The sequence below is a fragment of the Flavobacterium sp. H4147 genome (assembly GCF_029360735.1).
In the GTDB taxonomy this organism is placed as follows: domain Bacteria; phylum Bacteroidota; class Bacteroidia; order Flavobacteriales; family Flavobacteriaceae; genus Flavobacterium; species Flavobacterium endoglycinae.
Genome location: NZ_JARKNB010000005.1, coordinates 57,672 through 173,014 on the forward strand (window position 1 = coordinate 57,672; position 115,343 = coordinate 173,014).

Below are 115,343 nucleotides of genomic sequence, written 5' to 3' on the forward strand. Positions count from 1 at the left end.
TGGAAAGAAGTTCTTGGTTCTTCTTTGTTTGGATTGATTCCTTTGGCAGCACTCTCCTACTTTAATTATAAAATTCTTTTAGCATTACTTCCTGTTTTTATTACAAGATATTTTCTGGCACGTTATTTTCAAAAATGGATTGGCGGTTACACTGGCGATTGTTTAGGCGCTACACAGCAAGTTTGTGAAGTTGTATATTACTTAAGTTTTCTTTTTATATGGAAATGTATCTAGTGCGCCATACCGAAACGATCTGCGAAAAAGGAATCTGTTATGGTCAGTCTGATGTTGATATTGCAGAACCTTTTGAAAACATATTCGGCAGTATCATTTCTGAACTGCCATCTGAAGCGGTGATTTTTACAAGTCCGTTGAAACGCTGTGTAATTTTAGCCAAACATATTCAGGAAAACATCAAAACGATTTCTTTTCAGGAAGATGAACGTTTAAAAGAAATGAATTTTGGCGATTGGGAATTGAAAAAATGGGATGAAATTCCATCGGAACAACTCAATCCTTGGATGGAAGATTTTGTAAACATTAAAGTTTCAAATGGAGAATCTTTTGTAGAATTACACGAAAGAGTTGGCGATTTTTTATCTGATAAAATTTCAAAAACAAATGTTCCAGTCATAATTGTCGCACATGCCGGAATAATCCGAAGCATCATTTGCCATCAGACTTCACTGCCCTTAAAAGATGCTTTTACGAATAAAGTAGATTTTGGACAAGTTATAAAAATTGAAATTTAGAGCGAATAATTTATAATTTTATACGAAACGCAAAAGAAATTTGAATAATCAATATTTTTAATTTTATCTTTGCTGCAAATTTAAGGTTGTGTTTTATTAACACATTAAAAGGGAATCAAGTAAAATCTTGAGCTGTACCCGCAACTGTAAGCTTAGTTCTAAACGAATGTTTGTTGTAAACTACGATGCCACTGCTCGCTAAGGCGAATGGGAAGGTAAACAACAAAACGCAAGCCAGGAGACCTGCCTTTATAACAAAATATCGAGCTCTCGGGAAAAAGAGTGTAGAAATTATGATTTTAAGATTACGTTTTGCTTTTTTATTCCTCGTGTTGTGCCAATTAACTTCGGCGCAGAACGATTCTATTACCAAACTGAAAGAAATTATTGTTTCTGATTCTAATCTGAAAAAATATTCCAATTCGCAGTCGGTTTTAAAATTGAATGATTCCATCATCAATAAAAATGAAGCTTTACTGACTGATTTACTAAACTTTAATTCTACGCTTTATTTCAAAGAATACGGACGCGGAATGCTTTCTACAGTTTCTTTTCGCGGAACGACTTCTTCGCAAACTGCAGTTATCTGGAACGGAATCAACATTAATTCACAAATGAATGGAAGCACGGATTTTAATACGATCTCAGGATCTGATTATAATTCTGTGAGTGTAAAAGCCGGAGGCGGAAGTGTTATTTATGGAAGTGGAGCGATTGGAGGAACTGTACACCTAAATAACGATTTGTTGTTTTCTAATCGTTTTGAGAATACCCTAAAACTAAACTACGGAAGTTTTAATACAATTGGAATAAATTATAAAACCAACATTTCTAATAAGCAATGGAGCGCACAGATTGGTTTTTCCAAAAATAGTTCTACAAACGATTATAAATATCTAAACCGTTATACTTGGCGTGGCGAACAGCGCTGGAACCAAAACGGCCAATTCGATATTATAACTATGAGTGCTAATGTGGGGTATAAAATTGACGATAAAAACACTCTAAAATTGTACAGCCAGACTTCAAATACAGATCGAAATACATCTTTAGTAACAGAAAGTGAAACTAAAAGCAAATATGTGAATGGTTTTAATCGAAGTTTATTAGAATACGATGGTGATTTCGGAAAGTTTAAAACCAATTTCAAAACGGCTTACATATTCGAAAACTATAAATATTACGCCGATAATACGAAAGACTATTACAGCTCTGGCAATACTGAAAGTTTAATCACCAAACTGGATTTAGGATATACTCTTTTTAAAACTACTCAGATAAATGGTATTGTAGATTATAATAGAACCAAAGGCTACGGAACAAGTTTTGGAGATCATGTTCGCGAAATTAGTTCTGCATCTTTACTGGTAAAACAAGATATTGGAGCGAATTGGAAAAATGAATTTGGCATTAGAAAAGAATTTACAAATAACTATGAATCACCGCTGTTATTTTCATTAGGTTCCTCTTATCAATTTAGTCCGTTATATAATTTGAAACTAAATGTATCTCGAAATTTCAGAATTCCGACTTACAATGATTTATATTGGGAACCAGGAGGAAATTTGGATTTGAAACCTGAAAGTTCTTATCAGGCTGAAATTGGAAACGTTTTTACATTCAGAAACATTTCGCTTACACAAACCTTTTATTACATGAAAATAAAAGATTTATTGCAATGGATTCCAGGATCAAGTGGTATTTGGTCTCCTCAAAACACCGATAAAGTAAACAGTTATGGAGCCGAAACTTTGGTAAGCTGGAAAAAACAATATGGTAAAAATCATTTAAGTGCCAACGCATCTTATGCTTATACCGTTTCTAAAAATGAAGAAACCGAAAAACAGCTTTTTTTCGTTCCATTCCACAAAGCAACCGCTTCTGTTGCTTATTCTAGAAACAGAATCTCGGCATACTATCAATTTTTATACAATGGTTTTGTTTATACCAGAGCCGATAATGATCCAAACGAAATTGTAAAAGATTATATGATCTCAAATATCGGGATCGACTATGATTTTAAATTTTTGGATTCCTTTAAACTCGGATTTCAAGTTCTAAATCTTTTTAATGAGAATTATGAAAGTCTGGAAGACAGACCTATGCCTGGAACCAATTTCAACGTGTATTTAACTCTAAAATTTTAATATTTATGAAACTTAGTAAATTACTTTTAATAGCAATGTGCATTAGCTTTTTTGCTTCTTGTTCGAGCGATGACGATAATGATACATCAAAAGGAGAATACGACAACGGATTTTTTATTTTAAATGAAGGAAGCACAGGACAAGGAACTGTTTCATTTGCAAGCAACGATTTAAATGTTTTTGTAAAAGACATTTACTCAGCAGCAAACCCAACTGATTTACTTGGAAAATTTGCCCAAAACATCTTTTTCGACGGAGATAGAGCTTATATCATTGCAGGTGGTTCAAATGTTATTAATGTAGTAAACCGCTACACTTTTAAATTAATCGCTAAAATCGACAGCGGACTTGCTAATCCAAGATATGGTGTTGTTAAAGATGGAAAAGCCTATGTAACAAATGCAAACACGTACTTTGACTATGATAAACCGGAACAAAATCCAAATGGAAATACTGATGATTATGTGGCCGTGATCAATTTAGCATCCAATACGGTTGAGTCTAAAATTCAATTAAATGCTACGGCCAACCGTTTAGTTTTAGAAGATGGCAAATTATACATCACTGAACCATATAACAACAGCAAATTATTAATTGTAAATATTGCAACAAAAACATTAGAAGCTCCAATCGAAGTAGGTTATAATGCTGATTGCATCGAAGAAGAGAACGGAACTTTATATATTTTAAGAGGTCCTTTTGGCGCTAGAAGTGAAATTGTAAAAGTAAAATTATCAGACAAATCTGTTTCTAATGTTACTTTCCCTGAAAGCTTAGACGGTGCTTCTTTCATGGATATTGAAGATGGCAAAATTTATTATACAGTTAATAAATCTGCTTATGTAATGAACTTAACAGCCGCAACACCTTCTACAACTCCAATTCTTACTTCACCAGTAAGTTACTTATATGGATTTGCAGTTAACAACAATCGTATTTATATGGCTGATGGAAGCTTTACAGCAGATGGAAAAGCATACATCTACAGTTTAAATGGAGATTTACAGAAAACGTTAACTACCGGAATTGGTACTAACGGTTTCTATTTTAATGATTAATTTGTTTTAGAATTAGTTTATTAGTTTTTGGAAAAAAAAGGCTTTCATTTCTGAAAGCCTTTTTTTTTATTTTAATGATTTTAAAAGTCCTTCCGGAGCTTTTTCAAGATACATCTGATTGCGTATACCATTCATTGCTTTAACATTCGTAAAGGTTTGTAAAGCTTCTTTACGATCTTGTTGTATTCTTTTTGCAGCTGAACCTGTAATTTTTGAAATTGCTAGATTTAATAATGGTTCAGATGCATCACCCAAAACTCCCATATTAGTTATGTATTCTAATTGTTCGTAAGTAGGTTTTAAACCATCTGTATATTCACCAAAATCATTTGCATTCACAATTTTCAAAACCAATGGCTGCATCGCATATTTATGGTTCAAGTTACGGTTTGCTTTTCCAAAAGTTGGAGAATCATATAAAGTAACAGAACCTACATTTTTCCCTACTGTTGTTTCTCCTATTTGAATAACAGAAATATAAGGCACAAGTCCGTTGATTACCAATTCGCTTGCAGAAGCCGTACCGTCAGTTGTAATAATATAAATTTTATTTAAGTTTAAGCTGTTAATTGCCGCGCCATCAATTTTATCAACAAATCTAACATTTAGCGATTCTGGATCTTCATTTTCGTAAAACTCGTTCACTTTAGGATTCCACTTTTCTTTAGCAAAAATCTTATCTTTAAATTGTCCGGTAATCATACTTGCCAAACGTGCTGCTGTATTGATTGAACCTCCTCCATTGTATCGTAAATCCAAAACCAAATCCGTAATTCCTTCTCCTTTTAAAGAAGCAAAAGCACTGTTAAGCTGTGCATCATAATTAGAATAAAATCCGTTATACATTAAATAACCAATTTTATGACTTCCAGAAACTATCACTTTATTAATAAATACTGGATTTTCATCTAAAGTAGTTTTCACTAACGGAACTGTAACTCCATTTGTTTTAACAGTACTTCCGTCATAAGTTGCCATATTTAGCGTATAACTATCAGCATTTAAAAGCGACTGGTAATTTGAAACCGTAAGTTGTGTTCCGTTTACTCCAGTAAACAAATCACCTCTTTTAATGTTTTTGGTTGAAGCATTAGAGTTTGGAAGAATGTAACGCACAAAACCTACAAGTTCTGTTGTGCTGTTTGGTTTATAGCTTAATCTATAATCAACGCCATCATTTTTAGAAGTTCCCTGAAGTTCTTGTTCCAAAACGCTGTAATCTTCTACAATCCAGCTAAAACGGTCAACCGCCTGCCCTTTTGGAAATTTACTTATAGGTTTGTATAATAAATTCTGAAACAAATCTTCTGGATCAGAATAACCTCTTAAAAAAGAATTAAGGTCATTTTGTGTACTAAAACGATCATCAGATAAATTAGGAACATCTGGCTGCCATAAATAAAACTGATTCAGTCCTTTCCATATAAAATCATTTATCTGTAAGTCTGCAGGAGATTCTACATCATCCTGATCTTCGCAGGACTGTAAAGAAAATGCCAACAGAAACAAAAGTAATACACTCTTTAAAATTGTTTTCATATAAACTGTATTTTGGTTTGGTGCTTTAGAGTATTAACGTAAAAATACTACCTTTAGTTTTAACAGTCTTATGTTTATTCTCTTTTTTTTTATAAAAAAACAATTTTGGCTGTAACAAAAATAATAGTGGCTCGTCTTGACTATATAACGCTAACGAATAACCTTTAATTTATGAACCAGAATGTGTTTATAGAATTAGTTAATCCTTTCAAAGACAAAGTTTTTCGTCTGGCAAAACGATTACTTACCAGCACTGAGGAAGCTGAAGATGCTACTCAGGAAGTAATGGTTAAATTATGGAATAAAAAAGAAAATCTGGAGGAGTACAATAATGTCGAAGCACTTGCGATGACGATGACTAAGAATTATTGTTTAGATCAGCTCAAATCAAAAAGAGCAGGAAATCTTCAATTAGTTCATAATAATTACACCGATCGTGAGCCGCAGTTAGACAAAAAACTCGAAGATTCGAACAGTTTAGAATGGGTTGAAAAAATTATAAACCAACTACCAGAACAGCTGCAATTATTAATTCAGCTTCGGGATGTTGAACAATATGAATTTGAAGAAATTGCAAAAATTGTGAATATGAACGAAACCGCAATTCGAGTTGCGCTTTCAAGAGCGAGAAAAAAAATTAGAGAATCAATGGTAAATGCACACAGTTATGGAATTAAATAAAATAGAAAATATATTAGAAAAATACTTTCAGGGAGAAACAACGATTGCCGAAGAAAATCAATTAAAAGAATATTTTTCTTCATCAGATGTTGCGCAGCATCTAGAACAATACAAACCTATGTTTGGTTATTTCTCTCAGGTAAAACAACAGCAGTCAACGCAGAATTTGGAAAATCTTGCTTTAAGCGAAACGATTCCACTAAAAACTAAGAAACGAAACGTGGCGTGGCTATCGATTGCAGCTTCAGTTGTGGTTTTACTAGGAATTGGAACCTATTTATTGGTTAGTGAAGAAAGTGCAGCTCCTGCTCTTACAGCGCAATCAGAATTAGGAACCTACGACGATCCTGAAGAAGCTTTAAAAGAAACACAAAAAGCTTTGGCATTATTGTCGAACAATGTTAATGTAGGCATTGAAAGTATGCAGTACATTAAAGAATACGAGCAAACAAAAAATAAAATTTTTAAACAGTAATTAAAATAGATATGAAATCAACGATTCACGAATACAGAAAAAATAATAAACTAAACATGAGTAAAAATTTCATCATAACTTTAGTTTTCGCATTTGTAACAAATGTATTTTATGCACAAGGTGCTTTTGACAAATTTGATGGTCAAGACGACGTAACTTCTGTAATTGTAAACAAAAAGATGTTCGACTTAATGAGTAAAGTAAAAGTTGATGCTTCTGATAAAGAAACACAACAATACATCAAGCTTATCAAAAAATTAGATTACCTAAAAGTGTTTACAACCAAAAATCCTAAAATCGAAGCCGACATGAAAGCTTCTGCTGATAAATACATCAAAACAGCTGGTTTAGAAGAATTAATGCGAGTAAATGACAGCGGTAAAAACGTAAAAATAATGGTAAAATCTGGCGCTACTGACACACAAATTAAAGAATTACTGATGTTTGTTGACGGTGCCAAAAATGACGATACGGTTTTATTGTCTCTTACAGGTAACTTCGATCTTAACGAGATTTCTGTATTAACAGATAAAATGCAGCTCCCTGGTGGTTCTGATTTGAAAAAAGCTTCTAAAGGTAAAAAATAATATGAAAGTCAGTGTTTTCACCTCAGTCCTGCTGGCATTACTAACTCTTGTAAGTTGTAATTCTGAGCCTACATTACAAAAGTATTTTGTAGAGAATACAGAGAAAAAAAATTTTATTGCAGTTGATGTTTCGTCGAGCATTTTAAATCTGGAACAGACCAAGCTGTCAGCAGAGCAGAAAGAAGCTGTAAATTCATTTGATAAAATGAACATTCTAGCCTTTAAAGCTAATGGCACTAATCAGGCTGAATATGACGCTGAGCGTAAAAAACTGACTGCCATTTTAAAAAATCCAAAATATCAGGAACTAATGAAATTTGGTTCTGGTAAGGACGGTGCTTCAATCAGCTATGTAGGTTCAGATGAAAATATCAGCGAGTTTGTAGTTTTTGCCAACAGAAAAGAAAATGGTTTTGCCGTAGTTCGTGTTCTAGGTAAAAATATGAATCCAAATAATATCATGACATTAATGTCGGTTTTGCAAAAATCAAAAATCGACATGAAACAATTAGAGCCTTTACAACAGCTCATAAAATAAATACATCTTACATTTATAAAGAAAGCTCCAACAACGGAGCTTTTCTTATTTTTAATTTTATATTTAATGTATTAATTATTAGCCAAAACTAAACCAATCAATCAAAAATCAAAATGAAATTAAAATCGTTTTTAGCAATAACCCTTCTTATAATTAGCTTTACTGCCACCAGCCAAGCCTCAAAAAAACTCAGCAAACCCGAAAAAGATTTCGAAACTTTTTGGACCGCATTTAAGGATAATTATGCTTTTTTTAAACTTAAAAAAGTAAACTGGGATGATACTTATAAAAAGTTTCGTCCTTTAGTAAGCTCAAAAACGAAAGAAAAAGAACTTCTTGAAATATTTGAAGAAATGATTACGCCGCTAAAAGATGGTCATATTACAATTTCAAAAGGAGATGAAGTCGTTTATAAAGTAAAAAAACAATCGGCTTTTCTTGACGAATTTAAAGGAATAGAAAACAAATTATGGGAAACCAGTTTTACCACATTAGAAAACAATGGTTTTTCGAAAATCAAAGGCAGCGGACCAATATTCAAAAACAATTATTTGTACAATTCTGCCAAAAGCAATGATATAGGGTATATCCGCATTTCAAGATGTTTTGGAAATCTTGAAAGCCTTTTTGATGATAATAAAGAAAAAGAAGATATCCAATTAATGCTTACACTTTTCGATAGTATATTAAATTCCTTTGCTGAAACAAAAGCTATTATAATTGATATGAGATCAAACGGCGGCGGTCATGGCGGTGATCTTTTAGCATCCAGATTTGCATCTGAAAAAAGAATAACGCATTACAAAAGCATTAGACAAAAAGGAGATTATGAAAACTTCACTAATCCCGAACCAATTTACATAAGCCCAAATGAAGGAATACGATATTTAAAACCTATCGTGATTTTAACGAACGACAAAACTGCAAGCTCCGCCGAAGATTTTACCATTTCATTGTATCAGCAGCAAAATGCTACTACAATAGGAACCAACACCTCTGGAATGATGTCGGATATGTTTGGCGCTGATTTATCGAATAAAATTTCTTTCACCCTATCGAATCAGCGATATTATTCAACCAATAACGAATTGCTTGAAGATGTTGGTGTTCCTGTAAAAATCGAAATCAAGAATACCAAAAAGGATATTGAGAACCAATCTGATCCAGTAATTTTAAAAGCGCTGGAAGTTCTAAAATAACTCATTTACAAGATAAATTTTACACAAAAAAGGCTGTCTTTTTCGGACAGCCTTTTTTTATAATAGAATTTGAGATTATTTACTCAAATACATTTTTCTTCTAGAGTACAATTCGTAGAATTGATCGTCTTTTAAGTCGTCAATAAACAAGATACTTTCTCCAGTTGATTTCATTTCAGGTCCTAATGCTTTGTTTACATTCGGGAATTTGCTGAAAGAGAAAACCGGTTGTTTGATTGCATAACCGTTTAATTGCGGGTTGAAATCAAAATCTGTTACTTTATTATGACCTAACATTACTTTAGTAGCGTAATTTACATAAGGTTCTCCGTAAGCTTTTGCAATGAACGGAACTGTTCTAGAAGCTCTAGGGTTTGCCTCGATAATGTAAACTGTATCATCTTTAATCGCAAACTGGATATTGATTAATCCAACTGTTTTTAAAGCTCTAGCAATTTTATGTGTATGATCTTTAATTTGCTGCATTACAAATTCTCCTAAGTTGAAAGGAGGCAACGTGGCATTACTATCTCCAGAGTGAACTCCACAAGGCTCAATGTGCTCCATAATCCCGATGATGTAAACATTTCCATCAGCATCACAAATGGCATCAGCTTCAGCTTCGATTGCTCCCGCTAAGTAGTGATCCAGCAATAATTTGTTTCCTGGAATTGCTTTCAACAAATCGATAACGTGCTCTTCAAGCTCTTTTTTGTTGATTACAATTTTCATTCCCTGACCTCCTAATACATAAGAAGGACGAATTAAAAGCGGGAAATCTAAAGTATCTGCTAATTTTGAAGCTTCATCTGCTGTTTCAGCTATTCCAAATCTTGGGAAAGGAATGTTTAATTCAGTCAATAAGTCAGAGAAACGTCCTCTATCTTCTGCTAAATCAAGTGCGTCAAAACTAGTTCCAATAATTTTTACTCCGTATTTAGAAAGTTTATCAGCTAATTTAAGCGCTGTTTGTCCTCCTAACTGAACGATTACACCTTCTGGTTTTTCGTGCTGGATGATATCATAAATATGCTCCCAGAAAACTGGTTCGAAGTATAATTTATCAGCAGTATCAAAGTCTGTAGAAACTGTTTCAGGATTACAGTTAATCATGATCGTTTCATAACCACATTCTTTTGCTGCTAAAACTCCGTGTACACAAGAGTAATCAAATTCGATTCCTTGTCCAATTCGGTTTGGTCCAGAACCTAGAACGATCACTTTCTTTCTGTCTGTTACAATACTTTCGTTATCCACAAAACGTTCTCCATTTGCTTTTTCAATTTCAGCCTCAAAAGTTGAGTAATAATATGGAGTCAACGCTTTAAATTCAGCCGCACAAGTATCTACCAATTTAAATACACGGTTGATTTTTTGTTCCATACGTAAAGTGTGCACTTCACTTTCCAAACAATTCATCATGTGCGCTAATTGTCGGTCAGCAAAACCTTTTTGTTTCGCTTCAAGCAATAATTCCTTAGGAAGATTAGAAACTTTGTAGTTTGAAATTTCTTTTTCTAAAGTATAAAGCTGCTCATATTGTTTTAAGAACCACATATCGATTCTTGTGATTTCATGAATGGTACTCAACGGAATTCCCATTGCGATTGCATCGTAAATTACGAAAACACGATCCCAGCTTGCATGAGTCAGTTTGTCGATGATTAATTCGTAATCTTTGTATCCTTTTCCATCAGCACCTAAACCATTTCTCTTAATTTCAAGAGATTGAGTGGCTTTGTGAAGTGCCTCTTGAAAAGAACGTCCGATTCCCATAACCTCCCCAACCGATTTCATCTGAAGACCTAAAGTTCTGTCTGAACCTTCAAATTTATCGAAGTTCCAACGTGGTATTTTTACAATTACGTAATCTAAAGTTGGTTCGAAAAGAGCCGAAGTAGATTTTGTAATTTGGTTTTGTAATTCATCTAAGTTGTATCCTAAAGCTAATTTAGAAGCAATTTTTGCAATTGGATATCCAGTTGCTTTTGACGCTAAAGCAGAAGAACGAGATACACGAGGGTTGATTTCGATGGCCACGATATCTTCTTTTTCGTCTGGCGAAACTGCAAATTGTACGTTACATCCTCCCGCAAAGTTTCCGATACTTCTCATCATTAAGATAGCGTAGTCACGTAATTTTTGGAAAGTGGTATCCGATAATGTCATTGCTGGCGCTACTGTAATCGAATCTCCTGTATGGATTCCCATTGGGTCCATGTTTTCTATTGAACAGATAATTACAACGTTGTCATTTTTATCTCTTAAAAGCTCTAATTCGTATTCTTTCCATCCCATTAAAGCTTTGTCAATTAAAACTTCATGGATTGGAGAAGCTTCTAAACCACGAGTTAAAAGCTCATCAAAATCTTCTTTTTTGTAAACCACAGCTGCTCCAGTTCCTCCTAGTGTAAACGAAGGACGAATTACAAGCGGGAAACCAAATTCTTGAGCAATTTCTTTTCCTTCTAAGTAAGAAGTAGCTGTTTTTGCCGGTGCAGTTGGTACGTTGATTTTTTCTAAAAGCTGTTTAAACTGTTCTCTGTCTTCAGTAATATTAATTGCATTTACGTCAACACCAATTAATCTTACTCCGAAATCTTGCCAGATTCCTTTTTCCTCAGCTTCCAAACACAAGTTTAAGGCTGTTTGCCCTCCCATCGTTGGTAAAACAGCATCAATTTGTGGATGTTCCTTAAGAATTTCAATAATCGATTTTGTAGTTAATGGTTTCAAATAAATATGATCGGCCATAGATGGGTCGGTCATAATTGTCGCTGGATTTGAGTTAATCAAGATAACTTCAATTCCTTCTTCACGAATAGAACGTGCAGATTGAGAACCTGCATAGTCGAATTCGCAAGCTTGACCAATAACGATAGGTCCTGAACCTATTATTAAAACGGATTTAATTGATGTGTCTTTAGGCATTTTTTATGTATTGTGTAGTTATATAAGTGCTTTAAAAAACTTTTCTAGTGTGCTAAAAACTAGAAAGTTGAGAAAATTTTTACCGACAAGGTATAAAAAAAGGCGATACTAAGAAAGTAATCGCCTTATGTATGTTTATAAAAACATTATTTTTTGTGTCTAGGTTCGCTAGAAACAGTTAATTTATGTCTTCCTTTTGCTCTTCTACGCGCTAGAACTTTTCTTCCATTCGCAGAAGCCATTCTGTCCATAAATCCGTGCTTATTTCTTCTTTTTCTTTTCGATGGTTGAAATGTTCTTTTGCTCATTGCTTTGTATCTTTAAAAATGGTATCTATTAACTCTTTGTTTTGGTTTTGGATATCGTTGTTCAAAAACCGAGTGCAAATATACAAAGACTTTTTTTTCTGGCAAGTAGTTTTATAAAAATATTTTTAATTCCTTTTACTATATTTGCAATAACAAATATACATCTATTATGTTTAATAAAATTATCAAACTTATTTTAGCCGGACTTCTTGTAGTTGCAGGGATTTGGCAAATTATCGATAAAGAAACCGGAAATGGTATTTTCCTTATATTATTGTCTGCTATTCCAATTTTTCTTTATTTTAAAAACGAATTTATCCTTTTAGCCTTCCTTAAATTAAGAAAACAAGACTTTGAAGGCGCTAAAAAATGGTTAGCATACATCAAAAATCCTGAAACTGCTTTAGTAAGAAAACAACAAGGGTATTTTAATTACCTTCACGGAATAATGTTATCGCAGACCAATCTTATTCAGGCCGAGAAACATTTCAAAAAAGCAATTGAACTTGGATTATCAATGGATATGGATTTAGCGGTTGCTAAATTGAATCTTGCCGGAGTTGCCATGTCACGCCGTAGAAAACTAGAAGCAACGAATTTATTAAACGAGGCAAAGAAATTAGACAAACAGGGAATGCTGAAAGATCAAATCTCTATGATGAAAGAACAAATGAAGAAAATCTAAATTTCTTTTAAATTACAATATTAAAAAATCCCAAATTCCAATTTTCTGGCGTTTGGGATTTTTTATTTTAAATTGTGGAGTTTGGATTTTAGATTTATGCTTATTTTATATTCTCATATAGAAGTCATAGGACAGAATACTTAACCAATTCAGTATGTATTTACTTTGCATGTCCTTCGACTTCGCTCAGGAAGACAAAACTTCATTGTTACTTCATACAAATCTTTGTCAAAGTTTTAAACTTTGATAAAGATCAAAAACGTAGAATTTGGAATTTGGGATTTAAAAAATTTAGAATTTAAACCTTTTAATCTCCCAATATAATAGAAGGCAGATTTTCATTCAGCCATTTGTATTTATTCAGAATCATAATATGCGATCCTCCTTTTACCACAATACAGCTGTTGATGTATTTTATTGGAAAAACATCATCTTTATCACCGTGAATATGAATCACATTTTCGTCAACTTTATCTCTGTCCCATAAAATTACTGATTCGACAGCCCATTGCAGGTAATTAAGGTCACGAACTGCTAAAAACTTCTCGTATAATTTAATTCGTTTGTTTACTTTTTCTCCAAAAGAGTATTTCGCCAGACTTTCGATGTTCAAAATTAGTTTCATCGGAATGAGTCTATAGGCTTTTGTTTTCTTCCCTATTTTCATTCTTCTCGGAAATTCAACATTGCTTCTAACACTTGAAATAATAATTACTTTTCGTGCTTTGATGTGTTTTGCGATTTCCTGAACCAGAATTCCTCCAAACGAGACTCCTATCAAAATAGGATTTTCATGTTTAATGTTTTTCGAAATTCGGAGTGCATAATCTGATAATGGTTCTTTTGGATGCGGAATCTGCCACTCCAAAAGGCACGTTTCAAAAATAGATTCATCTAATTTGATTCTTTCAAATATAGCCGGACTTGCAGCGAGACCAGGCATAAAGTATACAGGAATTTTACTCATTTGCCAGAAAAAAAAGGATTATTGTACTTGGTTTAGTTTTTTTATGTTAAAGATACTTCTTTAAACAATATATCCTGCAAATCTTACACCACAATTCACATTAAACCAATTGCATCAATAATATATAGTATGTGTTCTATATATTAAATCTTTTAGAAAACAATTCAATATTGAAAATCAATTAATTAACTTTGCAATCTGAATACTTCATATTCAGCGCCTTATTTTTAAGGATTTTATTTGATATTATTTTCACGTTCTTTTTCTAATATTTTTATCCACCCCAAAAACATGACAAATATGGAGCCTAATGAAACTATGGAAATCAAAGACAATACTTTTGCCAGACAATTTGAAACCATGGTCCCTGAAGGATTATTAAGCGTAGAATATTCATTTCAGGAAAAAAAGATTTTCTTAACCAAAATTAACACACCGGAAAACTATGAAAACCAGTCTGTAATTGACACTCTTCTTAAAAATATAATGGAATTAAGCATAGAGAAAAAATTCAGAGTTGTGCCGATTCATCCAAAAATCGCAGCTTTTTTCAAAAGAAATCCTAAATACAAAGAATTATTGCCTCCAGGAATCCGAATTTAAAAATCACCGATTACCCAAAGCCATAATCCACCGATTATCATATATATAAGAAGCATTACAAGTCCGGTTACCAAACCTTTAACCCACCAGCTTTTTAAATCCACATATCCGCTTCCGAAAAACACGGGAGCCGGACCATGTCCGTAATGCGTTAAAGTTCCGTAAATCGATCCCATAAATCCCAGCATAAAAGCCAATAGCAGTCCCGGAATTCCCAGCGAAATACCCACTCCTAAAAGTGCTGCATACATGGCTGCCACGTGAGCCGTTGCACTGGCAAAAAGATAATGACTGAAAAAATATACCAATATAATAATAGGAAAAGCCATTTGCCAGCTTAATCCACCTATTTCGGCTTTTACAACGTTGCTGAACCATCCTATAAAACCCAGCTCATTAAGCGAACTGGCCATCATTACCAAAACCGAAAACCAAACAATAGTATCCCAAGCTCCTTTTTCGGCTTTTACATCATCCCAAGTTAAAACTGAAGTTAGGAGCAGAATCACTAAACCAATAAAAGCTGTTGTCGTAGCATCAATAGAAAATAAATCGCCCGTCATCCATAAAAATAATAGAATAAAGAAAGTCAACAACATCATCCATTCGTTACGGGTTATCGGTCCCATTTCATTCAATTTTTGAGCTGCGATCTGTGGAGCATCTCCTGTTTTCTTTAATTCTGGCGGATAAATTTTGTACAGCACAAACGGAATTACAAAAAATGCACACAAACCCGGAACAATGGCTGCGGCCGCCCAAGACATCCAAGTAATTTTAATTCCTAAATTTAAGGCAAACTTCTGACACATCGGATTACTGGCTGTTCCCGTTAAGAACATAGAAGATGCTATTAAATTCATGTTGTAACAATTCAATGTTAGATAGGAACCTAATTTTCGATGTGTTTCGGGTTGTTCGGGCATCGAACCAAAGTTCATTGACATTGATTTCATAATTGGATATATAATTCCGCCGCCTCTTGCTGTATTACTTGGTACCGCAGGCGCTAAAACCAAATCAGCCAAACCGAGACCATACGCCAATCCTAATGAACTTTTCCCAAATATTCGAATAAACAAAAATGCAATCCGGTTTCCTAAACCTGTTTTTATAAATCCTCGCGCTATGAAAAACGAAATTCCGATAAGCCAGATTACTTTATCGCCAAAACCTTTTAAAGCGAGTGTAATTGATTTTCCGGGATCTCCTGGCGCCAAAACCTGTGTAAAAGCCGTCAGAGCAATTGCAATCATGCACATGGTTCCCATTGGAGCTGCTTTTAAAATAATTCCGAGTATGGTTGCCACAAAAATGGCAAACAAATGCCACGCTTCTGCCACAACTCCATTTGGAGCAGGAATCAGCCAAATTGCAATTCCAACAGCAAGCGTAATGAGGGTTTGAGGAATTTGTACTTCTTTCATAAAAACAGGTTTTTAAATTAAAGTCGGAGCTGTAATTGTATCAGGAATAAATTGTCATTATAGTATGCCGAATCAGGAATGTTTCTATCAAATCGGTCAATTTCAAATCCCATTTCGATTCTTCCTAAATAGGCTTTTCCAAATTCAAGACTTATCATAGGCGTGTAAGTCTGTCTCACATTTGAATCTACTTTATAACTCGGATCAAATGTTTCATAGCGGCAAGACAATTCCAGAGAAGTTAGTTTTTTATAATTTACGACATATCGAAGATTCGGAAGAAAATAAATTCCGCGCATTTGATAGTCGGCAACATTTGGCGTTCTGCTTTCTGCGGGAAGTGAAAAATACAAATTGTGATTAGTTCCCTGCTTATACTCAATCTGGAGATCAAAAGTAAATCGATCCGTCAGTTTAAAATCACTGGTAATATCAGCTCCAACCGCAAAGACTTTTTCTTTAAATACTTTCCCATAACCACCGTTTAAACCTAAATTGATTTTGTGTGTTTTAGATAATTCAAAAACCCATCTTGTAGAATACTGCTTTCCATTGTCTTTATCCATTTCTTGATTCTTCCCATTTCCGTTTAAAACTGAAAGAGCATAATTCACAGGAATCTTTCCAATATCAAAAGCCCCAGTTGCCGAAGCGCCAATTTGAAAACTGGTCCAGCCATTTTTTCCAAATTCGTAATATTGATTAGAGAAATCAAAGGATTTTATGATATCAACCGGAACTAATTCCTCGATACCAAAAGCAGGACGAAATTGTCCTCCTGTTAAAGCTATGTATTTATTAAAGGTATACTTTCCGTAAGCGTTTTCAAGAACCTTTCCCTTTGTATCTGATTTAAAATCGGCGAGGTTTACCAATATCACTACTTCGGTGGCTTCACTTAATTTGGTATTAAGTCCAACACGCATTCTTTTAATATCAAAAGAACTTTGTGTAACATCGCCTGTAGAATGATGCATTCCCAAAACAGCGACATTATCTCCAAAACTTTCAAGATATCTGGCCTGCAAAAGACCTTTAAATTGAAACTGTGGATACTTCCCAATTTCTTCAGAACTTTCAGCTTGATTCACATCGCCTTGAGCGTTCATAAAAAATGGAAGTAATAAAAAAACAAAAGCAATTTTTATTAGTAAAGTTTTATTCATACACTTTCTGAAATAAAAAATTAAACTTCGTTCCAACTGTCTAAAACAGTTTAGAGAATGTCTTTTGGAAATATACAGCCAAATTAACAAAAAAATCTTACAATTGTAATTAGTTACAGTAAAATATCAATGCCAAATTTTATAAACTAAAAAAGGCATAAGAATCAACTTATGCCTTTTGGTTATTTTTTATATAAAGATTACTTCTCTATTTCTCTTAAATTCTCCATTTTCTTGTGAGCAAGGAATCCTGCAACATCTTCGAAATGTTCTTTTACTCGTTTATTACCGAATTCAAAAACTTTAGTTGCTAATCCGTCAAGGAAATCACGGTCGTGAGAAACTAAAATCAAGGTTCCGTCGAAATCACGCAAAGCATCTTTGATAATGTCTTTTGTTTTCATATCCAAGTGATTCGAAGGCTCATCCAGAATCAACAAATTCACAGGCTCCAACAATAATTTAATCATTGCCAAACGCGTTTTTTCTCCTCCCGAAAGTACTTTTACTTTTTTAGTGATATCATCTCCTTGAAACATGAATGCTCCCAAAATATTTTTAATCTGAGTTCTAATGTCTCCTACAGCAATACTATCAATAGTTTCAAAAATGGTGGCATTTTCATCTAGTAAAGCCGCTTGATTTTGAGCGAAATATCCAATTTGTGCATTATGACCAATTTCAACGCTTCCAGAATCAACGCCGATTTCTTTCATAATCGCTTTGATCATAGTTGACTTTCCTTCTCCATTTTTCCCAACAAAAGCAACTTTCTGTCCGCGTTCGATTACGATATTGGCATCTTTAAACACAACATGATCGCCATACGATTTAGACATTTCTTTTACGATAACGGGATATTGTCCAGAACGTGGTGCTGGCGGGAATTTCAAACGCAATGCCGATGTATCTACTTCATCAACTTGAACAATTTCTAATTTTTCAAGCATTTTTACACGAGACTGAACCGCATCTGTTTTTGAGAATGTTCCTTTAAAACGCTCGATAAAAGCACGGTTTTCTGCAATCATTTTTTGCTGCTCGTCGAAGGCTTTCTGCTGATGAATACGACGGTCTTTTCTTAATTCTAAATAATGCGAATATTTTGCTTTATAATCGTAGATCCTTCCCATTGTTACCTCGATAGTACGATTGGTAATATTATCTACAAATGCTCTATCGTGCGAGATTACAACAACTGCTTTTGCTTGATTTAAAAGGAAATCTTCTAACCATTGAATACTTTCGATATCCATGTGGTTGGTAGGCTCATCCAGCAAAATCAAATCTGGTTTTTGTAAAAGGATTTTTGCCAATTCGATTCGCATTCTCCATCCTCCTGAAAATTCAGAAGTCTGACGTGTAAAATCCTCTCTTTCAAATCCTAAACCAACTAATATTTTTTCGACTTCAGCTTCGTAATTTACTTCTTCGATTGCATAAAATTTCTCGCTTAAGTCCGAAACTCTTTCGATTAATTTCATGTATTCATCACTTTCGTAATCTGTACGAACAGTTAACTGCTCATTGATTTCGTCAATTTCGGCTTTCATTTTAAAAATCTCACTGAATGCTTTTGAAGCTTCTTCCATAACAGTTGCTCCATCTTCAGTAAGCAAATGCTGAGGCAGATAAGCAATAACAGCTTCTTTTGGAGCTGAAATATTTCCAGTCGACGGTTTATTAACGCCTGCAATAATTTTTAAAAGTGTCGATTTTCCCGCACCATTTTTACCCATAAGGGCAATTTTATCGTTTTCATTTATCGCGAAAGAAACATCGCTGAAAAGTGTAGTTCCGCCAAACTGAACTGAAATATCGTTAACTGTAATCATTTGTTTTTTTGTGATTTTGTGTACCCGGTTAATCGTTTAACCGACTACCGTTTTTTTTCGTGCTGCAAAGATAGATTTTAATTTAGATAATGTGCCAATGAGACAATTAGAAAATTTGAGAATGTGTCAATTAGATAATTTTCATGCTTGTGTAAAAACAAAAACCCGATAGTTTGGCAAAACTATCGGGTTTAAAAAAATTATCTAATTTTCGAATTGACTAATTATCTAATTAATCCTTTCTCCATTTTTTGGTTTCTTCAAAAATGTGTTCTAAGATTGCCGCTTCTGTTTCGTCGAATTCAATATTTCTGCGGCTCATTACTAATCTTGCGGTTTCAAAAGCCTTTTTAGTCACATAAGTTGTAAATCCCGCTGCACCGCCCCAAGAAAAACTCGGAACAAAATTACGAGGAAAACCAGATCCGAAAATATTGGCACTTACACCAACCACAGTTCCGGTATTAAACATCGTATTGATTCCGCATTTACTATGATCTCCCATCATTAAACCACAAAACTGAAGTCCGGTCTTAGCAAAACCTTCTGTTTCGTAGCTCCATAATTTTACTTCTTCGTAATTGTTCTTCAGGTTTGAATTATTAGAATCTGCACCAATATTACACCATTCTCCTAAAACAGAATCACCTAAAAACCCTTCATGTCCTTTGTTTGAATTTGCGAAAAGAACGGAGTTTTTAACTTCTCCTCCTATTCTAGATCCAGGTCCAACAGTTGTTGCTCCGTACACTTTAGCAGACATTTTCACCATTGCATTTTCGCATAATGCAAATGGACCGCGAATTACAGCTCCTTCCATAATTTCGGTATTCTTACCTATATATATAGGTCCAGTCGATGCATTTAAAGTTACAAACTCTAGTTTTGCCCCTTCTTCAATAAATACATTTTCAGGCGCAATAACATTTACGCTTTTCGGAATTGGCTGTGATTTTCTGTCTTCTGTCAAGAAAGCAAAATCGGCACGAATGGCTGCATCATTTTTTGAGAAAATATCCCAAGTATGTTCAATCGTAAGACATTCATCTGAATATTGAATGATGTCGTATGTATCAAAATCAACTTCTTCCTGATTTTCTGATGAGAAAAATGCAATTACATCATCTCCTTTAAAAATAGCTTGATTGGGTTTTAAATCAGAAACCAATTCTGCCAGCGTATCATTTGGGAGATACGCCGCGTTAATCATTACATTTTCTTCCATTTCTACCATTGGGAATTTGGTAGAAAGATATTCTTCTGTAATGGTTGTTATAGTTGAACCTAAACGAGCTTCCCATTTTTGACGAATGGTCATGATTCCAACTAAAATATCAGCGACAGGTCTTGTAAAAGTAAAAGGTAAAAGTGCATTCCGGACGGGACCGTCAAAAAGAATGTAATTCATAAAATTAATTTAATGTGTTAAAATTTGTTTGGTTACCGGAACCAAAGTTACAAATATTTATGCGTTTCATTCTATATGTTTTTTCTGATAATCACGAATTCACGAATTATTTTTTCATAATCATTCTTCAATAAAACTGGAAGGAAATAAAATTCGTGAATCCGTGGCTATTAAAAAATAACCCATAAAAAAAGCCTTCCAGAATTGGAAGGCTTTTGTATAATATAAAAACAGCTATTATTTTTTAGCGTGTTTAGCGTATTTAGTTTTGAATTTATCAATACGTCCTGCAGTATCGATAAGTTTAGATTTACCAGTATAAAATGGGTGAGATGTTCTAGAAATCTCCATTTTTACAACTGGATACTCAACTCCGTCAACTTCAATTGTTTCTTTTGTATCTGCAGTAGATTTAGTGATAAAAACGTCATCATTAGACATGTCTTTAAATGCAACTAATCTGTAATTTTCTGGGTGAATTCCTTTTTTCATCTTTTCGTTTTATTTATTGTTTGGAGTATTTTTATTCTGAAGCTTTCCATATTTGAAAAGGTGTAAACAAAACAATACTCTTTTTGTTTTAAAAATTTAATTATTTTTGAGTGTGCAAATTTACAATTCTTTTTTAATAAACAAATAGTTAGCTCTCTTTTTTTTAGTTTATTTCGAAAAGCTTTTTTTATCATTGAATATATGGGGAATTACTATATTTGTGGATTAATTTTAAAACACATAGAAATATGATTAATGAAGTTATAAAAAAGAACGGTATTACGTATGGTGTAATTATTGGAGTAGCATCTGCTTTGGTTACTGCTATTATATATAGTGTTGATTTAAATTTATTCACCGCTTGGTGGATGGGATTAATTGGTATAGCTATAAGCATTACTTTAAGCATCATTTTACTTTCTAAAACCAAAAAAGAATTAAACGGTGTTTTTTCTTTTAAAGATGCGTTTACTACTTATTTTATAGCTGCCGTAATTGGTATTTTAATTTCTACTTGTTTTAATATTGTCCTATTTAATTTCGTTGATCCTGCTGCAAAAGATGCCTTAAGCGAGATCATGATAAAATATACGGTGGGAATGATGCAGAAGTTTGGTGCTCCTGCTTCTTCAATTAATGAAACCATTGATAAAATGAAAGAAACAAATCCTTATTCGACTTTCGAGTTATTAAAAGGATCTATTTTTGCTATGGTATTCAGCGCAATCTTTGGCTTAATTTTCGCCGCATTTTTCAAAAGCAAAACTACTCAAGAATAAAAAACATAAATGAATTTATCTATACTTATACCGCTTCTAAATGAGGAGGAATCACTAAAAGAACTCTATACATGGATTATTAAGGTGATGCAGTCTAACAATTATTCTTATGAAATCATTTTTGTGGATGATGGAAGTACAGATGATTCGTGGAAAATTATAGAAGGTTTTTCTAATGAAAATCCGAATGTAAAAGGCATTCGTTTTATGAAAAACTTCGGAAAATCTCAAGCTTTACATGCTGGTTTTGCAAAAGCTAAAGGTGATGTAATTATCACTATGGATGCCGATTTACAAGACAGTCCGGATGAAATTCCTGAATTGTATGAAATGATTGTAAATCAGAAATACGATTTGGTTTCGGGCTGGAAAAAGAAACGTTACGATTCTGTTGTAGCAAAAAATCTTCCTTCAAAATTATTTAACTGGGCGGCTAGAAAAACATCGGGTGTTGAGTTAAATGATTTTAACTGCGGATTAAAAGCTTACAAAAATGTTGTGGTAAAAAACATTGAAGTTTCGGGCGAAATGCACCGATACATTCCGGTTTTGGCTAAAAATGCCGGATTTGGCAAAATTGGCGAAAAAGTAGTTATTCACCAAGCCAGAAAATATGGTGAAACTAAATTTGGAATGGAGCGTTTTATAAACGGATTCCTGGATTTAATCACGATTTGGTTTCTATCAAGATTCGGAAAAAGACCTATGCACTTATTTGGCGCAATGGGTTCGCTAATGTTTATTATCGGATTTTTATCTGCCGGCTATATTGGAGTGTCTAAATTATTCCACATGTACAATGGCATGAAATACAGTTTAGTAACCAACAATCCTTGGTTTTTTATTGCTTTAACCACAATGATTCTGGGAACTCAGCTTTTCTTGGCAGGATTCTTAGGCGAAATTATTTTAAGAACAAAAAACAACGAAGCGCGTTACAAAGTAGCTCGAGAGGTTAATTTTTAGTAAAGAAAATCCTTTTGCGTTAGTTCCGATAGTTATCGGATTAAAATTATTTTTTAAAGAAACCTATCTTTAATTAAAACATTTAAAAAAACATTACATGAATATAGCACCTAATATATTAAACGCTGTAAACGAATGGTTAACACCAACATTTGATCAGGAAACACAAGCTGCTGTCAAAGAATTAATGACAACTTCTCCAAAAGAACTTGAAGAGAGTTTTTACAAAAACTTAGAGTTTGGAACTGGAGGAATGCGCGGTGTAATGGGAATTGGAAATAACCGAATCAACAAATACACCCTTGGGAAAAATACTCAAGGATTATCGGATTATTTACATGAAGTTTTTCCAAACGAAGCTTTAAAAGTTGTTATTGCTTACGACTGCCGTCATAACAGTAACACCTTAGCAAAAGTTGTTGCTGATGTTTTTTCAGCAAACGGAATCCAGGTTTATTTATTTTCAGACTTAAGACCTACTCCAGAATTATCATTTGCTCTTAAACATTTAGGATGCCAATGCGGAATTGTTTTAACAGCTTCACACAATCCACCAGAATACAATGGCTACAAAGTATACTGGCAAGATGGCGGACAAATTGTTCCTCCGCAAGATGCAGCAATCATTAAAGTAATCGAAAATTTAAGTTACGATAAAATCAAATTTAACGCCAACGAAAGTTTAATTCAATATATCGATACTGAAATTGACAAAGCGTTTATAAAATCATCTATCGAAAACGCAAGTTTTAATACTCCGGCTGAAGCCAAAGACAATCTTCACATTGTTTTTACTTCATTGCACGGAACTTCTATAAAATCAATTCCAGATGTTTTAGCTCAGGCAGGCTACAAAAATGTTCACATTGTTCCTGAACAAGCTATTCCAGATGGAGATTTCCCAACTGTAAAATCACCAAATCCTGAAGAACCAGAAGCATTAACAATGGCTTTGGCTTTGGCAGATAAAACAAATTCAGATATCGTAGTAGGAACTGACCCTGATTGCGATCGTTTAGGAGTTGCTGTTCGTAATAACGATGGCAAAATGATTCTTCTTAACGGAAACCAAACTATGGTTTTAATGACTTCTTTCTTATTGAAACAATGGAAAAAAGCTGGTAAAATCAACGGAAAACAATTCGTAGGGTCAACTATTGTTTCGACACCAATGATGATGGAATTGGCAACAAGCTACGGGGTTGAATGTAAAGTTGGATTAACAGGATTTAAATGGATCGCTAAAATGATTAAAGATTTTCCTGAACTTGAATTCATCGGAGGTGGTGAAGAAAGTTTCGGATTCATGGTTGGCGATGCTGTGAGAGATAAAGATGCTGTTGCGGCAACTTTATTAATCTGCGAGGTAGCTGCTCAAGCAAAAGCTGCTGGAAGTTCTGTTTACAAAGAACTTTTACAACTTTATGTTGAAAATGGTTTCTACAAAGAATATCTAGTTTCATTGACGAAAAAGGGAATGGAAGGTTTAGAAGAAATCAACCAGATGATGATTAACTTACGCGAAAATCCTTTGAAAGAAATCAACGGACAACGTGTCATTATGGTAGAAGATTACCAGTCATCTATCGCCTTGAATTTGTTAAACGGCGAAGAGTCAACAATGGACATCCCGAAATCGAATGTACTTATTTATTACACAGAAGACGGTTCTAAAATTTGTGCAAGACCAAGCGGAACTGAACCTAAGATTAAATTCTACATCAGTGTAAATGCTGAAATTGAATCAGTTTTAGAATTTGATGAAGCCGAAAAATTCTTAGATCAAAAAATACAAAACATCATTGCAGACATGCAATTGAATTAATAAAACATAAATAGATTCTTTTAAAACCCGATATGTTTCTCTAAACTATCGGGTTTTAATGGTAAAAAACACCAAAATGAGTAATTTCAAAAAAATAGTTCCTTTTATATACCCATATAAAAAATATGCATTCTTAAACATTTTCTTTAATGTTTTGTATGCGCTTTTCAGTACACTTTCGTTTGTTTCATTAATTCCGATGATTCAGGTTTTATTCGATCAAACCAAAAGAAATACTGTAAAACCTGTGTATGAAGGCATCATGCATATTAAAGATTATGGCGAGAATTATTTGAGCTATTTCATAACCAAAACAACTGATAGCTATGGAGTAGGTTATACTCTTGGAATTATGGTTGCCGGAATCATCAGCATCTTTTTATTGAAAAACTTATGCGATTATATGGCAATGTTTTTTATTAATTTCCTTAGAAACGGAATTTTAAGAGACATGCGTAACGCTATGTATAAAAAAACACTTGAACTTCCACTGGCTTTTTATTCTGAAAAAAGAAAAGGAGATGTTATCTCTAGAATCTCTGCCGATGTAAACGAGGTTCAAACTTCTTTTTTGGCAATTTTAGAGCTTATTGTAAAAGAACCTTTAACGATTATTTTTACCATCGTTACAATGTTTGCTATCAGCATTAAACTGACTGTTTTCGTGTTTGTTTTTATTCCAATTTCAGGATATTTAATTTCTTTGATTGGAAAACAGCTTAAAAAACAATCTACTAAAGCACAGCAGGAACAAGGAACATTTTTATCTACAATTGAAGAAACAATTGGCGGATTAAAAGTAGTTAAAGGATACAATGCCGAAAATTACTTCAACAATGTTTTCCAGAGTTCAACAGATCGTTTCTTTAAATTATCAAACAGCATCGGGAACCGTCAGAACTTGGCTTCTCCTGCGAGTGAGTTTATGGGAATCACAGTAATTGCAATTTTACTTTGGTATGGCGGACAAATGGTTTTAATTGACAAAACACTTGCAGGTGCTTCTTTCATTGCTTATATGGGATTGGCTTATAACATTCTGACTCCAGCAAAAGCTATTTCTAAAGCTTCATACGGGGTAAAAAGAGGAAACGCTGCAGCAGAACGTGTTCTTGAAATTTTAGATCAAGAAAATACCATTGTTTCTAAAGAAAACGCAGTTGAAAAAACCACTTTTGATTACAATATCAGCGTTCAGAATATCAACTTTAAATATGAAGAAGAAACCGTTTTAAAAGACTTTTCTCTTGAAATTAAAAAAGGACAAACTATTGCTCTTGTTGGACAATCAGGAAGCGGAAAAAGTACAATTGCCAACTTATTGACGCGTTTTTATGATGTACAAGACGGTTCTATTTCAATTGACGGAACTAACATAAAAGACATCAGCCTGCATTCTCTTCGCAGTTTAATGGGATTGGTTACTCAGGATAGTATTTTGTTTAATGATACTATTAAAGCAAACATTGCATTAGGAAAATTGGATGCTACAGATGATGAAATTATTGAAGCGCTTAAAATTGCTAATGCGTATGAATTTGTAAAAGAATTACCAAAAGGAATTTATACTAACATTGGCGACAGCGGAAACAAGCTTTCAGGCGGACAAAAACAGCGATTATCAATTGCGCGCGCCGTATTGAAAAATCCTCCAATTATGATTTTGGATGAAGCAACTTCTGCACTAGATACTGAAAGCGAAAAATTCGTTCAAGTAGCACTTGAAAATATGATGCAGAATAGAACTTCAATTGTAATTGCCCACCGACTTTCAACTATTCAAAAAGCCGATGTAATTGTAGTAATGCAAAAAGGCAAAATAGTCGAAAAAGGAACTCACGATGAATTAATTGCCCACAACGGAACTTATAACAAACTGGTAACCATGCAGTCTTTCGAATCTTAGAAAACCCATATTCCAGTTCATTTTACCAACACAGATTAAGGAAACATTAAAACTAAATTTAATTTCTTTAATCTGTGTTTTATTTTATAACTTTAGGTGAGAAAAATAAGTCATTTAATTGCCTTTAAAATGTATCTTACCAACCCAAACATCAAACTGCCGGAAGATCCTGATACTATCGTTTGGAAATACCTTGATTTATCTAAATTTCTTGACCTTTTACTTTCTAAGAAACTCTTTATGTCGCGTTCCGACAAATTTGAGGATCAATATGAAGGTACTTTCAGCGAACCCACTTACGAAGAGATTAAAAAGCTCGCTATTGACAATCCCGACTTTTTAAATTACTACAAAACCCATCGTGAACAAGTAGCAGTAAGCAGCTGGCACATTAACGAATACGAATCGTTTGCCATGTGGCAGATTTTTACCAAAAACCACGAAGGATTAGCTATCCAGTCTACTATTAGCAGATTGCAGAAAGCTGTAAAACCCGAAAACAATTTTGATCAATATATTGGTGAAGTAAATTACATTGACTACAAAAAAGAATACATTCCGTTTGAGGATTTATTTTTTCCTTTTCTATTTAAAAGAAAAAGCTTTCAATACGAAAGAGAAGTCCGCATTCTAACTGATACTTCAAAAAGCGGACTCAAATTAAATGACGGACTCAAAATTAATGTTGATATCAATCAATTAATTGAGAAGATTTACATTCATCCAAAATCTGAAAACTGGTATAAAAAACTTGTAATCGAATTAGTTGAACGTTTAGGTTTTGGTTTCGAAATCGAAAAATCAGATTTAGAAAGTGATATTCTTATCTAAGGTTCTAAGATACTAAGATTCTAAGGTGCTGAGTTTTTCTTATTGTGACTTAAATAAAAGCCGCGTAGAATAAAATTCTACGCGGCTTTTATTTTTTTTCAATTTACATCAGATCTTAGAATCTTAGTATCTTAGAACCTTAGCAACTTTTATTTTCAATCTACATCAGATCTTAGAATCTTAGCATCTTAGAACCTTAGCACCTTTTAAATAGGCTTATAAGACTTCACTTCCCATTTCTTCGAGGCCAAATCTATATAATTATAATGCAAAACATCGTTTTTATCAAACTGCCCGTTTTGGTTGGTATCTTCGATCGTTCTAAAATACAAACGGTTTTTAGATTCGATTAAATTCCAATCTACTAATTCTTCTAAATCAGCTGAAACTTTTGTAAAGTTTTCTCCGCTGATATTACTTAAATACAATGTTTTAATATCGCTGGTATCAATTTTTCCGTCTTTGTTGGTATCAGAATCTGTTAAAGTATATACCATTACTTTATTCTGAGTTTTATCTGCAACTGTTTTTAAGTACGTAGCAGTTAAAATTAAAACTGGTTTCTCAGATAAAGGACGAATCGAATCTGAATCTGTTTTTTGGAATTTCAAATTCTGCAGATATCCTGTGATTTCGTATTCGCCTAAATTAGAAATCGTAAAACTTACATCATTTACACTTGAAGATCCGTAACGTGCTTTTGAACCTCTTTCCAAAACTCTCAAATCTCCAACAGGATGAATTAAATAATCTGTTCCTTCCATCTGAATCGGTAAATCAGCGATTTCAATTTGAGTCGTATCAGTCTTTGTAATACTTACTTTGTTTGAAACATCATAACTTACCTTCGGTTTCTGCACTTCTTCACGACAGCTGATTAAGGTTCCGATAATTGCTAAGGCTATATATTTAAAATACTTTTTCATCTGCATAGGTTATATTCGATTATCAAATATACTATTTTTGATTGTAATTTTTGTTTTTATTGAATTTTACTAAGGCAAAGATATTGAGAAGAAGAAGTCCTGAATATCCTAAACGAATTAATTTCTATTTTTAAGCAAAAGGAACTTGAAAAACACATTCTTTTTTCAAGCTTTCCTAAATCATAATCTGGCATTTAACTTAACGTTAAAAACCCTAGAAGTCATATAATTTGGAATTGCATATTGATTTTTAGAATACACATCGCGAACCCAAGTATTGGTTATCGCATTTTGATTATTAAACAAATTGAAGATTTCTAAACCAAGTGACAGTTCTTTAAAATTCTTAAGCCAGCTTGTTTTTAAATTTTGGTTACTGCTGTCTACAAAAACTTTTGCAAAACCAATATCTGCGCGACGGTAATCATTTAGTCGGTTTTGAAATAAATACGGATCTGAATATGCCGGCGCACCGCCTGGCAAACCAGTATTATAAACCAAATTTAAATATACTTTTACACTTGGAATATTTGGCATATAATCTTGAAACAGCATGGCAAATTTCAAACGCTGATCTGTCGGACGTGCGATATAGCCTTTATTTTCGTAATTTTCTTCGGTTTTCAAATATCCAAAACTCACCCACGACTCGGTTCCCGGAACAAATTCTCCATTTAATCTAAAATCAAGTCCCTGCGCATATGCTTTTGCATTATTATTGGCTACATAACGAATTCTGACATTATCAATCGAATATACATTTACATCCGAAAGCGATTTATAATACAATTCCGTAACCCATTTAAAAGGACGATTCCACATTTTAAAATTGTAATCGTTACTCAAAACCACATGAATAGCCTCCTGTGCTTTTACATTCGGATTTACTACACCATCCAAATCACGAAGCTCCCTATAAAATGGCGGCTGATGATACAATCCTCCCGAAATCCTGAAAACCATATCTTTTTCCCAATCTGGTTTTATAGCAAACTGCGCACGTGGACTTACCACAAATTGCGTTTTACCTTCTTCTAAAGCTCCTTCAACATTCCATCCTTGAAAACGCGCTCCAAGATGGTACCAAATCTGGCTTGATCCTAACTCCGATTGTTTGTTCCACTGTGCATATCCCGAAAATCGGTTTATGGTATTAAAATTTGTTGCTCGAATATTTTGATATGGCAAAAGCGGACCTGTATAAGGCGAATACGGCTGATTATTTTCTGGCAGAATTACTAATGGAGGATTAATCGAAAATCCTGCCGAGTCAATTACTTCCCACTCTACTACTCTATCTCGTATGGATTCTCTGGTATATTTTAATCCAAATTCAAGCTGGCTTTCTTTCCAATCTTTTGCCCCTTTTAATTCTATATTTGCAATCAAAGCGTCAAGATCGTTTCGGGCATGATTAAGCTGAGAACCAATACCGCGTGTAAAATCAATAGAAGAAGAATTTGTTGGATTTTCTGTATCAATATTTCCCAAACGATATTGCGCCAGAATATCAAAATGTTCTTTCTCAGTTGTATGAAATAACGAACCAATCAATTTTAAAGTTAATGACGGAGAAGCTTTATAGGTGGTTTTAAAAGCTCCAAAATAGGTATCGTATTGATCTTTTTCCTGACCTTCATAATATACTGCAAGCGCCATTGGCTGATCGGCAGTTCCAAATTTTGTTTCTCGTGTTAAAGGCTGGTATAAATATTTATTTTGAGAAATATTTCCTAAAAAACTCATCTGCCATTTTTCAGAAATATCGTAATTGACATTTGTTTGAATATCGGCAAAAGTTGGTGTATAATTCGTCTGCGTATCCTGACTATTCACGAGCAAACTGTTATTTCGATAACGAACTCCTGTAACGGCAGACCATTTTTTATTTTTAGAAACCAAATCAACTGAAGCACTTCCGCCTAAAAAACTAGCTTCAAGTAAAGCCCCAAACTGAGTTGGCTTTCGATACGTAATATCCAAAACCGATGATAATTTATCGCCAAACTTTGCCTGAAATCCTCCAGCCGAAAAATCAACGTTTTGCACCAAATCCGTATTAGTAAAACTCAAACCTTCCTGCTGTCCCGAGCGAATTAAAAACGGACGATACACTTCAACTTCGTTTACATACACCAAGTTTTCATCATAATTTCCGCCCCGCACCGCATATTGCGTACTCAATTCGTTATTTGAATTTACTCCGGGAAGTGTTTTAAGAATATTTTCAATTCCGGCATTAGCGCCAGGAATCTTTTTTATCGTTGCCGTTTCAACTGTCGTAATTCCTTGAACTCTTTTTCTGTTTTTAGATGATACAAAAACTTCTCCCATTTGTTCCTGAGAATTATTCATCACCGGATTAAAAACAAAAACTTCATCAGGTTTTAAATTCACAGTCAAACTAATCATTTTCAGCGAAATGTGTGTAAAGAGTATAGAAGCCTTTTTATTAGAAACCACGTCAATCTGAAAAAAACCATTTGCATCAGACTGCGTGCTGTTTTTACCCGATGTAATGTTTACATTCGAAACAGGACGATTGTCATTATCTAAAATAATTCCCTTTACATGTGCGCTTTGGGCAAATGAAATACAAGTAAAGCACAAAAAGAGTACAGCGAATATTAACCTGTTTCTATTCAAGGATTTGGATTTTATTTTTGTTGACTTCTAAAAAAATGAGTTTCAAAGATAGTAGAATTTCCTACATTATCAACCACTTCCATTTTTAAAAAGTTTTCACCTTCAGTCAAATACTGATCGTCAAAAGTGTGGGTAATTTTTCGCGTTTTATTTTCATATTCAAACAGCACCCAGCTTCCGTTTAAATATCCATTATAAGATTTAATTCCCGATAAAGAATCTCCTATTGTAAACTCAATTTTCTTTTGATCGCTAATCCATTTTCCTTCAACTGGTTTTGTAATTTTTATAACTGGCGGAATCGTATCTAAAACTAAACCGTATGTACCCAGTATTTTTGCTTTGGCAGTAAAAACATCTCCTTTTCGTATTGTTCCGTTATAACTCGTTCCTTTTCCTATATAAAGTTTATCACGCAAAGATTCCGGATAAATTGAATCTTTTATCGTAATGGTAAAATTAGAATGTACCGGAACTGTATCATCATGAATATATATTTTGTTATTTCGAACATCAAAATTCATATTAAAATCGTCATAGAAAGTTCCGGCTGGAAAGAAAACTGACATGTTGTCTTTTTCGAAATTGGTATCTCTATTGTATTTTACAAAATATTTTGACGTTACAGGTTCTTCAGGAACAAGCGGTGTTGCCGTATCGTATTCAATTGGTACCGTAATCGAATTTAAATTTCCAAAATAATCTGAAACTTCAATTCTATACATCGAAGTAAGATTAGGCTGAGCAGAAATTATACCTCGCAAAGAATCTGTTTTGATGATACTTAACGCAAAAGGTGTTTTCATAAAAAGTTTTTGAACACGCTGTCCCGTTTTTTTGTATCGGTAATAATCGATAAAAGCATTTATATAACGCATTTCATCAAACGAATAGGTATTAAACTGATAGTTATAATTTTGATTTCCGTTTAAAAAAGTCGAAACGTTAAAAACACCATTTTTATTAAACGAAACATCATCAGTATCTACAGCATTGATTCCAAAACCTATTTTACCATTTGTTTTTACTTTTGAAGCCAAATAAGTTCCGTCTTTTTGAAGTGCCATATTTACCAGCAAAGGTTGTTTTGACTGATTGACCGTGGCATTATCCAGCGGATAGACATATAAACTTGACAATGTTGGTTTTTTAGTATCTTTTATATTTTGGTCAAAGCCAAAGAAAATCGGATTGATTACAAATTCGGTTTTGGTATCTCGGATTTCAAAATGAAGATGCGGTCCTTCTGAAGAACCTGTATTTCCTGAAAGTGCAATTAATTGGCCTTTTGTCACTGGAAGTTCACCAGGTTTTGGAAACATTTCAATTTCATAGGCCTTCTCTTGGTAATGCGTTTTTTTTACATAATCTTGAATAGGCCCTATTGTAGCCGACAAATGTCCGTAAACAGAAGTATAACCATTTGGATGCGTTATGTAAATACATTTGCCATTTCCAAAAGTTGAAATTTTGATACGAGACACATAGCCATCAGCAATTGCATACACATTTAATCCTTCACGCTGATTTGTTTTTAAGTCAAAACCGGCATGAAAATGATTTGGTCGTAATTCGCCAAAATTTCCCGAAAGCTGCATAGGAATATCAAGCGGCGGTCGAAAATAATCTTTAGGATATTGTGTCTGGGCAGATAGAAAACAGCTAACAAAAAAGGCAAGTACAGGTAATTTCATAAAGTAACATTTTTGCTAAGATAAAAAATTAACAGGTAAAAACCGAAGATAAAGTGATCAAAAACACAATTAATTGAATTTCATTCGTTTGTCTATTTTTAATGCAAAAAAATCCAGAAAAAATTGCATTAATAAAAAGGAATATTAACTTTGTAGGATTAAGTAATGAATAGGATTTATAATGAGTGTAATTGCCGAAATAATTGATACTCTTGAATATAAAGTCGAAAAGCTTTTTGAAAAATCAAAAGGCCTGGAGAAAAACAATCAGGAATTACGATTAGAATTAGCCAAAGCCGTGCAAATTATCCAGAAACAATCTGAAGAAATGGAAGCTTTGAAAAAGCAATATGAAACACTTAAGATAGCCAATTCGTTGCTTGGCAGCGACAATAACAAGAGAGAGACAAAGCTTAAAATAAATTCATTAATTCGCGAAATTGATTACTGTATAGCACAACTATCAGATTAAAGATATGGACGGAAAGCTTAGAATTAAAATATCAATTGCCGACCGTGTTTACCCTTTAACGGTTGAACCGGCACAGGAAGAAGGACTTAGAAGCGCCTCAAAAAAAATTGATGCTATGATTAAGCAATTCGAAGAAAATTACGCGGTACGTGACAAACAAGATGTATTAGCCATGTGCGCACTGCAGTTTGCATCGCAGGTGGAACAAAAACAAATTGATAACGCAATCGATGGAGAAGAGACTATCGAAAGAATTAAAAGATTAAATTCGCTTTTAGATCAATATCTCGAAAAATAAACGTTCTTTACAAGAAACTAAGATACTGCCTACATTAGTTCACAATTGGTAAACTCAACACTAACAATTTAGAATGAGCAAATCGTCGCTACTATAGTATGCCCTCCTTCTGGCTGGGAAACTTGAACAGTGAGTTAGCTCAAAACTTGTCTTTACGAGTTTATACAAGCAATTAATGTAGGCTTTTTTTATATATAAACCCTAATAAACATGGACACCATAACGATCATTATTGGTATTGTAGGTATTGCAGCTGGTTTTGCAATAGCTAAAATTATCGAGAAAAGTAATATTTCAAACCTAATCAAAAACGCTAAAAAAGAAGCTGCTTCAATCTTGAAAGATGCTAATTTAGAGGCCGAAAATATTAAAAAAGATAAAATTCTTCAGGCAAAAGAGCGTTTTATCGAGTTAAAAGCAGAGCACGAACAAGTTATTTTAGCAAGAGACAAAAAAGTCGCTGAAGTAGAAAAAAGAGTGCGTGATAAAGAATCTCAAGTTTCTAATGAGCTTTCGAAAGCCAAAAAAGTAAATGACGAATTTGAGGCTAAAACGGCTGAATACATCAATAAAATTGAAGTTTTAGACAAAAAACAAGCAGAAGTAGACAAATTACATAAAAGCCAATTACAACAACTTGAAGTAATTTCGGGCCTATCTGCGGAAGAAGCAAAAGAACAGCTGGTAGAAGGTTTAAAAGCTGAAGCTAAAAGCAAAGCAATGTCTCATATTCAAGAAACTATTGAAGAGGCAAAACTTACGGCGCAACAAGAAGCGAAAAAAATCATTATCAATACCATCCAACGTGTAGGAACTGAAGAAGCAGTAGAAAACTGTGTTTCTGTTTTCAACATTGAATCTGACGATGTAAAAGGACGTATCATTGGTCGTGAAGGTCGTAACATTAGAGCTCTTGAAGCTGCAACTGGTGTTGAAATTATTGTAGACGATACTCCTGAAGCAATCATACTTTCTTGTTTTGATCCTGTTCGTAGAGAAATTGCTCGTTTGTCTTTACACAAATTAGTGACTGACGGACGTATTCACCCTGCTCGTATTGAAGAAGTAGTTGCTAAAACAGCAAAACAAATCGACGATGAAATTATAGAAGTAGGTAAACGTACTGTAATCGACTTAGGAATTCACGGTTTACACCCAGAATTAATTAAAGTAGTTGGTCGAATGAAATACCGTTCTTCTTACGGACAAAACTTATTGCAGCACTCAAGAGAAGTTTCTAAACTTTGCGGTATCATGGCAGCTGAATTAGGACTAAACGTAAAACTGGCAAAAAGAGCAGGTTTACTACACGATATTGGAAAAGTGCCTGATACAGAAAGTGATTTACCACACGCTTTATTAGGAATGCAGTGGGCTGAGAAATACGGAGAAAAAGACGAAGTATGCAACGCTATTGGAGCTCACCACGACGAGATTGAAATGAAATCATTACTTTCTCCAATTGTTCAGGTTTGTGATGCTATTTCAGGAGCAAGACCGGGAGCAAGACGTCAGGTATTAGACTCATACATTCAGCGTTTGAAAGATCTTGAAGATGTAGCTTACGGATTCAGCGGAGTTAAAAATGCTTATGCCATCCAAGCAGGTAGAGAGCTTCGTGTAATTGTAGAGAGTGAAAAAGTTTCTGATGATAACGCTGCAAACTTATCATTTGAAATTTCTCAAAAAATTCAAACTGAAATGACTTATCCAGGTCAAGTTAAAGTAACTGTAATTAGAGAAACCAGAGCAGTTAATATTGCGAAGTAATCTTTAAACTATAAAATAATAAAGGCTGTCAAATGACAGCCTTTATTATTTTATACAATTTACAGCTTTAAGCATCATTAAAAACAATTTTAAAGCTCGTTCCTACTCCTACTTCACTTTCAACAGAAACCGTTCCTTTTATCGCTTCAATTTGATTTTTGGTAATATACAGTCCTATTCCGCGTGCTTCGTCGTGTTTGTGAAACGTTTTATACATTCCAAACAATAAATCGCCGTAAACCTTTAAATCGATTCCTAAACCATTATCGGTAATTTTTAAAGATTTATAGCCTTCTGGTTCAATTCCAAAATCAAACACTATTACAGGATCACGATCAGGATGTCCATATTTAATGGCATTAGTGGTAAAGTTCAACAAAACACTTTCCAAATATGCAGGATTAAAGTTAATTGCTACATATTCTGGGACATTATTTACAATCGTTACTTTTTTCTGCTTATTATATCCTTTTATGGTTGATATGGTTTTTTCAATATACTCAGAAAGCTTTAATGGCATTACTACAATATTAATATTGCTCTGCGTTTTCACAATCTGCGTCAGATTTGAGATTGTATCGTTTAGATCATTTGAAACCGTGCGTAAATGTTCCAGCATTTCTGTTACGGTTTCCTTATCGCCATCAGCATCAATAAAATCTAAAATAGACTTTATATTTCCGGCTTGTGTATTTAAATTATGAGAAACAATATGCGAAAAATTCAACAGTCGGCTATTTTGATCGCTATACAGTTTCATGGTTTTTAAAAGCTCTAATTCTTTCTCTTTTTGTAGAGAAACATCGGTATGGGTTCCAATAACTCGTAATGGTTTTCCATTTTCATCTCTGCTGATAACTTTTCCTCTATCTAAAATCCATTTGTAATTACCACTTGAAGTCATTACACGATGGTAATTCTCATAATACGGAATTTTATTCTCGAAATGTTCTTTAATATCCGAATAATATTTGGGAAGATCATCTGGATGCACAATTTTATCCCAGCGTTCTGGTTCATCAAAAATATCTGCTGATTCTAATTCTAATATTTTCAAAGATAATGAGGAATAAAAAACCCTGTTCGTTACCATATCCCAATCCCAGATTCCAACAGTTGAAGCATCAAGAGCAAACTGGAAACGCTCTTCTGAAATACGCAGTTTTTCTTCTTTATCTTTTAATTCCGTTATATCCGAAACATGCCCATAAAAGATTACTTTTTTTTCCGGCGACAATTCTGTTTTGGCAGAAACTTTAAACCAGCGAAGTCCTTTTTTAGGCAAAAGAGCTCTAAATTCAATTTCCCACGGAATAATCTCTTTTTTAGACTTTACCAAAGACTGAAAAAACTTTTCCCTGTCTTGAGGAAAAACTCTATCGTAAATAGTAAACTTAATATCGTCTGTAAATTCTTTTAGCGGAAGCTCAAAAATATCGTCAACAGATTTGCTGACCAAAGGAAAAGTGTAGTGATTATTAGTGTCAATCACAAATTGGAAAAGCAGGTCAGGCATTTCAGCAAATAATTTTCTATAAAATTTATTTACCTCCAGGCAATCCTCATTATTATATAAATCAAAAACCATATACTGCAGTTTAAGTCAATAATATCAAAAACGAAGCCATGAAAAAACATGATTAATTTTTGTTTTTTAATTTCCTTACTACTTTAAAAATCCAATACAAGATATTAAATTTTGATCTAAAAACTGCCCGTTTAGTAAGAAAATTATTTCCTCGGATGATACGAATGCATCACTTCTTTTAGAAAACTTCTATCTAAATGCACGTATATTTCTGTGGTTGTGATAGATTCATGTCCAAGCATTAATTGGATCGATCTTAAATCTGCGCCATTTTCCAGCAAATGTGTTGCAAATGAATGCCGCAAAGTATGCGGACTTATGCTTTTTTTAAGGTTAATTTTAACTGCCAGATCTTTTATGATGGTAAAAATCATCGCACGTGTGAGCTGATTTCCTCTTCGGTTTAAGAACAAAGTATCTTCACAGCCTTTTTTAATATTAAGATGAACTCTAACCTGATTTTGATAAATCTCAATATATTTTTGTGTCAATTTCCCAATTGGAACGAAACGTTCTTTATTACCCTTTCCAGTAATTTTCATAAAACCTTCATCAAAAAACAAATCAGAAATTTTAAGAGCAACCAATTCCGAAACTCGAAGACCACATCCATACAACGTTTCGAGCATTGCTCTGTTCCGTTCCCCTTCGTTACTGCTTAAATCAATAGCATCAATTAAAGCATCAATATCTTTAACAGATAATGTATCAGGAAGTTTTCGTCCGGTTTTTGGACTTTCAATTAATTCTAAAGGACTGTCGTTTCGATAATCTTCAAAAATCAGATAATTAAAAAAGCTTTTTAATCCCGAAATGATTCGAGCCTGCGAACGTGGATTTACTTCTTTGGAAACAGAATATATAAACTGCTGAATAGTTTCATCGGTAATTTTTACAGGCGAAACATCAATTTGATTGGTTTCTAAAAAAAGATATAATCTTTCGATATCAAAACAATAATTATCGATTGTATTTTTAGACAAGCCGCGTTCAATTCGCAGATACGACTGATAGTCTTTTATATAATTATTCCATTTCATATTTACAAAGTAAAACATTTTTGAGTATAAAAAAACCTTCCAAATTTGGAAGGTTTAAATTATTTTAAAAATATTGAAATTAGAATTTATAAGCTGCATAGATTGCAAATACGCTATTCTTTGGACTATCTAAATATTGGTCCACATTATCTGCATCATAATCGCCAACATTTGACAAACCTACTGTATATCTTGCACCAACAGAAAAATTATCAGTAATATTAAACCCAGCACCAAAATTAAAACCAAGATCTACAGATTTGTAAGCATCTTTAACATCGGTACCGTCACTTTTTGCAGAAACAAGAAATCCTAACTGTGGACCTGCTTCAACAGTAAATTTTTTAGTTACATAAAACTTTGCCAATACTGGAATATTTATGTAATTCATTTTAAGATCAATGTCATTATTATTTCCAATTCTGTTAAATTTTGCTCCTTGTGTAGAGAACAAAAGTTCAGGTTGAATAGCCAATCTCTCTATAATTTTAATTTCGGCAAAACCTCCTAGTTGAAAACCAACCAAAGCTTCAGAATCATTATCTCCACTAAAACTTGTGATGTTAAGACCACCTTTTACTCCAAATCTTGTTTGTTGTGCGTTTGCAAAACCAAATGCCAAAATAGCAATTGCTAATAAAATAATTTTCTTCATGTCATTTCTTTTTTTGGGTTAAATTTTGATATTCAGTAATCAAATATAAAAATATTCTTCATAAAAAATTATTTTTATTTAACAAAAAAAGTAGTAATAAGAAGCGTAATGTGATTCGATAATGAATGGAACAAGAAAATAAAAAAGCCCTTTTCAAACGAAAAGAGCCTTTCTAATTAACTAAATTTTTTTTTAACCCTAGAATTTGTAAACAACTCCAAAAGTTACGGCTCTTAAATCAGTTCCAAAGTTAAAACTGTTAGTTTTATCAGCACCATGACCTCCATTGTTGTTAACACTATATCCTAAACCAAGCCAAGTAGCTTCGATTGCAAAATGGTTTGATAAGAAATAGCTTAAACCTAAACCAACATTCGCTCCAAACTCGTTTGATTTAAAATCGCTTGGTTTTTCTTTCAAGGTAGTAAAATCAATACCAGCCTGACCATACACAGAGAACTGAGATGCAGGAGTGAAATAGTATCTACCAAATGCCCCAGCTGTAAAATTATTGGTTTTGTCTTCACCAATTTTTGTGGTTCCAAAACCTAATTTTGCTCCAATTGCAATATTTTCAGACACAAAGTAACCTACTCTTGGTTCAATTATAAAACCATTAGCTTTAGCATCTCCCTCTTTTGTTGAATGTACATTTAAAGCACCAGAAATAAATGCATCTCCTTTTGAAAACCCAGTTGTTTGTGCATTAGCAAATGCAAAACCCAATACTGCAATAGCAGTTAAAAAAATTTTTTTCATGATTTTATTTTTAATTACGATGCCAAAAGTAGTTTTATACTTACAAGAAAACAGCCCCAATAAGTGCAGAAAATATTAAAATAAGACAGAATTGCACTACAATAAAAGTGTTGATTTTCAAATATTTAACAAACAACCATGCTTCTGAAGCCCTGTAAGACATGAAAAAGTGAGAATTTTAATAATTTTATTATGTCTTATATAAAACAATAAATTCTAAAAAATGTAGTTTTGAATCATAGAATAATTAATACCAAACACTAAAAAACATTTTTGTATGAAAAAAATACTTTTAGCAGCTGTATTGTTCATTGCAACAACAGCTACAATCCAAGCACAGTTTGTACAAATCGGGGTAAAAGCCGGGGTTAACTTTGCTAACCAAACAGGCGGTTCCAGCTTCGACGGAATCTCTGTTGATAAAAAAGGTATCACTAGCTACCACGGTGGTTTAGTCGCAGAACTTAAGTTATTAGAAAAATTCTCTATTCAGCCAGAGCTTTTGTACACTACACAAGGTGCAGAATACAAAAGTGCTGTACAGGATTTTAAAAACGAATTAGGATACATTGCAATTCCTGTTATGGCAAAAATCTACATGACAAAATCTCTTAGCTTAGAACTTGGTCCACAAGCCTCATTTCTTGTAAGCAATAAAAAAGAATTTGATGCTGCAGATCCAAAAACATTTGATTTCTCGCTTAATGCAGGTCTAGGATTAAAAGTTGTGGGAGGTCTTTTTGTTCAAGCTCGTTACGGAATAGGTTTGACTGAAGTTTCAAAAGAAGCTGATTTTAAAAACTCTGTATTCCAACTTTCAGCTGGATACATGTTCTAAAATATATCACATACTTTTACAAAAACCGCTCTATTTATTTGGAGCGGTTTTTTTATTTTTACACTTAATTGTGAAATGATTATTGTAAAATGCATTCACATCAGCTTAATTTAAAAACTTAATTACTCATGAAAATCTGCATTATCAACGGGCCAAATTTGAATCTTTTAGGAAAACGTGAACCTGAAGTTTATGGAAGCCAGACTTTTGAAGATTACTTTGAAATTTTAAAAGAGAAATTCCCAAACATCGAACTTTCTTACTATCAAAGTAATATCGAAGGCGAATTGATTGGAAAAGTTCAGGAATGCGGTTTTACGTTTGACGGAATTATTTTAAATGCAGGTGCTTACACACACACTTCTATAGGTTTGGGCGATGCTATAAAAGCCGTAACCACTCCAGTTATTGAAGTGCATATTTCGAATACATACGCACGCGAAAGTTTCAGACATCAATCTTATTTATCAGGAAATGCAAAAGGCGTTATTTTAGGTTTCGGATTAAAAAGCTACGAACTTGCAATTCAGTCTTTCCTATAAGCGTTATTTAACAAATTATTAATAAGCTCATTTTCGAGTTGTTTTATTTTTGTAAGAGAAACCACTTACATGAAAAACATTATTTTATCTGCCCTATTACTTTTTTCAGTTTTCAGTTCTGCTCAAATCAAAGGCACAATTACTGATGAGAAAGGAAATCCACTGCCATTTGTTTCTGTTTTTGAAGAAGGAACTTATAGAGGAACTACTTCAAATGAACAAGGTCAGTATCAATTACAGGTAAAAGAAATAGGAAAGAATAAAATCGTTTTTCAATATCTTGGATTCAAAACTCAAAAAATAACAGTTTCTCCAGATTCAAAAAACTTGACTTTGGATATAAAAATGCAGGAAGAAAGCTTTTCATTAAATGAAGTTGTTATTGATCCCAAAAATAATCCTGCAAATGCCATTATTAAAAGTGCCATTGCCAACAGAAAAGAAAATTCTGAGAAAACATCGCGGTTTACAGCAGATTTCTATTCAAAAGGAATTTTGAAAGTAAAAGATTTACCTAAAAAAATCCTCGGCCAGAAAATCGATCTCGGTCCTGATTTATCTTCCAATTTAGATTCTACCGGAACTGGAATTTTATATTTATCCGAAACCCTTTCAAAAATTTCATTCCAGAAACCCGATAAACTAAAAGAAACAATTATTGCTTCTAAAATATCAGGAAACAATAATGGCTTCAGCTATAATACAGCTGCATTATCAACTTATGATTTTTACGATAACACGTTAGAATTTGATGTAAATCTAATTTCTCCAATTGCGAGTAATGCTTTTAATTACTACAAATACAAACTCGAAGGAAGTTTTTATGATGATAATAAACATCAGATTTATAAAATTAAAGTTATTCCAAAACGCGACAAAGAACCAGTTGTTGAAGGTTATATTTATATAGTCGATGACAGTTTTGCTATTTATGCCTTGGATGTAGATATCAAAGGGTATCGAGTGAAAAATGAATTTACTGAAGTAATGAACCTAAAACAAAGCTTCAGTTATAATGCCGAAAACAAAATATGGTCAAAAAATGCACAAACACTTTCTTTTAATGCTGGAGGTTTTGGTGTAAAATTTTCAGGACAGTTTAATTATGTGTATTCGAATTATGAATTTCCAGATTCATTTTCTAAAAAAACATTTGGAAACGAAATCGTAGCTTTTGATTTAAATGCCAATAAAAAAGACAATGCTTTCTGGAATGAAATCCGTCCGATACCTTTAACACTTGAAGAAAGTACAGATTACACTAAAAAAGATAGTCTGCAGATCATTCGAAAATCTAAAAAATATACAGATTCAATTGATGCTAAAAATAATAAATTTAAAGTTTGGGACATTCTTCGAGGTTATGATTACAAGAACACTTTTAAAAAATACTCTTTTAAATACGACGGATTATTAAATCTGACCTCTTTGAGTTTTAATACCGTTCAGGGTTTTAATTTGGATTCTGGTTTTTCTTTTAAAAAATGGAATGAAGAAAACGGAAAAACAACATCTTTAAGCACCACATTTAATTATGGTTTTTCAGATGAGCGTTTGCGTGTTATTGGCGAATTCAGTCATCGCTTTAACAATATCAACTACGCAACGATTTATGTTTCGGGCGGAACAAAAACAGCTCAATTCAATAGCGCAGAACCTATTACAAAATTTGTCAATTCTATAAGTTCTTTATTTTTTAAAGATAATTATATAAAATTGTACAACCTTGAATTTACTCAAATCAGTTATACGCAAGATATTGCAAACGGAATTAATCTGAATGCAAAATTGGGTTATGAACAGCGAAAACCGCTTTTTAATACAACTGATTATTCTTTCTTCAAAAGAGACGACATTTATTCTTCTAATAATCCGCTTGCGCCGAATGATTTCAATACTCCTGCATTTGATCCGCATCATTTGATAAAAACAGGTTTAAATGCCCGAATTAATTTTGGAAACAAATACATTTCAAGACCTGATGGAAGGTATAATTTTAAAGATGAAAAATATCCGACAATCTTTCTAGCTTTCGAAAAAGCATTTGCAGCCAGCGAAAAAAAATATGAATTTGAAAGAATCGGCGCTGCCGTTCAATATGACTTAAAATTAGACAATAAAGGTGTTTTAGGAATGAATCTTAAAGCGGGTAAATTCTTTAATGCTGAAAATATCTCGTTTATAGATTACAGACACTTCAATGGAAACCAAACTCATATTGGAACAACTGACCGATATTTGAATGTTTTTAATTTAATGCCTTATTATACCAATAGTACAAATGATCGTTATTTTGAAATGCATTTAGAGCACAATGACATGGGTTATATCATGAATAAAATTCCGCTTTTGAACCTTTTAAAATCGACCATGAATATTGGATTTCATTCTTTGGCTATTCCAGACAGAAAACCTTATTCTGAATTTACAGTTGGTTTAGACAATTTAGGTTTCGGAAAATTTAAACTTTTCAGAGTTGATTATGTACATTCTTACCAAGCTGGCGTACAACAAAATGGCGTTGTGTTTGGATTGAAGATTTTAAATGTATTAGATTAGAGGTTCAAAGTGACAAAGCTACAAAAGCTCAAAGTTATTAGTACCTTATAAAAAAAATATCCGCTTAAATCTTTATCTCTGATTTCACAAAGATTTTACAGATTTAAGCGGATATTTTTTTGATTCTCTTTGTGCGTGCTTCGACTTCGCTAAGCCTGACAAAAATATGATTTTCAATAGAAAAAAAACCTTTGTTCCTTATCACCTCAGAACCTTTGTCCCTTTGTTCCTTTGAACCTCTAACAATGATAATCATCTGGTTCAATATGAATCAAAACATGACCCAATTGCGGAATTTCTTCTTTTAATTTATCTTGAAGTTTATGCGAAAGATCGTGTCCTTCTTTTACAGAAATTTTTGCCGAAACAATAGCATGAAGATCGACATGATAACGCATTCCGGCTTTTCGGATGTAACACTTTTCAGTTCCAAGAATTCCCGGAACTTTCAAAGAAACAACACGAATTTCTTCTACTAAATCATCATTAAGATTTTCATCCATGATTTCACCAAGCGCCGGTCTGAAAATTTTATAACTATTATACAGAATGAAAAATGCTGCAAAAAGCGCAGCCCAATCATCTGCAGATTCATAGCCTTTTCCCATAACCAAGGCAACCGTAATTCCGATAAATGCGGCTACCGAAGTTATAGCATCGCTGCGATGATGCCAGGCATCAGCAGCTAAAGAACTACTGTTTGTTTGTCGGCTTCGTTTCATTACCAATCGGAACGAATATTCTTTCCAGATAATAATAGCACCTAAAACATATAATGTCCAAGATTTAGGCAACTCATGTGAAGTTCCAATATTGGCAATACTTTCGTAACCAATAATAGTTGCCGAAGTAATTAAAAATCCCACAACCAAAAACGTAATCAGCGGTTCTGCACGACCGTGACCGTAAGGATGATTTTCATCTGCCGGTTTATTCGAATATTTAATTCCGAATAAAACCAAAAATGACGAAAATATATCTGTAGTTGACTCAATTGCATCTGCAATCAAGGCATATGAATTGCCAAAAAAACCTGCAAGACCTTTTACAAGGGCCAAGCAGGTATTTCCAACTATACTAAAGATAGTAGCTTTTATAGCTTTTTGTTCGTTTGTCATTTAACGGACATTAATTTTTTTTTTCGCCACGAATTCACGAATTTATATTTTCAAAAAATTATTAAAAATAATTCGTGAATTCGTGGCTATTTCAATTAAGCTCTTACGATTTTAGCGCCAATTGCTCTTAAGCGCTCATCGATACGCTCGTATCCACGATCGATTTGCTCGATATTTTGGATTGTACTTGTTCCCTTTGCAGAAAGCGCGGCAATTAATAATGAAATTCCCGCACGAATATCAGGAGAAGACATTGTTGTTGCTTTTAATTGAGATTCGAAATTATGCCCCATAACAACAGCTCTGTGCGGATCACATAACATAATTTTTGCTCCCATATCGATTAATTTATCCACGAAGAATAAACGGCTTTCGAACATTTTTTGGTGAATTAAAACATCTCCTTTTGCCTGCGTTGCCACAACCAAAACAATACTTAATAAGTCAGGTGTAAATCCTGGCCAAGGCGCATCGGCAATAGTTAAGATAGAACCATCGATATCTGTTTTTACTTCATATCCATCTTTGTGAGCTGGAATGTAAATATCATCATTACGTTTCTCGATTGTAATACCTAATTTTCTAAAAGTGTTCGGAATTAAACCTAAATTCTCCCAGCTAACATTTTTGATTGTAATTTCGCTTTTTGTCATAGCCGCAAGACCAATCCAAGAACCAATTTCGATCATATCTGGAAGAATCGTGTGCTCGCATCCTCCAAGAGTTTCAACACCTTCAATTGTCAATAAGTTAGAACCAACTCCAGTAATTTTAGCACCCATAGAGTTTAACATTTTACACAATTGTTGTAAATATGGTTCGCAGGCAGCGTTGTAAACGGTAGTTCTTCCTTTAGCCAAAACAGCCGCCATTACAATGTTTGCTGTTCCAGTTACAGATGCTTCATCTAAAAGCATATCTGTTCCTTGAAGACCTTCCTCAGGAGTTTCAACTCCATAAAAGTGATCTTCTCTGTTATATCTAAATTTTGCTCCAAGGTTTATAAAACCTTCAAAGTGAGTATCTAATCTACGACGTCCAATTTTATCTCCTCCTGGTTTTGGGATATACCCTTTTCCAAAACGAGCCAAAAGCGGTCCAACAATCATAATAGAACCGCGAAGTGCTCCTCCTTCTTTTTTGAAAGCTTCGGTTTCTAAATATCCAACATTAACTTCATCTGCCTGAAATGTAATTGATCCCGGCTCATTACGTTGAATTTTAACCCCTAAATTACCCAATAAAGTGATTAATTTATTGATGTCTATAATATCAGGAATGTTATTAATTTTTACTTTCTCTCCTGTCAGCAGCACGGCACATAAAATTTGTAACGCCTCATTTTTTGCTCCTTGTGGAGTAATTTCTCCTTTTAAAGGTGTCCCTCCTTCGATTTTAAAAATTCCCATAGATTGTTTTTAGGTTCTAAGGCCCTGAGATTCTAAGGTTCTAAGCTAAATCTTAGTTCCTTAGCTTCTTAGCTCCTTTTTACTTTTGATTATTGTTTTTTTTGAAAATTCTTTTTTTGGCCGCCTTTATTGTTTTTATTATTCTGCGGTTTTGTTTGTCCGCCAGAAGCTGTTTTATTTGACACACGTTTGTTAGTACGCATTAAATCTGTCGTATTTAAAAGCTCTTCTGTACTATGCAGCAAGTTGATTTTTCCTCCAGACAATTCGTATAAGTGTTCAAAAATCACATCATCTTTTACGGTGTCTTTATTCCAGCTTAGGAAAGATTTTTTCATATGATTGGCAATGACCATTACCAATGCATTTTTCATTTCACCTTCTTCCCATTTATTGGCAACATCAATCATGTATTTGATATTGTTACCATAAAATCTGTATTTTGGAAAATTCTGCGGATATTGTAAAGTCTCTGGTTTTAACTGCAATACATCTCTTGACGGAATTGGATATGGAGATTCAACATTCAATTTAAAATCAGACATTATAAAAAGCTGATCCCATAATTTATGTTGAAAATCTGGAACGTCACGCAAATGCGGATTTAAGCTTCCCATGACCTGAATGATGTATTTTGCAGCTTTATTGCGCGTTTCATCATCTTCAATTACAGTAGCCTGATCGATCAATTTTTGTAAATGACGACCATATTCAGGAATTATCAAACGTTGTCTTTCAGAATTGTATTCTAAATTGTAAACAACGTCACTTGCGGCTTCTCTTTTATATTTTTCGATCATAGGTTTATAATGAAACTATACCTTCAATAGTAGAAACTTCTTTGTATTTGCTAATCACATCGTCTGAGCTGTGCATTGTAACATCTACAGAAACGCTTGTAAATTTACCGGTTTTTGATTTTGTTGTTTTAATCACCGCTCCCATTCTGTCAAAAGCTTTTTCCACTCTCTCTACATTGTCGGCAACAGATGGCACAATGAATTTATACAAATATTCTGCTGGCCAGGTGTTTGCGTTATCAAGCTCTAATTTTAATCTTTCGTAAAATTCGGCTGTATTTTTTTCGTTATCGTTCTCCATTCGTAATTAAAAATAAACGCAAATATACGGTTTTGATTTCAGATTTATGATTTTAGATTTTAGATTTTTTGACTCTAAAAAACGAGTCTTTTTTTAGCCACAAATTCACGAATTTTCATCTATTTTTTTGGACTAAAATTTCAATTTCACGAATTTTAGTTAACTTGGCGAATCAAAAAAATAAAATGCGTGAATTCATGGCTGAAAACCTTGACGCGATCAAAACCTCATTACAATGAAAAAAATCTTTTTTTTACTTCTCGTTATTATTTCATTAAATTCCGCAAAAGCGCAAGAAGTCAAAACCCTAACTTACTTCCAAAACGACACTTTAAAACTAGATTTAGATTTATATCTGCCGAAGAAAAAGGCTGGTGAAAAAATTCCGTTGATCATGTTTGCTTTTGGAGGCGGATTTTCGGGTGGAGAACGCACAAGCGAAAAAGAGTTTGGTTTGTTCATGGCCAGAAACGGATATGCCGTTGCCAGTATTTCATACAGTTTATACATGAAAGGAAAAGATTTTGGCTGTAAAGGAATTTTAACCGAAAAAATAAAAGCAATTCAAATTGGCGTAAGCGATATGTGGCAGGCAACCGGATATCTTATTGAGAACGCTGACAAATACAATCTTGATACTTCAAAAATATTCATTTCTGGAATCAGCGCTGGCGCCGAAATTGGCTTTCATGCTTCTTTCTGGGATTATAAATTGATGAATTTATACAAAAGCAATCTACCCGAAAATTTTAGATACAAAGGTTTTATTGGAGGTTCAGGAGCGATTCAGGACATTAATTTAATTACAAAAGAAAAAGCAATTCCGATGTTGTTGGCGCACGGAAATAATGATGACACTGTTCCATACAGCGCAGGCTCGCATCGTTCGTGCCCTACAAATGCTTCGGGCTGGCTGATTCTTTTCGGTTCGTATGCCGTTTACAATCAAATGAATGATTTACATAAAGATGTCGAACTGATTACTTTCTGCGGAGGTGGCCATGAATTCTCTGGCTATCTTTTCCATCACGGACAGCAATATGTTCTGGATTTTGTAAATGATGTTTTAAACGGTAAAAAGTTTCAATCGCATTTAATTTTTCCTTCTAATAAAAAAGGGAAGGATTCTGGAAAGTATTTGTTTTGTGAATAAATATTTAGAATCATCATGCTATAGTTCCTACGGAACAATATTTTAGTATCGTCATTTTTTTACCAATATTCAACTCGTAAACGAGTTGCTTCTGAATGAACTACAATCATATCTCGTAGAGATTGAATATTTATAGCAAATTTAATTTCACAACATTAAAAAGCTTCAGCGGAGCGACATATTTTGGTTAATTTATATGTCGCTCCGCTGGAGCTTTTTTTGCTTTATACATATATTTTCTATAAATATGTCGTCCCTAAAGGGACTTAAAAGAAGATAGCACTTCCAACTAAAATATCAAGTCTTTCGTTTCTTATAAATATTCTTTTTAATTATAAATAAGTTTAGGTAAATTTGCGCTTTATTTTTAGAATAGTGCAAAAACAAATCATAGTACTCCTTGGCGGCCCTGGTACAGGAAAATCTACACTTATAAACGAATTAGTAGCTCGAGGCTATTGCTGCTACCCAGAAATTTCTAGAGAAGTTACACTCGAAGCTCAAAAAAGAGGTATCGAACAATTATTCTTGGAACAGCCTTTATTATTTAGCGAAATGTTGCTTGAAGGTCGTATTGAGCAGTTTAAAAATGCCAAAGAAGAAACTGACAATGTCGTTTTTATTGATCGAGGAATCCCAGATGTTGTCGCTTATATGGATTATATTGGTGATGAATATCCAGAGCATTTCACAAAAGCTTGTGAGGATTACAAATATTCTAAAACTTTTATTTTACCGCCTTGGGAAGAAATTTATCAAAGTGACAAAGAGCGTTATGAAAATTTCGAACAGGCATTGGAAATTCAGAAATATCTAATCGAAACTTATAAAAAATACGGTTACGATTTAATTGAAGTTCCAAAAGACACGGTTGAAAACAGAATTCTTTATATCTTAGACAAAATTTAGCAGCCGGGTTTAAAGTTGCAAAACTAGAAACTGATTTCTAAATTTTTAACTTTAATACATTGGCCATGCAGGATGCACAAGAGATTCTTTTAAAATACTGGAAACACGAAAGTTTCCGACCATTGCAAAAGGAAATTATTGATTCGGTTTTAGAAGGTCAGGACACTTTTGCGCTACTTCCAACCGGCGGAGGAAAATCAATTTGTTTTCAGGTTCCAGCCATGATGCGTGAAGGAATCTGCCTTGTAATCTCACCTTTAATTGCGCTGATGAAAGATCAGGTAGCAAATCTGCAAAAAAGAGATATTAAAGCTATCGCTCTTACTGGAGGAATTCATACCGAAGAAATTATTGATCTTCTCGACAACTGCCAATTCGGGAATTACAAATTCCTCTACCTTTCACCTGAACGCCTGCAATCGGATTGGATTTTAGAACGAATCAAAAATCTTCCTATCAATTTAATTGCTATTGATGAGGCGCACTGCGTTTCGCAATGGGGACACGATTTCAGACCGGCTTATTTAAAAATTTCAGATTTAAAAAAATACTTTCCTAAAATTCCATTTTTGGCTTTAACTGCGACAGCAACTCCAAGAGTCGTTGAAGACATTAAAACAGAACTCGGATTAAAAGACACCAAACTTTTTCAGCAGTCTTTTGAAAGAAAGAATATTGCTTACATGGTTTTTGAAGTCGAAGATAAATTATACCGTGTTGAGCAGATTTTGAAGAAAAACCCACAGCCTTCTATCATATATGTCCGCAATAGAAAATCCTGCCTCAATATGTCAACCCAATTACAGTCGCTGGGTTTTAGAGCAACGTATTATCACGGCGGACTTTCGGCTCAGGAAAAAGACAAAAACATGCAGTTGTGGATGTCGGAACAGGCACAAGTTATTGTGGCTACGAATGCATTTGGAATGGGAATTGACAAAGACAATGTCAAAACGGTTATTCATACTCAATTACCTGAAAACTTAGAAAATTATTATCAGGAATCTGGACGTGCGGGGCGAAATGGAGAAAAATCTTTTTCAATTTTGCTTTTTAATAATTCAGACGCCAATCAAACCGAACAGCAATTTTTAAGTGTTCTTCCTGATAAAAAATTTCTAAAAACTATGTATGTCAAACTTTGCAATTATTTTCAGATTGCCTATGGCGAAGGCATAGACGAATCGTACTCGTTTAAAATGAATCATTTTTGTAATAAATATGATTTTCCAACTTTAAAAACGTATAATGCACTTCAGTTTCTGAATCAGCAGGGAATCATTACAATGTCTCAGGAATTTTCTGAAAAAGTAACGATGCAGTTTTTAATAGAATCAAAAGAAGTCATTCGATATATGAGTTTGAATTCTAATGATGAAGAAATTATTCTGGCAATTTTAAGAACATATCCGGGAATTCACGAAATGAAAACGGCTATTAATCTGCCTTTGATCGCAAAAAAATCAAATCACACAGAAGCTCAGGTTACAGCAGTTTTAGAAAAGCTGAAAGAAAAAGACATAATAGAATACAAATCTAAGAACAATGACGCGACTATTTTATTTAATGAAGTCCGCGAAGATGACTTGACCATAAACCGAGTTTCTAAATATCTTGAAAAACAGAACAAACTGAAAAGAGATCAGCTTTCGTCTGTTCTTTATTATATAAAAGAAGACAAGACATGTAAAAACAGATTGGTTTTAGATTATTTTGGAGAAAAAGCCGATTCGAACTGCGGCGTCTGCTCCTACTGTATTACTCAGAAAGGCAAAATCACCGAAGCCGATTCGATTGCTGATAAAATCCTCCATTTATTAAAAGCAACTGCCTTAACTTCGCGCGAAATTCAAAATCAGATAAAATTAGATACTAAAGATGTTCTTTCGGTTCTTCAGGAATTATTAGAAAACAATCATGTGGTTATTTTATCCAATAATAAATACACTTTAAAAACCTAATGGAAAAATTACGAATTATATTCATGGGAACTCCAGAGTTTGCAGTTGGCATTCTGGATACCATTCTGAAAAACAATTATGAAGTTGTGGGCGTTATTACTGCTGCAGATAAACCTGCAGGACGCGGACAAAAAATAAAATATTCTGCCGTAAAGGAATACGCTCTGGCAAATAATATTCCTTTATTACAGCCGACCAATTTAAAAGATGAGAGTTTTTTAGCCGAATTAAAAGCCCTGAATGCTAACCTGCAAATTGTAGTTGCTTTTAGAATGCTCCCTAAAGTAGTTTGGGAAATGCCAAGTCTGGGAACTTTCAACCTTCACGCTTCACTTCTTCCAGATTATCGTGGTGCAGCACCAATTAACTGGGCAATTATCAACGGCGAGACCAAAACTGGAGTTACAACTTTCTTTATCGATGATAAAATCGATACGGGTGCGATGATTTTAAATTCGGAAATTGCGATTGAACCGCAGGAAAATGCAGGACAACTGCACGACCGATTAATGAATTTGGGAAGCACAACTGTAATCGACACTTTAAAAGTAATTGAAAACGGAAATGTCAAAACTACGATTCAAGAAGATCATGATGACATTAAAACAGCTTACAAATTAAACAAGGAAAACTGCAAAATTGATTGGACAAAATCTGGCAACGAAATCAATAATTTAATCCGCGGTTTAAGTCCGTATCCTGCCGCATGGTGTTTTTTAAAGGATAAAAATGAAGAACTAAATATTAAAATATACGAAGCCAAACTGGTATCTGACCAGCATTCTTACGAAATTGGAAAATTAATAAGTAGTAAAAAAGAGATTAAGATTGCAATAAAAGATGGGTTTATCGAGTTATTAATCCTACAATTACCAGGAAAGAAGAGAATGCAGGTGTCAGAATTATTAAATGGCATTACTTTTTCTGATGACGCAAAGTTGTATTAAGCTCAGTAAAACAGGGGTTTGTACCTGTTTTTGGTCGATAAACAACATGCTTTATGAACAAAAAAAGCAAGTTATCAACAATTATTGCTAAAATTAAAGAAAACACTTGCACGCAACGGATTTCCTACTAAATTTGTGTATTAACAATTTTTTTTAACCAACAATTAATAACTAATTATTATGAACAAATCAGAATTAATCGATGCTATCGCTGCTGATGCAGGAATCACAAAAGCTGCGGCAAAATTAGCTTTAGAGTCATTTTTAGGAAATGTAGGAACTACTTTGAAAAAAGGTGGAAGAATTTCATTAGTAGGTTTCGGATCTTGGTCAGTATCTGCGAGAGCTGCTAGAGACGGTAGAAATCCTCAAACAGGAAAAACTATCAAAATTGCTGCTAAAAATGTGGTAAAATTCAAAGCTGGAGCTGAATTAGAAAGTGCAGTGAACTAAGTAGGAAAGTTCTCTAAACTAAGATAATATAATTAAAACCCTCCTTATGGAGGGTTTTTTTATGCGGTTTAACGATTTTTTTTGCGATTTTAAAAATTTTATGATTAAATTTAATAAAAATTGTAACCGTATGATTTCAGAAAAATTAAAAAAAGGACACCTGCTTATTGCCGAGCCTTCGATAATTGGAGATTTATCTTTTAACAGATCGGTAATTTTATTAGCAGACCATAACAAAGAAGGATCAATTGGATTTATCATTAACAAACCGTTGAAATACACGATTCATGATTTGATTCCAGAAATTGATGCCAACTTCAAAATATATAACGGAGGACCAGTTGAACAAGATAACCTGTACTTCATTCACAATATTCCAGAGCTTATACCTAATAGTGTGGAAATCTCTAACGGAATTTATTGGGGAGGTGATTTTGAATCAACCAAAGACTTAATTAACAACGGATCGATCAATAAAAACAATATTCGTTTTTTCTTAGGTTATACCGGTTGGGATGAAAATCAGCTCGAAAATGAAATGCAGGGCAATTCCTGGATCATTGCCGATAACAGCTACAAAAATAAAATTATCGGAAAATCGACTACTCATTTTTGGAAAGAGCAGATTATTGAACTTGGCGGAGATTACCTTATTTGGTCAAATGCACCAGAAAATCCGTATCTGAATTAATTTTCAGATATGGATTCATTAAGCTTCTGCACCAATAAATGAGCCAGATTACTTGTAAATTCTTTTTTTCGATATTTGGTTATCGGCTGTATTCCCGTGATTACATTCGTCAAAAATAATTCATCGGCTTTTTGAAGATCAAAAGGAGAAATTATTTCTTCCAGCACTTCTATGCCTTCAACTTTTTTGGCTAAGGCTAAAATCTGTTTGCGCATAATCCCATTTAAGCAGCCTTCAGATACAGGTGGAGTAATTAGTTTTTTACCTAAAAGCATAAAAAGGTTTCCTTGCAATCCTTCGATAACATTTTTGGAATCGTTTATCAAAAGACAGTTTGCAAAACCGTTTTCGTGAGCAAAAATACTTCCAGTAACGTTAATCATTTTATTCGTCGTTTTAATTGACGATAATAATTGTTTTGCTACATAGAAATCTTTATATAAATCTACTTCGTATTCATCAGTATTTAGAACATAAGAAGTATTTTCTAAATGTGTCGCATGAATCAAATATGAAATTTCATTTGTTTTTGGCAGATACAACCCTCCATCATTTCTAAAAACAGTTATTCTTGCTCTTGCAGATGCCGTTATACCATTTGCCTGAACTAGATTTAAAACCTGTTCTTCAAAATATTCCATGGTAAAGTTCATTGGAATTTCCATTCTTACGATACGCATCGAAGCCATTAATCGGAAATAATGATCTTCGAGGAACAAAATTTTGTTGTTGATTATTTTTACGGTTTCAAAAACGCCATCACCATATAAAAAGGCACGATTTTGAGTTAATAAATTTTCTTCTTGTACTGTGTTTCCGTTAAAATTAATCATAAAAAAACCCTGAATTTTGTTCAGGGCAAATATAAGGTATAAAATAGACTTTTACTAAACAGATCCAATAAGATGTTTTAAGTCTGAGATTTGATTCTCCCACAATTGTTTAGCCTCTCCTATTTCGTCTTTTGTCGCAAAATCAACTACCATTAATGACACATCTTTAGTTAATTCATCAACTAAAATATGAAGTTCAAAAAAGTATTCAGTATCCTTACTGCTTTCGTCTACCCATTTAAATTTTACTTTCTCTCCAGATTTTTTAGAAGCCAGACGTGCTTTTTCCTGTGAATCATTCCAGATAAAAGTGAAAAATTCACCTCTTGAGTTAACATTGTCAGCAAACCATTCTTGTAAACCTGACGGAGTTGATATATATTGATACAACAATTGCGGAGAAGAATTTATCGGAAACTCTATTTCGTAACGTATTTTTGAATCCATGTGCTACTTTTAATTTTTTTGGAAATATAAGAATATATGTCCAAAAACAACACATTTTTAAAAATATTTTTTTTTCTTCATTTTATGCTTGTGCGCTTTAATATTATTTCTATCTTTGCACCCGCAATCAGGAATTCATGATAGCAGTCCAGGCGAGGTAGCTCAGTTGGTTAGAGCGCAGGATTCATAACCCTGAGGTCACGGGTTCAACTCCCGTCCTCGCTACGAAAAAGGCAAAACCCTTAAACAGAAATGTTTAAGGGTTTTTTATTATTTTTAAAATAAAATATAATAAAGCAGCGACTTATGGAAGGCGAAATAAATTTAAATGCAATCTTAAAAAACCTTAATCCGGTTCTTAACGAAGGAAAATATGTTTATTTAAAAATTGATTCTGTAGAAGACATTCCCTTCTCAAAAATTCTATTCCTTTTTAAAGAAAAGGAAGGAATCACGGTTGTCGTAGAAAAACAAACTGCTGAAGATCTTAATCGTTCTTTTTCTTATATTGCATCATGGATTACTTTAGAAGTACATTCTTCATTGGCAGCTGTGGGTTTAACTGCTGCATTTTCTCAAGCTTTAGGAAATGCTGGAATCAGTTGTAATGTAGTCGCGGCTTATTTTCATGATCATATTTTTGTTGATGAAAAAGATGCCGCAAAAGCTATGGAAGTACTATTAGAACTCAAACAAAAAAGCGAAGATTCTATATAAGCAATCCCGAAATAAAAAAACACAAAATTGCGTTGAGAAGTGCCATTAAAATAGCATTTTTGCAAACTAAAGTAATTACTAATAACTATGGATGTAGTCAGATTTAAAATCACATCAAAAACGATAAAAGTAGAAGTACGCAATTCGAATAATTATGTTTTTAATTTTAATAACGCTTTAGATATTAAAAAAGAAGACAAAGATGTTTTATTAAAACTTTACAATGCTTTAGATCTTCTTTTTAAAAAAGAAACTCAAGTTGAAAACAAAAACTACATTTCGCCAAACCAGACTAATATATTGGACCAGATTTCGGCTGCTGATAATTTAGAGCTGGAAGAATAGAATAAAATGCTCCATACGTTTTCCAATTAATTCAATCAATTGTAAATGGATTATCAAATCATTGCGAAAAGAATATTAGAATTAAAAAATGCTGATTTGAATCTCAGAGAAAAGCTCATTAAAAGCAAACAGCTTTCTGAAGGATACAATCAAGAAATGGAAAAACTCCACAATCAAAATGCGAAAACATTAGCTGAAATAATAGAAGTTATTGGTTATCCCACTATTGATAAAGTAGGAAAAGAAGCCAATGAAGCCGCTTGGCTCATCATTCAACATTCTATTGGACAGCCAGATTTTATGAGAAAATGTGCCGCAGAATTAAAAACTGCCGTCAACGAAAATAAAGCGGATGCAATTCATTTGGTTTACCTTACAGATCGTATCGCTGTTTTTGAAGACAAACCTCAACTTTACGGAACTCAATTTGACTGGGACGAAACCGGAAAATTAATTCCAAATCCTTTCGACGATTTAGCTAAAGTAAACGAAAGACGAAAAGCAATTGGACTTATTACTTTGGAAGAACAAACCGAAAGCATACAAAAACGTGCTCTGAATGAAAATCAAACTCCTCCAAAAGATTTCAACAAACAAAAGGAAGAAATGAATGAATGGAGAAAAAAAGTCGGCTGGATAAAATAAATTCCACTGTCTAAATTCTGAACCTTTCAACAAAACAACTTTGGACTTTTTAACAAAGCTTTTAGAAGACTTTCTTCAGAACTTTGCCCTATAAAAGTACAAGAAATGATACATTCAAATCAAAAAGTATTAGTTACAGGCGGAACGGGATTTCTGGCAATACACAGTATTTTGCAATTATTAAATCGGGGTTATCAGGTTAGAACCACAGTTCGCTCCTTAAAAAGCAAAGACAAAGTTTATGAAATGCTTACAAACGGAGGAATTTCTGATTTCAATTTATTAGAATTTACTGAAGCTGATCTTACCAGCGATAAAAACTGGGCAGAAGCCGTAACCGGTTGTGATTTTGTCCTGCATATTGCTTCTCCAATTTTTATACGTTTACCCAAAAATGAAGACGAAATGGTTCGTCCTGCTGTTGATGGAACTTTGCGTGTATTAAAAGCTTCAAGAAATGCTGGAGTAAAACGTGTCGTAATGACTTCTAATTTTGGAGCAGTTGGTTACAGTCACAGAGACAGCAATTCGCTTATAACCGAAGAAAGCTGGACAGATCCTAATGAAAAAGGACTTTCAACTTATAACAAATCCAAAGTTCTTGCCGAAAGAGCCGCTTGGGATTTTATGAAAAATGAAGGCGGAACTTTAGAACTTTCTGTTGTAAACCCGATGGGAATTTTTGGGCCTTCTTTAAATGCTGATTTATCGAGCGGTTTTGAAATGCTTAAAAAATTACTAGACGGTTCTATGAAAGCAATTCCAGATATCAGATTAGGAATCGTAGATGTTAGAGATGCTGCCGAATTACATATTCTGGCAATGGAAAATCCAAAAGCAAAAGGCGAACGATTTTTAGCCTTATCTGGCGGAACAATGTCACTAATGGAAATTGTAAATCTGCTTAGAGATAAAATGCCATACGTTACCACCAAAGCACCTTCAAAAGCTTTGCCTACATTTATATTACGTTTCGCGGCATTATTTAACGATCAAGCAAAAGCGATTTTACCTTTAGTTGGAATTAACCGAAATGCCAGTAATGAAAAAGCGAAAACAACTCTAGGCTGGAACCCGCGCAGTAATGAAGAAGCCATTACAGCCACTATTATTAGTTTAATTAAATGGAAATCTCTTAACGTTTAAAAGATGAAAGTAATTGTAACAGGTGCAACCGGAATGGTTGGCGAAGGCGTTTTAATAGAATGTCTGAACAATACAGAAGTAGAATCGGTTTTGTATGTGGGAAGAAAACCAAGCGGGAAATCACATCCAAAACTCACCGAATATTTGGTTTCTGATTTTCTTTCGCTAAAAAGTAACAACAGCAGACTTGCAGGTTATGATGCCTGCTTTTATTGCGCCGGAATAAGTAGTGTAGGCATGAACGAAACCGACTATACTCATATTACTTACGACACCACAATCCATTTTGCAAAAGTAGTATTGAGTCAAAACTCATATCTGACTTTCAATTTTATTTCTGGATCGCATACTGATAGTTCCGAAAAAGGAAAAGTAATGTGGGCACGTGTAAAAGGGAAAACCGAAAATGCTTTACAAAAACTGCCTTTCAAACAGCAATATAATTTCCGTCCAGGATTAATGAAACCAGACAAAGCGCAAATTCATCTTAAAGGATTCAATAAATATATTAAGTCGCTTTACCCAATTATGGGACTGTTTTATACAGGCTGTAAAACCACAGAAATTGGACGCGCCATGATTGCCGTAACAAAATTCGGTTTTTCTAAAAAAATACTAGAAGCCAAAGACATTAAAAATGCAACCACTTTATTATGAAAAAACGAATTTTAAAAATCATCAAGCGTATGTTTGTTGTCATTGCTGTGCTAATCGTAATCCTCAGCTTCTCTATTTGGCTTTATATGCAGAAAGATGTATTTGGAGGAAAACCTTCGGAACAAAATTTAGTACAAATTGAAAAATCATCTCATTATAAAAACGGAGAATTCCAAAATATTAATAACACACCTACATTTGCTCCCGGTTACGGATTCTGGGGCGAAATCAGCAAACAATTTTTTGATAAATCAGTACCTACTCAACCTTCAAAACCAATTCCGTCTGTCAAAAGAGATTTAAAAAATCTTCCTGCAGAGAATCTATTGGTGTGGTTCGGACATTCCTCTTCCCTATTACAAATCAATGGTAAAAAAATCCTGATCGATCCTGTTTTTAGTGACAATGCTTCTCCTCTGCCTAATAGCGTAAAAGTTTTTAATGGAAGCAATACTTATAAAGTTGAAGATTTACCAGAAATTGATTATCTGTTAATTTCACATGATCACTATGATCATTTGGATTATCCAACTGTTTTGTCTCTACAGAAAAAAGTAAAAACTGTACTCTGCGGATTGGGAGTTGGAGCGCATTTTGAACGTTGGGGATATCCAAAAAACAAAATTATCGAACAAGATTGGAATGATTCTGTTTCTATTGAAAAAGATTTTACCATTCATACACTTCCAGCCAGACATAAATCAGGACGTGGTTTTAAGCAAAACCAAACTTTATGGGCATCATTTTTAATCAACTCGCCTTCGCTAAAAGTTTTTTATAGCGGCGACGGCGGTTATGATACTCATTTTGCTGAAATTGGAAAAAAATTCGGACCAATTGATATAGCAATAATGGAAAACGGCCAATACAACAAAGCTTGGCATTATATTCATATGCTTCCCGAAGAAACTTTAATGGCAGGCCGAGACTTAAAAGCCAAAAGCCTTGTTCCGGTTCACAATTCAAAATTTGCTCTTGCCAGACATACTTGGAACGAACCTTTAAGTGAATTGACTCGATTGAATGAAAAATATCAGATACCACTTATTACACCCATTATTGGAGAAATAGTTATTTTTGATACTACTAAAGTTTTCAAACAATGGTGGAAAAATGACTCTGCCAATTAAACAATACGCGTTATGAGACTTACAGAAATCAAAAGTTGTTATATAGGTCCAGAAATATCTCCTGAACAATTTATTTCGGAACATTTCTTTTTGTATCTCGCAAAAGGCACGATCGAGGGTTATGACGGCATTAGTAAATACAGCTTAAAAAGTGGCGAATATTGTATTGTGCGAAAAAATCATTTGGCACGTTACAATAAACAAAAAGAAAATGGCGAATTTGAAAAAGTAGTCATGATTTTGGATACTGAATTTCTAAAGTCTTTTATGACCAAACATCAAATAAAAGCACAGCGTTATGAAGATGATGCGTCATTTTTTCTATTAAAAAATACCAATTTGATTCCGAATTTCATTCTTTCATTAATGCCATATTACAATGACGGAGGCGAAATTGACGATACTTTTGCAGATCTAAAACGCGAAGAACTGCTTTTGATTCTCTTAAAAGAAAACCCAGAATTAAAAAACATCCTTTTTGATTTTGCTCCGCCACAAAAAATCGATTTAAAAGCATACATGAATCGGAATTACAAATTCAATATCAGTATGGAGCGTTTCGCTTATCTTACCGGAAGAAGTATTTCGGCTTTTAAACGTGATTTTGCTTCTATTTTTTCAGATACGCCAAGCCGTTGGTTAATTCAGAGAAGACTTCAGGAAGGTTATTTCTTAATTGAGAAAAAACAAAAGAAACCTTCGGATATTTATCTGGATCTTGGTTTTGAAGATCTCTCTCATTTTTCTTTTGCATTCAAAAAGAAATATGGCATTACACCAACTGATATTTTAAAATCGATTAAAAAAATATAAATACTGGACTATCATTTTATGAAAAAAGTGGACTGTATCTATCTTCATTATCATTCTTAAATTTGGGGTAATTTTTGAAAAACATGAAAGTACATTTTATACAGCACGAAACATTTGAAGCATCAGGCGCTTATCTTCAATGGGCAGAAAATAGAAACTATGAGATTTCTTTTTCTAAAGTTTATGAAGATGATATTCTGCCAGATACCGCAGATTTTATAGATCTGCTAATTGTTATGGGCGGACCTCAAAGTCCAATCACTTCAGTTGAAGAATGTCCGCATTTTAATGCTGAAGCCGAAATGAATTTAATTCGAAAATGTATTTCGGCAGGAAAAGCAGTTGTTGGAGTTTGTTTAGGATCGCAATTGATTGGAGAAGCTTTAGGAACTTCCTTTGATCATAGTCCTGAAAAAGAAATCGGTGTTTTTCCAATAACATTAACCGAAGCTGGTTTGGAAGACGAAAAAACAAATCATTTTGGAAGTTCCTTAAATGTAGGACATTGGCACAATGATATGCCCGTTTTAACAAAAGAAAGCAAAATTCTGGCTGCGAGTGAAGGCTGTCCAAGACAAATTATTCGATATTCTGATTTGGTTTATGGCTTTCAATGCCACATGGAATTAACTACAGAAGTTGTATCGCTTTTAATTGACAGTGAAGAAGATTTATTAGAAAAAAGCAGTAAATATAAATTTGTTCAAAGTCCCGAAACTATTTTATCTTATGATTATACAAAGATGAATCAAAAGCTGTTTCAGTTTCTGGATAAACTTGTATCGGCTTATAAAAACTAATATTTTTTTATTTTCTCATACTTTGTTTGATTTTTTCTCTATGTTGCTCTCCCCAAGCGCTAAGTTCGGCTATTACACTTTTTAATGTTAAGCTGTAATCTGTAGCTTCGTAAACAATGTTTATCGAAGTTGTTTCATAAACATTTCGTTTAATAAAACCGTTAAATTCTAAATCTTTAAGTTCTTTAGCAAGAACTTTTGGTGATATTCCATCAATCTGCTTTAGAATTTCATTAAAACGTTTTGGAGATTGTACCAAAGAAAGAATTAAAGCAATCTTCCATTTTCCGTTCAAAACATAAAGAGCATCTATTACATTTTTGAGAGAATCTGTACATTCTTGTTTCGTTGGAAGTATTTCTTTTTCAATTGTTTTCATACTCACAAAGATACATACTTTCCTAAAAGTAACTGATTTCCTTTAGGTAACTAACGTTTTTTACATACTTTATAATTCTAGTTTTGTTTAATAAATTTAAAATTATGAAACACATTCTTCATGTAATATCCAGTATTCAGGGTAACGAATCATACAGCAAAAAACTAGGAAACGCCATTATCGAGAAAATTCAACAAAAATATGACGGAAGCACTGTCGAAGAATTAAATTTGGCAGAAAAGGAAATTCCACATTTGGATGCTGAATTTCTTGGAAAATTATTTACTCCATCGAATTTATTTAACTCAGACAAAAAACAATCCATTCATTTTGCAGACGATTTTTTGAAACAATTACAAAATGCAGATATTATTGTAATTGGAGCTCCTCTTTACAACTTTACAATACCTTCTCAATTAAAATCTTGGATTGATTATATTACCAGACCTGGAATCACTTTTGGATATGGTGAAGATGGTCGTCCAATTGGATTAGTTACAGGAAAAAAAATCTATATTGCTATGGCTTCAGGTGGAATTTATTCTGAAGGACCGGGTAAAGTTAACGATTTTGTGGTTCCTTATTTACAAGCTTTTTTAGGCTTTCTAGGAATGACAGATTTAACTGCTTTCCGTGCCGAAGGACTTAAAGTTTCCGGAATAAAAGAGCTAGCAATGGAAAAAGCGATTAAGAGTATTGTAATAGATTAGAAAATAGACTTGTCCTTACTTATACATTTAAGCTGATTAAAAATTTCACAAAATAAAAACCCTTAAACATTTTTGTTAAGGGTTTTTATTTGAATTTAATTGTAACATTTCTTAAAAAAGAGCGTCATATCTTAAATTAAATTACGGTTCTTTGCAACTTATTATATTCATGATTTGATCGTTGTCAAATCATGAATGCAATAATATTGAAACCAATGAGTTTAGACTAGAATACTGGTCACGATATTTTCGTTATGGACAATAAAAAGTTTATTATAAATCTAAAAAAAGGTGATGAAGCTGCGTTTAAGGAAGCGTATTTCAATTACTACGATAAACTGATAAACATTGCCAGACGTTTTAATTCTTCATTATTTACTCCTGAAGATTTTGTTCAGGAAACTTTCATCCGATTATACAACAAAAGGGAACTGCTTAACGAAGAGGTTTTGTTTGACAAACAGATATTTGTTATCTGCAAAAACATTATTATCAATCACGTTAACAGAGAAAACAAAATAATATCACTTGATCCTAATCAAGTTGACGTGCCGCAGGAAGAATCATATTCTGGAATTTTTGAAGAAAGACAAGAAAAACTACAAAATTTCATAAATCAGCTTCCAGAGCAGCAGCAAAAAATCTTCACTCTACACAAACTGGAAAACCTTAGCTATAAGGAGATTGCAGAAATTACAGATCTTTCTGAAAAGACCATTGCCAATCACATTTATCTCGCCAGTAAATTTATTCGAAAAAAAATCGAAAACCATTAGGAACTTTTTTGTTCTCGTTTGTTATACTAAAAACAAAGAACAAAAAATGCATATCGAAGCTTATAAAACGAATGTGAGAACAAAGAAAGATGCAAGTTTACTTGTCGCACTTTTACAGTTCGTGATTTCTGACTGTATCATCAATTTCGATCGTAAGGGACGTGAAAATATCCTGAAAATCGAAACCAACAGAGACGTTAAAGAAATGGTATATGGTGTTTTTACAAAACAAGGATTTCAGTGCCAAATCATCTAACACCAAACAACATGGACAAGGAAAAATTAGACGAAGAGTTTGAAAAATTATGGAATGAAACTCCTGCTTCACATTCAAACGCAGAAAAAGAAGCCTCATGGAAACAATTTCATTCGAAAACTTTTGCTCCAAAGAAAAAGAAGTTTAAACCGTGGCGCTATTACGCAGCAGCGGCAGTATTGCTTTTTGTTTTGATTGGAACGGGCATTTATTTTAACGGAGAATCGCCGTCTGAGAATATTGTTCTTGCCGGAAATGTAATCGAAAATACTACTTCTACAATAAAACACATCGTATTACCCGATAATTCAAAAGTAGAACTGAGTCCAAATTCTAAAATTTCCTTTGGCGATAATTTTGCCCTAAACCGAAAAGTTGAAATTGATGGTGAAGCACATTTCAAAGTAACAAAAGACAAACAGCATCCGTTTCAGGTTTTTTGTGATGAAACAACCACTACTGTTTTAGGAACTTGTTTTACGGTTAAGGAATCTGAAAATGAAGAAATTATAGTCGAGCTTTTTGAAGGAAGTGTTCAGATGAATGTAAAAGGCCAGGATCAAAAATGGATTTTAAAACCGGGCGAAAAATTTACGTATGCAAACCAAACTGCTTCGGTAACTGAATTCAGTCGTTTTATTGATTTTGACAACGAAAAACTGGCTGTTATCAGTTCTTATATTGAGGAAAATTACGGTTATAAAGTGATACTTCCAAAGGGATATCAAAACCAAAAAATCACCATCAGAATCAATAAAAAAGAAGACCTAAAAACAATTGTACAATTAATATCAGAAATGTATAACCTAAATTATGAAATAAATGAAGAATTGAAACAGATCACTTTTCAATAAAAAAAGAAAAGGATGTAAGCCGCGAAACTACACATCCTCCTTATAATCAGGATAACACGAGGTTATTCCATTTAATAATATTCAAAAATACAAAATTTCATGAAGCATATAATTTCAGCATGCTTTTTTTTATTCAGTTTATGTATGTCTGCTCAGAACGTTACAGTAACTGTAGATCAAAATGTAACCTTAAAAGAATTCTTTAAGCAGATTGAGAATCAAACTGATTTCAAGTTTGCTTTTACAGATCAAATTGATACCAATCAAAAATACTTTACAAAAAAAAGCACGTATAAGAATATCGAAATCGAGAAACTTATTACTGAACTCAACAAAAATGCCTCTATTCAATTTTCTATTGTAGGCAGCAATATTTTTGTAAAACAAAAATCGCATCCTGTCAAAGCTTCGAAAAAAAAAAGCTGGCTGACAGGTCAGGTTCTTGATGATGATAGACAAGCCGTTATTGGCGCCAATGTTTATGTGAAAGAACTTGAAGTTGGTGCCGTAACGGATATTAACGGAAAATTCAGTATTGAAATTCCAAATGGAAGTTACACCGTTTCGATTAGTTACATCGGTTTTAAAAACAGAGAAAAACATATTACAGTTTCAGACAATACAACGCTTATCATCAATATCGAATCAGACAGTCAGGAATTAGAACAAGTCATAGTTACCGGAAACAAAGCCGTTGACATCAAAACCACTCAAATGAGTGTAAACCGACTTTCGATGCAGGAAATTAAACGTATTCCTGTTGCGATGGGGGAACCTGATCCTTTAAAATCGATTTTAACATTGCCCGGAGTTACTAATGCTGGAGAAGCTTCTTCAGGATTCAATGTACGTGGCGGAGCTGCCGATCAAAATTTGATTCTTTTAGATGGAGCTCCTGTCTATGCAGATTCGCATATGTTTGGTTTCTTTTCAATTTTCAATGCCGATATTATAAATGGTTTAGATTTATACAAAGGCGGAATTCCGTCAAAATTTGGAGGACGTGTTTCGTCTGTCTTAGATGTTACACAACAAACTGGAGATTTTGAAGAATACAAAGTAAATGGAGGAATCGGAATTATTTCGAGCCGTCTTTTAGTACAAGGACCATTACAGAAAGAAAAAGGTTCTTTTATCCTTTCTGGGCGTGCTTCGTATGCGCATTTGTTTATGAAATTGGCCGACAATAAAAACTCGGCTATGTTCTATGATTTGAATGCCAAGTTAAACTATCGTTTTGATGCCAATAATACTTTATCTTTTTCAGGTTATTTTGGAAATGATGTATTTGATATTAACGATCGTTTTGCCAGTACGTATGGCAGCACAATGGGAATTTTAAGCTGGAAACATAAATTTTCAGATCGTTTAAACAGTAATTTATCTACTTTCTACAGTGATTACAGATTCAATCTAGAAATACCAATTGAAAGCTTCAAATGGGACAGTAACATTCAGAGTTACGGATTAAAATACAATTGGAATTATCAGCAGTCGGAAAAATTTAAAATCAGTTATGGTATTGATGGATTGTATTACAATTTTAATCCGGGAGTTGTAAAACCTACAAGTTCAGATTCGCAGTTTAATTACAAACAACTGGACAAAAAATATGCTTTAGAAACTTCGGCTTATCTTGATTTTGAAAATCAAATTACTAAGAAATTGAATTTCCGTTATGGACTTCGCTACAGTACATTTTATCGTTTAGGCGCAGAAGCAATCAGCACTTACGAAAATGGTCAGGCAGTTGTATATAATCCGTTATATAAAATTTATGAAGAAGGAACGCCAACTGGAACCATCAATTATAAAAAGGGTCAGGCGATTAGTACTTTTAATAATTTCGAACCACGTGCTGCTTTATCATATGCTTTCAATGACAATAGTTCGTTAAAAGCAAGTTACAACAGAATGGCGCAGTATATTCATATTTTATCGAATACACAGTCACCATTGCCAATGAGTATCTGGACACCAAGCGGACCATTTACAAAACCTCAGCTTTTAGACCAGTATGCAATGGGGTATTTCAGAAATTTCAAAGATGGTGATTACTCTTTAGAAACCGAATTATTTTATAAAAATGTCCAAAATCGTATTGATTATATTGACGGTGCTGATGTTTTGGCTAACAACAATATTGAGCAGGTTATTTTAAACGGAAAAGCCAGATCGTATGGTTTGGAATTGCTCTTTAGAAAAAATACAGGTGTTTTCACCGGATGGGTTTCATACACGCTTTCAAGAGCCGAACAGAAAACGCCTGGAAGAAATGCCGAAGAACCAGGAGTTGCAAATGGCGACTGGTATTTATCTGGATATGATAAAATGCATAATTTAAGCATTGTAGGAAGTTACGAATTGAACCCGAAATGGTCTTTTAATGGTAATTTCACTTTACAATCTGGTCAGCCTGTAACGTATGCAAACGGTTATTATGAATTTGGAGGAATTCATGTTCCAAATTATTCTTTAAGAAATGAAAACCGATTACCGCTTTTCCACCATCTCGATGTTGCGGCCACTTATACACCAAAACCAGATAAAAAGAAAGGCTGGCAAAGCTACTGGGTATTCAGCCTTTATAATATTTACAACCGAAAAAATGCAGCTTCTATGACTTTTACAACTAATGAAGATACTGGAGCAAATGAAACGAGAAGACTTTCTATTTTCGGGATTGCACCTGGAATTTCTTATAATTTTAAATTTTAATGCTATGAATAAATTGAAAAAATATACCATAATGAACAAAACTCTGGCATTAATAAGTCTTCTTTTTGTATTCTCTTTTACTTCATGCGAAGATGTTGTAAATCTTGATCTGGAAACTGGTGAAACCAAATTGGTAGTCGATGCCGAAATTATCTGGAAAAAAGGGACAAACGGAAATGAGCAAACTATAAAAGTAAGCAAAACTGCTCCTTATTACAGCGGTTCTACTCCAAAAGTTTCAGGAGCGCAAGTAAGAGTTGAAAACAGCAACGGAGATGTTTTTACCTTTAACGAAACCGAAGCTGGAGTGTATAAATGCACCAATTTTGTTCCCGTAATCGATATGGAATACAAACTTTTTGTACAAGCAGAAGGTCAAAGTTTTACTGCTGTTGAAAAACTGACATCTGTAACTCCAATCAACAAAATCGAACAGAAAATGGTTCCTGATTTTGGAGGAGAAGATGTAATCGAACTGACTTTTTATTATAATGATCCTGCAGATCAAAGAAATTTTTATGTAACCGATTATCAAAGTGAATTCCTGATTTATCCGGAATACGAAATAACAGATGACGAGTTTTATAACGGAAACGAAATCAGCACCCGATACTCTCATGAAGATATGAAAACCGGAAATACGGTAACGATTACACACCGCGGAGTTTCTAAAAATTTCTTTAATTACATGAAATTGATTTTAGAAGCTTCAAGTTCTAATCCGTTTCTTGTGCCTCCGGGAAACATTAGAGGAAATATTGTAAACACAACAAACGCCAATAATTATGCTTTAGGCTATTTCCGACTTTGCGAAGCCGATGTTGTCGCTTATGTCGTGAAGTAGAGATTCTTTTTTTTATGTAGAAAAGCCCTTAATTTTCTTAAGGGCTTTTTGTTTTTATATTACTTCCAATTCTTCTTTTCAATCTCGTAAACAAAATTCAATTTTGGTTTTTCGCCAAAGTAAGCCACTTCTTCTTCGGCTATTTTTTGAGCTCCTAATCTTGAAATTGCAATCTGCGAACGCACGTTTTCGGCACCAATATGAAAGCGGACTTTCGAAACATAATTAAAAAGATAATCCAGCATGGTTTTCTTTACGCTTAAATTAAATCCTGTTCCCCAGCACGAAACAGCGTAAAAAGTGTAACCAATAAAAACACAATCGTCTTCAGCACTATAATCGTAAAATCGCGTACTTCCTATCGCCTTTCCGGTTTCTTTATCGGTAATTTTAAAAGCACCTTTACTTTGGATTGCACCTTCAAAGAACTTTTCAAAAACTTCTTTTTTCCATCGGTCTTTATTTGGATGTTGTTCCCAAATTTTAGGATCAGAAGCGACTTCGTATAACGCATCAAAATATTTTTCTTCTAAAGGATGAAGAACACAAAGATCATTTTCTAAAACAGGTTGTAAATTAAAATTCATAGTCTTATTTTTTCAATTCTAAAAATTAACTCATAACATCCTCTTCAATCAATCCCAAAAGTTTGCCATAAGCAATCGCAGCTTTATGAACTTGAACGGTCCAATCTTCGGCGGCATTGTCGTCGGCACCATCTGAAATGTATTTGAGACATAAAAACGGAATATTTTCTTTCATGGCAATCATCGCCAAAGCATACGCTTCCATATCGACGACATTATAGGCATCAGAACAATGTCCCATTTCGAAGTTATCGCCTGTTCCACAAATTCCTTCTGGAAGATGATCCATTAACAAACCATATTTTAAAACGGGAGGTAAACCCGAAAGTGGCGTTTCGTATTGTGCAAAACCCAATCCGCGGACATCCATATCTCTTTGCACAAACTGTGTACAACAGATTACGTCTCCTTTTTGAAAACAACTGCTTCCAGCTGAGCCGAGGTTAATAATTATAGAAGGTCTTTTCTGCTGAATTGCTTTTGACAATTCGTATGCGGCATTGACTTTTCCAATTCCGGTAATTAAAGTATTGCATTTCTGGAAAACTTCTGCCGCTTCCGATTCAAGTGCGAAAGAGAATAAAATATCTTCAATCGCAAATGATGCTGTTTGATTAATTTGTATCATCTTTTTAATTCCAGATCTCATTCATTTCAGTCAAAATAATCGGCTTACCATCTGTCACAACGATTGTGTGTTCGTGCTGTGCCATAAAACCACCTTTATTTCCTACCATGGTCCACCCATCCTGCAAAGTTTCGGCATAAGTTGAGGTTGTAGAAATAAAAGTTTCGATAGCCACAACAGAGTTTTTCTTAAAACGAGTCAGATTAAATCTATCTCTATAATTGGCAATTTCGTGCGGTTCTTCATGAAGGTTTCTTCCCACTCCGTGTCCAGTTAGGTTTTTAATGACTTTATAACCTCTTTTTTTAGCTTCGGTTTCGATTAGGAATCCAATATCAGCAATACGAACACCGCCTTTTATGTTATGAATCGCTTTATGCAGAATTTGTTTTGAAGCTTCAATCAGTTTTTGGTGCTGGTTGAGGTCTTCCCCTATTACAAAAGAATTTCCGTTGTCTGACCAGAAACCGTTTAATTCAGCCGAAACATCAATATTAATTAAATCACCTTCGCCTAAAATGCTTTTATCAGATGGAATTCCGTGGCAGAATTCATTATTAACACTTATACAAGTCCAACCCGGAAAACCATACGTTACATAAGGCGCCGACTTAGCTCCTAAATCATTTAAGATTTGTCCGCCGTAATTATCGAGTTCTTTCGTAGTCATTCCTGGTTTGGCATATTTTACCATTTCTCGCAAAGTATACGCAACGGCTTCACTTGCCTGCTGCATTCCAATTAATTCTGATTCTGTTGTAATAGACATATTCTCTTCTTTACTAAGTATTCGGCTAAGATAAAACTATTTTACTTAGCTTTTTCTAGCACAAACTTCACTATTTAAATAAATTATGAATTGAATTGAAGAAAACTAATTTTAATAAAAAATTAAGGTTTTTTCTTTAACAAAATTATTATCTTGTTGTTAGAAATTAAAAACAATACCAGTAACAGTCTTATTTCAAACAGATTAGATAATTTTCTTTTGAAGTATCATTTCGCTTAAGATTAAAGACGCACTATTTTATTGGAACAAAACATAAAACTATGCGAGTATCAGTTACCCGAAAAAACATAAAATTTACCCCCGATTCCAGAAGAGTTGTTGCCCGTTATTTCATGAACGGCTATGAACGAACCCAGCAAATGGTCATTCGTATTATGATGCTTGACGAAAAACAAGTCTCAGAAACTTTAGAGCAAACGCTTCGGGAATTTGCCAGACGACACCGAAATATTTCAGCCATATTTTTTAGACACTGCGAAAAAATAAAGGACTTAATCGAAGCCATGCAGATTGATTACGAAGCCATGTCGTTAAATCGTAAAATGCTAATTGGTTCGTATTGCACTATGGAATATGCGATAGAATCAGCGGCAATTTTTAACCCATCGATTGTAGAAGATTTTGACCAGTCTGGATTAGAAGCTGGTGAAAAAAGAGTCGTTATTTCGTTTCGTGCTACGGGAGAAGGTCATATTTCTTCGATTGTTTTTAGAAGAGGTATTTTAGACCGCGACAATAATCTTCATGTGATGAAAATTGGTCATCATATTGATAAATCCGAAATCGAACATAAAACACTGCTTAACAAGGAGCGCTTTTTGACCAAATTATCCGAAATGCATACGCAGGATAAATATATTGTTCAAATTATGAGCGATCTCCCAAATGAATTTGAATTTGCCGTTTTAAAAAATCTAATATATACCGCTTTAGCCGATCCATCTATACGTCAGGAAAGAAGAACAGCGCTGGAAGAAATTATCTGGCTGGCAAATTCATTTTACGATGTACAGTTTAATCATGATTCGGATATTACAGAACGTGTTATATTCCCGATTTCAGATTCTGAAAGTCGTGGTATCGAAGATGCGCGTTTTGTCCGTTTTGTAGATGATGACAATTCAGTACGCGTTATGGCAACTTATACGGCTTATAACGGACACACGATTTTACCAAAACTTATTTCTACTGAAGATTTTTATAATTTCAGAATTATGCCTTTACACGGAACTGGAGCTCAAAATAAAAACCTGGCTTTATTTCCTCGTAAAATAAAAGGAAAATATGCAATGCTGGCCCGAATTGACGGCGTAAACAATTACATCATGTTTTCGGAACGTGCCACGCAATGGAACAATCCAATCTTGCTGCAAGAACCTCGTTATACTTGGGAATTGACTCAGATAGGAAACTGTGGTTCTCCACTTTGGACAGAAGAAGGCTGGCTGGTTATTACACATGGTGTAGGAACCATGCGACGTTATTGTATAGGTGCTTCGCTGTTTGATCTCGACGATCCTTCAAAAGAAATTGGAAGATTGAAAGAACCTTTGCTTTCTCCGCTTGAAGATGAACGCGAAGGTTATGTTCCAAATGTAGTGTATTCTTGCGGCGCAATTATTCACAACAACAGTTTGATTTTACCTTATGCGGTTTCAGATTATTCTTCAACTTATGGTGTGGTTGATCTGGCGGAATTATTAGATGCTTTGAAGAAAAGCAAATAAAATTAAGCGTTTATCAATCCCATTACAAAAGCGGTTTTAAGTGCTTCTGTGGTATTAGCAACTTTCATTTTCTGAATTATATTTTGTCTATGACGGCGAACAGTATAAACCGAAATATTTAGCAAATCGGCAATCTGATCGCTGTTATTTCCTTTTGCCACAAGGGTTAAAATTTCTAATTCTCTTTTAGAAAGAATTTTTTCGCTGTAAGGTTTGTATTTTTCCGAAGCGATGGTTTCGCCGGTTTGTATGTTAACAATTTTTCCATCAATTCCATTTCGGAACTGCGAATCGGTCGAAGGAGCATACAAACAAAGTGAAAGCAAGATGTTGCCATTTGGCGATTTTTTGAGGTACATGGTCCGATGGTTAATGTAACTCAGATTTTCAGGATCTGAAGTACGCAGGCGGGTAAAAGTGCTGTATTTTCTATATTCTTCGCTGGGTAAATTTTTAAGAAATTGATAAAACTGAAGTTCAAGCGCATGACGTTCGACTACATCATTAGAATTGAGTTTGTCGAAAATACAGTCTTCAAAAGCCGAATCAATAAACAAATCACCAGAAGGAAGTCCGAATATTTTTCCGAAATCGCTATTATAAATATAACTGCAATCAGCTTGATAATCGGAAAGAACCGCAACGCATTGTTCTATAGAAACGTAAGCGGAAGCTAATTTTTTATAATCGTCTATATTAAGAGTTTCCCCGTCTAGAAAAGTCTGCTTTAAAAATGTAGAAGCGAGCTGTTCTTCTATCGAAACTTTTGACATAGCATTATTGAAATTGGTTAATTTTAGGTATTGTCTTTTTTGGAAAGCGAAAGTAAATTTGAAAAACTAAATTATCATTTTTATACTTCTAACAAAAACATTTTATGAAAACTAAATTTCTAATCTGCTCTGCAATCTTTGGAATCATTTTATTTTCGGCTTGCAATACTGCTTCGAAAGAAAATAAAACAGCCGAAAACACAAATACAAAATCAGAGGATTCTGCTGTGGTACGCGGCACTCCGTGCGATGTAAAACTAAATAACATTCATTTTACAAAATCAATTAACGGTGCCGATACACTTGCAAAAGTAGATGCAAAAAATAATATCGAATTTCATGTAGGCGAGAAAAAAGATTATTTCTCTGATCCTAACAACAAATTATCCAATACCTCAGCTCCTATTCTTTTATCGAAATTAGACAATACCAAACCTTTTACAATTACTGCAAAAGTGACTCCTGAATTTAAAGGTTTGTACAATGCTGGAGTTTTATATTTGTACGTAAATGACAATTTTTACCAGAAATTCTGTTTTGAACAGGATGAACGCGGTAATCACAGAATTGTAACGGTTCGCACAATGGGAACTTCTGATGACAATAATCACGATGTGGTAAAAGAAAAAACGGTTTACATGAAAATTTCATCAGATACGCAGACTGTGGCGAGTTATTATTCTCTTGATAATAAAAACTGGCAGATGGTTCGTTTGTACAAAAACAATTATCCGGCAGAACTTTGGACAGGAATCAGCGCGCAATGTCCAGTCGAAAAAGGAACCACAAGTTATTTCGAAGATGTTGTTTTGGAACAAAAAAGCGTTAAAGATTTTCGTTTAGGAATCTAAATTCATTCTTCAAAAAAAACAAAAAGCGGATTGGTTTTGAACTAATCCGCTTTATTTTTTCATATCTGGAATTTTCTCTATGAGATTTTTCCAATACCGTTTCGGCATGTGCTGTATATGCAGTTTTGTATTTTTACGTGATTCGATATTAACGCTTTTAAAAAACTGGCGCCAGAGATTCTGGAAAAACTCTTCGTTGTCATCACTTATTTCGGCTAAAAATTGAGAAGAATTAGAATTGGCATTAAATTCTAATTGTACCGAAGTAGTATTTTCGAGATCGTAATAAATTCCGTATTTGCGTTTAGTATCATAAATTAACCAGCGTTGGTCTGCATAACGGATTTTAAAATGTTTTTCTATGAGAGGCAAAACATCGCAGTCGGGTTCTACGACAGCGTAATACAAATTATCTTTTGTCAATTTAAACCTCACGAAAGCTTTCATTCTATGACTTTCTCTTCCGGTTACGTAAGCTGCTTTTCTCACTCCCAAAACGGCAGAATTAGACAAATCATCTTCAATATTTACAGCACTCGAAAAAATATACTTTACATATTGAAATAAGGTCTCGTCAATTTTATCAATGTCTGATAAAAAAGCTTTATAAATATTCGCAAAACCTTCTCTTGAAAGTTTATCTTTCAACCCTTTTAAAACTCGTTTCGCTTTTTGCAAATCTGTTATTACGATATATCGATCTGAAAAAAACAAAGCGTTTGAAACTTCACTTTTGGCAAAAACCACATCGTCGAATTTCAGTTCGTATATTTCGAATACTGCCGTGAGCCAGCCTTCATAAGTGCCATCGTAAATTACTTGTGTCATTTGATTTAGAATAAAGAAAGCTGATTCGAAAAATCATTTTTGTATTTGCTTTTCTGCGTATTCAAAATATGATCTTTTATTTGAATGGAAGTCAAATCCCGCTGTAATTGAAACGGTGAAGCAAAAGCCAGAAAGTATTTTGAACGACTGTAAGCGATTCCTAATTTCTGCAGATCTTCAGGCTGAAGTCTTTTAAATCTTCTTGCTGCAACGATTTTTTTTGCACTAGAAACGCCAATTCCCGGAATTCTTAGAATCAATTCTAAATCAGCAGTATTAATATCAACAGGAAATTTATCCAAATTTCGCAAAGCCCATCCCAATTTTGGATCAATATCCAAATCAAGATTGGGCTGATCAAAACCTACAATTTCATTGACATTAAATCCGTAAAAACGAATTAACCAATCGGCCTGATACAAACGGTTTTCGCGAATCATGGGAACAGGCGTTCCAATTGCCGGAAGTCTGCTATCGTAACTTATTGGCACATAACCTGAATAATAAACACGACGCATATTCATTTTTTCGTAGAAATAATTCGCCATTCCCAGAATTTCGAGATCATTCTCTTTTGTAGCGCCAATAACCATCTGTGTGCTTTGTCCGGCTGGCACAAAAAGTGGTGCTTTGTAGTTTTGTTTTTTTTCTTCTTTGTACCCAACGATTTCATTTTTCAGATATTCCATTGGTTTAATAACATCAATATGATTTTTATCTGGAGCCAGTAATTTCAGGCTTTGTTCTGTTGGCATTTCGACATTTACACTCAAACGATCGGCATATAGTCCGGCTTCTTTCAAAAGTTCGGCACTCGCACCCGGAATGGCTTTGAGATGAATATAACCGTTAAAGTTTTCTTCTAAGCGAAGTTTCTTTACAATTCTTACCAAACGTTCCATGGTATAATCAGGATTGTCAAAAATTCCCGAACTCAAAAACAAACCTTCAATATAATTTCTTCGGTAAAAACCAATCGTCAAATCTACTACTTCTTGAACAGTAAAAGCGGCACGCTTAATATCATTGCTTTTTCTGCTTACACAATAGGCGCAGTCGAAAATACAATGATTGGTTAGTAAAATTTTTAGTAGAGAAACGCAGCGTCCGTCTTCAGTATAAGCATGACAAATTCCGTTTCCCGAAGCTTCACCAATACCTTTTCCTGTATTTTTCCGTTTGCTGCCGCTGGATGAACACGAGACATCATATTTTGCTGCATCGGCTAAAATTGCCAGTTTTTCCATTACTCTTTCGTGCACCATTTTTCTCTTCTTTAATTGATTGGGAATGAAATTTTAATACATCAAAACTAGGAAATTGACTTCGGAAAAAGGCTAAAAAGGTTGTCCCAAATTGTATCATTTTTTACACGCAAAGCCTTAATTATAAAGCCTTTTCGCACAAATAAAATTTTAGAGAATATTCAAAAACAGGTATAAATACGCAGTGTCAAATTTTTGAATCTTTTTACATTGCACCTCTGTAAGGAAAAAATTTTTAGTCCCCTTAATAATTATTTTTTCACTCTCTTCAGCAAAAAAAGAAACTTACGAGTATTAGCGAATAATTTAAAAACAAAAAGCTAAAACAATGAAATTTGTAAAAGGACAAGATGTATCCTACACGACATTAAGTGGGAGATCTTATAAGGCAACAGTGATAGAAAGAAAAATAGATTTCAAAAAAGGGCTCATCAAAAAATCTGCAATCAAGGAGATGACGTACCATTACCTAATTGAAGTCCAAAAAAATGGTCTGAAAGAAAGACTTCTTTGTACTGAAAACCAGCTTAGGGTTTCGGAGAAAAAAGAACTTGCGCAAAAAGCTGCGTAAAAAGACTTTCGATAAAGATTGTATATACCAACTCTGGTAATTCTTTACGTGACGTATACTGACTATTTCTAAAACTAAAATTTACTAATTATCTTTTATTGGGTTAGATTGTTTCTGCACCAACTGAAGATGGTTTGGTAATGAATTATAATACACCATCTATTAGGTGTATATTTTGAACGATTACAAAAAACAAGTTAAAATCCTGATCTCATAACGGTTTTTCCATTTAAAAAAATATATTTGTCTTAAACCCAGTTCTCCGAGAACCGAAAAGACATGAGTATGGATAATGAAAAATTTATTTTCTGCCTGGAAGGCGTTCAGGACATAGACATCGTTACGACTACTGATGTGGTTAAAAATCTCGAAGAAATTGCTTTTGATCAGGGTATTGCCAGCATTTATAAAACCTGCGACACTATTGAAGGTCTTGAAGAAAGTTTAACTGCGCTTCTTTATGATGATCATAATTTTAAGGATTATGAAATCATTTATTTGGTAATGCCGGGACAGGAAAATAATATCTGCCTTCATGACTATTATTACAGCATAGAAGAAATAGCCGAACTTTTTGAAGGAAAAATGAAAGGAAAGATTATTCATTTTGCCAATAAAAAAAGATTGGACCTCAACGACGAAGAAGCTCAATATTTTCTTGATATTACGGGTGCACGCGCCATTTCTGGTTATGGCTCTACTTATAACAAAATTGCCAGCTGCAGTACCATTGACAAAGCTTTTTTTAGTCTGTATCAGGAAAATGATGACCTAACTGAAGTCGTTGAAGAATTGTTTCAAAAGCATTATGCGCTTTGTAAATTACTTGATTTTAGATTGTATTATTAAGTATGAAGACAAAGCTGGCTGAAAAAATAAAAACGTATGAAGCAAAAGGTTTTCGGGAGAGATTTCTTGGCGAAGACAATCCGATGCATTTGCTTTTCAAGTCCAATTCGGATCATTTTTTTTGTTTGAGAACAGAAGAAATGATGCGTCTTCAATATCCAGTCCCGCCATCTAAGCATAGTTGTCATACCTTAATTTTTGTATCATCAGGCACGCATATTATGAAAACCGGGTATGAAGAGTTTCAAACGACGACTAATGAGATTATAATGGTTCCAGCCGGACAGATTTTTTCAATTGATAATATTTATAGTTCACATACGGGATACATCTGCCAATTTCATCCTGATATTTTAATTGGGAAATATGGAAGCCGAGAAATGCTGAATGATTTCGATTTTTTAAAAGTTTCTGGAAATCCTAAAGTGAGTTTGGCTTCAGAAGATATCCAAACTGTTGTCACGATTTTAGACCGATTGAAAAGGGAATATTCTGAAACTCCCCGCGCCAATCTGAATATTGTACAATCATATTTGATTGCTTTGTTTTATGAAATGAGCAAAAATTCGGTTAAAACTTCTAAAGGGATTTCGGCTGCCGAAATTATTTCAAACAAGTTCAAGGAATTAATTCATCAAAATATTAAAACACAGCATCAGGTAAATTATTATGCTTCAGTTTTAAATGTAAGTCCCAACCATTTAAACAAATGCGTGAAAACCGTTACTGGTAAAACAGCCGCGAAATGGATTGAAGAAACCATTTTACTGGAAGCTAAATACCTGCTTTTTCAAACTACTTTTTCTGTAGGTGAAATCGCAGCACAAATAGGACTTGAAGATCAATCTTACTTTAGCCGTTTTTTTAAAAAGAGCGAAGGAATATCTCCTATCCAATATCGAAAAATGATTGATAAATCCTAATTATTGATTATAGAATCCTAATAAATAAAACCACATTTTTTGGAAATTTGCTCCTTCAAAAAAATGCAAATTATGATTTATGTGTTTAAAACTTCCGTCGACAGTCCGTCAAAATTAGAATCAGCAACTGCTCTTCTTCATAAATTATTGCCCGAAACTCTATGGAATTTTGATTTAGAAGATTGCGATAATATTTTAAGAGTTGACAGCGAACTCGATGTTGCCACATTGCTTTTGAATAACCACGTTTTTGATTGTATCGAACTTGAATGAGTTTTTTTAGTATTCAGTCGCAGTTTTCAGTATACAGTCTCAGTTAATATGCAAACTGAAAACTGAAAACTAAAAAAGCGGGACACCATAAAATGCATCCCGCTTTTCTTATTAATCAACCACGATTTTTATTTAATCCAACGCGGATCTCCAATTTGATTGTCGATCAAAGTTTGATTTTTAATGGTAAAGTCTCCACCGGCAGCATTCACAAATTGTGGATTTGCTGTTGTTCCTGATGCATCTATTTTATTTAAATTAATCGTTGCATCCATAAAACTTGGTGCATCGTAATAGTAGTTTTTAAGGAAAGTTGGCGCAGTTGTGGCGGTCTGATTCGTATAAATTGCTGTTGTTGAAACTATCAAAGTGTTTTTTACTGTTGATGTATTATTTACAAAACGGATATACAAAATTCGTTTTGGAGCAGCAGTACTTGATACGTTGTACAATGTACAAGCATCAATTACAACATTTGTAGTTAAACCTGTTCCAGATAAACCAGAAGCGGCATCAACTCTCACAAAATCTCTACCTGTTGAACAAGTATCAAATGTGCTGTTTTTAAGTAGGATACTTGATGCATGTGTATTTCTGAAATCAATAAAATCAGCACCCGCGTTTGTATTTACATTTTTTACAATGGTATTATCGACAGTAAAAGAATTTACTTTTGAACCGCTTGCATTTGCGGCAATTAATGCACGTGTATAATCATGCACTTTACTGCTGCTGATTAAAATATCACCATAAGTAGTACTTGCGCCGGAAACAGTGATTACTGCTGCATTATCCATTCCGGTTCCGTCTAAATCTAAATCAATCAAAGAAAGACTTGATGCTCCAGCATTCAAATTAAATTTCACATGTAATTTTGGTTTATCACCCGGACGTAAACCGCGTAATGTAATCGATTTGTTTAAAGCTATTTCACCTGTGAAAATTGTGTAATCTCCCGGCATTAGCACCAATACTGATCCTGAAGCGGCTTCGGTTATTTTTGCGTTTAAATCATCTTCAGGTTTTATTAAAATTCCGGTTCCAATATCAATTCCTGTTGTAAACGTTACGGCTCCTCTTTTCTTTGATCCGTTTAATAATGTAGCAATATAAGCTGTTTCTCCTGTTAGTCCCGTTACAACTGCAACTCCTGCAGCTTTTTCTGCTGGGGTAATCGTGTGTGTAATCCCTCCAGGCGCCACTGTAATTTCTGTTACTGCACTATTAGGCGTCCATCTTAAAGTAACTTGTTTGGCTTCGATATCAGCATCTTGAACGGGAGAGAAAAGCTGTTCTGTCAAAGTAGCAGCGGTAGTAACCGACCATTTAGAATCAGCCAATCCTTTTGAACTTACTGATTTTACTCTAATAGAATAAACCGTTTCCCCTTCTAAAGCTATTTGAACAGGTAATTCAGTAGGGGCAACGTTAACTGTTTTATAAATAGTTTTAAATTCGGGATCATCAGCACTAATTTCCACTACATAATGATCTGTTTCTTCATTTTCTTTTACAGTCCAATTTAATTCAACTGTAGTTTGGTTCCTAACTCTTGCTGTAAGTCCTGTTGGAGAAAATTCCCTGCTTACATTCAAATCATTTATAACGGCTTCGTTATAACTTTCGCAGCCCGTCACTGCCATTGCCAGCAGAAAAAGAACTGTTAATCCTTTAAATATATATTTTGTTTTCATACACATAATGTCTTAAATAAATTAATGATATTGCTGTAGAGGATTTAGTAGTTATAATCATTAACTAATTTTCCATTACTTGCATCAATAAATACCTGCCAGATTGGCCAGAATTGTCTGTTATCAGGATTAACGCCTGCTTTGTACAGTGTGTTAATTTTGGTTTCTGTCGCAGCCCCTGTCCAAGTCCATGCAAAAGAAGTGTAGTCAGCACCCGGATTAGCGGTTTCACCTCGGTTTAGTCCATAAATATCTAAGCTTACATTGTCTGATTTGTATTTGTAATATAATGTAGCTGGAACATCTGCATATTCGCCTGTATGCTGTGAAAGGTTCGTCATTTTCACTTTCGCTTCATCTAATTTTGCTTTCAAAAGATTCCAGCGAATAAGTGATTGTTTGCGCTCCATTTCTCCTGTAAATTCAAATTTATTTTCTTCTACAAGAGCTTTAAACATAGCTTCTTTTGAAGTTAATGCATTTACATAAGCATCTACTTTTACAGCTTGAGATGCTGCTGGGAATGCGCGTCTTCGGATTTCTTTCAAATAGGGAGCTGCTGCGCTTGGCCCTTCTAATTCGTTTGCTGCTTCGGCTGCAATTAAAAGTACTTCAGCATAACGCATATAGATTTTATTTACACCATCATCATTGGTTGAAGTTACAAAACGAGTCATCCATTCGTAACGATATTTCCCGAAATACCAAGTATTAAGAGCACCTAATTCTTGTTTCGCAATATTATTTACAGCTGTACCATATTTATAAGGCACGCAGGTAACGTCACGACGAGTATCTGCCTGATCGTAATCGTAAAAAACGTAAGGAAGCGGTCCTGCAGTTCCTCCACGATTTGCTCCATTGGCGTGAAATTGGTCATTTGTAGTGTGACGAACCGCAAATGTAAATAGCATACGCCCGCGTCCATCTGAAAAAGGAATTTCCCAAAGAGATTCTCCTCCTGCAGCAATATTTTCCTGATTGTATTTTCTCCAGAAAGTTTCGAAAGAAGATTCTAAATGTGCTGATCCGCTGGCAATAACTGAACGAGTTTCTGCCAATGCCAATGCATACATATTACCAACAGACAGTGCAGGATCTGTACTTCTTCTAATTCCGTCAGGATATTGCTGATAGCCGCTGGCAGCCATTGCCAAACGGGCACGGAATCCTTTTACGAAAGCTTTATTAATTCTTTCCACACTGCTTGTCGCTGCTGTTTCTCCCGGCCACGGAACCAATGTCGCAGCTTCGGCTAAATCAGCAAGAAGTTGTTTGTAGATTACATCACGGCTTGTTTTTTCAACGTATAAAGTAGAATTATTTACGGGTTCAAATCGAGCTGGAACATCGCCCCAAGCTTTTATCAAATCAGCGTAGTAAATGGCTCTTAATGTTAAAGCTTCTCCTAACAAGTAACCCAATTGTGAATTTGGTGTAGGATTTCCGTAAGTACGCAGTCCTCGAATACAAATGTTAGCACGCTCAATTCCTGAATACATCATTGCCCAAGCATTGTTTGTCGTATTCATTTGTGAATTGTTTGGTTTTGCATCGTAAGTACACAAATCCGACGCGTCGCTTACAGTTTGTGAAGAGTTGTACCATTCTACATCTGTGTTTAATCCGTAGAAAGGAAGAAAACGTCCTCTGTATGAATTGGTTTCTGCAAACGGAATTTTAATTCCGTCAATCGCTCCTTCGGCTAATCCTGGACTAGAGAAAATAACCGATTCATCTAATGTTGATTGTGCCGGAGCGTCTAAGTAATCGTCTGAGCAGGAAGTAAAAAGGCTTACCAATGCAATTCCTGCAATTAATATCGTATGTTTCATCTTGTGAAAGTTTTACTGAATTAAAAATTAAGGTTTAAACCAAATATCAACTGTCTGCTTCTTGGATAGGCAGAATAATCAACTCCTGGCGTGTACGGAGTGTTTCTTCTTGTGGAAGATTCAGGATCCGGACCTGAATATTTAGTCCAGACAAAAACATTACTCGCAGTAAGGTAAAATCTCAATTTAGAAACTCCTAATGCAGAAGTAAGCGCATTTGGTGTCGTATATCCTAAACTCAATGTGTTAAGCCTTAAGAAAGAACCGTCCTCAACAGCCCAGTCAGTAAACACATAACGCGGCATGTAAGGAGACCACATTGTTGTATTTGCATTCAAAGCAGCTAACTGAGCAGGATCTGTAACCAATTGTCCGCTTGCTGGATCAAGATTCGTCCATCTTTTTCCATCAGCCATTTCAGAGCTTAGGTTTCTATATTGTCCGTTTGGTACAGAAGTAGAAAATTCAACTTTATTAGCATTGTAAACATCATTGCCAATACTACAATTAAAAGCTGCCGAAAGGTCAAAACCATAAGCATTTGCATTTAAAACAAAACCTCCAGTAGTTTTAGGATTTGCATTTCCAATAATCGTAAGATCGTTTACATCTACTTTACCATCATCATTTATATCTTTTAATTTCATAGCACCCGGCTGCATTTTCCCCACGATTGTAGTACCATCTGGCACACCTGCTTTTAAAGTATATGTTCCGGCATTGTAATCAAAATCAGACACTTCGTAGCGTCCGTCGCTTTTATATCCATACATAATCCCTAGCGGCTGTCCCACGTTTACTAAATAATCAGTTCCAATTGCTGTAGATGCCCATCCAGAAGATGCTTTAAAATCATCCATAACTCCAATAGAGTTAATTCTGTTCGTATTGAAAGCCGCGTTGAAAGATAAGCTTACGCCATATTTAGGTCTTTCGATAAGATTAAGATTTAAACTTGCCTCAACTCCACTATTTTGGATTTCACCCATATTTCTGTATTGGAAATCGTAACCTCCTCCAGAAATTGGAAAGTTCATTAACAGGTCTTTAGTTTTGTTTTTATACAACTCAACAGATCCAGTTACTTTGTTTTTGAACAAGTCAAAATCTAAACCGATATTCTGGGTAACAGTAGTTTCCCATTTTAAATCTGGATTTGCCATTGTTTTAGAAGCTGCCCAGTAATTATCGACACCATTAATCCAAGTAGAAGTAGATGAAATAAAGCTTTGAACCATCTGTCCTGTTGGAATATTGTTGTTTCCTGCTTCACCATAACTTACTCTTAATTTCAATAAATTAATCCATGAAGCATTTTTCATAAATTCTTCTCCTGATATTTTCCAAGCTGCCGCAGCTGCCGGGAAAAATCCCCATTTATTATCGCCTAGAAATTTACTAGATCCGTCTGCTCTATAAGTTGCTGTAAGAAGGTAACGGTCTTTGTAATCGTAATTTACACGTCCGAAGAAAGAAAGCAGTTTATCGTCTGGGAAATAAAAATTATCAACTGAAACAGGAGTTCCTTGTGTGGTTAATTTTTTCGCCTGATCCAAATCAAAAGATAATGGATATCCGTGAATCGTATTTGCTACGTCGTTTCTTTTATATTGAATTGATTCTTCTCCAAAAAGGAATTTTAAATTATGGTTCTCTCCTACTAATTTTTTCAAATCGTAATTAAGTGTATTGGCATTTCTAAAACGCGTATCTTTTCTGTCTCCCATTATCAATGCAGGCATACCTTGTCTTTCTGCCGCTGGACTGTTTTTTACATAATACGTTGTACGGCCATAAAAACGGTAATCCTGATAGTTATAATTATCGAGACCTAATTCTGTTTTGAACACTAAATTTGGAGTAATTTTCCATGAAAAACTTCCCAATGTGTTAAAGTTTTTTCTAAACTGCTGACGGTTATTGTCTGTAATAGCAACAAATGGATGCACTAAATTTTCTGCTACTGCTTCATCTGTATCATCGCTTGTTAAACCAGGAACTGGAATTGGAGCATATCCAACGATATTTTTTAAACGTGAATCTGCTGATGAAGCTTCGTTTTGCTCGTTCATACCAGCACCGTTAATTTCAGTATCGGAGTAACGAACTGTAAAAGATAAGTCAACTTTATCTGAAGCTTTACTGTTTAAGGCAAGAGATAAGTTGTTTCTGTTGAAATCAGACCCCAGCATGATAGCTTTCTCATCATAATGAGCATAATTGAAGTTATAGTTCATTTTATCAGTACCGCCACGAATCGATAAGTCACGGCTCTGAACTTCTCCTGTACGTCCAAAGATTTGTTTCTGCCAGTTGTTTCCTTTCATGCCTTTGTACATGTCGTAATCCTGCCAGTTTCCAAAATATTTAGTATACGAGTTTGGATTGGTTAAGATCGTTTTATCTGTCTGATCCATTAAAGCATATTCATACTGCCATTTTACGTAATCTTCAGGAGCAGTCACGTCAATAGTATTAGCCAGTTTTTTCATTCCGTAGAACATATTGAAGTTTACGGCTATTTTACCATCTTTACCTTTTTTAGTGGTAATGATGATAACTCCGTAAGCTCCTCTAGAACCGTAGATTGCCGTAGAAGATGCATCTTTTAACACAGTCATCGTTTCGATATCTGAAGAAGAAATATCATTAATGTTGTTTACAGGAAATCCGTCAACAATGTACAATGGTGAAGCATCTTGACTTAGCGAACCGTTTCCGCGAATTCGAACCTGAACATTTGAATCAGGTGAACCTTCAGAACTCGTTACCTGAACCCCTGCAATACGTCCGGTTAAGGCTTCCGCTACGTTTGGCACTGGAATTTTACGTACTTCATTTCCAGAAAATGTAGCTACAGCTCCCGTTAAATCTGATTTTTTAGATGTTCCATATCCAATGACAACAACCTCATTTAAGTTGTTTGAATCTTCAGATAAAGTTGCGTTTACTTTGGTTTTTCCTTCGGCAGAAATGTCTACCGTTTTAAATCCTATAAAGGAGAAACTTAATACTGCTTTTGGGTTGGTGAGTTTAATTTTGTAATGTCCGTCAAAGTCGGTAGAAGTTCCATTTTTGGTACCTTTCTCCAATACGTTAACTCCCGGTAAAGAAAGTCCTGCCGCATCTTTAACGATTCCTTCTATTGTCACTGCCTGAGCCTGCATTTTATTACTCATCAGCAAACACAATAAAAAAACAACTGCAGAACAACGAATTGCCGCCTTGTTTAATAAATCTTTAAAATTCATTGGTTGATTGTTTAAGTTAGTAAATGTTTTAAGTGGTTTTTTGTGGTTTAGTTTTTTGTTGCCGATCCCAATTTTGTCAGAATTAATAAAGCCTGATTTTAACAGAGTACTTATGATTTTCCTGATTCATTATGACCTTAATAAAAATTCAGTTTTATCATCCAAAAAAAGTTGTAATCGATTACACAAACATAGATATTTTTTTTATATAAAAAATTAAAATTCATAAAAATTTCATAAATAAAATCTAAAATCAAGAATTTAGAGGCTTTTTTATACAAGATGTGTAATTTTATAGATATATAAATATTAAATATATTATTATAATCATCCATTTTTTTGACTTTTTATTAAAAAAACAATCGATTACACGAAATCGATTTAGAAATCTTTTAAGTGTGTATTTAACATTTAAAACTCTTGAAATTCTTCGAAAAAAAATAGAAAAGACTTGAATTTTAACACGCTTTTACTCAAAAACAAAATAGCGAACACGGCAGTTTTGTAAGATTGAGTTAAAACAAAATCTTTAAAACATAAAAAAGCCCTTAGATTTCTCTAAGGGCTCTCAAGTATTTTGAATAAAGATTTATGCGCTTTGTAATTTTAAATCACTTTTACGGACTCTCATTAAAGTAAGTGTGATAAGCATTCCAATAACCGACATTCCTACTCCAATTAAATTTGGTGAGGCAAAGCTGTATCCAGCAGCCAAAGGAAGTCCGCCTAAAAATGCTCCTAAAGCATTCCCTATATTAAAACTTCCTTGCAATGATGCCGAAGCAATCATTTCGGCTCCTTTTGCAGTACGGATCATTAACATTTGAATTGGCGCAATAACCGAGAATGAAATGGCTCCAGTTAAGAAAGTCAAAAACAACGAAACGTATTGATTTGATGAAAAGAAATAAACCAAAATCAAATCAATTGACATTACAAATAACAAAGCTAATGTTGTGGGAGCAGGTGAATATTTATCAGCTAGTTTACCTCCAATAAAATTCCCAACTACCATACCAAGCCCAGCCAGAATTAATATAGAAGAAACATCTCCTTCAGAAAATTTAGAAACATTAATTAACAAAGGAGCGATATAACTAATCCAAGCAAAAAGACCTCCAAAACCAATGGCTGTAATTCCAATAATCAGCCAAGCTTCAGTTCGTTTAAAAAACTGCAATTGTTCTTTCATATTCACCGTTTCTCCTTTTTCTAATTTTGGCATCCACAACCCAATAAGAAAAAACGTTAAAAGTCCCACAATTGCAATTAAAACAAAGGTATAGCGCCAAATAAAATGGTGACCTATATATGTGCCGATTGGAACTCCAATTAAATTCGCCAATGTTAAACCAGAAAACATAATGGCAATGGCTTGCGCTTCTTTTCCTTTATCTGCCAATCGGCTGGCCACAACAGCTCCCACTCCGAAAAAGGCTCCGTGAGGAAGTCCCGATAAAAATCGTGAAGCAAATAAAAAATTATACGATGGCGCAATAATAGAAAGTGCGTTAAAAACAGTAAGCATTGCTGCTAAAATTAAAAGCATTTTTTTGGGTGGAAAATTTCTTCCAAGAATTACTAATAAAGGAGCACCAATTACAACTCCAAGAGCATAAGATGAAATTAAATATCCGGCAACCGGAATCGTAACTTTCATATCGGAAGCGATATCAGGAAGAAGACCCATCATGACAAATTCGGTAATACCTATTGTTAGACCTCCAAACGATAACGCGATAAGACTTTTTTTCATAACTATTTAAGACAGAAAGGGAAAAACTTTCTACAGTGCAAATTTAAAACCGATGCAGCAGAAATAAATTGTATATTTGCGATATAAATTTGTAAAAATATGTTATGCCGAAATTAAATCAATTCAAAACGCTTATTATAGATGAATTTGAAGAAGAAAAATTTCATCTGCCTCCGCATTCTCATACCTATTATGAAATCATTTATATTAAGAAAGGAAGCGGAATTCATCATATCAACAACAATCTATTATCATATAAGGCCGGCGATTTATTTGTGATTTCGCCAGATGACGAACATTATTTTGATATTAAGAAAAGTACGCGTTTTATATTTATCAAATTCACCGACAATTATTTCAATTCAAAACAAAATCTTACCTGTGATGAATTTCTGGTTCATACTCCGGAAAATTTCATGCGGGATAAAATTCTAAAAGAAACCGTTTTAAAATTTGGCGAACCCTGTAAAACGATTCTTAAAAATACGGTTGAAAATATTACAAAGTACGACCAATATATAGATGTGACGAATTCACCAATTGTTTTCTACCAGATTCTTTCGATTTTTGGTTTGATAAAAGAAACCATTCGATGCATGAACCTTCAGATGACCTCAACTCATATCGATAATGAGCAGATCGCCAATTATATTCATCAAAATATTTACCAGCCGAAATTGGTTCAAATTAAAACAATTGCTGAACATTTTAATATAGCTCAAACGTATTTCAGTGCTTATTTTAAAAGAACTTTTGCGATTAGTTATCGCGATTATATTCATAATTTAAGAACCACTTTGATTGAGAAAAGATTCCAAAATAATCAATTACCCATTAAACAGATTGCTTATGAATTTGGTTTTACAGATGAAAGCCATTTGACCAATTATTTTAAAAAGAAAAGAAACATGAAGCCTACTGATTTTAAAAAGCTTTAGTTATTGAAATCCTAAAAGAGCATTTTGCCTTAATATTTTTACCTAAATTTGTACAACAAAAAATTTCCCTTGAACAAAAAAGTCTACATAACATTCCTTTTATTACTGACTGGTTTCTTTTTGATTCCGGTTTCTGGTTATGCGTGTGGAAATCATTCTGGAAAAATTTCGCCTAAAAAAGAAATGACTTCCGAGAAAAAGGAAAAAGACTGCTGTACCAAAAGCTGCTGCAAGGAAACTTCAAAATCAAAAAAGAAAAAGCATGATTGCGACAGAAAATGCAGTCATACTAACTGCACAACCTCGTCTTTACAATTTAGTATTCCGGCTTCAAATGAGTTCAGCTTTCAAAACAATTTTAATTTTTCTGTAGAAAAACCGATTTCTTATCATAATGAAACCAACATTTCTGATGGTTTCACCTCTATTTGGTTACCTCCCAAAATATAATATTTCTAATCTGTACAGCCATAAATGGGTCTTGTTTAGAAATTTATGCTTCAATCAATGAAAATTAATCAAAAGGAAAGCTTCTTCCTTTTATAAAAAATATATAAAAATGAAAAATTCAATAACAGCTGTTTTAGCAGCAATCACAATAGTATTTTCTGTAAACACAATTACAGCAAACGAAATAAAATTACAAACTACTGCAGAAGATGTTCTGGCTTCTGGTGAATTACAATCTGTTTTCGATAATTATTTTGCGGTAAAAGATGCCCTTATTAAAAGTGATGCCAAATCTACTTCGGCGAAAGCGGCAAGCTTACTGACTGCAATTGGGGCCGTAAAAATGGACAAATTAAAAAGTAACGAACATACGGTTTGGATGAAAGTAGTTAAAAAATTAACTGCCGATGCAAAAGCGATTTCGTCTAATACGGATATTAAAAAACAACGTGAGTCATTCAAATCACTATCTAAAAACACGTATGATTTAATTAAGGTTTCAAATCCAGATCAGCCAATTTACAAACAATACTGTCCAATGGCAGATGCAGATTGGTTAAGCAAAGAAAAAGCCGTTAAGAATCCTTATTATGGTTCTTCCATGCTGACTTGCGGAAATGTGGTTGAAACCATTAAGTAAAGAATGAAGCTCTATATCAAAAATATGGTATGCAGCAGATGCAAAATGGCAGTGGAGTCTGAGTTTGAAAAACTCGGACTTCCAACTGTTTCTGTTGAGCTTGGAGAAGTGGAATTAGAAAACGAAATCACAGAAAACCAGAAAGAAACTTTACTTAAAAATCTTCAAAATCTAGGTTTTGATTTATTAGATGATAAAAAAAGTAAAACAATCGAAAAGATTAAAAATTTGATTGTGGACTTGGTTCATCATAAAAACAACGAGTTAAAAACCAATTTGTCTGATTATTTAGTAGAAAATCTAAATCAAGATTATAACTCATTGAGCAATTTGTTTTCTGAAATTGAAAATACGACTATAGAGAAATATTTCATCAGTCAGAAAATCGAAAAAGTAAAAGAACTGCTGATATATAATGAGCTATCCTTAAGCGAAATTGCAGATTTATTAAATTATAGTAATGTCGCACATTTGAGTAATCAATTCAAAAAAATTACGGGCTTTACTCCTACTTCGTTCAAGCAGTCAAAAGACAAAAAACGTATTCAGATTGAGAATATATAGTTTTTGATTTAACCGCTAACAACGCTAAGATTTACGAAAGGTTCGCAAAGTTTTTTAGCCACAGATTATACAGATTAACACAGATTTAAAAAATCCTTTTAATCTTTCAATCTGTGGCTAACTTTTCACATAAAGATTTCGCAATTTATTCAGAACATAGCCCAAGGTTTCAACCTTGGGTGCATATCGTATTTCAATCTTTGTTACCCAAGGTTGAAACGTTAAAAGCGCATTGTGTTCCAATTTTTGTGTACCCAAGGTTAAAACCTTGAGCTATGGTTATAAACTTCGCAAAGCTATTTTAGACAAAGCTTTGCGAACTTTGCGTTTATACAAAGTCACGCTAACAAAAATCCTTGCGCACTTTGCGGTTAAATAAAACTTTGTAAATCTTACAAATCATTCTCAAAATTTTACAACCCGATCTAAACCTTAGTTCGGAAATTTGCATTGTAAACCAAAAAACAAAGCAATGAAACATCAATATATAATTTCAGGAATGTCATGCAACGGATGCCGAACCAAAGTCGAAAAGACTTTAAATGAAATCGAAGGCATTCATGCTGAAGTAAATCTGAATCCCGGAGAAGCTACCATTACAATGGAAAAACATGTTGCAACCGAAAAACTTCAGGAAGCACTATCGGCTGCGGGAAATTATACTATCGAAATGAAAACGGCAGAAAACTCAGGAGAAAATGCCGTAAAATCATGCTGTTCATCCAAAAAAGAACATTCTCATCACGAACACTCAAAAAAAGCAAGTATTCCTCATAATGGAACTGGAGTTTTTTATTGTCCGATGCATTGCGAAGGTGACAAAACCTACGACAAACCTGGTGACTGTCCAGTCTGCGGAATGGATTTAGTACCGCAAGTTGCTATCAGCCATACTCAATTTACCTGTCCGATGCATCCGGAAGTTATTTCAAATGAACCCGGAGATTGTCCGATTTGTGGAATGGATCTCGTTCCGATCCAAGCTTCAGAAGAAGAAAACAAAAGCTATACAGATTTATTAAAAAAGATGAAAATTGCCGTATTGTTTACGCTTCCCATCTTTATCATTTCAATGTCAGAAATGATTCCCAACAATCCTTTATATGATATAATGCCAATTGAAAAATGGAATTGGGTTCAGTTCTTATTTTCAATTCCAGTATTGTTTTATGCTGGATGGATGTTTTTTGTTCGCGCTTACAAATCAATTGTGACTTGGAATTTAAACATGTTTACCTTAATAGGAATTGGAACTTCTGTTGCCTTCCTTTTTAGCGTTGTGGGAATGTTTTTTCCAGATATTTTTCCTTCAGAATTTAAATCGCATCATGGAACCATTCATTTGTATTTTGAAGCTGCAACGGTAATTATCACTTTAGTACTACTCGGACAATTATTAGAAGCCAAGGCCCACGGCCAGACAAATGGCGCTATCAAAGAATTATTAAAACTCGCTCCAACCGAAGCCACTTTGGTAGAAAACGGAATTGATAAAGTCATTTCCATTCACAATATTAAAAAAGGAGATTTATTGCGTGTAAAACCAGGAGAAAAAATTCCGGTAGATGGAAAAATTACAACTGGAGAAAGTCATATAGACGAATCGATGATTACCGGTGAACCTATTCCAGTTGATAAAAAAGCAGGAGATTCTATAATTTCCGGAACCATTAACGGTACTAAATCATTTGTAATGACAGCCGAAAAAGTAGGTTCAGAAACCATGCTTTCGCAGATTATTCAAATGGTAAATGATGCCAGTCGTTCAAGAGCACCAATCCAAAAATTAGCCGATAAAGTCGCTAAATATTTTGTACCCACCGTTGTTCTAATTTCAGTTCTGACGTTTATTATCTGGGCGAAATTTGGTCCAGAACCGTCTTATGTTTACGCTTTGATTAATGCGATTGCCGTTTTAATTATTGCTTGTCCTTGCGCTTTAGGATTAGCAACACCAATGTCGGTTATGGTGGGTGTGGGCAAAGGAGCGCAATTCGGAATTCTGATAAAAAACGCCGAAGCTCTCGAAAACATGAATAAAATCGATGTTTTGATTACTGATAAAACGGGAACGATTACAGAAGGAAAACCATCTGTAGAGAAAGTATATGCGGTAAATAATGATGAGAATTTTTTACTTCAAAATATTGCTTCGTTAAATCAGCATAGCGAACATCCTTTGGCGAAAGCCGTTGTAAACTTTGCAAAAGCGCAGAATATTTCTGTGGTTGAAGTTCACGATTTTGAAACTATCACAGGAAAAGGTGTTATAGGAACGATTGAAAACAAAAGAATAGCATTAGGAAATAAAAAGCTGATGCTTCAAGTAAATGCTTCAATTTCTTCAGAAATCGAAAATAAAGTTACAGTCGAACAAAATCTAGGTAAAACCGTTTCATACATCGCAATCGATCAAAATGTTTTAGGTTATGTAACTATTACTGATGCTATTAAAGAAAATAGTGCACAAGCTATAAAAGAATTGATCAATCAGGGCGTAGAAGTTATAATGCTTACAGGAGATCATGCGAATACTGCAAAAGCGGTGGCAGAACAACTTCATTTAAGTTCTTTTAAAGCCGATTGTCTTCCAGAAGATAAACTAAAAGAAATTGAACGATTACAAGCAGAAGGCAAAATCGTAGCAATGGCAGGCGACGGGATCAATGATGCTCCTGCCCTTGCAAAATCTAACATTGGAATTGCAATGGGAACCGGAACTGATGTTGCCATTGAAAGTGCCAAAATTACGCTGGTAAAAGGAGATTTAAACGGTATCGTAAAAGCAAAAAATCTAAGCCACGCTGTAATGTCAAACATTAAACAAAATCTGTTTTTTGCATTTATTTACAATACCTTAGGAGTACCAATTGCAGCAGGAATTTTATATCCAGTTTTCGGAATTCTGCTTTCGCCAATGTTGGCTGCTTTGGCAATGAGTTTAAGTTCTGTTTCGGTAATTGTAAATGCTTTGCGATTGCGAAATTTAAAACTGTAGGTTAGGCGTAATTATTTAAACACATAGAAACATAGTTCTGTATTGTGAGTACAGGCGTTTCACTTGCATTAATAGATGGCTATGTGTGGAAACTTGTTTCATTTACGCTCTTTTTGACATAAAAAATCTATGTTTCTATGGTTAAAATTAAATTGTGTTCCATTTAACCCAACAATTTAAAATTATAATTCATCATGAAAATCAAATATATTCTTCTTTTATTTTTAATCGCTTTTCAATTGAAAGCTCAAAAAGTTGTTCGGTACGATTTATATGTTCGCGATACGATTGTCAATTTCTCTGGTAAAGAAAAACGTGCGATTGCGGTTAACGGACAAATTCCGATGCCGACTTTAACTTTTACCGAAGGGGATATTGCCGAAATTTATGTACACAACGAATTAAAAAATGAAGATACAGCCATGCATTGGCATGGATTGTTCCTTCCCAATAAAGAAGACGGCGTTCCTTACTTAACGCAAATGCCTATTAAACCAGGAACTACACATAAATATACTTTCCCCATTATTCAAAATGGAACGTATTGGTATCACAGCCATTCTGGTTTGCAGGAACAAATTGGTTTGTATGGACTTTTTATCATCAATAAAAAGAAAGACGATCCGACTATTCGAAAAGGAATTGACGATCTGCCAACAATTCCAGTTATTCTGAGCGAATGGTCTGATTTGAAACCAGAAAATATTCAGCGAATGCTGCACAATGCCAATGATTGGTTTGCAATAAAAAAAGGAACAACGCAAAGTTATGCCGAAGCCATCAAACAAGGACATTTTTCGACCAAAGTAACCAACGAATGGAAACGAATGAATGCCATGGACGTAAGTGATGTTTATTATGAAAAATTCCTCATTAACGGAAAAAACGAACAACAGCTTTCTGAATTTAAGCCGGGATCAAAAGTCCGTTTGCGAATTGCCAACGGAGGTGCTTCGAGTTATTTCTGGCTGACATACGGCGGCGGAAAAATTACGGTTGTAGCCAGCGACGGAAACGACGTAGAATCTGTAGAAGTGGATCGTTTGATTATTGCCGTTTCTGAAACTTATGATGTTGTGGTTACAATTCCTGACGATAAAAAATCCTTTGCATTTTTGGCTACAGCCGAAGATAGAACAGGATCTGCATCTTTATTTTTGGGCAATGGCGAGAAACAGCCCGTTCATCATCTTTCGAAATTAAAATATTTTGAAGGAATGAAAATGATGAACGATATGATGAAAATGAATGGTGAAATGAACGATATGGGCATGAATATGTCTTGGAATAAAATGGATATGAATGCTGTAATGTATCCTGAAATTTCTGGTGAAGATGAAAATGCAAAACCAGCAATGGATCATTCTAATCATAATATGGGCGATATGAAAATGGAAAGCGACACTACTGAAACTCCAGGAATTGTTACTTTAAATTATGGAATGCTGAAATCGCCAGATAAAACCAATCTTCCAAAAGATGCGCCTGTAAAAGAATTACGTTTTGAACTTTCTGGAAATATGAATCGGTATGTTTGGAGTTTAGACAATAAAGTAGTTTCTGAAACTGATAAAATCTTAATTAAAAAGGGAGAAATTGTTCGTATTACTTTGTACAATGGTTCTATGATGCGTCACCCCATGCATTTACACGGACACGATTTCAGACTTTTGAACGATCAAGGCGATTATGCGCCCATGAAAAACGTCATCGATATTATGCCAATGGAAACAGACACTATCGAGTTTGAAGCCAATGCCGATGGCGACTGGTTTTTCCACTGTCATATTTTATACCACATGATGGCTGGAATGGGACGTATTTTTAGTTATGAAAATTCAGCTCCTAATCCGTTGATTCACCATCCTGAAATGGCTTATAAAATGTTGAAAATGGATGATCGTATGTTTCATTTTATGGGCGAAAATGATTTTGCTTCTAACGGAAATGACGGTGAAGCCATGTACAGCAACACCAGATGGAGTATTGGAACCGAATGGCGATTAGGTTACAACGACAAACATGGTTACGAAACTGAAACGCATATTGGCCGCTATATTGGTAAAATGCAATGGCTGATGCCTTTTATTGGTTTTGACTGGAGATACCGAAAAATGGGAATGGACGAACAGGAACAAAATCTTTTCGGACAAAAAAACACCAAAGACAATCGTTCTGTTTTTAGCGCTGGTCTTGAGTATACTTTGCCAATGCTCATAAAAGCTCAGGCTGAGGTTTACACTGATGGAAATGTCCGTTTGCAATTTGAGCGAAAAGACATTCCGCTTTCCAGACGATTGAGAATGAACTTGATGTGGAATACAGACAAAGAATATATGGCAGGATTAAAATATATTGTTGCCAGAAACTTCGGAATCACTACACACTATGATAGTGATATGGGAATTGGATTTGGGTTAAACTTAAATTATTAATTTTTAAATCATTAAAATTTTAATGGCATCAATTTTGAAAAGGAAAACAAAACTATAAGTACCTATTTTTAAATTAAGTTATGTACAACATCAATCCATTTTTATTGCTTATTCTGCCTTTAATTTTTCAGTTGGTATTGGGCCGAATGGCGATTCGAAAAACGATACGATTCCATTTTTTAACCGTTAGTTTAATCAGCTTTATTTTGCAGCTCGGTTTTTCGTATCTAGCAATTGAAATTGTTTCTCAAAAATTAAACGAAGCAGCAAATGGTCGAGTGCACTGCGGAATGCCAATTGTAGGAGTTGTTTTTATGGATTTGTTATGTATTGGAGCCTTAATTACAATCATTATAGTTCAATATTTCCTTAAAAGACGTTATGAAAAAGCACAATAGCTGTATTATAACATTCATTCAAATCGTATTATTTAATTCATCAAAAATATTTATTAACATTCAAAAACAGAAAAAATGACAAAAGTACTCACCTTCGCCGCAGTTGCTCTATTTACAATTGGTTTACAGGCACAAGATGCACAGCCTGTTAAAAAAGAAAAAGCAAAAAAAGAATCTTGCTGTAAGAAAACAGACAAAAAAGATAAAAAATCTTGCTGCACAAAAAAATAATCGAAACCCGATTTCAACAAAAAGACCTCGCATAAACGAGGTCTTTTTTATTTGTGGTGAAAAATTCGTACTTAACATTTACAGAGTTTGAAACTTTGTAAAAGTTCTTATTCATAAAATATTTTGAATTTGTCACGAAAAGATCACTTAACGGTTGCCACATTTCCTGTACGTTTGAGTACGCCCCAGCCTTGACTTTCACCTTTAATGGCTCTTCTTAATGCTCTAAATAAAATAACATACATTAATTGTCGGTACACAAATCGCTGCGGAATCAGCCATATTAATTTGGTCAGTTTTTCCTTTTCAAAAAGAAAAGCAATTACACTCACCAGCATATCAACCAGCATGAAAGCAATATAATAAATTAGAATTTTATGGAGGCTGTCGGGATCATTTTGATTCCAGATGAGACTTAAAATAAGAACCAAATCAGCTAAAGGTGCAAAAATGGGCAGTACAATCTGAAAAATCAAAATATTAGGCAGAGCCACCATTCCCAAACCTTTATACCTCGGATTAAAACAAGCATCTCTATTTTTCCAGAAAGCCTGCATAACACCATAACTCCAGCGAAAACGCTGTTTCATAAATTCTTTTAAACTCTCTGGAGCTTCTGTTATCGCTACTGCTTCAATACAATTTATAATATGGTAGTCGTTTCGTAAAATACGAATTGTTAAATCGCAATCTTCCGCAAGAGTATCTGTTGTAAAACCTCCCGCTTTTTGTATGGCTGTTTTCTTAAATGCACCAATTGCACCTGGAACGACAGTTATTCCGTTGATTAAATCAAAAGCTCTTCTGTCAAAATTTTGTGCGGTGGTATATTCAATACTCTGCCATTTGGTAAGCATTGTATTTTCGTTTCCAACTTTTACATTTCCAGCAACAGCACCAACTTCTTCATTATTTTTCAACTGAATCCTAAATCCTTTCATTAATTGCGAAACAGCATCGGTTTTTAATTGCGTATCAGCATCAATGCAAATTACATATTCGCTTTCGGTCAATTCAATTCCATAATTTAATGCCGAAGCTTTTCCTCCATTTGGTTTTGTGTGGACTTTTACTTTTGGATTATTTTCGAAAGCATTTCTAATCATTTCAAATGTTTTGTCTTTCGATCCATCATCCACAAAAACAATATCATAATCAGAATAATCTTGACATAGTAAATTTTCAATCGTTTTTACGGCATTAATTTCTTCATTATAAGCTGGAACAATGATGCTTACTTTTGGAAAATCATTTAATGAAGATTTATAAACTGGCGGTTGTTTATGATCTTTCCATTTTTTTACAAATGCCATTACTGCCATTAAAGTAATTCTCAGAAAACCTAGAAAAATGGCCACCCAAAATGTTGCTGCAATAAAATTTCCAAACCAATATCCGAAATCGAAAATTAAGTTATCTAATGAAACAAACTGTCCTTTTGCTTCAGGCATAATGTCTTGTTTTGGTTTACCCAGCAAATGCGAAACAGTTGTAAACTGAATATTCTTGTCTTTAAAATATTTAATAATTCGAGGCAGAGCTTCTACAGTTGCTTGTCTATTTCCGCCCGCATCGTGAAGCAGAATAATTCCTTTATCTGGATTGGCTTCATATTGTTTTATGGTCCTGATGTAAATGGAATCGGCACTGACACCTTTTTCCCAGTCATTTGGATCGATACTTTCTCCAACTGTATAATAGTTTTGCGCTTTACTTAAAGCAATTGGTTTCAGTTCTGCTTCTGTTGTGGGTTCTGAATCTGCATTATAAGGTGCTCTAAAAAGAACGGTACTCTTTCCTGTAACGGCTTCGATTAACAATCGTGTGGTTTCCATTTCAGCCGATGCTCTTTCTGGACTTACCAAAGCAATATTAGGATGTGTAAAAGTATGATTTCCTATTTCGTGGCCTTCATTATATATTCTTTGAAGCAAAGGAATATTGCTTTCTCCTTGTATCCCAATAACAAAAAATACCGCTGGAACTTTTTCTCTTTTTAAGATATCTAAAATCTGAGGCGTGTACAACGGATCTGGTCCGTCATCAAAAGTTAAAATGACTTGTTTGTTAACATTTCCAAATTTACTGATCACGTATTTGGTGGGTAATTCAACATATTTTTGTTCCGTGATAATCGTTTCGTCTTTGTCTATTTCCAATTCTATCTTTCCAGGCGCAGGGTCGGCAATTACATTCAATATTTCACCATCGCCAATATAAGCCGGACTTTCAATTCGAGTATTAACTCGTTTCATTACTTTAAAATCGAAAGGTTTTTTCTTAAGACTTTCATTGGTTAAACTCCTTTGGTAATAACTCCAAAGTCTTTGATCTTCGCTTCCTAATCTCCACAAAGCAGTTCCTGCCAAACCGTATTCATCACTAAATCGAATAGTATTAAAATTAGTTGCCGCATCTTCAAAATCCACTTCATGTTTTTTACCATTGCCGTCAGTATAATGAAATGAATTATTATAACTGTTGTTGTCAAATTTTATAAAAGCATTATGCTGTTTAGCTATCGCAATTGCTTGATCATAAGTAATAGTTTCACCTTCCTCTTTTTCCTGCCAATCATAACCATAACCAGCAAAACAAAGAATAATTTTGTCTGATGGGATTTCCTTTGCCGTTTTATCTACAATCCTTTCAATCCATTTTTGGCTGCTCACTTCACCTGGAATACTGCTTGCATAATGCTCATCGTAAGCCATTAAAAACATATAATCATTATACTTTGACAATTCTTTGATATTAAAATCGTCATCGCCGGCCATTATATCCTGAGAGACCAAATAGCCCAGAGGATGCAGTTTTTGATATAATTCTTTCTGAAAGTCTATTATAGGCTGGTCGCTGTTTTCTTTAAATTCTTCAAAATCTATATTAATTCCCTGTAATTTGTATTGATCCAGAGCCTTTACAATATCATTAATGAGTCTTTCTTTTTTGGACTTATCATGTAGAATTCGATGAATTAAATCGCCATCAAAATCTCCTTCACCCAGTGATTCATTGATATTATTAATTAGCGGAACTATTTTTACCTTCGCTTTTTTCATCACCTTGAGCGCTGCGGTATCAATTTCGGTTTTTAGCAAATCAGTTTTTGGATCAATAAAAAACCATTCTGGAACTACCATATTGAGTTTATTGACGTTTTTTTTAAGCGAAAATAAACTTTGAGGATCCCAATCAACATAAAAAGCAGCTCGAATTTGAGTTGCTGTTTTAGGAATTTCGTGCTGCTTTTCAAGCTTTTCTATTTTAGATTTTGATCTTAAAAAGTAATCAAAACCTTTAAACTTTTTTAGTTCTTTTACGCTTAATTTTTTTGGCACAGTAGGATTTTCCAAGGTTTTCCCTGTGGTTGATTTATTTGCTAAAAGCGGTAGTTCTGGTTTTAAACCTCTTTTTAAAGTGAGATAAAAAATAGGAACCATTAAAATAAGAAGAAACAAAATAAGTCGGCTGGACCATTGAAATGTTTTCCAACGTTTTTTAGTCTCTGTTTGAAATATTTGTTTTTTTCCCTCCATATATTCTTTTTTTGAATGAAATAATTATTTGACATAAAAAATACAAAAGAGTATTTTTCCTACAAATATAGATTCTATTTTGAATATAAAAGTAATATCGGCACATGAAGACGAAATGAAAAACGGAATGATTACAATCTTCACTTAATAATTTTGAAATAAATGTACGAAAGAAAACGTAACAACTAGCAAAACAACAAAACAAAAGAAGCTGAAATACAGTTAGTTAAAGCAAAAAATAGCATTAAGACATAAAAAAAGCCTGCTTTTACAGCAGGCTTTCAACGTATTTTAAAATTTTAATTTATTTCACACGAATACTCCATTCAAAATCCATTTCAGAAACCTGAACACCTTCTTCATTTGTTCCGATAGACTTCATCCAAAAGGTTTGCCCTTCTCCTGTTTCAATTGTTTTTTTGATAGCATCGGCAATTAAATGTCCGTCATTGCAGACAAATGTAATTCTGCCAGTTGCTTTTTTCGTAAAGTTTCCTTTGTTATTGGCCACCAGCATCGATATCTTTTTACCGCTTTTTTGAATTTGAGAAATAACCAAAGCACCAGTTGTTAATTCGGCAGCCATTGCCTGAACGGCAAAATACATAGAATTAAAGGGATTTTGATTAATCCATCTATGTTTGACACTTACGACACATCTGTCTTTATCAATTGCTTTTACACGTACACCACAAAAGTACGCCGATGGTAATTTGAACAATACAAATTTGTTGAGTTTCGATACAGAAATTGCCATTTGATATATTTTTTATGTAAAAATACAAAAAAACTATGCACGCACAATAAATTGACACTACTTTATAAAACCATCAGTAAACACAGTACTTAGCAATGATTTTCAAATATTTACAGTTGTTTTTCGAATTCTAATTTTGTTAAATTTTTGTTAATATTTGGTACTATGTAAAACAAGATACTGTTTTTTGAACATATATTTGCATAAGAAAATACTATATACTTTTAATCATGGAAACAACAACACCACTCATCATGGAAAAGACATCAGAAAAGAATACTTCGGCATTCACACATTTAAGTACATTAAGCCAATATGTAATTCCGTTTGGAAATTATATTTTTCCAATCATCATCTGGTCGAGCTACAAAGACAAATCAGAATTTGTAAACCACCACGGAAAACAGGCTTTAAATTTTCAGTTAAGCTTATTGCTTTACACTTTAATTTTAGCATTAATCGCGGTTCCGGTTTTCTTTACTGTGTTTTTGCAAAACCTGCCAATCGAAGCTGTTTTTAACGATCACGATTTTGAAATCACAAATTTCAATATTGAAGGCAACATTGGACTTTTAAGCGTTGGAATAACAGCTGTTATACTTTTCGGACTTCTAAAATTTGTTGAGTTCTTTTTAGTGATCTATGCTTCTATAAAAGCTTCAAACGGAGAATTATACAAATATCCGCTTACGATTCCTTTTATAAAGTAGTCAGCAAAAAGGTTAAAAGTTATATGTTATACGAACTAATTCTAACAGAATAAATTCGACAACAATCAATCATCAATCAAAATCATCATCAATCAAAAAACGAATTGTTCAATCAAAAAAAAACGAAATGAAATTATGAACATTGAAAACACAAAAGCACAGATGCGCAAAGGTGTTCTTGAGTTTTGCATCTTATCTGTTTTAAAAGAAAAAGACGCATACACATCTGAAATATTAGACACTTTAAAAAATGCGAAATTACTAGTTGTTGAGGGAACTGTTTACCCGCTTTTAACTAGATTGAAAAACGACGGTTTACTTAATTATCGCTGGGAAGAATCAACATCTGGACCACCGCGAAAATATTATGGATTAACCGAAATAGGACAAACATTTTTAAACGAACTTAGCGGAACCTGGACAGAATTATCAGATGCCGTAAAACTAATCACCAATCAAAATCAATAAGTCATGAACAAAACAGTAAATATTAACTTAGGCGGTATGTCTTTTCACATTGATGAAGATGCATATTTAAAATTGTCACGCTATTTTGACGCTATAAAACGATCACTTAACAATTCATCTGGACAAGACGAAATCATAAAAGACATCGAAATGCGTGTTTCTGAACTTTTAACAGAGAAACAAAAAAGCGACAAACATGTTGTTGGACTGAAAGATGTAGATGAAGTGATTGCGGTTATGGGACAACCGGAAGATTACAGACTTGAAGACGAAGAAAACACTAATCAGTCTTTTAAAAACTATAATTCAAGAAGTCACAAAAAATTATACCGTGACAAAGAAAACGGTATGATTGGAGGTGTTGCAACGGGTCTTGCACATTATTTCGGAATAGACGCTGTGTGGATTAAAATCGTATTCTTAATCTTTGTTTTCGCAGGATTTGGAACTGGTATTTTGGCTTACTTCGTGCTTTGGGTGGTAACACCTGAAGCCGTTACAACGTCTGAAAAACTTGAAATGACCGGAGAACCGGTAACTATTTCGAATATCGAAAAAAAAGTACGCGAAGAAATTGATTCATTATCTGAAAAATTCAAAAATGCAGATTATGACAAAATGGGAAACCAAGTAAAGTCGGGAGCTGAGAGAATAAGTAGTTCATTTGGAGACTTTGTCATGACGGTTTTTAAAATCTTTGCTAAATTTTTAGGCGTTGTATTAATCATCGCAGGGATTTCGACTTTAATAATGCTCTTAGTGGGAGTTTTTACTTTAGGAACTAACATTTTTGTTGAATTTCCTTGGCAGAATTTTATTGAAGCAGGAAACTTTACAGAATATCCTCTTTGGTCATTCGGTTTGTTAATGTTTTTTGCGGTTGGGATTCCGTTTTTCTTCTTAACACTTTTAGGTTTTAAATTGTTATCTCCAAACTTAAAATCAATTGGAAACATTACAAAATACACACTTTTAGCTATTTGGATTATTGCGATTGCTATTTTAGTAAGCATCGGAATTAAACAGGCAACTGAAATTTCACACGACAATAAAATTATCGAAAAAAGATCTTTCAGCATTAAGCCAACAGATACTTTATATGTAAAATTTAGATACAGTGATTATTACGCAAAAAGCTTAAATCATTACAGAGAATTTGAATTTGTACAGGATTCTGCCAACAATGAATTAATTTATTCTAACGATGTTCGTTTACATGTTTTACATACAGATGAAGCATCACCATTCATTCAGATCGAAAAAAGTGCAAGAGGAAACTCTTTTACAAATGCTAAAAAAAGAGCAGAAAAAATTACTTATAAGTTTCAGATTAATGGAAATCATTTAATTTTGGATAATTATTTTCTGACAGATGTTAAAAATAAATTCAGAGGACAAGAAGTTGACATCTATTTATATCTACCAGAGGGACAATTACTTAAACCAGACAGTTCTGTTAGAGATTACTTTAATTATGATGACGATTTTTTTAATCTGAATTACAATGGAGATTACAACTATAAAGTTATCGGATCAAAAGTAAAATGTCTAAACTGTCCAACAGATGAGAATGAAAATCATGATGGGGATCAAGATGAAGACTACAATACTGAAGAAAATGCAATTGAAAACGATACTGTAAAAGAAGTTTCTATCAAAATAAACGGAAAAGAAGTTCTAAACGGTAAAAAAACGAAAGGCAAACTAACCACAGATAAAAACGGAGTTATAATTAAAATTAACTAAACCATGATAAAAATAATCATTCATATTACGAAATTTATAATTGCAACGATTACCGCATTATTATTTGCATCGTGTAACTTCAACATGAATTCGATTGAAGGAAGCGGCAATGTAACGACTGAAAAAAGAATTGTTCAGGGAGATTTTAAAAATATCGAAGTAAGCAACGCTATAGACTTAGTAGTCCAGCAATCTGATTCGGTAGAAATTAAAGTAGAAGCCGATGATAATCTTCAAAAAGAAATCATTACAAAAGTAGAAAATGGCACTTTGATTATTAAATGCAAATTCTCTTCTTTCCGCAACATCACAAAGAAAAAAGTAACCGTAAAATTGCCTACTATTGGTAAAATCGAAGCCTCTAGTGCGGCGAGCGTTCAAAGTCAGAATACAATTCATGGAGAAGATATTGAACTAGAAACTTCAAGCGCGGCTTCGATGAATGTAGAAGTGGAATCTGACAATATTTCTTGTCATACAAGCAGTGGAAGTTCAATTAATATTAAAGGTAAAGCTTTAAAAATTAAAACATCAGCGTCTAGTGGTTCTTCTATAGAAGCCGGACAATTATTAGCCAATGATGTGGATGCCGAAGCTTCTAGTGGTTCAGTAGTTAAAGTCCACCCTATTTTAAGCCTAAAAGCAGAAGCAAGCAGCGGTGGAAACATTAATTACAATAATGTGCCTAAAACTATTAACAGAAACTCAAGTTCAGGAGGAAGTGTCAGCGAAGGTTAATACACCGAAAGCGCTAAATATAAAAGAAATCATTCATCTAAAGTGGATGATTTTTTTATATTTGCTAAAATCAAATTAAGAATAATGAGAAAAAATACAGCCCTGCTTTTATTACTTTTAGTGACCACATTCACCTTTGCTCAAAAACGAGAAAAAATAAAGGGATCTAAAATCGTAACTACCTCAATTAAAGATGTTGGAAGTTTTAATGGACTTGAAGCAGATGACAATCTAGAAGTTTATTTAGTAAAAGGAGACAAAAACGAAATTAAAATTGAAGCCGATGACAACCTACACGACATCATCGCTTTTGATTTAAGAGAAAATATATTGAGAATTTATACTTCGAAAGAAAGTACAATTTTCAAAAAACTAGCTGTTCATGTTACTTATACCGGTACATTTAATAAAGTAATTGCAAAAAATGAAGCTAAAATTTACGCTATTCAAGAACTTCAGTTAGACGATATCACATTCAGTAGTTTTGATTTTTCACGATTATATTTAAATGTAAACGCTAAAAAATTCAACTTAATTGGTGATGACAAATCTAAAACGGAATTAAACCTGAAAGCAGATGACGGAAATTTACAATTGAGCAAATATTCATCTATCAAAACACTAGTTTCTGCAATTAAATTCAAATGTGACTTGTACCAAAAAGCAACTGCTGCTATCGAAGGAATTGCTGAAAAAGCGACCATTCGTTTAGATAATAACTCAATTTTTACAGGAGTAAAATTCACATTGAAAGATGCCAATATTACAGCTGAAAACAATGCTGTGGGAAGTATTTTAGCCGATACAACAGTTTCAATAGCAGTGGGAGATAAAGCAGAACTTTCGTTATACGGAAATGCGGCAATTCAATTAACTCGCTTTTCTGAAGAGGCTAAGTTGTTTAAGAAGATTAAATAAGTCGCGGGTTTTAGTATTCAGTGTTCAGTATTCAGTGTTCAGTATTCAGTGTTCAGTATTCAGTATTCAGTCACAGTCTGAAAATATTATAAAAAAAGTCCCAATCTTAATCTGATTGGGACTTTTTTTATATAGTCTGAAAACTGTCACTGTGACTGAAAACTGCGACTGAAAACTAAAAACTGCGACTAAAAAAAATTACTCCTTAGAAGCTAAATATCTTTCAGCATCCAAAGCGGCCATACATCCTGTACCTGCAGCAGTAATCGCCTGACGGTATACATTATCAGCTGCATCTCCTGCTACGAAAACACCTTCAACATTTGTTTTAGAGGTTCCTGGAATATTAACGATATAACCTGTTTCGTCTAAAGTAATATAATCTTTAAAGATATCAGTGTTTGGTTTGTGTCCAATTGCTACGAAGAAACCTGTTGCAGGAATTTCGACAACTTCTCCTGTAGTTTTATTTAAAGCTTTAATGGCGTGTACTACGTTGTTGTCTCCAAGAACTTCAACAGTATCGTGATTCATTAAAATTTCGATGTTTTCTGTTTTGCGAACGCGTTCTTCCATAATTTTAGAAGCTCTGAATTTTTCGCTTCTTACTAACATCGTTACTTTTTTACAAAGTTTAGATAAGTAATGTGCTTCTTCACAAGCAGAATCTCCAGCTCCAACGATTACAACATCTTGGTTTCTGTAGAAGAATCCATCACACACAGCGCACGCAGAAACTCCACCTCCCATATTTAAATAATGTTGTTCTGATGGCAATCCTAAATATTTTGCAGATGCTCCTGTAGAAATAATAACTGTTTCACAGTGCAATTCGATTGAATCGTTAATCCAAACTTTATGAATATCTCCAGAGAAATCAACCTTTGTAGCCCATCCATCACGAATATCAGCACCAAAACGTTTTGCTTGTTCTTGTAATTGAACCATCATTTCTGGTCCTGTAACACCATCAACGTATCCTGGAAAATTTTCTACTTCATTAGTGGTAGTTAACTGACCTCCCGGCTGCATTCCTTGATATAAAACCGGATTCATATTTGCTCTGGCCGCATAAATAGCTGCAGTATAACCTGCAGGTCCAGAACCGATAATAAGGCATTTAATTTTTTCGATTGTATCTGACATAATGTGTATTGTTTTTAAGAGATGCAAATGTAAACTTTATTATAAAAAATAACGCCGAAAATAAATCCTAAATAACTATCTCAAAATAAGTTTTATTTATTTTCATTTTTTCCTTTTGTAAACGAAATTTATTTATATCTTTGCATCCGCTTTCGGGCAGTACAGCAAAACATCTTCGGGGTGTAGCGTAGCCCGGTTATCGCGCCTGCTTTGGGAGCAGGAGGCCGCAGGTTCGAATCCTGCCACCCCGACAAAAGTCTTTTCATTTTTGAAAAGACTTTTTTTTGTTTTAAACTTAAACATAAAACTTTGCGTCTTCGCGACTTTGCGAGCTATTTCCAAACAAAGTCAAAATGAAATAAATAGCCACGAATTCACGAATTTTCTTTTTAATTACTTCATCTAATATTGTTCGAATTAATTCGAATGAATAATAGCAAAGATTTAAAAAAAATAATTCGTGAATTCGTGGCGAAAAAACTAACAACCCAACGGTCGAAACCATTGACTATATTCCAACCAAAGCAGAAACGAAACAAATAGTATTCGCCACACCCCAAGCGATAGCGAACTCACGAAGCAATTCACGAATTATTTCTTTTTATAATAGTATTCGAAATTAATTCGAGAAAATAATCGTAAAGATTTGAAAAAAATAATTCGTGAATTCGTGGCAAAAAAAACTAACAACCCAACGGTCGAAACCATTGACTATGTTCCAACCAAAGCAGAAACGAAACAAATAGTATTCGCCAAGACCCGAGCGATAGCCAACTGGCGAAGCAATTCTCAATTTTTCTTTTTAATTACTTCATCTAATATTATTCGACTTAATTCGAAAAAATAACAGCAAAGATTTAAAAAAAATAATTCGTGAATTCGTGGAAAAAAAAACAATCTTATTATTTCTCCATACTTATATAAGAAGGATACGATTCACGATTTGGCAAAGTAAATTCCTCATCAAAAGGCTGAATTCCTTCTCCGTTGTTATAGACTGCTACACGTTTTGCACCAGTCGCTGTGCTTCCACCAGTACTATTAATAACATTCAGAATATTTCCAGAACCTGCAAAACGAGTAATACACATCTTTTCCAATTTTACATCCGGACTATTGGGTATTTCAAAACCGTTTTTCTTGTTCACATTTCCGTCCGTTCCTGTAAAAACCGCATACGATCCCATTCCAATTGTATGATGCTCTTTTACAGAATTGGCTACTTTAAATGCCGCATAACCATTCACTTTCCCTCCTTGACTACTCCATGCTGATTGGTTTGGAGCATCATATGGAGGTTCGTTTTGAAAGAAAAACGTTCTGCCTCGTTCCCCTAACCATAAAACTTCATATTCTTGAAAGTGTTCTACAAACAAAGCATAAAGTGTAACATCTTTTCCTGTAACAATAAGTCCGTTTTTACATCTGTCTCTTACCCAGCGTAAATCGCCGCCTTTCTGCGAACCATGATCGGCACGCCACAACCAGAAGTGATCGCCTACAACATTATTACTATTTATCTGCATCGCTGTTTGTATCTGTATATTTTTCGACTGAACTCCACCTACTCGGCAAGTAATATCTGTGAGCAGGATAGGATCTAAAGAATGATCAGCATTTGCTCCTTCATTACCAATTCTAACCTGATAGGTTGTACTATTAAACGAATCCATTAAAAGTCCAGCGATAACAATTCCGTCTTTATCATCAGCATAAATACATCCCCAAGTATTTTTATCAGTTGGTTCCAAAGTTACCGAAGCGATACCAGCTCCTAAAAGTATAGCATCTTTTCGGTTAACCTGAATAGGCGCATTCAATGCATAATGCCCCGGTGTAAAAAATATATTTTTACCCGCTTTAAGAGCCGCATTAATTTCAACATCAGTATCACCTTCTTTAGTTACATACCATTGAGCAAGCAAATCCTGAACTTTTCCCTGCCCCATATCTTTTGATGTCCATGATGTCCCTATTCTATCTTTCTGCCAAGCCGGAACAAATACTTTATATTCTCCATCGCTGTCTATAAAAAGAAACGGTTTTTCTTTGATAATTGGAGTTGTTGCTACTGGCGAATTTACATCATCTGCCTGCGGAGGATTTACACAACCCTGCCAAACCATATTGTACGAACCTCCCATAGTTCCTGAACCTGAAGGAAAAACAGTATTTCTGGTATACCATTGCTGTTGTCCGCCCCAGTTTGGTCTCGTTGATGTATAATGAGTATCGGCAATAAAACCGCCGCTTCCCCAAAAATTAGTACTCCCAATATCCGAAATATATTTTGAAGTCCCGTCAATTGATAATCTTCGTGCACTTGTTGACTGAGAAACTGTCCACGAAAAATCACGCATCACTTCTACATTTTCCACAGAACGCCAAAACGTACAAGTAGCATTTGCTCCCCCCGAAAGATGAGGTCTCGTGAATATCGCTCCCAGTTTAACATCTGAAGGCACTTTTCCCAGTCCTCCAATATGAGAATAAAACCCTAATTCAATTGAATTGGCTTCCGCCGATGACGCAGAACCTGAACCGCCAACATCATACGTTTGCCCGTTAACATTTGGTTTGAAATAATAAGCCTGACGTTTTGTAGTCCACTCGCCATTTGCCCCTCCTAAACCAATTGCTCCAAATTGGGAATTTATATCGTTTCTCGCCGTTTCTGCTTTTTCATGTTTTCTGTCATAGAAATACATATTATCGCCAAAAATCTGATTTTCTAGAGAAATTACAATCGTTATATTGTTACGAGTAACTTTATAATAGTTCTCGTACTTGTCTGTATTAGGTTTATTATCTGTAAAGCTTAGTTTAGAAGTAGAACCTACTGATACAAAATCGGTTGCCAAGCGGCTTCCACCTCTTGTAATTATATAATTTCCAGAAGTCCCGAAAGCCCCCCATGACAATATGATGGCATGTTTATTTTTATTATAAACAATTTTGCGTTCTATTTTATTCCCTTCTATTTTTTCATTGGATGAAAAAGGCGAAACAAAACTGCATAGAATCAGCATAAACAAAAATGCTGTAAATACCGAAATCACTTTTTTACTCATAAGAATCTTGATTTTTTGGTTTGATAGTTTGTATTACTAGTAATTTTTTAGGAAGCCTAAAATAGCAATAAACTTTAACCTGCCTCTCGATTTCTATTTTCAATTTTCTTATCAAAAACTATACAAAGCCTCATGATTTTGGCTTTTTATAACACAAATAAACCGTTTTGAATACATTTATTTTTTTATGGTGTCTTTTTTTTGCGGATTAAAGAATTCAAATTATGAAAGAAATTGCACTATTCATCGCCGTATTATTTTCCACCGCCTGTTTTTCGCAAAAAAATGAAACCCCAGCAGACTCCTGCAGTTCAATTGTAAAAGTCATACCTTATAAGAAAGACGCCCACGCTTCGTATTACCATGATAAATTTAATGGAAGAAAAACAGCCAGCGGAAAAAGATTCAATAACAATGATTTGACCGCCGCTCACAAAAAATTTCCTTTCGGAACCAGATTAAAAGTAACCAACGAGATAAACAATAAATCTGTTATTGTTGAAATTACAGACAGAGGTCCTTTTGTAAAAGGAAGAGAAATTGATCTGAGCAAAAGAGCTTTTATGGAAATTGCATCCAATAAAAAAAGTGGTTTAGTGTACGTAACCATCGAAATTTTAAAATAAAAAAAGAAAGCATATTTTCAAAAACAAAACGAGTTCTATTGCTTTTTTATGTAAAAACAGAAACTCGTTTCCTTAAATTTTGAAAGGTTATTCTATTTATAACTAAAATTAATTTCTGCGGAAGACCCATGAAACAACGATTAAGCGAAGTTTCATAAATGTTAACAAAATAGATTTTCAAAAACCATAAATAATTGTATTTTTACGGTTCAAAATTCAGAAAATAAATGGGCAAAATCATTGCTATTGCTAATCAAAAAGGAGGCGTTGGAAAGACTACTACATCAGTAAATCTTGCTGCCTCATTAGGTGTTTTAGAAAAAAAAGTATTGTTGATCGACGCTGATCCACAGGCCAATGCTACATCTGGTCTGGGCATTGACGTTGAAACAGTTGAAACAGGAACCTACCAAATTCTTGAACATACTGTAACACCAAAAGAAGCCATTTTAAAATGCACATCGCCAAATGTTGACGTGATCCCTGCTCACATTGACCTTGTTGCGATCGAAATTGAGTTGGTTGACAAAGAAAACCGCGAGTACATGCTTAAAAAAGCATTAGAAGAAGCAAAACAAGAATATGATTATATCATTATTGACTGTGCGCCATCTCTTGGTTTGTTAACCCTGAATGCTTTAACAGCTGCAGATTCAGTAGTAATTCCTATTCAGTGTGAATACTTTGCACTTGAAGGATTAGGGAAATTATTGAACACTATAAAGAGTATTCAAAAAATACACAACCCAGATCTTGACATTGAAGGTTTATTATTAACAATGTACGATTCAAGATTACGTTTATCTAATCAGGTTGTCGAAGAGGTTCAAAAACACTTCAACGATATGGTTTTTGATACTGTAATTCAGCGAAATGTAAAATTAAGTGAAGCTCCAAGTTTTGGTGAAAGTATCATTAATTATGATGCTACAAGCAAAGGTGCTGTAAACTATATTAATCTAGCTCAGGAAATTATAAAGAAAAACAGTAAATAGTTTTTATGACAAAAGCAATTAAAAAACAAGCCTTAGGAAGAGGATTATCAGCATTATTAAAAGATCCAGAAAACGACATTAAATCGGTAGAAGACAAAAATGCCGATAAGGTTGTTGGAAATATTATTGAGCTTGAAATAAGTGCTATCGAAATAAATCCATTTCAGCCTAGAAGCAATTTTAATGAAGAATCATTACGTGAGTTAGCCACTTCTATTAAAGAACTTGGTGTAATTCAACCTATTACTGTTCGAAAGTTAGACTTTAATAAATATCAGTTAATTTCTGGAGAGCGTCGTTTACGTGCTTCTACTTTAATTGGCTTAACTCATGTTCCGGCATACATTCGTATTGCTAATGACAATGAGTCATTGGTTATGGCATTGGTTGAAAACATCCAGCGTCATGATTTAGACCCAATCGAGATTGCTCTTTCTTACCAGCGTTTAATTGACGAAATTCAATTAACACAAGAACAGATGAGCGAGCGCGTTGGAAAAAAACGTTCAACAATTTCTAACTACTTACGTCTTTTAAAACTAGATCCGATTATCCAGACAGGTATTCGTGATGGCTTCATCAGTATGGGACACGGTCGTGCGATTATCAATATTGAAGATTTAGATGTTCAGACAGATATCTATCAAAAAATCGTAAGCCAGAATTTATCTGTTCGTGAAACTGAAGCTTTAGTTAAAAATTATCACGAAGGACAGCAGCCAAAAGCCGAAGGAAAACCTAAAGCAGATTCTGCATTTGTAGTGAGAGAAACTCAAAAAAATACTTTCAACGACTATTTTGGTTCGAAAGTTGATATTAAAGTCGCTGGCAACGGAAAAGGAAAAATTACCATTCCATTTAATTCTGAGGCCGACTTTAACCGAATTATAAAATTAATTAACGGATAGTGAATAAAATTGTCCCCATAAGTTTATTGTTCTTTCTCATAGGAACCGTATCTCTTTTTGCCCAGGTAAAAAAAGACACGGTTTTGGTCGTAAAAGACACTACTGCATTGCAGGAGATAGACCCGCTGACACCAGCAAAAGCAGCATTCTATTCTGCTATATTGCCTGGTTTAGGTCAGGCATACAATAAAAAATACTGGAAAATCCCGCTTGTGTATGGAGCAATTGGAACCAGTTTATATTTCTACATTGACAACAATAAAAAATACCATGATTATCGTGATGCCTACAAACGAAGATTAGAAGGCTATAACGACGATAATTATCAGTTTCTTGATGACAGCCGATTAATTGCTGGTCAAAAATTTTATCAGAGAAACAGGGATTTATCTGCCTTATTTGTTGTTGGTTTTTACGTTTTAAACATTATCGATGCCAATGTTGATGCGGCATTACTTCAATTTAATGTAAACGAAAGACTATCAATGCGTCCGGAAATTTATCCGGCAGATGTAACATTTAAACCAAACGTTGGACTAACTTTTAACTATCGTTTTTAAGCAGAATTTTTCTGTTTAAAATTCACAAACAATAATACAAAATGAAAATTGCGCTTTTAGGATACGGAAAAATGGGTAAAGTAATCGAAAGAATTGCTCTGGAAAGAGGTCATGAAATTGTTCTGAAAAAGGATGAATTCAACACCTACGACGGACTTTCAACTGCCGATGTTGCCATCGATTTCAGCGTTCCTACTGCAGCAGTAAGCAATATTTCTGCTTGTTTCAATTCTAATGTTCCAGTAGTTTCAGGAACAACTGGATGGTTAGAACATTATGACGAAATGATTGCTCTTTGCAACGAGAAAAAAGGAGGTTTTATCTCTAGCTCAAACTTCAGTTTAGGAGTAAATATTTTCTTTGGATTAAATGAATATTTAGCCAAAATCATGAACCAATTTGATTCTTATAAAGTTTCAATGGAAGAAATTCACCACATTCATAAACTGGATGCTCCAAGCGGCACGGCTATATCTTTGGCACAAGGTGTAATCGAAAATAGTAATTATGCTGAATGGACTTTAGAAGAAGCAAAAAACAATCAGATTCATATTGAAGCAAAAAGAATTGGTGAAGTTCCAGGTACTCACACGGTCACTTACGATTCTCCTATTGACAGCATCGAAATCAAACATACCGCTCACAATCGTGAAGGATTTGCTCTTGGCGCTGTTATCGCTGCAGAATGGCTGGCAGGAAAACAAGGAATTTTCACTATGAAAGATGTTCTAAACTTACAATAAATCGACTAAAATTCCAGATTATTAAAATCTTGAATTTGAAACTTAAAATACAATATTATGACACTATATCTTTGGTTCGTATTTTTCCTAGCGGTACAAGTAATTCACTTTTTAGGAACTTGGAAACTATATCAGGCAGCAGGAAGAAAAAGCTGGGAAGCCGCAATTCCTGTTTACAATGCAATTGTTTTAATGAAAATCATCGGCCGTCCAACTTGGTGGACATTGTTGCTTTTCATTCCAATTATTAACTTGATTATGTTTCCAGTTGTTTGGGTTGAAACACTTAGAACTTTTGGTAAAAAATCAACTTTAGATACTATTCTTGGAATTTTCACTCTTGGTTTTTACATCTATTACGTAAACTACACACAAAAATTAGAATACAATGCAAACCGAGAATTAAAACCTGAAAACAAAGCTGCCGACACAGTAAGTTCTTTACTTTTTGCTATTATCGTAGCTACTTTGGTACACACTTATGTTATTCAGCCTTACACCATTCCAACTTCTTCATTAGAAAAATCATTATTAATTGGAGATTTCTTATTTGTGAGTAAAGTTAATTACGGACCAAGAGTACCAATGACTACAGTGGCATTACCAATGGTTCATGATTCTATTCCGTTAACAAAAAGAAAATCATATTTAAGCTGGCCACAATTACCATATTTCAGACTTCCTGCGTTCGAACATATCAAACGAAATGACATTGTAGTGTTTAACTGGCCTGTTGACACGGTGCATTACTTTTTTGAACCAAAAGGAAGACCAGGAGTAATAAAACCTATCGACAAGAAATCAAACTATGTAAAAAGATGTGTGGGTATTCCTGGAGACAGCTTATCTATAAAAGATGGATTTGTTTTCATTAACGGTGCAAAGTTAATTTTACCAGAAAGAGCAAAACCACAATATTCATACAAAATTGCATTTGACGGAAAAACACCAGTTGATTTACAGTCTCTAATTAAAGAATTAGACATTACAGATGGCGGTTATTTTTTAGACGATCAAAAAAGAGATACTCTTGTATTAGGAGCTTTAACAGAAGCCAGCGCAGAACGTTTTAAAAACACTCCTGGCGTTAGTTCTGTTACAAGAATAATCGACAGAACGAACGACAATAGAATTTTCCCTCATATCAATAAATGGAATCAGGATAATTTTGGTCCGATTTATATTCCGCAAGAAGGAAAAACTGTTGCGTTAACCAACGAATCACTTCCTTTTTACAAAGAAATTATAACTAACTACGAAGGAAATACTTTAGAATTAAAAGGTTCTAAATTCTTAATCAACGGAAAAGAAACAAACACATACACCTTCAAACAGAACTATTACTGGATGATGGGAGACAACCGTCATAACTCAGAAGACAGCCGTTATTGGGGTTATGTTCCAGAAAATCATATTGTAGGAAAGCCCGTTTTCATTTGGATGAGCTGGGATACTAACGGAAAAGGCATTAATAAAATCCGCTGGAACAGAGTATTCACAACTGTTGATGGTGAAGGGCAGCCTCAGTCATATTTCAAATATTTCTTAATTGCTCTTGCTCTTTACTTTGTTGGAGAATTCTTCTGGAGAAAAAGAAAACAAAACAAAGCATAAATTAAAATAAGTTATTTTTATCTCAGGTTTCAAGTTTCAGGTTCACACAAACTTGAAACTTGAAACCTGAAACTTTTAAACATAAATACAAAATGAATTCCTTATTACTTCCTACTTATTTTCCATCAATTAGTCACTTTGCTGTAATGGCGCAGTCTGACACTATCACTTTTGAAATGGAAGATAATTTTCAGAAGCAGACTAACAGAAATCGTACCTATATCTATAGTCCGAATGGAATTCAACTTTTAAATATTCCTGTTAAACATTCAAAAGCAGCGCATCAAAAAACAAAAGACATTTTGATTGAAAATGAATTTGACTGGCAGAAACAGCATTTTAAATCATTGGAGGCAGCCTACAGAAGCTCTCCTTTCTTCGAATACTTTGAAGATGATATTGCTCCTATTTTCGAAAAGAAACATACCTTTTTAATGGATTTAAACATGGAAGTTTTAGAAACAGTAACCAAATGTCTGCGCATGAAATTAGAATTCGGAAAAACCGAAGAATACTTTCATGAAGTAACCAACTTTTCAGATTTTAGATATTTGGCAAACGGAAAAAAAGACCAGAATTCATTCGAAAAATACACACAGGTTTTTGACGACAAACACGGATTCATCAATAATTTAAGTGTTTTGGATTTGCTTTTTAACGAAGGAAAATTTGCAATGGATTATCTTAAATCCCAAAAAGTAATCTAAAATTATTGCTCCATTAACGAAAGACGGGTCATTATTGGGTAATGATCTGAGTTTTCGAAATCAGGAAAACTTTCAAACTGTTTTACTTTCATTCGAGTATCGGTAAAGATATAATCGATTCTTGCAGGATAGTATTTGAATTTATAAGTGGCCCCAAAGCCTTCTCCTGCTTCTTCAAAAGCATCTTTCAATTTTCCTTTAATATTTCGGTATACATACGAAAATGGACTATTATTCATGTCTCCGCAGATAATAATCGGACTTTTACAGGTTTTTATATTTTCCTTAAACATTTCCGCCTGTTCCTGCTGTTGTCTGAATCCTTTACTGATTCGGGCGTAAATAAGCTGTGATTTCTTCTGATTTACATTGTCAATATCATCCGAAATCTCCGTTACATCAGGCGAGATTTTAATGGATTGTAAATGCATGTTATAAACACGTATAACGTCTTTTCCGCGCTTAATATCAGCATAAATCACATTATTATCCGATTTAGGAAAAACAATGTTTCCTTCGTTTATAATTGGGAATTTTGAAAAAATTGCTTGTCCCGTTTTTATTTGTTTTCCATCAATAAAAATATAACGATGCGGATACACTTTTAAATCCAGATGTGCCGAATTTGAATATTCCTGAATACATAAAATATCCGGATCTTTCTCGTCAATAAAGGCCTTTATATTTTCTGGTATATCATCACGATCCAGCCATTTGAAAACATTAAAAAGACGAACGTTGTAACTCATTACCGAGAAATCTTTTTCATCTTTGACATATTCTTTGGCAGAAAATTTATAGAACTTATTGATAAAGGTAATTCCCATCAATAAAACCAAACCAGACAAAATAAGGCGCTTTTTAAACTGAATTGCCCAATAAATAAAGAACAACCCATTCATTACAAAAAAAGCCGGCATAAACAGCGTAAGCACCGATAAAAGTGGAAAGCTTTTAGGTGCTAAGAAAGGCAGAATATAGACTGTAAATGTAAACACCGTTAGCACTATATTCAGGAAGAACATTATTTTATTAAACCACGAAAGGTTTTTCATAATTTACTGCCTAAGGATTATTTTCCAGCTTTAAACAAAAACTCTTTTTCTTCTTTGGTTAGACAATCATAACCAGACTGGCTAATTTTGTCTAAAATCTCATCTATCTGCTGCTGTGTTTTATCTTTGGTAACAATTCTTGAAGATGTTTTTTCTGCAGGTTTTTTATAATTCTTATGAACGGTTTTAAATGGTGTCGTTGGAGATTTTCTAAATAAATTAGCAAAAAAGTCTAATGTTTTGGAAATAACAACACTTAAATCCGTTCCGTTTTGAAGAAGTTTAATATACACAAATCCAAAGAAAGCCCCAGCCAAATGCGAAATGTGTCCGCCCATATTATCTAAGCGGAACTGCATTAAATCTAAAACCAAGATTACTGCCGTAATATGCCAGAGTTTTACATTGCCAAACAAAAACAAACGAACATTCATAAGAGGCTGATACGTTGTTGCCGCAACCAAAATTGCCATAATAGCTGCCGAAGCACCTACTATTGAAGCAGCAGTTCCTAAAACATAAAAGCTTAACGCAAATACGATACCTGAAAATATAGCTCCTAAAATATATAACCCTAAGTATTGTTTCTGAGTAAAAAAGGTCAGGAATAAATTACTGGCAAAGTTTAAAACCAGCATATTGAACAACAAATGCATGAATCCAAAGTGGAAAAAAGCATAGGTTAAAAATGTCCATGGTTTAAATAAAAAAACCTGCGGATCTGACGATAGCGCCAACCAGTTTGGGAAAGAAAACAGACCGTTTGAAAACCCATAGAAAAAAATTAATGAAATAATAAAACAGGCAATATTCCAATAAATAACGCGCATTGCGATACCACCTAGTCTATACTGCATTTTTAAATCGTCAAGAATGTTCATAAAGTATTCGTTTGGTTCTTAAAATTAATATTAAAGTTAAAAATTAATTCCAACGATTGTTATTAAACTGATTTTTTTTCCAGTACCACATGATCATAAATCCGAAAAAAGCACCTCCAATGTGGGCATAATGCGCAATTCCAGATTCAATTCCCATTAATGAACTTCCGAAGATTCCAAAAAAACCATCAAATAAAAGCAT

At 34.0% G+C, this 115,343-nt stretch carries 108 protein-coding genes, 2 tRNA genes and 1 riboswitch (2 of these 111 cut by a window edge); of the genes, 70 read left to right on the forward strand and 40 right to left on the reverse strand.

Going from position 1 to position 115,343, the window contains the following annotated elements; genetic code table 11:
• The 4 genes from P2W75_RS20560 to P2W75_RS20575 all read left to right on the forward strand — a co-directional run.
• Positions 1-234 carry the 3' end of an adenosylcobinamide-GDP ribazoletransferase gene (locus P2W75_RS20560; RefSeq protein WP_276381915.1) on the forward strand. 552 nt of this gene lie to the left of the window's left edge, so 234 of the gene's 786 nt are visible here — the last part of the coding sequence; the start codon falls outside the window, past its left edge; the stop codon is at positions 232-234.
• Complete coding sequence (gene cobC, locus P2W75_RS20565; protein WP_276381916.1) at positions 219-752, forward strand: alpha-ribazole phosphatase; 534 nt, start codon at positions 219-221, stop codon at positions 750-752. Before P2W75_RS20560 ends, cobC begins: the two co-directional genes overlap by 16 nt.
• Before the next feature lie 66 nt (positions 753-818).
• Positions 819-1,018, forward strand: a riboswitch (cobalamin riboswitch).
• A gap of 27 nt (positions 1,019-1,045) precedes the next feature.
• Complete coding sequence (locus P2W75_RS20570; protein ID WP_276381917.1) at positions 1,046-2,899, forward strand: TonB-dependent siderophore receptor; 1,854 nt, start codon at positions 1,046-1,048, stop codon at positions 2,897-2,899.
• 5 nt (positions 2,900-2,904) lie between these two features.
• Entirely contained in the window at positions 2,905-3,957 is a 1,053-nt protein-coding gene (locus tag P2W75_RS20575) for a YncE family protein (RefSeq protein WP_276381918.1), read from the forward strand.
• Positions 3,958-4,023: 66 nt separating this feature from the next.
• Here P2W75_RS20575 and P2W75_RS20580 read toward each other — a convergent pair whose 3' ends face one another.
• Entirely contained in the window at positions 4,024-5,496 is a 1,473-nt protein-coding gene (locus tag P2W75_RS20580) for a S41 family peptidase (RefSeq protein WP_276381919.1), read from the reverse strand.
• Between the two features lie 171 nt (positions 5,497-5,667).
• On the opposite strand from P2W75_RS20580, the gene P2W75_RS20585 reads away from it, so the two are divergent.
• The 5 genes from P2W75_RS20585 (at position 5,668) to P2W75_RS20605 (ending at position 8,976) form a co-directional block, all read left to right on the forward strand.
• Positions 5,668-6,177: an RNA polymerase sigma factor gene (locus P2W75_RS20585; protein ID WP_207294906.1), complete on the forward strand. Its 510-nt coding sequence runs from the start codon at positions 5,668-5,670 to the stop codon at positions 6,175-6,177.
• Positions 6,164-6,652, forward strand: a complete 489-nt coding sequence (locus tag P2W75_RS20590; RefSeq protein WP_207294905.1) for a hypothetical protein — start codon at positions 6,164-6,166, stop codon at positions 6,650-6,652. Before P2W75_RS20585 ends, P2W75_RS20590 begins: the two co-directional genes overlap by 14 nt.
• Positions 6,653-6,663: 11 nt before the next feature.
• Positions 6,664-7,239 (forward strand): DUF4252 domain-containing protein, encoded by a 576-nt coding sequence (locus P2W75_RS20595; RefSeq protein WP_239023081.1) that lies wholly within the window; start codon positions 6,664-6,666, stop codon positions 7,237-7,239.
• A gap of 1 nt (position 7,240) precedes the next feature.
• The gene (locus P2W75_RS20600; RefSeq protein WP_276381920.1) at positions 7,241-7,777 is read left to right on the forward strand and encodes a DUF4252 domain-containing protein; all 537 of its coding nucleotides are present in this window, start codon (positions 7,241-7,243) and stop codon (positions 7,775-7,777) included.
• Positions 7,778-7,890: 113 nt separating this feature from the next.
• Positions 7,891-8,976 carry a S41 family peptidase gene (locus tag P2W75_RS20605; RefSeq protein WP_276381921.1) on the forward strand — a complete coding sequence of 362 codons (1,086 nt, stop codon included), beginning with the start codon at positions 7,891-7,893 and terminating at the stop codon, positions 8,974-8,976.
• Between the two features lie 75 nt (positions 8,977-9,051).
• On the opposite strand, the gene carB is transcribed toward P2W75_RS20605, so the two are convergent.
• Positions 9,052-11,907 (reverse strand): carbamoyl-phosphate synthase large subunit, encoded by a 2,856-nt coding sequence (carB, locus tag P2W75_RS20610; RefSeq protein ID WP_207294902.1) that lies wholly within the window; start codon positions 11,905-11,907, stop codon positions 9,052-9,054.
• A 146-nt stretch (positions 11,908-12,053) separates the two neighbouring features.
• The gene (gene rpmH / locus P2W75_RS20615) at positions 12,054-12,215 is read right to left on the reverse strand and encodes a 50S ribosomal protein L34 (protein WP_008464848.1); all 162 of its coding nucleotides are present in this window, start codon (positions 12,213-12,215) and stop codon (positions 12,054-12,056) included.
• A 169-nt stretch (positions 12,216-12,384) separates the two neighbouring features.
• On the opposite strand from rpmH, the gene P2W75_RS20620 reads away from it, so the two are divergent.
• Positions 12,385-12,900 carry a DUF2892 domain-containing protein gene (locus P2W75_RS20620; RefSeq protein WP_207294901.1) on the forward strand — a complete coding sequence of 172 codons (516 nt, stop codon included), beginning with the start codon at positions 12,385-12,387 and terminating at the stop codon, positions 12,898-12,900.
• Between the two features lie 307 nt (positions 12,901-13,207).
• Here P2W75_RS20620 and P2W75_RS20625 read toward each other — a convergent pair whose 3' ends face one another.
• Positions 13,208-13,867 carry an alpha/beta hydrolase gene (locus tag P2W75_RS20625; RefSeq protein WP_207294900.1) on the reverse strand — a complete coding sequence of 220 codons (660 nt, stop codon included), beginning with the start codon at positions 13,865-13,867 and terminating at the stop codon, positions 13,208-13,210.
• A 291-nt stretch (positions 13,868-14,158) separates the two neighbouring features.
• Here P2W75_RS20625 and P2W75_RS20630 point away from each other — a divergent pair, with 291 nt between their 5' ends.
• Positions 14,159-14,470, forward strand: coding sequence for a GNAT family N-acetyltransferase (locus tag P2W75_RS20630; RefSeq protein WP_239023080.1), 312 nt, complete (start codon positions 14,159-14,161; stop codon positions 14,468-14,470).
• On the opposite strand, the gene P2W75_RS20635 is transcribed toward P2W75_RS20630, so the two are convergent.
• The 5 genes from P2W75_RS20635 to P2W75_RS20655 all read right to left on the reverse strand — a co-directional run bounded on the left by P2W75_RS20635 (position 14,467) and on the right by P2W75_RS20655 (position 20,798).
• The gene (locus P2W75_RS20635) at positions 14,467-15,897 is read right to left on the reverse strand and encodes an anion permease (protein WP_276381927.1); all 1,431 of its coding nucleotides are present in this window, start codon (positions 15,895-15,897) and stop codon (positions 14,467-14,469) included. The two genes, P2W75_RS20630 and P2W75_RS20635, sit on opposite strands and share 4 nt — an antisense overlap.
• 17 nt (positions 15,898-15,914) lie before the next feature.
• Entirely contained in the window at positions 15,915-17,063 is a 1,149-nt protein-coding gene (locus P2W75_RS20640) for a porin (RefSeq protein WP_276381928.1), read from the reverse strand.
• Positions 17,064-17,263: 200 nt separating this feature from the next.
• Positions 17,264-18,898, reverse strand: coding sequence for an ABC-F family ATP-binding cassette domain-containing protein (locus P2W75_RS20645; protein ID WP_207294897.1), 1,635 nt, complete (start codon positions 18,896-18,898; stop codon positions 17,264-17,266).
• Between the two features lie 232 nt (positions 18,899-19,130).
• Complete coding sequence (locus P2W75_RS20650; protein ID WP_276381929.1) at positions 19,131-20,306, reverse strand: GlmU family protein; 1,176 nt, start codon at positions 20,304-20,306, stop codon at positions 19,131-19,133.
• Between the two features lie 237 nt (positions 20,307-20,543).
• Complete coding sequence (locus tag P2W75_RS20655) at positions 20,544-20,798, reverse strand: type B 50S ribosomal protein L31 (RefSeq protein WP_011921626.1); 255 nt, start codon at positions 20,796-20,798, stop codon at positions 20,544-20,546.
• Between the two features lie 248 nt (positions 20,799-21,046).
• Here P2W75_RS20655 and P2W75_RS20660 point away from each other — a divergent pair, with 248 nt between their 5' ends.
• The 5 genes from P2W75_RS20660 to P2W75_RS20680 all read left to right on the forward strand — a co-directional run bounded on the left by P2W75_RS20660 (position 21,047) and on the right by P2W75_RS20680 (position 27,105).
• Positions 21,047-21,577, forward strand: coding sequence for a DUF4199 domain-containing protein (locus tag P2W75_RS20660; RefSeq protein ID WP_207294895.1), 531 nt, complete (start codon positions 21,047-21,049; stop codon positions 21,575-21,577).
• Positions 21,578-21,586: 9 nt separating this feature from the next.
• Entirely contained in the window at positions 21,587-22,543 is a 957-nt protein-coding gene (locus P2W75_RS20665; RefSeq protein WP_207294894.1) for a glycosyltransferase family 2 protein, read from the forward strand.
• A gap of 97 nt (positions 22,544-22,640) precedes the next feature.
• Complete coding sequence (locus P2W75_RS20670; RefSeq protein WP_207294893.1) at positions 22,641-24,368, forward strand: phospho-sugar mutase; 1,728 nt, start codon at positions 22,641-22,643, stop codon at positions 24,366-24,368.
• 76 nt (positions 24,369-24,444) lie between these two features.
• Positions 24,445-26,274, forward strand: coding sequence for an ABC transporter ATP-binding protein (locus tag P2W75_RS20675; protein WP_207294892.1), 1,830 nt, complete (start codon positions 24,445-24,447; stop codon positions 26,272-26,274).
• 129 nt (positions 26,275-26,403) lie between these two features.
• A complete protein-coding gene (locus P2W75_RS20680; protein ID WP_207294891.1) occupies positions 26,404-27,105 on the forward strand; it encodes a DUF2971 domain-containing protein in 702 nt (233 codons plus the stop codon).
• Positions 27,106-27,311: 206 nt separating this feature from the next.
• Here the strand turns inward: P2W75_RS20680 and P2W75_RS20685 are convergent, their stop codons facing one another.
• The 3 genes from P2W75_RS20685 to P2W75_RS20695 all read right to left on the reverse strand — a co-directional run bounded on the left by P2W75_RS20685 (position 27,312) and on the right by P2W75_RS20695 (position 32,371).
• Positions 27,312-28,031: a hypothetical protein gene (locus P2W75_RS20685; protein ID WP_207294890.1), complete on the reverse strand. Its 720-nt coding sequence runs from the start codon at positions 28,029-28,031 to the stop codon at positions 27,312-27,314.
• Positions 28,032-28,211: 180 nt separating this feature from the next.
• Complete coding sequence (locus tag P2W75_RS20690) at positions 28,212-30,677, reverse strand: carboxypeptidase-like regulatory domain-containing protein (RefSeq protein ID WP_276381930.1); 2,466 nt, start codon at positions 30,675-30,677, stop codon at positions 28,212-28,214.
• 11 nt (positions 30,678-30,688) lie between these two features.
• A complete protein-coding gene (locus tag P2W75_RS20695; RefSeq protein WP_276381931.1) occupies positions 30,689-32,371 on the reverse strand; it encodes a M23 family metallopeptidase in 1,683 nt (560 codons plus the stop codon).
• 181 nt (positions 32,372-32,552) lie between these two features.
• On the opposite strand from P2W75_RS20695, the gene P2W75_RS20700 reads away from it, so the two are divergent.
• The 3 genes from P2W75_RS20700 (at position 32,553) to rny (ending at position 34,911) form a co-directional block, all read left to right on the forward strand.
• A complete protein-coding gene (locus P2W75_RS20700) occupies positions 32,553-32,843 on the forward strand; it encodes a hypothetical protein (RefSeq protein WP_276381932.1) in 291 nt (96 codons plus the stop codon).
• Positions 32,844-32,847: 4 nt separating this feature from the next.
• Positions 32,848-33,141, forward strand: coding sequence for a cell division protein ZapA (locus P2W75_RS20705; RefSeq protein ID WP_207294887.1), 294 nt, complete (start codon positions 32,848-32,850; stop codon positions 33,139-33,141).
• 210 nt (positions 33,142-33,351) lie between these two features.
• On the forward strand, positions 33,352-34,911 hold the full coding sequence (gene rny, locus P2W75_RS20710; RefSeq protein WP_207294886.1) for a ribonuclease Y: 1,560 nt from the start codon (positions 33,352-33,354) through the stop codon (positions 34,909-34,911).
• A 67-nt stretch (positions 34,912-34,978) separates the two neighbouring features.
• Here rny and P2W75_RS20715 read toward each other — a convergent pair whose 3' ends face one another.
• The 4 genes from P2W75_RS20715 to P2W75_RS20730 all read right to left on the reverse strand — a co-directional run bounded on the left by P2W75_RS20715 (position 34,979) and on the right by P2W75_RS20730 (position 38,953).
• The gene (locus tag P2W75_RS20715) at positions 34,979-36,499 is read right to left on the reverse strand and encodes a PAS domain-containing protein (protein WP_276381933.1); all 1,521 of its coding nucleotides are present in this window, start codon (positions 36,497-36,499) and stop codon (positions 34,979-34,981) included.
• Positions 36,500-36,642: 143 nt separating this feature from the next.
• A complete protein-coding gene (gene xerD, locus P2W75_RS20720; RefSeq protein ID WP_276382135.1) occupies positions 36,643-37,539 on the reverse strand; it encodes a site-specific tyrosine recombinase XerD in 897 nt (298 codons plus the stop codon).
• A 79-nt stretch (positions 37,540-37,618) separates the two neighbouring features.
• On the reverse strand, positions 37,619-38,194 hold the full coding sequence (locus tag P2W75_RS20725) for a porin family protein (protein ID WP_276381934.1): 576 nt from the start codon (positions 38,192-38,194) through the stop codon (positions 37,619-37,621).
• A 198-nt stretch (positions 38,195-38,392) separates the two neighbouring features.
• Positions 38,393-38,953 carry an outer membrane beta-barrel protein gene (locus P2W75_RS20730; protein ID WP_276381935.1) on the reverse strand — a complete coding sequence of 187 codons (561 nt, stop codon included), beginning with the start codon at positions 38,951-38,953 and terminating at the stop codon, positions 38,393-38,395.
• Between the two features lie 277 nt (positions 38,954-39,230).
• Between P2W75_RS20730 and P2W75_RS20735 the strand changes: the two genes are divergently transcribed.
• The 3 genes from P2W75_RS20735 to P2W75_RS20745 all read left to right on the forward strand — a co-directional run bounded on the left by P2W75_RS20735 (position 39,231) and on the right by P2W75_RS20745 (position 42,892).
• Complete coding sequence (locus P2W75_RS20735; RefSeq protein ID WP_207294881.1) at positions 39,231-39,791, forward strand: porin family protein; 561 nt, start codon at positions 39,231-39,233, stop codon at positions 39,789-39,791.
• A gap of 128 nt (positions 39,792-39,919) precedes the next feature.
• Positions 39,920-40,333: a type II 3-dehydroquinate dehydratase gene (gene aroQ, locus P2W75_RS20740; RefSeq protein WP_207294880.1), complete on the forward strand. Its 414-nt coding sequence runs from the start codon at positions 39,920-39,922 to the stop codon at positions 40,331-40,333.
• 69 nt (positions 40,334-40,402) lie between these two features.
• Positions 40,403-42,892, forward strand: a complete 2,490-nt coding sequence (locus P2W75_RS20745) for a DUF5686 and carboxypeptidase regulatory-like domain-containing protein (RefSeq protein ID WP_276381936.1) — start codon at positions 40,403-40,405, stop codon at positions 42,890-42,892.
• 239 nt (positions 42,893-43,131) lie between these two features.
• Here P2W75_RS20745 and P2W75_RS20750 read toward each other — a convergent pair whose 3' ends face one another.
• The 4 genes from P2W75_RS20750 to P2W75_RS20765 all read right to left on the reverse strand — a co-directional run bounded on the left by P2W75_RS20750 (position 43,132) and on the right by P2W75_RS20765 (position 46,520).
• Positions 43,132-44,010, reverse strand: a complete 879-nt coding sequence (locus tag P2W75_RS20750; protein WP_207294878.1) for a cation diffusion facilitator family transporter — start codon at positions 44,008-44,010, stop codon at positions 43,132-43,134.
• A 95-nt stretch (positions 44,011-44,105) separates the two neighbouring features.
• On the reverse strand, positions 44,106-45,419 hold the full coding sequence (gene murA / locus P2W75_RS20755; protein WP_207294877.1) for a UDP-N-acetylglucosamine 1-carboxyvinyltransferase: 1,314 nt from the start codon (positions 45,417-45,419) through the stop codon (positions 44,106-44,108).
• Positions 45,420-45,508: 89 nt separating this feature from the next.
• Positions 45,509-46,219, reverse strand: a complete 711-nt coding sequence (locus P2W75_RS20760) for a DUF4290 domain-containing protein (RefSeq protein ID WP_207294876.1) — start codon at positions 46,217-46,219, stop codon at positions 45,509-45,511.
• Positions 46,220-46,223: 4 nt separating this feature from the next.
• Positions 46,224-46,520 (reverse strand): DUF493 family protein, encoded by a 297-nt coding sequence (locus tag P2W75_RS20765; protein WP_207294875.1) that lies wholly within the window; start codon positions 46,518-46,520, stop codon positions 46,224-46,226.
• A 235-nt stretch (positions 46,521-46,755) separates the two neighbouring features.
• Here P2W75_RS20765 and P2W75_RS20770 point away from each other — a divergent pair, with 235 nt between their 5' ends.
• The 6 genes from P2W75_RS20770 (at position 46,756) to P2W75_RS20795 (ending at position 52,634) form a co-directional block, all read left to right on the forward strand.
• Positions 46,756-47,673 (forward strand): S9 family peptidase, encoded by a 918-nt coding sequence (locus tag P2W75_RS20770; protein WP_276381937.1) that lies wholly within the window; start codon positions 46,756-46,758, stop codon positions 47,671-47,673.
• A gap of 375 nt (positions 47,674-48,048) precedes the next feature.
• Positions 48,049-48,582, forward strand: coding sequence for an ATP-binding protein (locus tag P2W75_RS20775; RefSeq protein WP_276381938.1), 534 nt, complete (start codon positions 48,049-48,051; stop codon positions 48,580-48,582).
• Positions 48,583-48,647: 65 nt separating this feature from the next.
• Positions 48,648-50,543, forward strand: a complete 1,896-nt coding sequence (locus P2W75_RS20780; RefSeq protein WP_276381939.1) for an ATP-dependent DNA helicase RecQ — start codon at positions 48,648-48,650, stop codon at positions 50,541-50,543.
• Complete coding sequence (gene fmt, locus P2W75_RS20785) at positions 50,543-51,490, forward strand: methionyl-tRNA formyltransferase (RefSeq protein ID WP_276381940.1); 948 nt, start codon at positions 50,543-50,545, stop codon at positions 51,488-51,490. Before P2W75_RS20780 ends, fmt begins: the two co-directional genes overlap by 1 nt.
• Before the next feature lie 180 nt (positions 51,491-51,670).
• Positions 51,671-51,943, forward strand: a complete 273-nt coding sequence (locus tag P2W75_RS20790; RefSeq protein WP_071635005.1) for an HU family DNA-binding protein — start codon at positions 51,671-51,673, stop codon at positions 51,941-51,943.
• 130 nt (positions 51,944-52,073) lie between these two features.
• Positions 52,074-52,634 (forward strand): YqgE/AlgH family protein, encoded by a 561-nt coding sequence (locus P2W75_RS20795; RefSeq protein WP_207294870.1) that lies wholly within the window; start codon positions 52,074-52,076, stop codon positions 52,632-52,634.
• On the opposite strand, the gene P2W75_RS20800 is transcribed toward P2W75_RS20795, so the two are convergent.
• Together P2W75_RS20800 and P2W75_RS20805 are read right to left on the reverse strand one after the other, a co-directional pair.
• Positions 52,631-53,467: an aminotransferase class IV gene (locus tag P2W75_RS20800; RefSeq protein WP_276381941.1), complete on the reverse strand. Its 837-nt coding sequence runs from the start codon at positions 53,465-53,467 to the stop codon at positions 52,631-52,633. The genes P2W75_RS20795 and P2W75_RS20800 overlap by 4 nt on opposite strands.
• Before the next feature lie 54 nt (positions 53,468-53,521).
• Positions 53,522-53,914: an START-like domain-containing protein gene (locus tag P2W75_RS20805; RefSeq protein ID WP_207294868.1), complete on the reverse strand. Its 393-nt coding sequence runs from the start codon at positions 53,912-53,914 to the stop codon at positions 53,522-53,524.
• A gap of 151 nt (positions 53,915-54,065) precedes the next feature.
• On the opposite strand from P2W75_RS20805, the gene P2W75_RS20810 reads away from it, so the two are divergent.
• The 9 genes from P2W75_RS20810 to P2W75_RS20850 all read left to right on the forward strand — a co-directional run bounded on the left by P2W75_RS20810 (position 54,066) and on the right by P2W75_RS20850 (position 60,167).
• Positions 54,066-54,139: transfer RNA gene (locus P2W75_RS20810), tRNA-Met, on the forward strand.
• Between the two features lie 81 nt (positions 54,140-54,220).
• Positions 54,221-54,631 carry an ACT domain-containing protein gene (locus P2W75_RS20815; protein ID WP_207294867.1) on the forward strand — a complete coding sequence of 137 codons (411 nt, stop codon included), beginning with the start codon at positions 54,221-54,223 and terminating at the stop codon, positions 54,629-54,631.
• 87 nt (positions 54,632-54,718) lie between these two features.
• Positions 54,719-54,976 (forward strand): hypothetical protein, encoded by a 258-nt coding sequence (locus P2W75_RS20820; RefSeq protein ID WP_207294866.1) that lies wholly within the window; start codon positions 54,719-54,721, stop codon positions 54,974-54,976.
• 45 nt (positions 54,977-55,021) lie between these two features.
• Positions 55,022-55,621, forward strand: a complete 600-nt coding sequence (locus P2W75_RS20825; protein ID WP_276381942.1) for a DUF6624 domain-containing protein — start codon at positions 55,022-55,024, stop codon at positions 55,619-55,621.
• 105 nt (positions 55,622-55,726) lie between these two features.
• The gene (locus P2W75_RS20830; RefSeq protein ID WP_207294864.1) at positions 55,727-56,767 is read left to right on the forward strand and encodes an aldehyde reductase; all 1,041 of its coding nucleotides are present in this window, start codon (positions 55,727-55,729) and stop codon (positions 56,765-56,767) included.
• Between the two features lie 3 nt (positions 56,768-56,770).
• Positions 56,771-57,424, forward strand: coding sequence for an NAD-dependent epimerase/dehydratase family protein (locus P2W75_RS20835; protein WP_207294863.1), 654 nt, complete (start codon positions 56,771-56,773; stop codon positions 57,422-57,424).
• Positions 57,421-58,554, forward strand: coding sequence for an MBL fold metallo-hydrolase (locus tag P2W75_RS20840; RefSeq protein ID WP_207294862.1), 1,134 nt, complete (start codon positions 57,421-57,423; stop codon positions 58,552-58,554). Before P2W75_RS20835 ends, P2W75_RS20840 begins: the two co-directional genes overlap by 4 nt.
• 12 nt (positions 58,555-58,566) lie before the next feature.
• Entirely contained in the window at positions 58,567-59,367 is an 801-nt protein-coding gene (locus P2W75_RS20845; protein WP_276381943.1) for an AraC family transcriptional regulator, read from the forward strand.
• A gap of 83 nt (positions 59,368-59,450) precedes the next feature.
• A complete protein-coding gene (locus tag P2W75_RS20850) occupies positions 59,451-60,167 on the forward strand; it encodes a type 1 glutamine amidotransferase (protein WP_276381944.1) in 717 nt (238 codons plus the stop codon).
• Between the two features lie 7 nt (positions 60,168-60,174).
• Here the strand turns inward: P2W75_RS20850 and P2W75_RS20855 are convergent, their stop codons facing one another.
• On the reverse strand, positions 60,175-60,546 hold the full coding sequence (locus tag P2W75_RS20855; RefSeq protein WP_207294859.1) for a helix-turn-helix domain-containing protein: 372 nt from the start codon (positions 60,544-60,546) through the stop codon (positions 60,175-60,177).
• Between the two features lie 104 nt (positions 60,547-60,650).
• Between P2W75_RS20855 and P2W75_RS20860 the strand changes: the two genes are divergently transcribed.
• The 6 genes from P2W75_RS20860 (at position 60,651) to P2W75_RS20885 (ending at position 66,704) form a co-directional block, all read left to right on the forward strand.
• Positions 60,651-61,256, forward strand: a complete 606-nt coding sequence (locus tag P2W75_RS20860) for an FMN-dependent NADH-azoreductase (RefSeq protein WP_276381945.1) — start codon at positions 60,651-60,653, stop codon at positions 61,254-61,256.
• A gap of 254 nt (positions 61,257-61,510) precedes the next feature.
• A complete protein-coding gene (locus P2W75_RS20865; RefSeq protein ID WP_207294857.1) occupies positions 61,511-62,032 on the forward strand; it encodes an RNA polymerase sigma factor in 522 nt (173 codons plus the stop codon).
• Between the two features lie 46 nt (positions 62,033-62,078).
• On the forward strand, positions 62,079-62,288 hold the full coding sequence (locus P2W75_RS20870) for a hypothetical protein (RefSeq protein WP_276381946.1): 210 nt from the start codon (positions 62,079-62,081) through the stop codon (positions 62,286-62,288).
• Positions 62,289-62,299: 11 nt separating this feature from the next.
• On the forward strand, positions 62,300-63,142 hold the full coding sequence (locus P2W75_RS20875; RefSeq protein ID WP_276381947.1) for a FecR family protein: 843 nt from the start codon (positions 62,300-62,302) through the stop codon (positions 63,140-63,142).
• A 99-nt stretch (positions 63,143-63,241) separates the two neighbouring features.
• Entirely contained in the window at positions 63,242-65,860 is a 2,619-nt protein-coding gene (locus P2W75_RS20880) for a TonB-dependent receptor (protein WP_276381948.1), read from the forward strand.
• Between the two features lie 4 nt (positions 65,861-65,864).
• Positions 65,865-66,704 carry a DUF4249 domain-containing protein gene (locus P2W75_RS20885; protein WP_276381949.1) on the forward strand — a complete coding sequence of 280 codons (840 nt, stop codon included), beginning with the start codon at positions 65,865-65,867 and terminating at the stop codon, positions 66,702-66,704.
• A gap of 59 nt (positions 66,705-66,763) precedes the next feature.
• Here P2W75_RS20885 and P2W75_RS20890 read toward each other — a convergent pair whose 3' ends face one another.
• Genes P2W75_RS20890 through map form a run of 3 tightly spaced genes read right to left on the reverse strand, consistent with a single transcriptional unit; the run spans position 66,764 to position 68,688 of the window.
• Entirely contained in the window at positions 66,764-67,291 is a 528-nt protein-coding gene (locus P2W75_RS20890; RefSeq protein WP_276381950.1) for a GNAT family N-acetyltransferase, read from the reverse strand.
• A gap of 25 nt (positions 67,292-67,316) precedes the next feature.
• Entirely contained in the window at positions 67,317-67,919 is a 603-nt protein-coding gene (locus P2W75_RS20895) for a nucleosidase (protein WP_276381951.1), read from the reverse strand.
• Positions 67,920-67,923: 4 nt separating this feature from the next.
• On the reverse strand, positions 67,924-68,688 hold the full coding sequence (gene map, locus P2W75_RS20900) for a type I methionyl aminopeptidase (protein WP_276381952.1): 765 nt from the start codon (positions 68,686-68,688) through the stop codon (positions 67,924-67,926).
• Positions 68,689-68,969: 281 nt separating this feature from the next.
• Here map and P2W75_RS20905 point away from each other — a divergent pair, with 281 nt between their 5' ends.
• Positions 68,970-70,436: a glycoside hydrolase family 130 protein gene (locus P2W75_RS20905; RefSeq protein WP_207294849.1), complete on the forward strand. Its 1,467-nt coding sequence runs from the start codon at positions 68,970-68,972 to the stop codon at positions 70,434-70,436.
• Positions 70,437-70,438: 2 nt separating this feature from the next.
• Here the strand turns inward: P2W75_RS20905 and P2W75_RS20910 are convergent, their stop codons facing one another.
• Entirely contained in the window at positions 70,439-71,209 is a 771-nt protein-coding gene (locus tag P2W75_RS20910) for a response regulator transcription factor (protein WP_276381953.1), read from the reverse strand.
• Between the two features lie 104 nt (positions 71,210-71,313).
• Here P2W75_RS20910 and P2W75_RS20915 point away from each other — a divergent pair, with 104 nt between their 5' ends.
• Entirely contained in the window at positions 71,314-72,060 is a 747-nt protein-coding gene (locus P2W75_RS20915) for a DUF1349 domain-containing protein (RefSeq protein ID WP_276381954.1), read from the forward strand.
• 51 nt (positions 72,061-72,111) lie between these two features.
• On the opposite strand, the gene P2W75_RS20920 is transcribed toward P2W75_RS20915, so the two are convergent.
• Positions 72,112-72,888, reverse strand: a complete 777-nt coding sequence (locus tag P2W75_RS20920) for a TIGR03915 family putative DNA repair protein (RefSeq protein ID WP_207294846.1) — start codon at positions 72,886-72,888, stop codon at positions 72,112-72,114.
• A 5-nt stretch (positions 72,889-72,893) separates the two neighbouring features.
• The gene (locus tag P2W75_RS20925; RefSeq protein ID WP_207298707.1) at positions 72,894-74,153 is read right to left on the reverse strand and encodes a putative DNA modification/repair radical SAM protein; all 1,260 of its coding nucleotides are present in this window, start codon (positions 74,151-74,153) and stop codon (positions 72,894-72,896) included.
• 328 nt (positions 74,154-74,481) lie between these two features.
• Here P2W75_RS20925 and P2W75_RS20930 point away from each other — a divergent pair, with 328 nt between their 5' ends.
• The 4 genes from P2W75_RS20930 (at position 74,482) to P2W75_RS20945 (ending at position 76,769) form a co-directional block, all read left to right on the forward strand.
• Entirely contained in the window at positions 74,482-74,724 is a 243-nt protein-coding gene (locus P2W75_RS20930; RefSeq protein ID WP_207294845.1) for a hypothetical protein, read from the forward strand.
• A gap of 285 nt (positions 74,725-75,009) precedes the next feature.
• The gene (locus P2W75_RS20935) at positions 75,010-75,573 is read left to right on the forward strand and encodes a DUF6642 family protein (protein WP_207294844.1); all 564 of its coding nucleotides are present in this window, start codon (positions 75,010-75,012) and stop codon (positions 75,571-75,573) included.
• Positions 75,574-75,575: 2 nt separating this feature from the next.
• Entirely contained in the window at positions 75,576-76,496 is a 921-nt protein-coding gene (locus P2W75_RS20940) for an AraC family transcriptional regulator (RefSeq protein ID WP_276381955.1), read from the forward strand.
• A 63-nt stretch (positions 76,497-76,559) separates the two neighbouring features.
• Positions 76,560-76,769 (forward strand): hypothetical protein, encoded by a 210-nt coding sequence (locus P2W75_RS20945; protein ID WP_306801549.1) that lies wholly within the window; start codon positions 76,560-76,562, stop codon positions 76,767-76,769.
• Positions 76,770-76,897: 128 nt separating this feature from the next.
• Here the strand turns inward: P2W75_RS20945 and P2W75_RS20950 are convergent, their stop codons facing one another.
• The 4 genes from P2W75_RS20950 to P2W75_RS20965 all read right to left on the reverse strand — a co-directional run bounded on the left by P2W75_RS20950 (position 76,898) and on the right by P2W75_RS20965 (position 85,305).
• A complete protein-coding gene (locus P2W75_RS20950) occupies positions 76,898-78,463 on the reverse strand; it encodes a DUF5123 domain-containing protein (RefSeq protein WP_276381956.1) in 1,566 nt (521 codons plus the stop codon).
• Positions 78,464-78,507: 44 nt separating this feature from the next.
• Entirely contained in the window at positions 78,508-80,298 is a 1,791-nt protein-coding gene (locus P2W75_RS20955) for a RagB/SusD family nutrient uptake outer membrane protein (RefSeq protein WP_276381957.1), read from the reverse strand.
• Between the two features lie 20 nt (positions 80,299-80,318).
• Positions 80,319-83,549: a TonB-dependent receptor gene (locus P2W75_RS20960; protein ID WP_276381958.1), complete on the reverse strand. Its 3,231-nt coding sequence runs from the start codon at positions 83,547-83,549 to the stop codon at positions 80,319-80,321.
• Positions 83,550-84,138: 589 nt separating this feature from the next.
• Positions 84,139-85,305, reverse strand: coding sequence for an MFS transporter (locus tag P2W75_RS20965; RefSeq protein WP_276381959.1), 1,167 nt, complete (start codon positions 85,303-85,305; stop codon positions 84,139-84,141).
• 104 nt (positions 85,306-85,409) lie between these two features.
• Here P2W75_RS20965 and P2W75_RS20970 point away from each other — a divergent pair, with 104 nt between their 5' ends.
• The 8 genes from P2W75_RS20970 (at position 85,410) to P2W75_RS21005 (ending at position 93,959) form a co-directional block, all read left to right on the forward strand.
• Positions 85,410-86,243 (forward strand): AraC family transcriptional regulator, encoded by an 834-nt coding sequence (locus P2W75_RS20970; protein ID WP_276381961.1) that lies wholly within the window; start codon positions 85,410-85,412, stop codon positions 86,241-86,243.
• Positions 86,244-86,312: 69 nt separating this feature from the next.
• Positions 86,313-86,693, forward strand: coding sequence for a hypothetical protein (locus P2W75_RS20975; protein ID WP_276381962.1), 381 nt, complete (start codon positions 86,313-86,315; stop codon positions 86,691-86,693).
• Positions 86,694-86,802: 109 nt separating this feature from the next.
• The gene (locus P2W75_RS20980) at positions 86,803-87,333 is read left to right on the forward strand and encodes a DUF3347 domain-containing protein (protein ID WP_276381963.1); all 531 of its coding nucleotides are present in this window, start codon (positions 86,803-86,805) and stop codon (positions 87,331-87,333) included.
• A gap of 45 nt (positions 87,334-87,378) precedes the next feature.
• Positions 87,379-87,897 carry an AraC family transcriptional regulator gene (locus P2W75_RS20985; protein ID WP_276381964.1) on the forward strand — a complete coding sequence of 173 codons (519 nt, stop codon included), beginning with the start codon at positions 87,379-87,381 and terminating at the stop codon, positions 87,895-87,897.
• Positions 87,898-88,369: 472 nt separating this feature from the next.
• Positions 88,370-90,895, forward strand: coding sequence for a heavy metal translocating P-type ATPase (locus tag P2W75_RS20990; RefSeq protein ID WP_276381965.1), 2,526 nt, complete (start codon positions 88,370-88,372; stop codon positions 90,893-90,895).
• Between the two features lie 194 nt (positions 90,896-91,089).
• Positions 91,090-93,330 (forward strand): multicopper oxidase family protein, encoded by a 2,241-nt coding sequence (locus tag P2W75_RS20995; RefSeq protein ID WP_276381966.1) that lies wholly within the window; start codon positions 91,090-91,092, stop codon positions 93,328-93,330.
• Positions 93,331-93,410: 80 nt separating this feature from the next.
• Positions 93,411-93,728, forward strand: a complete 318-nt coding sequence (locus tag P2W75_RS21000) for a hypothetical protein (protein WP_207294832.1) — start codon at positions 93,411-93,413, stop codon at positions 93,726-93,728.
• Positions 93,729-93,803: 75 nt separating this feature from the next.
• Positions 93,804-93,959 carry a hypothetical protein gene (locus P2W75_RS21005; RefSeq protein WP_207294831.1) on the forward strand — a complete coding sequence of 52 codons (156 nt, stop codon included), beginning with the start codon at positions 93,804-93,806 and terminating at the stop codon, positions 93,957-93,959.
• 143 nt (positions 93,960-94,102) lie between these two features.
• Here the strand turns inward: P2W75_RS21005 and P2W75_RS21010 are convergent, their stop codons facing one another.
• A complete protein-coding gene (locus tag P2W75_RS21010; RefSeq protein WP_276381967.1) occupies positions 94,103-97,498 on the reverse strand; it encodes a polysaccharide deacetylase family protein in 3,396 nt (1,131 codons plus the stop codon).
• Positions 97,499-97,802: 304 nt separating this feature from the next.
• The gene (locus tag P2W75_RS21015) at positions 97,803-98,255 is read right to left on the reverse strand and encodes a DUF4442 domain-containing protein (RefSeq protein ID WP_207294829.1); all 453 of its coding nucleotides are present in this window, start codon (positions 98,253-98,255) and stop codon (positions 97,803-97,805) included.
• Positions 98,256-98,509: 254 nt separating this feature from the next.
• Between P2W75_RS21015 and P2W75_RS21020 the strand changes: the two genes are divergently transcribed.
• The 5 genes from P2W75_RS21020 to P2W75_RS21040 all read left to right on the forward strand — a co-directional run bounded on the left by P2W75_RS21020 (position 98,510) and on the right by P2W75_RS21040 (position 102,835).
• Positions 98,510-98,965 carry a DUF4870 domain-containing protein gene (locus P2W75_RS21020; protein ID WP_276381968.1) on the forward strand — a complete coding sequence of 152 codons (456 nt, stop codon included), beginning with the start codon at positions 98,510-98,512 and terminating at the stop codon, positions 98,963-98,965.
• A gap of 135 nt (positions 98,966-99,100) precedes the next feature.
• Complete coding sequence (locus P2W75_RS21025; protein ID WP_017498072.1) at positions 99,101-99,433, forward strand: PadR family transcriptional regulator; 333 nt, start codon at positions 99,101-99,103, stop codon at positions 99,431-99,433.
• Positions 99,434-99,436: 3 nt separating this feature from the next.
• Positions 99,437-101,179, forward strand: a complete 1,743-nt coding sequence (locus tag P2W75_RS21030; protein ID WP_276381969.1) for a PspC domain-containing protein — start codon at positions 99,437-99,439, stop codon at positions 101,177-101,179.
• Positions 101,180-101,182: 3 nt separating this feature from the next.
• Positions 101,183-101,917, forward strand: a complete 735-nt coding sequence (locus tag P2W75_RS21035; RefSeq protein ID WP_207294827.1) for a head GIN domain-containing protein — start codon at positions 101,183-101,185, stop codon at positions 101,915-101,917.
• Between the two features lie 84 nt (positions 101,918-102,001).
• The gene (locus P2W75_RS21040; RefSeq protein WP_207294826.1) at positions 102,002-102,835 is read left to right on the forward strand and encodes a GIN domain-containing protein; all 834 of its coding nucleotides are present in this window, start codon (positions 102,002-102,004) and stop codon (positions 102,833-102,835) included.
• A 198-nt stretch (positions 102,836-103,033) separates the two neighbouring features.
• Here P2W75_RS21040 and trxB read toward each other — a convergent pair whose 3' ends face one another.
• The gene (gene trxB / locus P2W75_RS21045; protein ID WP_207294825.1) at positions 103,034-103,981 is read right to left on the reverse strand and encodes a thioredoxin-disulfide reductase; all 948 of its coding nucleotides are present in this window, start codon (positions 103,979-103,981) and stop codon (positions 103,034-103,036) included.
• 176 nt (positions 103,982-104,157) lie between these two features.
• Between trxB and P2W75_RS21050 the strand changes: the two genes are divergently transcribed.
• Positions 104,158-104,232: transfer RNA gene (locus P2W75_RS21050), tRNA-Pro, on the forward strand.
• Positions 104,233-104,883: 651 nt separating this feature from the next.
• Here the strand turns inward: P2W75_RS21050 and P2W75_RS21055 are convergent.
• A complete protein-coding gene (locus tag P2W75_RS21055) occupies positions 104,884-107,052 on the reverse strand; it encodes a hypothetical protein (protein ID WP_276381970.1) in 2,169 nt (722 codons plus the stop codon).
• Between the two features lie 224 nt (positions 107,053-107,276).
• Between P2W75_RS21055 and P2W75_RS21060 the strand changes: the two genes are divergently transcribed.
• The 7 genes from P2W75_RS21060 (at position 107,277) to P2W75_RS21090 (ending at position 113,205) form a co-directional block, all read left to right on the forward strand.
• Complete coding sequence (locus P2W75_RS21060; protein WP_276381971.1) at positions 107,277-107,678, forward strand: septal ring lytic transglycosylase RlpA family protein; 402 nt, start codon at positions 107,277-107,279, stop codon at positions 107,676-107,678.
• Between the two features lie 227 nt (positions 107,679-107,905).
• Positions 107,906-108,673, forward strand: a complete 768-nt coding sequence (locus tag P2W75_RS21065; RefSeq protein WP_207294822.1) for a ParA family protein — start codon at positions 107,906-107,908, stop codon at positions 108,671-108,673.
• 5 nt (positions 108,674-108,678) lie between these two features.
• Positions 108,679-109,581: a ParB/RepB/Spo0J family partition protein gene (locus tag P2W75_RS21070; RefSeq protein ID WP_207294821.1), complete on the forward strand. Its 903-nt coding sequence runs from the start codon at positions 108,679-108,681 to the stop codon at positions 109,579-109,581.
• A complete protein-coding gene (locus tag P2W75_RS21075; RefSeq protein ID WP_207294820.1) occupies positions 109,581-110,141 on the forward strand; it encodes a DUF5683 domain-containing protein in 561 nt (186 codons plus the stop codon). Before P2W75_RS21070 ends, P2W75_RS21075 begins: the two co-directional genes overlap by 1 nt.
• A 41-nt stretch (positions 110,142-110,182) precedes the next feature.
• Positions 110,183-110,884, forward strand: a complete 702-nt coding sequence (gene dapB, locus P2W75_RS21080) for a 4-hydroxy-tetrahydrodipicolinate reductase (protein WP_276381972.1) — start codon at positions 110,183-110,185, stop codon at positions 110,882-110,884.
• Positions 110,885-110,941: 57 nt separating this feature from the next.
• Entirely contained in the window at positions 110,942-112,498 is a 1,557-nt protein-coding gene (gene lepB, locus P2W75_RS21085) for a signal peptidase I (RefSeq protein WP_207294818.1), read from the forward strand.
• A 92-nt stretch (positions 112,499-112,590) separates the two neighbouring features.
• Complete coding sequence (locus P2W75_RS21090; protein WP_276381973.1) at positions 112,591-113,205, forward strand: WbqC family protein; 615 nt, start codon at positions 112,591-112,593, stop codon at positions 113,203-113,205.
• A 2-nt stretch (positions 113,206-113,207) separates the two neighbouring features.
• On the opposite strand, the gene P2W75_RS21095 is transcribed toward P2W75_RS21090, so the two are convergent.
• The 3 genes in view from P2W75_RS21095 to P2W75_RS21105 are tightly spaced (at most 43 nt apart) and all read right to left on the reverse strand, a layout consistent with a single transcriptional unit that may run on beyond the window.
• A complete protein-coding gene (locus tag P2W75_RS21095; RefSeq protein ID WP_207294816.1) occupies positions 113,208-114,260 on the reverse strand; it encodes an endonuclease/exonuclease/phosphatase family protein in 1,053 nt (350 codons plus the stop codon).
• Between the two features lie 17 nt (positions 114,261-114,277).
• Positions 114,278-115,141 (reverse strand): rhomboid family intramembrane serine protease, encoded by an 864-nt coding sequence (locus tag P2W75_RS21100; protein WP_276381974.1) that lies wholly within the window; start codon positions 115,139-115,141, stop codon positions 114,278-114,280.
• Between the two features lie 43 nt (positions 115,142-115,184).
• Positions 115,185-115,343 carry the 3' end of a rhomboid family intramembrane serine protease gene (locus P2W75_RS21105; protein WP_276381975.1) on the reverse strand. It continues 591 nt past the right edge of the window, so only the last 159 of its 750 coding nucleotides appear in the window; its start codon lies off the right edge, out of view; it ends in the stop codon at positions 115,185-115,187.

What these genes read in the sequence shown, in the direction of transcription:
- cobC (WP_276381916.1), top strand. Translation starts at nt 219, where the DNA reads ATGGAAATGTATCTAGTGCGCCATACCGAAACGATCTGCGAAAAAGGA.
- P2W75_RS20570 (WP_276381917.1), top strand. Translation starts at nt 1,046, where the DNA reads ATGATTTTAAGATTACGTTTTGCTTTTTTATTCCTCGTGTTGTGCCAA.
- P2W75_RS20575 (WP_276381918.1), top strand. Translation starts at nt 2,905, where the DNA reads ATGAAACTTAGTAAATTACTTTTAATAGCAATGTGCATTAGCTTTTTT.
- P2W75_RS20580 (WP_276381919.1), bottom strand. Translation starts at nt 5,496, where the DNA reads ATGAAAACAATTTTAAAGAGTGTATTACTTTTGTTTCTGTTGGCATTT.
- P2W75_RS20585 (WP_207294906.1), top strand. Translation starts at nt 5,668, where the DNA reads ATGAACCAGAATGTGTTTATAGAATTAGTTAATCCTTTCAAAGACAAA.
- P2W75_RS20590 (WP_207294905.1), top strand. Translation starts at nt 6,164, where the DNA reads ATGGAATTAAATAAAATAGAAAATATATTAGAAAAATACTTTCAGGGA.
- P2W75_RS20595 (WP_239023081.1), top strand. Translation starts at nt 6,664, where the DNA reads ATGAAATCAACGATTCACGAATACAGAAAAAATAATAAACTAAACATG.
- P2W75_RS20600 (WP_276381920.1), top strand. Translation starts at nt 7,241, where the DNA reads ATGAAAGTCAGTGTTTTCACCTCAGTCCTGCTGGCATTACTAACTCTT.
- P2W75_RS20605 (WP_276381921.1), top strand. Translation starts at nt 7,891, where the DNA reads ATGAAATTAAAATCGTTTTTAGCAATAACCCTTCTTATAATTAGCTTT.
- carB (WP_207294902.1), bottom strand. Translation starts at nt 11,907, where the DNA reads ATGCCTAAAGACACATCAATTAAATCCGTTTTAATAATAGGTTCAGGA.
- rpmH (WP_008464848.1), bottom strand. Translation starts at nt 12,215, where the DNA reads ATGAGCAAAAGAACATTTCAACCATCGAAAAGAAAAAGAAGAAATAAG.
- P2W75_RS20620 (WP_207294901.1), top strand. Translation starts at nt 12,385, where the DNA reads ATGTTTAATAAAATTATCAAACTTATTTTAGCCGGACTTCTTGTAGTT.
- P2W75_RS20625 (WP_207294900.1), bottom strand. Translation starts at nt 13,867, where the DNA reads ATGAGTAAAATTCCTGTATACTTTATGCCTGGTCTCGCTGCAAGTCCG.
- P2W75_RS20630 (WP_239023080.1), top strand. Translation starts at nt 14,159, where the DNA reads ATGACAAATATGGAGCCTAATGAAACTATGGAAATCAAAGACAATACT.
- P2W75_RS20635 (WP_276381927.1), bottom strand. Translation starts at nt 15,897, where the DNA reads ATGAAAGAAGTACAAATTCCTCAAACCCTCATTACGCTTGCTGTTGGA.
- P2W75_RS20640 (WP_276381928.1), bottom strand. Translation starts at nt 17,063, where the DNA reads ATGAATAAAACTTTACTAATAAAAATTGCTTTTGTTTTTTTATTACTT.
- P2W75_RS20645 (WP_207294897.1), bottom strand. Translation starts at nt 18,898, where the DNA reads ATGATTACAGTTAACGATATTTCAGTTCAGTTTGGCGGAACTACACTT.
- P2W75_RS20650 (WP_276381929.1), bottom strand. Translation starts at nt 20,306, where the DNA reads ATGAATTACATTCTTTTTGACGGTCCCGTCCGGAATGCACTTTTACCT.
- P2W75_RS20655 (WP_011921626.1), bottom strand. Translation starts at nt 20,798, where the DNA reads ATGAAAAAAGGAATTCACCCAGAAAATTACAGATTAGTTGCATTTAAA.
- P2W75_RS20660 (WP_207294895.1), top strand. Translation starts at nt 21,047, where the DNA reads ATGATTAATGAAGTTATAAAAAAGAACGGTATTACGTATGGTGTAATT.
- P2W75_RS20665 (WP_207294894.1), top strand. Translation starts at nt 21,587, where the DNA reads ATGAATTTATCTATACTTATACCGCTTCTAAATGAGGAGGAATCACTA.
- P2W75_RS20670 (WP_207294893.1), top strand. Translation starts at nt 22,641, where the DNA reads ATGAATATAGCACCTAATATATTAAACGCTGTAAACGAATGGTTAACA.
- P2W75_RS20675 (WP_207294892.1), top strand. Translation starts at nt 24,445, where the DNA reads ATGAGTAATTTCAAAAAAATAGTTCCTTTTATATACCCATATAAAAAA.
- P2W75_RS20680 (WP_207294891.1), top strand. Translation starts at nt 26,404, where the DNA reads ATGTATCTTACCAACCCAAACATCAAACTGCCGGAAGATCCTGATACT.
- P2W75_RS20685 (WP_207294890.1), bottom strand. Translation starts at nt 28,031, where the DNA reads ATGAAAAAGTATTTTAAATATATAGCCTTAGCAATTATCGGAACCTTA.
- P2W75_RS20695 (WP_276381931.1), bottom strand. Translation starts at nt 32,371, where the DNA reads ATGAAATTACCTGTACTTGCCTTTTTTGTTAGCTGTTTTCTATCTGCC.
- P2W75_RS20700 (WP_276381932.1), top strand. Translation starts at nt 32,553, where the DNA reads ATGAGTGTAATTGCCGAAATAATTGATACTCTTGAATATAAAGTCGAA.
- P2W75_RS20705 (WP_207294887.1), top strand. Translation starts at nt 32,848, where the DNA reads ATGGACGGAAAGCTTAGAATTAAAATATCAATTGCCGACCGTGTTTAC.
- rny (WP_207294886.1), top strand. Translation starts at nt 33,352, where the DNA reads ATGGACACCATAACGATCATTATTGGTATTGTAGGTATTGCAGCTGGT.
- P2W75_RS20715 (WP_276381933.1), bottom strand. Translation starts at nt 36,499, where the DNA reads ATGGTTTTTGATTTATATAATAATGAGGATTGCCTGGAGGTAAATAAA.
- xerD (WP_276382135.1), bottom strand. Translation starts at nt 37,539, where the DNA reads ATGAAATGGAATAATTATATAAAAGACTATCAGTCGTATCTGCGAATT.
- P2W75_RS20725 (WP_276381934.1), bottom strand. Translation starts at nt 38,194, where the DNA reads ATGAAGAAAATTATTTTATTAGCAATTGCTATTTTGGCATTTGGTTTT.
- P2W75_RS20730 (WP_276381935.1), bottom strand. Translation starts at nt 38,953, where the DNA reads ATGAAAAAAATTTTTTTAACTGCTATTGCAGTATTGGGTTTTGCATTT.
- P2W75_RS20735 (WP_207294881.1), top strand. Translation starts at nt 39,231, where the DNA reads ATGAAAAAAATACTTTTAGCAGCTGTATTGTTCATTGCAACAACAGCT.
- aroQ (WP_207294880.1), top strand. Translation starts at nt 39,920, where the DNA reads ATGAAAATCTGCATTATCAACGGGCCAAATTTGAATCTTTTAGGAAAA.
- P2W75_RS20745 (WP_276381936.1), top strand. Translation starts at nt 40,403, where the DNA reads ATGAAAAACATTATTTTATCTGCCCTATTACTTTTTTCAGTTTTCAGT.
- P2W75_RS20750 (WP_207294878.1), bottom strand. Translation starts at nt 44,010, where the DNA reads ATGACAAACGAACAAAAAGCTATAAAAGCTACTATCTTTAGTATAGTT.
- murA (WP_207294877.1), bottom strand. Translation starts at nt 45,419, where the DNA reads ATGGGAATTTTTAAAATCGAAGGAGGGACACCTTTAAAAGGAGAAATT.
- P2W75_RS20760 (WP_207294876.1), bottom strand. Translation starts at nt 46,219, where the DNA reads ATGATCGAAAAATATAAAAGAGAAGCCGCAAGTGACGTTGTTTACAAT.
- P2W75_RS20765 (WP_207294875.1), bottom strand. Translation starts at nt 46,520, where the DNA reads ATGGAGAACGATAACGAAAAAAATACAGCCGAATTTTACGAAAGATTA.
- P2W75_RS20770 (WP_276381937.1), top strand. Translation starts at nt 46,756, where the DNA reads ATGAAAAAAATCTTTTTTTTACTTCTCGTTATTATTTCATTAAATTCC.
- P2W75_RS20780 (WP_276381939.1), top strand. Translation starts at nt 48,648, where the DNA reads ATGCAGGATGCACAAGAGATTCTTTTAAAATACTGGAAACACGAAAGT.
- fmt (WP_276381940.1), top strand. Translation starts at nt 50,543, where the DNA reads ATGGAAAAATTACGAATTATATTCATGGGAACTCCAGAGTTTGCAGTT.
- P2W75_RS20790 (WP_071635005.1), top strand. Translation starts at nt 51,671, where the DNA reads ATGAACAAATCAGAATTAATCGATGCTATCGCTGCTGATGCAGGAATC.
- P2W75_RS20795 (WP_207294870.1), top strand. Translation starts at nt 52,074, where the DNA reads ATGATTTCAGAAAAATTAAAAAAAGGACACCTGCTTATTGCCGAGCCT.
- P2W75_RS20800 (WP_276381941.1), bottom strand. Translation starts at nt 53,467, where the DNA reads ATGATTAATTTTAACGGAAACACAGTACAAGAAGAAAATTTATTAACT.
- P2W75_RS20805 (WP_207294868.1), bottom strand. Translation starts at nt 53,914, where the DNA reads ATGGATTCAAAAATACGTTACGAAATAGAGTTTCCGATAAATTCTTCT.
- P2W75_RS20815 (WP_207294867.1), top strand. Translation starts at nt 54,221, where the DNA reads ATGGAAGGCGAAATAAATTTAAATGCAATCTTAAAAAACCTTAATCCG.
- P2W75_RS20820 (WP_207294866.1), top strand. Translation starts at nt 54,719, where the DNA reads ATGGATGTAGTCAGATTTAAAATCACATCAAAAACGATAAAAGTAGAA.
- P2W75_RS20825 (WP_276381942.1), top strand. Translation starts at nt 55,022, where the DNA reads ATGGATTATCAAATCATTGCGAAAAGAATATTAGAATTAAAAAATGCT.
- P2W75_RS20830 (WP_207294864.1), top strand. Translation starts at nt 55,727, where the DNA reads ATGATACATTCAAATCAAAAAGTATTAGTTACAGGCGGAACGGGATTT.
- P2W75_RS20835 (WP_207294863.1), top strand. Translation starts at nt 56,771, where the DNA reads ATGAAAGTAATTGTAACAGGTGCAACCGGAATGGTTGGCGAAGGCGTT.
- P2W75_RS20840 (WP_207294862.1), top strand. Translation starts at nt 57,421, where the DNA reads ATGAAAAAACGAATTTTAAAAATCATCAAGCGTATGTTTGTTGTCATT.
- P2W75_RS20845 (WP_276381943.1), top strand. Translation starts at nt 58,567, where the DNA reads ATGAGACTTACAGAAATCAAAAGTTGTTATATAGGTCCAGAAATATCT.
- P2W75_RS20850 (WP_276381944.1), top strand. Translation starts at nt 59,451, where the DNA reads ATGAAAGTACATTTTATACAGCACGAAACATTTGAAGCATCAGGCGCT.
- P2W75_RS20855 (WP_207294859.1), bottom strand. Translation starts at nt 60,546, where the DNA reads ATGAAAACAATTGAAAAAGAAATACTTCCAACGAAACAAGAATGTACA.
- P2W75_RS20860 (WP_276381945.1), top strand. Translation starts at nt 60,651, where the DNA reads ATGAAACACATTCTTCATGTAATATCCAGTATTCAGGGTAACGAATCA.
- P2W75_RS20865 (WP_207294857.1), top strand. Translation starts at nt 61,511, where the DNA reads ATGGACAATAAAAAGTTTATTATAAATCTAAAAAAAGGTGATGAAGCT.
- P2W75_RS20870 (WP_276381946.1), top strand. Translation starts at nt 62,079, where the DNA reads ATGCATATCGAAGCTTATAAAACGAATGTGAGAACAAAGAAAGATGCA.
- P2W75_RS20875 (WP_276381947.1), top strand. Translation starts at nt 62,300, where the DNA reads ATGGACAAGGAAAAATTAGACGAAGAGTTTGAAAAATTATGGAATGAA.
- P2W75_RS20880 (WP_276381948.1), top strand. Translation starts at nt 63,242, where the DNA reads ATGAAGCATATAATTTCAGCATGCTTTTTTTTATTCAGTTTATGTATG.
- P2W75_RS20885 (WP_276381949.1), top strand. Translation starts at nt 65,865, where the DNA reads ATGAATAAATTGAAAAAATATACCATAATGAACAAAACTCTGGCATTA.
- P2W75_RS20890 (WP_276381950.1), bottom strand. Translation starts at nt 67,291, where the DNA reads ATGAATTTTAATTTACAACCTGTTTTAGAAAATGATCTTTGTGTTCTT.
- P2W75_RS20895 (WP_276381951.1), bottom strand. Translation starts at nt 67,919, where the DNA reads ATGATACAAATTAATCAAACAGCATCATTTGCGATTGAAGATATTTTA.
- map (WP_276381952.1), bottom strand. Translation starts at nt 68,688, where the DNA reads ATGTCTATTACAACAGAATCAGAATTAATTGGAATGCAGCAGGCAAGT.
- P2W75_RS20905 (WP_207294849.1), top strand. Translation starts at nt 68,970, where the DNA reads ATGCGAGTATCAGTTACCCGAAAAAACATAAAATTTACCCCCGATTCC.
- P2W75_RS20910 (WP_276381953.1), bottom strand. Translation starts at nt 71,209, where the DNA reads ATGTCAAAAGTTTCGATAGAAGAACAGCTCGCTTCTACATTTTTAAAG.
- P2W75_RS20915 (WP_276381954.1), top strand. Translation starts at nt 71,314, where the DNA reads ATGAAAACTAAATTTCTAATCTGCTCTGCAATCTTTGGAATCATTTTA.
- P2W75_RS20920 (WP_207294846.1), bottom strand. Translation starts at nt 72,888, where the DNA reads ATGACACAAGTAATTTACGATGGCACTTATGAAGGCTGGCTCACGGCA.
- P2W75_RS20925 (WP_207298707.1), bottom strand. Translation starts at nt 74,153, where the DNA reads ATGGTGCACGAAAGAGTAATGGAAAAACTGGCAATTTTAGCCGATGCA.
- P2W75_RS20930 (WP_207294845.1), top strand. Translation starts at nt 74,482, where the DNA reads ATGAAATTTGTAAAAGGACAAGATGTATCCTACACGACATTAAGTGGG.
- P2W75_RS20935 (WP_207294844.1), top strand. Translation starts at nt 75,010, where the DNA reads ATGGATAATGAAAAATTTATTTTCTGCCTGGAAGGCGTTCAGGACATA.
- P2W75_RS20940 (WP_276381955.1), top strand. Translation starts at nt 75,576, where the DNA reads ATGAAGACAAAGCTGGCTGAAAAAATAAAAACGTATGAAGCAAAAGGT.
- P2W75_RS20945 (WP_306801549.1), top strand. Translation starts at nt 76,560, where the DNA reads ATGCAAATTATGATTTATGTGTTTAAAACTTCCGTCGACAGTCCGTCA.
- P2W75_RS20950 (WP_276381956.1), bottom strand. Translation starts at nt 78,463, where the DNA reads ATGAAAACAAAATATATATTTAAAGGATTAACAGTTCTTTTTCTGCTG.
- P2W75_RS20955 (WP_276381957.1), bottom strand. Translation starts at nt 80,298, where the DNA reads ATGAAACATACGATATTAATTGCAGGAATTGCATTGGTAAGCCTTTTT.
- P2W75_RS20960 (WP_276381958.1), bottom strand. Translation starts at nt 83,549, where the DNA reads ATGAATTTTAAAGATTTATTAAACAAGGCGGCAATTCGTTGTTCTGCA.
- P2W75_RS20965 (WP_276381959.1), bottom strand. Translation starts at nt 85,305, where the DNA reads ATGAAAAAAAGTCTTATCGCGTTATCGTTTGGAGGTCTAACAATAGGT.
- P2W75_RS20970 (WP_276381961.1), top strand. Translation starts at nt 85,410, where the DNA reads ATGCCGAAATTAAATCAATTCAAAACGCTTATTATAGATGAATTTGAA.
- P2W75_RS20980 (WP_276381963.1), top strand. Translation starts at nt 86,803, where the DNA reads ATGAAAAATTCAATAACAGCTGTTTTAGCAGCAATCACAATAGTATTT.
- P2W75_RS20985 (WP_276381964.1), top strand. Translation starts at nt 87,379, where the DNA reads ATGGCAGTGGAGTCTGAGTTTGAAAAACTCGGACTTCCAACTGTTTCT.
- P2W75_RS20990 (WP_276381965.1), top strand. Translation starts at nt 88,370, where the DNA reads ATGAAACATCAATATATAATTTCAGGAATGTCATGCAACGGATGCCGA.
- P2W75_RS20995 (WP_276381966.1), top strand. Translation starts at nt 91,090, where the DNA reads ATGAAAATCAAATATATTCTTCTTTTATTTTTAATCGCTTTTCAATTG.
- P2W75_RS21000 (WP_207294832.1), top strand. Translation starts at nt 93,411, where the DNA reads ATGTACAACATCAATCCATTTTTATTGCTTATTCTGCCTTTAATTTTT.
- P2W75_RS21005 (WP_207294831.1), top strand. Translation starts at nt 93,804, where the DNA reads ATGACAAAAGTACTCACCTTCGCCGCAGTTGCTCTATTTACAATTGGT.
- P2W75_RS21010 (WP_276381967.1), bottom strand. Translation starts at nt 97,498, where the DNA reads ATGGAGGGAAAAAAACAAATATTTCAAACAGAGACTAAAAAACGTTGG.
- P2W75_RS21015 (WP_207294829.1), bottom strand. Translation starts at nt 98,255, where the DNA reads ATGGCAATTTCTGTATCGAAACTCAACAAATTTGTATTGTTCAAATTA.
- P2W75_RS21020 (WP_276381968.1), top strand. Translation starts at nt 98,510, where the DNA reads ATGGAAAAGACATCAGAAAAGAATACTTCGGCATTCACACATTTAAGT.
- P2W75_RS21025 (WP_017498072.1), top strand. Translation starts at nt 99,101, where the DNA reads ATGAACATTGAAAACACAAAAGCACAGATGCGCAAAGGTGTTCTTGAG.
- P2W75_RS21030 (WP_276381969.1), top strand. Translation starts at nt 99,437, where the DNA reads ATGAACAAAACAGTAAATATTAACTTAGGCGGTATGTCTTTTCACATT.
- P2W75_RS21035 (WP_207294827.1), top strand. Translation starts at nt 101,183, where the DNA reads ATGATAAAAATAATCATTCATATTACGAAATTTATAATTGCAACGATT.
- P2W75_RS21040 (WP_207294826.1), top strand. Translation starts at nt 102,002, where the DNA reads ATGAGAAAAAATACAGCCCTGCTTTTATTACTTTTAGTGACCACATTC.
- trxB (WP_207294825.1), bottom strand. Translation starts at nt 103,981, where the DNA reads ATGTCAGATACAATCGAAAAAATTAAATGCCTTATTATCGGTTCTGGA.
- P2W75_RS21055 (WP_276381970.1), bottom strand. Translation starts at nt 107,052, where the DNA reads ATGAGTAAAAAAGTGATTTCGGTATTTACAGCATTTTTGTTTATGCTG.
- P2W75_RS21060 (WP_276381971.1), top strand. Translation starts at nt 107,277, where the DNA reads ATGAAAGAAATTGCACTATTCATCGCCGTATTATTTTCCACCGCCTGT.
- P2W75_RS21065 (WP_207294822.1), top strand. Translation starts at nt 107,906, where the DNA reads ATGGGCAAAATCATTGCTATTGCTAATCAAAAAGGAGGCGTTGGAAAG.
- P2W75_RS21070 (WP_207294821.1), top strand. Translation starts at nt 108,679, where the DNA reads ATGACAAAAGCAATTAAAAAACAAGCCTTAGGAAGAGGATTATCAGCA.
- dapB (WP_276381972.1), top strand. Translation starts at nt 110,183, where the DNA reads ATGAAAATTGCGCTTTTAGGATACGGAAAAATGGGTAAAGTAATCGAA.
- lepB (WP_207294818.1), top strand. Translation starts at nt 110,942, where the DNA reads ATGACACTATATCTTTGGTTCGTATTTTTCCTAGCGGTACAAGTAATT.
- P2W75_RS21090 (WP_276381973.1), top strand. Translation starts at nt 112,591, where the DNA reads ATGAATTCCTTATTACTTCCTACTTATTTTCCATCAATTAGTCACTTT.
- P2W75_RS21095 (WP_207294816.1), bottom strand. Translation starts at nt 114,260, where the DNA reads ATGAAAAACCTTTCGTGGTTTAATAAAATAATGTTCTTCCTGAATATA.
- P2W75_RS21100 (WP_276381974.1), bottom strand. Translation starts at nt 115,141, where the DNA reads ATGAACATTCTTGACGATTTAAAAATGCAGTATAGACTAGGTGGTATC.